We start from the raw sequence: 115,343 nt of genomic DNA on the forward strand, positions 1-115,343 counted from the left end.
AAGTTAAAGGGAAAAACTTTTTGACTCCAACTTTTCACAACTGATAAAAAATTCCACACACATCTGCGGAATGTGGGTTATAACCTCCATAGGTTAAAAGTGCCCCTACTGCCACAATTCCAGCAACTGGGAGAGTCACTGGAGCACTCACAATAGTTGTTGCTGTCGTTGTCAAGCCCAACAAACCTGCGAGACCAGCAGCAGGCACTGTTGCAGTAGTGGCTATAGGTATGGTGGCAATTGTAATTGAACCAGCCAATGACGAACCACCAACACCAGGTGCAGTGATTCCAGCTATCAACTCGTCTTTCATCTCGATAATTTTTATGATAATTGTATATTTCTTTCCGTAAATTACCACATATTTTGTATCCTGTCAATCTCGACTCACAAAAATTAAGATTTTCCCATATCTATGCTGCAACCCACCATTTTATCAGATTCATAATCTCAACTATCCCTAAATTTAGGACACACTTCAAACGCCAACTGTGAACGATAAAAACAGACATCAAACTCCATAAAAAAGTTTAACTGGCCTAAAATAATAGGCGGATCGTTAGATTTAGCCCAAGCAAAAGCCAAACGAACAGGTGGAAAATCGCTAATTTGTCCCACCACAGCTAAACCCCTTGCTTCCACTGGCGCAAGATTACCTGCTAACGGAATTGAAAGCGTTTGCTCCTCCCAAACAGCTCCCAACGCTAAACCAACATGGTACGGTAAAACATTAAGACTCGATCCCGTATCCAACAAACCCAAAGTCTCCGAAATACAATCCCGATAGCTTAAAGTTATGGGTACACAGGGAAAAACATTAGTTTCTCCTGCTGGATTCCTTCGTTCGATAAAAGGAAACCGTTTAGCATTTCGCATTGTCTTTTGTTTCTTCTTGTTCTAATAAACTCATTAATTTCTGAGCAGCATCACCATAGTCATAAGGCGACCAAAAACGATAAGCCGCGCCATTATCCAATGGCTTTAAGATTTCTTCTTTCGCCAATTCAGCCATTAAAAACTGCATCATTTGAAATTTTTCAGCAGGGGATAACTGCCGAAGTTGGTCTAATAATTCAATATTTGACATAAAACCCCATTGAATTCATATTGCCATCTTACCACGACCTTCAAATTTAAACCACTCCAAAACATCTTGGTTCTAAGTCTTTATCTGCCTTCATCGGCGCCGATCTGCTCCCATCTGCGGTTAAAGCTCAAACACAAACTAAACAGGCAAAAACAGTTCGGAAAAACTAATTTCAATCTCAGGAAAAGCTAGCATTCTAATCGCAGCATTATCCGCAACAACTATCTCACATTGATAGCCTCCCGGTGCAGGATTCCGATAAATATATGCCTCGCGGGTCGCTACATCTAAAATCCAATATTCAGGGATATTTGCTCTAGAATAAATCGGGGCTTTTTCCCGGCGGTCAATTTGTAATGTCGCGTAAGAAACTTCAATTAACAGCAATATTTCGCTAGGGTTTGGGTGATGGTCGCGATAAGCACCCGGATCGATACGAACAACTGCTATATCTGGTTCTGGTTCCGAAGTCGCTAAGGTAATTGGCAACTGCATCCGAACGTGAGCTTGTCCGGCAAGTAGTTGTTTGATATAATCGGACGATCGCTGGGTTGTACCAGCATGGAGCGGTGTTTGAGGACTCATTTCAACAATTCTCCCATCTAGGAGTTCAATGTTATCATCCTCATTGAGAATACCAGCTTCAATCATCTGGTGATATTCTTCGACTGTCCAGATTTTTTCTTTTGTTGCTGTCATAATCTTTGCCTGCAAAAGCTTACTTCATATTATAGCAATTGCGAATTCACTCAAAAAATACTGATTTGTACGGCGTTGGTCGAAATCCCTTTTGAAAGCGTTCCCAAGACTGCTTTAACTCAGCCGGCGCCGGATATTCGCGATCGTAAACCACCAGGACATTCGTCAAATTCCGTCCCGGTGGCAATAAAATCTGCCCTTGATGAGCCAAACCCACCGAAGCGCCCCCGTCCAAATTCATCGCTTCAAAACAGCCGATCGCCCGCATAACTTTAGCTTCTGCTTCCAAAGACAAACTATCAAGAAAAGTCACCAAAAATAACTTATCTCTCGAAGCCGGAAAGCCGATCGCCGTTCTCGAACCCACGCCCAAAACACCAGCATCTTTAAAACCTTCCGACAAAGGAGACAGCCAAACTTTCCCCCCTTTAACCAATCTCGGCCCACAAGTCAGAGAAAACCAATATTGACTCCAATCCGGCTTACCTTCAGTTCTAGCCGTCACCATTTCCAATTGATTTCCCGCTTTAATCCCCAAAGTCGTGCCGTAATTTTCCCATCGGCTATATTTCAGAAACTTACCCGCCGCCACCATATTTCCCAGCACAGATTTCTGCTCATTTTTACCAAAAAAAGTCCCGTTAGCAACAACAGCAGCCCGGTAACGCGACACCATATTTTCAAAAGGTTCGTCGCCCCGCGTTACTTTAGAAGTATTTGCAAAATCTGCATTATTAGCTAACCCAATTGTGAGATAAATTTCGGGGTCTGCAAGGTCAATAGTTGTGAGATAAAAGCTGGCGCCAGCTACATTTTGGCGGCTGAGTTGTAGGGGTTTTGCTTGCTTAGCAGAACGTCTGATAATTTGAGGTGGAGACGGCTGCACAGCAGGAGAATTTTCTGGCGCTTTTACAATAGGATTACTCGGCAGAGGTTGATTGGTTTTTGGCGATTTTACAACGGGATTGCTAGGGAGAGGTTGAGGAGTTTGATTTGATTGTATACTTGATAAAAAAGCGAGTGACTTTTGCCAGACTTGACCCACGAGAGTCAAGAAACTATCTCGGTTTTGGGCGATCGCAAAATAGTCAGCCACAACCCGCGCCAAAGCTATGCCCGTTAAAAATAAAAAAGTGCGCCGCAGCATCGGGCGACAACCTTCAGACTGTTTGCGTTTAGACATAAAAAAATCTCAGCTAGGATAGCGAACAGTTTTCTATGGCTGTGACTACAATGGGCGATCGCGCGAATTCTGAAACTACCAGTAGCAGGGTGCGTAAGCACGCACCTCACCACTAAATCACAACTCAAAACTATTTGCCTAGCCCGTATTCCGCATCCCCGCAGCAATACCATTAATCGTCAGCAGAGCTCCGCGCAACAATTCACCCTTGCTGTAACGCGAGTGAATCACCCCTGGAACCCCGCCACTACCGTGCTGCCGCAAGCGTTTCAGCAGCGAAACCTGCAACAAACCCAAAGGCACAATCGTGGCATTTCGCAACTGCACCGATCGCTGCAATGCCGGATCTTCGTCCAACAAACGTTGGTGTCCGGTAATACTTAAAACCAAAGCGCGAATTAAGTGAAATTCGGTCGCAATTTGATCGAATAAAGCCTTAAAACGCTCCTTGTCAGCCGGCAAAGCTAACTCCTGCACGTAGTGTTCTGCAATCTGCAAATCCACCTTAGATAAAGTCATTTCCACCTTAGAAATTACCATTCTAAAAAATGGCCATTTCAAGTAGAAATACTGCAAAAGTTTCATGTGTTCTTCTGGTTCCTCCACCAAAAACTCTTGCAAAGCTGTGCCGACACCGTACCAAGAAGGCAGCAAAAAGCGGCTTTGAGTCCAGCTAAACACCCACGGAATTGCTCGCAAACCGCTGATGTCTTTTTTGCCACCGCGACGGGCTGGGCGAGAACTAATTTGCAACTGGCTGATTTCTTGAATCGGGGTAACTTGGTGGAAGAAATCGACTAAATCCGGCTGTTCGTAGATTAAATGGCGGTAGTGCGATCGCGATTTCGCCGACAACTCCTCCATAATCTCATTCCAAGGGTCGATGCCATCGAAACCAGTGTGCAGCAAACTAGCTTGAATTACCGCCGCCGCCACTGTTTCCAAATTGTAAAGCGCCAACTCCGGCAAAGAATATTTAGAAGCCAAAACCTCGCCTTGTTCGGTAATTTTAATTCGCCCGCTAATACTCTTTCCAGGCTGAGCCAAAATTGCCTTGTAAGCAGGCCCGCCGCCGCGCCCTACAGAACCGCCTCGGCCGTGAAAAATCCGCAACTCTACATTGTATTTTTCCGCAACCACTTGCAAAGCCTTTTGAGCTTTGTGGATTTCCCAATTGCTGCTGAGGAAACCCGAATCTTTATTGCTGTCCGAATAGCCCAGCATCACCTCTTGCAATTTGAGAGTTTCGATTGGACATTGGATATTTTCTTCGCTTTTTTCCGCTAGTTCCTGCGCGTATCCTCCTATTAGCAAAGCTCGATAAAGCGGCAAATCAAAGATTTTTTGCATTACTTCCGGCGCTTTTTTCAAATCTTCCACCGTTTCAAACAGGGGAACTACTTGAATGCTGCTAATTCCTGTCGCCGGATCGTAAAGTCCGGCTTCTTTTGCTAACAGCAAAACTGCCAGTAAATCGCTGACATCGTGGCTCATGCTAATGACGTAAGTTTGGCAAATTTCCTGGCCAAACTCCTGCTGCATTTGCCGCAATATTCGGAAGGTATTGATCGTCTCGCAAGTTTTGGGAGAAAACGGCAATTCTGCTGGAATTAAAGGGCGGCGAGTTTGCAGTTCTGTTGCCAACCAAATAACTCGATCGCCTTCCGACATTTGATTGTAAGACTTGGGCAAAATTTGCAAGTATTCAGCAATTTCGCTCAAAGCGTCAGAGTGTACAGTTGACTCTTGGCGGATATCTAGATAAGCCAAATTAAACCCGTAAATTTCTACTTGGCAGAGCAGATTTTCCAAGTCCCGACAGCTCAAACCTGTTTCGACTAAATTGCGCTCGATGAGCTGCAGCTCGGCTAAAAACTCAGTACCCGATCTATAAAGGCCCGTCATTCCGGGATGTTCTGACAAAGCTTCGCGTTCCCGCTGCAACTCGTCTCCTTTGTAGAGCCGCCAATTGCGATCGCGCGTATTTTCCAGTCGCTGGAGTACGTAAGCCAGCTTTAGCCGATAAGGTTCCTGCCGATAGCGAATCGCCCACTGCTCGTAAACCTCCGGGAATTCCGATTTGTCGCGATCGAGAGATTCCAGCAATTCCGGCAGCACGTCGCTCCAGTGCAGCGACAAACTCAACAGTTCATTGAGGCGTTTCACGGCGTTGATGTACTTACACAGCACCAAATGGCGCTGATAACAAGCTGTTTGCCAAGTAACTTTCGGAGTCACAGAAGGGTTGCCGTCCCTGTCCGATCCCACCCAAGAACCGAACTTGCAAAAATTGTAACTCGGCGGTTTCAGATAAGGATAAGAAGCGTGGAGCGCTTGCTTTAAGCGGTGGTAGAGTTCGGGAATCGCATCAAACAGCACTTCATCGAAGTAGTGGAGAGTGTATTCCACCTCGTCAAGCACAGTCGGCTTGAATTGGTGCAGTTCGTCCGTGCGCCACCAGAGGCGAATTTCTTCCATCAGTTGCTCTTGGAGAGCCGCCGCTGCCCAGCAAGACACCGGGTAGGGGCTTTGAGAGTCGGCCCCAAGCACCTGAAATTTCTCGTCAACTTGGTCTAGCTGTTGGAGAATCTTCGCCATTCGTCGCTGTTTGGTGCGGATCGTGTGGCGGACAATCTCTGTCGGGTGAGCGGTGAATACCAAGCGGATATCTAACTGATCGATCAACCGCTGGATTTGCTGGCTGGGCACGTTCAAGCGCAGCAGCATCGGGAACAGTTGGTGAAAAGTGCCGGCATCTCGGGCGATCGTCTCGCTGCTGTCTGCATTGCTCAGAACCGTTTGGGCGGGGCCTGGGCCTTCCCTGTGCCGCGGGCGATCGGGGGCATCCGTTGCTTGTCCTGGCAGCTTAGAAAACATTCGCCCACCAGCATCGTTGCTACTAGCGTAAGCTAGCTGTTGGTCTCGCTGTTCGTAGTGCTGTTCGACAATGTTGATCAACTGAAAATACAGTGCAAAAGCCCTAGCGGCGCGGATGGCAGCGTTGAGATCGAGCTTTTCGATTAGCTGTACGACATTCGACTCGCGAAAGTGAGTGGCTTGTCCCTCGGCGGAATTGACCGATCGCATTTGTTGGAGCAAATCCACCAATTCCTGCCCGCACTCCTGTCGCAGCACCGATTCCCACAAGTCCTCTACAACTTTGAGGCGATTTCGCAGAAACAGGTCTGATTTTGAGTAAGCGGGAGAATGGGAAATAGATGTTGCATCAATAGCCTGTTCTGAAGACTGGAGGACTGAACTCATCGGGCTGTTCCTCAATAGCTGCGGGTGTCAAGAAAATTGTATGGTTTAGTTTCGCCTAAAACACTTTTGTTTGCAGTCAAATTTGAGACAACTTATTGCAACGTAGAAAGTAGAAGGCAGTTATGTACAAAGTATAAGGAAAGATTAATTCTTAGACCACAGATTGTACCTATTGTCAAGCTTTTATATCAGTTGACTGGCGATTTTAGATTTTAGACGATCGGCGACTCGACGTTCGGCGATCGCGAGCGTCGAGTCGCCCTCAGTCGAACAATTTTAGATTTACTCCCAAGATGAATCTGGGAAGTTGAACTCGGGTCGAAAATTTTTCTCTCTCCCCGACAGGAGTACGTGGCACCGTATCCGTTTTTGGGCGGGGTCACAAAATTTAACTTCTAGCTACAGCATCCTTCCTTGGGCTTTCTAATCCTGTGATTGAGGAAAGTTGAGCACGGGAAGGCGCGAACCCCGAAAGACTTCTTCGCTTTCAACGCCGATCGACGCAACAAACTCAGCAGCAGCTTTAGCCACCACCAACCCACCCAGCATAGGTAAAGCGACCAAGCTCAATAAAATGTCTGAGGGAACTGGCAACTTTGGACTCTCAGGGGTTTGATTTTTGAGCAAGTCTTGGTTTTCCGACGGCATAAATTTCTCCTGTGTCAATCCGTAATCCTCAGTTTACAAGGGAAATAATCATCTTGACCGCTGCTTTCTGACTAATGACTTCTGAGATCAAATCAGGTGACATCCGAATGATATGCTGCAAGCGATCGTCCTCGTGTAGCCAAGCCTATACATATCTTCTCGCGAGATATTAAGCTCGCACTCGGAAAAAACGTTTTGTATAAAATCGGGATACTCCCCGAATGCGATCGATAGTGCGACTCTCTCCGCGTAGCTCAGCGAAACCACAGCACTACAGTCGGAAAATAATAGACATTTCCCGAAAAGCCAGTCTTGAACAGGCAGGATGCCTGTTCCACAAGAATTATGAGAGAAATCTAATTATTATTCGGATGCAAACAGAAACGATATGACTAATGACGAATAATTGGTTGCTTGGCTTAATTTGGACTTATCTGTGCCAAAATGTCGAGGTATTATCAAAAAAATATTCCCCAACGGCTCGAAGCCGAGGGGATACAAGGCCAGACACTAAGTCCAGCATGGCTTAAACCAGACAAAACGGTTAGGCTCGGCAAATAAAATAATTGTCGGTAAAATTTGTAACTGTGCTATTTCTAGAAAACAAAACCAGCTTTGGCAAAATTTAGAGTTTCATGTTGAATGCGAACGGGAGCATATTGGCAGACAATCGATCGAGCGCGTCGCAGTGGGCGCAAGAAGCTTTAGGGCTTCCCGAAGTTCAAGTACAAGCGCGTTTGCGGGGAAATCACCTGCACATTTTGTGCGAAGCAGCGCAGTGTCCGTCTCAAGAATTGGTGACGGCGAGATTTACCAGCGCCCTAGAACACACTGATTTAACGCAACTTCTGCCCGATCGACCTAAAATTTACCAGTTGTTTCTGTGCGGCCGCAAAATCGGTTCACGACAAAATGACTGGACAGTCCGGCTCGATTGCAGCAGTCCCCAGCGACAGCCACAGCCACAGCCACAGCAACCGGAACCAAAAGTTGCCCAAGAGCCGCCGCCAGCGAGTTCCCCCGACGAACCGCCAGCAAGCCCTAAAAGAGGCGGATTTTTCGGCAAATTTAAGAATGACAACCACAAACTCAAACAGACACCAAAACAGGTAGAAACATCGGCTCACCCGCCACAAGTAAGGGAAGAACTGGATTTTGACGCCGAAAGTCTGCCCATCGCCTCCCGCATTGAATACCCAGAAGTTTTTGAAACTTCCCCCGTGACGATCGACACTTCGGCTGCTGCGACGCGGGAAGTTGTCGGTTCCGCCGTTCCCCCGCAGCAGAAAGCGAACCGTGGCGCGGTGGCTTTGATTCAATCCCCCGAAGCTGACTCAGGCGAGGGCGATCGCAGCGGAACATTGACGGTTTCGCCGGAAACTTTGGCGCGCCGGGGCTATCCAGATGCGATCGCCAGCTATCTCAGCGAAATCCTCGGGCCGATGGGAGTTTCGGTGAAAGTAAGCATTCGCGAAAAAGAACTCAAAAGCAGCCGGGAAAACCTGCCGGTGAATGGACCGGAAAATATCAAGCCCAAGGAACGCCGGCTGCTGGTGCTGTGCGAGTCAGCTTACAGCCCCGACCCCTCATTGCTGGCAGAACCCATCGCCGGCAGGCTGCGGAAACTGCAACTAGAGGATTTCCGGGAAGCCGTGATCGCCAGCCAAGTCAGCGGCGAAGCGAAGCCGGACTGGCTGCTGCGGGTGGATTTGACTTCGCCGGACAAAATTCTCAAGGAATGGGCCAGGTGGGGAGACGTACAGTCGATCGCCAAACTCCTAAACCAACACTTGGCGGCATCGAGAGTCGAAGTGCGGGCTACCCTCAAAGAAGCAACCCTCCACCTGTTTTGCAGCAAAACTGCCAAAAAAGGACAAAAGCCTAAACGGCAAGAATACCCGGATAAGCACCAAACCACCGACACGATCGCCCCTTTGTTAGCCTCCTTTGCGCCCCAAGGCATCCGCGCAGCTACTATCTACGGCGTAGAACCAGCCAAGGACTCTCAGGCGGCGCCGGAGTCCCCGGTGTGGATAGACTGGGTGGACTTGCCTGCCGCCCACCACCCCGACTTGGCGGCAAACGCTAGAACGCTGGCAGTCGAGGGCGACCAATTGGCTTTGACTTTTTTATTGAACAGGTTGCTCAACCCCAATCTCAGACGCAAGCTGGAAACAGGAGGGATTCGGGCTGTCGTGCTGCAAAAAGCTAACGTGCTGCACGTCATGACAGAAGCTCTGACTTGCCCTTCTCAGTCGAAGGTAGGCCCGCCGGTGGCGAAATTTTTGCGACACTTACAAATTCCGGGAGTGGCAGGGGTGCGAGTCTACGGACGCCGCGCCGGCCAGAAACTGCCCCTGTGGCGCTACGCAATCGACCTCAGAACGGCTGTTGACGAGGAATCAGCGACGGCACCCGCACCGGCTCCCTCCCAAGTGGCTGTATTGGAAAAGGAACCGGTGCCGGAGTTTGCGCCGGCGGAGGATGGGAGTTTTTCGGGTTTGGGCGACAATTTGGTGTTCGATGCTCCGATGCCCCACTCTTGGCGGCCCCGCTTCAAAATCAGACTCCCCGGATACAATCTGGGCGAGCAGTTAGTTCAAGCTGCGGTGCAACCGCTTGTCGCTTCGGGTTTGTTTGTTCCCAACGATGGTTTATCAACGAATGCTGCTGCGCCCGGTGGCGTGAGAGCCGATCGCGCGGCGAGAATGGCTTTGATTTGGGCGATCGCTGGCTGTCTGCTGACTTTCAATACCGATTGGCTCCTCGGTCTATTTCTGCAATCTGCGACGGTCAGTCAAGCTCCTAGCGCCTCCGAAGTTTGCAGGGGCCCAAATTGTCAAAATTCAGCTCCCAAGGCTTTGGGCGACGTTACAGCCCGACTTCCGAACGAAACTGCGAACCCCGTTCCCCCTTCTGGGGAGGTGAATTTGCCTCGAATTCCGTTGCAACCGTCGCCGGAAGCGAACCAGCAAGAGGCTTTCAACGGCTCTGGGTTTACGAAACCGGGAAATACTAGCGTTCCTGTAGTTGATGTTTCTGCTCCTCCGGTGTTCCCAACTTTAAGGAGCGAGCAGCTTGACGACCAGATAGCACGCTATCAAGAGTACATTCACCTGCACAAAAAACCGCCGGATATTTTAATTGTCGGTAGTTCGAGGGCGTTGCGGGGGATCGACCCGGCGGTTTTGGAAACAGCTTTGGCAGCTTCGGGCTACCCGGGGCTGAGGGCTTACAATTTTGGGGTTAATGGAGCTACTCTCCAGGTTGTAGATTCGATCATCCGCCGGATTTTGCCGCCGCAACAACTGCCGAAATTGCTGGTGTTGGCTGACGGGGCGAGGGCTCTCAACAGCGGGCGGCCGGATTTGACTTTTAGTGCGATCGCTTCTTCGGAAGGTTACAGGCAATTGAGCCGGGGTAGTTTTCTGATCCGCACCAATCAATTAGAATCCGAAACATCGAACGAAAGCGCCAACAATCCGGTGGCGAGTGCGACTGAATTGGTGCAGAATTTGGGACAAGCTCAAGCTAATGTTCAGCAATTGGTGAATCAAAAGTTGGTGGAGGGTTCTGCAACTTACAAAAAGCGCGATCAACTTAAAGGGTTTTTGCGATCGATCGCGAATCCATCAGCCTCTGTTGCAACCGAGATCCCCCAAACCGCACCTCTGGGTCAACAAACAACTGAAAACGCCCAGCCAACCGCTGCGAGTAAACCACCCAGCGAGTTTCAACCAAATGGCTTTTTGCCGATCGATATACGCTTCAATCCCGAGACTTACTTTCAGAAGCACCCGAAAGTATCTGGTTATTACGACTCCGACTATCAAAATTTTAAATTGGTAGGCGAACAAGCTCTAGCACTCAAAAATCTGATCGAATTTACCAAGGTTCGCAACATCAATCTCGTGTTTGTGAATATGCCTCTGACTGAAGATTATTTAGACCCGGTGCGGACAGGTTACGAACAAGAATTCCGGCAATATATGCAAGAATTAGCAGCCCAAAGCGGACTAATTTTCCTAGATAATAGTTTATTGTGGCCCCAGGCGCGGGAATCTTTTTCCGACCCCAGCCACCTCAACCGTTACGGTGCTGTTGAAGTTTCTAAGCGGTTGGCTCAAGATCCCATGATTCCCTGGCCTGCTAAACAATAGTTTTGACTTTTGAGTTGTGAGTTATTTTAGAAGTTAAATGAACCCAGCGTTGCGACTGCTGCGCGACGCTCTCAAAACTATTCTTTCCTGCGGCTGGATACTGAAAATGAAAAGATTGATATTTCCTGAAAATAGCAAAAATCAACCGATCAAAAGTCCCAGAAAAAATTGGCCTTTGATATTTTTTATATTATCTTTAGCCTTTTTCTGTTTCAGTTTGTATAAAGGTTTATTTTTACCTTTAGCTTTATCATCTCCGCCGCCCAGCAACGAACAAAGTAGCGAACAGCCAACTCTGGCACCCTTTGAACAGGTTGTTAAAGACGCGCAAAAGTTAGAGGGATTATTTACCCTTTACCGCAATCAAGCAACTGATAAAGTATATCTAGAAATTAAACCGGAACAATTCAACAAAAAGTTCCTGTGCTTTGTGACATTGGCATCGGGTTTGGGGGAAGCGGGCATTTTGAGCGGAATGCCGATCGGCGATTTCTTGTTTCAACTGCGGCGCGTCCAAAATAACGTGCAGTTTGTGATACCAAATATAAATTTTCGCACAAGTCCGGGCGACCCGCAAGCAGGTTCGGTAGAACGGGGATTTAGCGACTCGATTCTCTATTCTTTGCCTCTCAAAAGTATTCATCCGCAAACACAAACTCTGCTGATCGATTTAGGCGATTTGCTGATGAGCGAAAAGCGGGATTTACCAGGGGTAAAAGCGATTTTGCCGATGATATTGGGCGCTTCTTACTCGATCGATGCAGACAAGTCTTCTTTTAAAGATGTTAAAGCGTTTCCGCTGAATGTGGAGATTGCTTCTGTCTATGGTTTTTCTAGCGATAACGACAGTGAAGTTAACTATTTACCTTCGGTTCCTGACAGTCGGGCTTTTAACCTCCGCATTCACTACAGTTTCTCGGAAGTGCCGCTAAATAACGGCTATCGCCCCAGACTGGCGGACGAGCGAGTGGGCTATTTTCTTACAGCATATAAGGACTTTTCTGACAAGAGCAGCCGGGAGCCTTTTGTGCGCTATATCAATCGCTGGCATTTGCAAAAGCAAATCCCGACAGCGCCGATGTCGCCTCCGGTACAGCCGATCGTCTTTTGGATTGAAAATAATGTGCCTCCCGAATACCGAAACGCAATTCGCGAGGGCGTTTTGGAGTGGAACAAAGCTTTTGAAAAGTCAGGTTTTACTGAGGCAATTCAGGTCAAACAAATGCCGGACAATGCTAAATGGGATCCGGCTGACGTTCGCTACAATACTATCCGCTGGTCGAGTTCTTTTGAGCCTCAGTTTGCCGGCATCGGGCCCTCTCGCACTAACCCGCTGACGGGGGAAATTTTGGATGCTGACATTCTTTTAGATGCTAATGTTGTCCGGGAAATCAAACAGGGTTATCGGTCTTTGGTGGAACAAAATAGATCGCTATCTAAGAGTTTTCAAGGGCGAAACGGTTCTAATACCAATCCCTGTCAGTTTGGGATGTATTCTCGCTATTTGAATGTGCTAGAAAATGGGGATTTAGGAAAAAGCAGCGGCGAAAATGCTCAAGGTGGAATTGCTGATGATTTGCCGACTTTGGTAGAAAGATATCAAGAGCAAAAGCGAGATCCTTTATCGCGGTTGATGTCGAGTTCGGATATGTGTTTTGGGTTGGAATCGAGTCGCCAGTTTGCGATGGGGGCAATGTCGATGGATCTGTTGGAAAATGCAGCGCCTAGCAGTCCGGCAATTGACAATTATGTGAATGAATATATCCGATATTTGACAGCCCACGAAGTCGGTCACACTCTCGGTTTGAGGCACAATTTTCACGGGAGTACGATGCTGCAACCGGAGGAGTTGAACAATACTCAGGTAACTCGCACCCAAGGTTTGGTAGCGTCGGTGATGGATTATGTGCCGATTAATTTGGCACCGCAGGGAACTGTGCAGGGCGACTATTATCCAACGATTGTAGGGCCTTATGACGATTGGGCGATCGAGTATGGTTACAAGGTGATTGGCGGCGTAAACCCCAACAGCGACTTACCAGCGCTGCAACAAATTGCCAGCCGCGCTGCCCAACAGCAATTATCTTACGCGCCGGATGAGGATTCTGTTGATATTCTCGATCCCGCTGCAAATACCTTCGATCTCAGCGCCAATATGCTGAGGTATTCGCAATGGCAATTGGATAATGCGAGGGCGATGTGGAAGCGTTTGGAAAAGCGAATTCCGGTTGGGGAAGACGGTTATAACGAACTGCGGGTGATGTTTGATTCGGTGTTCGGGTATTATGTCAACCAGGTGATGAATGCGACTTTGTATGTAGGGGGACAGTCGTTTAGCCGGATTCGCCCTGGAGATACTAATGCGAAGTTGCCGTTTGTGCCGATCGAACTTTCTCAGCAGCGAGAAGCTTTAGCAACATTAGAAAAGTACGTTTTTGCGCCGGATGCGTTTAGTTTTGCCCCGGAGTTGCTCAACAAATTGGCGCCCTCGCGCTGGGAGCACTGGGGAAGTCCGGCTTTGGTGTTTCCTCTAGATTACCCGATCGGCGATCGAATTACTTTTTTGCAGCGGTTTGTGTTGCGGGTTTTGCTATCTCCGATGCGCTTGGCGAGGCTGCGGGATGCCGAGTTAAAATCAGCGCCGGAAACTGCTTTGAGGTTGCCGGAAGTGTTGAATACTGTGCAAAAGGATATCTGGCAAGAGGTTTTGCAGCCCGAAAAGAAGATGCAAATTTCAACTTTTCGGCGTTCTTTGCAGCGGGAACATTTGGCGATTTTGATCGGAATGGTGCTGCGAAAAACGAATGTTCCAGAGGATGCGCGGAGTTTGGCTTGGTACGAGTTGCGGCAGTTGCGGGAGGGTTTGAGCAAGAGTATTCGGAATTTGGATCGGAATGCTGATGCTTATACGCGGGCTCATTTGGAGGAAACGCGCGATCGAATTTCTAAGGTTTTGAATTCGCAAATTCAGTCAAATTAATCTTGGGATTTGTACCTCATAACAGCGGGAACCGCTGTAAGTCCGGTTCGTTGTAGGTGCATGGTAAAAAAAACGATTTCTGCGTCACTGGAGCGCAAAAATTAAAATTAGGGGTGAGTGCTTTTCACTTACCCCTGCCATTCATTTTTTTGGCGCTTTTTAGCTTACTACAAATTGTAGCAATAAATCACCACAAAAGCGACGCAATTTCTCCTAAAAATACTTGTCGATGTTGAGGGTCAAAATCGTGAATACTCCGAGCAAATGACCGGCGCTCATGCAAGCCAGAAATGCCGGTACGCTTACATTATTGAACAGAGAGGGGAAGGGCAAAGGCATTTTCGGCCCAACGTGGGGATACCAAATTCGGCGGCTGAGAACTAGCAATGCTAAGATATTGCAAACAAACATTACTATCGGTTTTTGCCAATTTCCTGATGCTGTGTCAGTCAGAGCCGACTCTACTACGGCCAGTAAATTTGAGTTAATCATCGTGGATTCTCCTATTTTTCATAAAGTATCAGAAATGCTCGATGAGATTTCTTGCCAAAAATACAGCAGGGGCGATCGCCTTTACGCCATAAATATCTGTTGCTGTCAATATTCACCGCGTCGGCGACAGCGCCCCCACCCGTAATCATTGAATCGCAGCAAGAAGTCTTTTAATGCCATTCAAAAGTAACGAAAGATACAAAAGGACAAAACCCTACTCGCTGCCATTTGTAACTTTTAGCCTGTCTGGCAGTGGCGGCATTTACTCACGCTGCCAGACAGGAAAAGCCGCTACTCATTACTGAGCAATGTAGGTAGGCAGAAAGTGAAGTATGTCACGCAGAACGCTATATCCAGCGGCGTCCCAAAGCAAATAAGCTAAGAAACCGATCATCGCTAAGCGACCGTTCCAGAGTTCAGCTTGGGGGTTGAAGCCAAACAAAAAGGCATTCCGATCTTTGCCGTTGTAAGCATTAGCCGTAGGAGGCAAGTTAGTAGGACGAGTTTCCATGTTTTTACATTCCTTAACAATGTTCGCTTCTCATGGTAGCGACCTAATTTCTGCTTTGCTATCTGTCTCTAGGCTCAAGATACACACAAGTCTAAAGGAGGATTTTGAAACAAAAAATGAAGTGTTAACTTTTGTTTCGCCAGATTTTTCAGCGATTACCTGTATATGTAGATACTAAATACAACTGCAAGTTGAGAGAGCCGCTGTGAAAGGATCCATCGCCCCGTAGCGACAAACAACGGCGCTGGTGACTCGACAATACTGAAGCCGCGCTCTGCTAGAGGCAAGAAAATTTAGTAAATTTGAACTTAAAACCCGAACACGATCGCTCTTGAGTTAACTAAAATAGGACATAAACAGATCGATCGGGAGAAACAGTTATCGAAACCATCTACGGCCATCTTCAAGGTTTAAAGTCCAGCCAGCTCAAGCAACTCGAAAAGCTGTACCATCAGCGACTACCGGGCGATCGTATCACCACTGCAGAATTCGCCCAGCGCGTCGCAGCCATTAGCACGGAAATAGACAAACCAATCTGCACCTACATCAACCGTCGTGGACAAGTAATTCGCGTCGGCGTGGGTTCACCGCGACAAACCCAGATTGCACCCTTAGAATTACCCCGGTATGGGGGAGGTCGCCTCAGCGGTATTCGCTGCATCGCCACCCACCTGAAGCCAGAAACCCCAAGCGAAGCAGCTCTCACCGCAATGGCAATTCAGCGCCTGGACGCGCTTGTTTGGCTGACACTGACCGGCGGAGGATTTCAGCGCCGCGGGGGCGGTGCGACTGGTTACATTCAAGAAACTTATCTCGCTCACTTGATACCCCAGGGAGATCAGCCAAATTTTGAGTTTTCTGTTTTGAGCGCTCAGTTAGAACCAGATTCAACTGATGAAATAGAAGAGCCTTCAATTCAAAAGTCACTAATCAAAACTCAACACTTTCCCTGGAAAATATCAGAACCGCTGAATTTGGACGAACTCGCCGACCAAGACTTTCTGGATTTGGTGGAAGGACTCGAAGCAGAGTTTCAAGCAGAGTTTGTCGCTAAGCAGGTCGATGCAGACCAAGACAAAGTGCTGTTGGTAGGTGTAATGACTCAGCACATGACTCAGTTGGAGTTTGAGGACGGGCTCGCAGAAATAACGCGGCTGGTTGAAAGCGCCGGAGGTCAGGTTCTGCAAACAGTGCGCCAAAAACGATCGCGCCCCCATCCGCAGACAGTCGTCGGCGAAGGCAAAGTTCAGGAAATTTCCCTCGCCGCTCAGACGGTTAGCGCTAACCTCGTGGTATTCGATCGCGACCTGGGCCCCGCACAAATACGGAACTTGGAAACTCAGATAGGTATCCGCGTCGTTGATCGAACAGAGGTAATTCTCGACATCTTTGCCCAAAGAGCTCGATCAAGCGAGGGTAAATTGCAAGTCGAACTCGCTCAGCTAGAGTACGCCCTGCCCCGGCTCAGAGGGATCGGTCAGGCAATGTCGAGACAGGGTGCTGGCATTGGTACCAGAGGCCCAGGGGAAACCAAACTAGAAACCGAACGGCGGACGATCGCCAAACGCATTTCTCGATTGCAGCAAGAAGTAAATCAACTGCTGGCACACCGTTTTCGGCTGCGGCAGAACCGCCATCATCACGATGTACCCTCAGTGGCGATCGTGGGCTACACCAACGCCGGTAAATCGACTCTGCTCAACCTGCTCACGAATTCCGAGGTCTATGCAGCCGACCAGTTATTTGCCACCCTCGACCCCACCACCCGAAAGCTGACGATTCCAGGCGATGTCACCGGGGAACCCTTGTCGATCGTCCTCACAGATACAGTGGGCTTTATTCGCGAACTGCCCCCATCCTTGATCGACGCTTTTCGAGCTACCCTCGAAGAAGTCACTGACGCCGATGCTTTGCTGCACCTGGTCGATCTCTCGCATCCCGCGTGGCAGAGCCAAATTCGATCGGTCATGAATATTTTGGCAGATATGCCCGTAACCCCCGGGCCAGCCCTTGTAGCTTTTAACAAAATTGATGCTGCCGATGGAGATACTCTCGCCCTCGCGCGAGAAGAGTTTCCTCAAGCCGTATTTATTTCGGCGGCCAAAGGTCTTGGGATGGAAACTCTCCGCGACAGACTAGCTCAGCTCATTCAATACGCTCTCTACCCTCGGTAAATACTTAAATATTCCTTTTGAATAGTTGACATCGGGGAATATACGTACATATACTGAGGACAGATATAGTCGAACTATGAGATTATAAAAGAGTAGTCAGATTGTGCATTCCAAAGTACAATACAGCATCTCTATTTGGCGATCGGTTAAATAATTAATTTCCCGATGCCGCTGTCAAGGTAAAAACACTCTTTGTTAATGGCTGTAACGGCTGTTGGTTCAGAGGTTGCAAAAAGATGTTGCTTCACTCTGGGCCAACCACGGTACGCAACGTCAATGTGAAAGAGAATAATATTATTAAAGTGTTTGGGCACTCACCTCAAGCGCTATACTATCTTTTACAGACGTTTGCGAGAGAATACATCCATTTATGGTAAGAACTCTAAAATTCTTGCCCGTCGTGCAGCGCTAATCTCTAAGACTATTTCTATTTTTCGATTTTACCACTGTTTAACTAAATAGTTATGTGTACGCCACTGGCAAAACTAGCAATTGGACTCTCTGCCACCATGGCAACAGCGTTTTACTATCTAGCTGCCGCCCCTCCGGCTTCAGCAGTAGATGTGTGCGGTCCGGGAAATTATTCTAGTGCCTGTGCCTCCAGCCAGACATCAACAGAAACGGAACCCGGCCCGCAAGTGGCTAACCAGTCGAGTTTCTCCCAAATGTACAGAAGCGAACCTTCGAGAAACTCAACTTCTATTCCTGAACCGGGTACTGCGATCGCAGTCCTACTGACAGGTGCAGGAATGCTCTGTTCGTGCAGAAAGCGAAACAATCAGGTTGGTCCGCAGCGCTAGGCAGGCTGATGACCAACCTGTTTGCCTTCAAAATGTCTCCGTTTTTTTAAGCGTGGGTATTTGTTTACTTAAATTTATATAAAAAATAAAAAATTGTATAAAAAATAACTTGACACCTCGCTTGTGCGCTGCAAATAGAGCCGGATGTTGAAGGAAGAAATCTATAGCGACTTCAGTCAGGGTAAAAACAAGGAAGAAGGCAAATGCACTGCCCGGCAAGGGTTTCAGCAATGAATAACCTCCGGTGCAAAAGATAAGGTTGCTATATATAATAAAAATTAAAAAATAAAAATAAAAATAAAAATAAAAATAAAAATAAGATTGGTTAAGATCAATCCTTCCGACAGTTTTTGAGAGTCAACCGTAGAATAAGGGTTTCAAGGCTCCAAGGCAAGTTCGCTACCAACCAAAAATCAAGGGTTTCAGCCTAGGAACTAAAAACAGTCCGCACTATGGTTAAGATTACAATTAAAAAATATTGTTATTGCTTGAGCGTCCATGACCCCTAAAGTAGAAATTTACACTTGGAGAACCTGCCCGTTTTGCATTCGTGCCAAAGCACTGCTGAAGCGAAAAGGGATTGATTTTACAGAGTACGCGATCGACGGAGATGAAGCAGCACGGGCTCAAATGAGCGATCGAGCCAACGGAGGGCGCACCCTGCCCCAGATATTCATTAACGACCAACACATAGGCGGCTGCGACGAAATCCACAAACTCGATACTCAAGGCCTGCTAGATCCGCTGCTAGCAGCAAAATGAGGCATTCCCTGTCGAATTTTCCGTTAGCCCAAATTTTCCTGTGACCAATTCTTAATTTTAATTGACAATGAAATTTGCATTCATCATCGATCCCCTCGCGCGACTAATTCCAGGACACGATACCAGCGTAGCGCTGATGGAAGCCGCTCAAGAGTTGGGTCACGAAGTCTGGGCAACTCAAGCCAACGAATTAAGCGTCATCGGCGGCAAAACTTGGGCAATGCTAAGTCGGGTAGCCCTCACCCCAGTAAAAGTGGTAGAGGGACGCTGGGAGGCTGCTGAGGCTTGGTACCAGGTAGAACATCCTACTTTGCAGCCTCTGGAAGCAATGGACGCAGTATTTATGCGGACAGACCCCCCAGTCAACGTTCCCTACCTTTACGCTACTTACCTTCTAGACGGCATCGATCCCGCTAAAACTTTGGTAGTTAACAGTCCCAAAGGATTGCGGGCGGCGAATGAAAAGATGTATGCTTTGCAATTTGAGGGAGCGATCCCCGAAACCATTGTTTCTCAAAACAAACAGGTAATTCGGCAATTTGTTGAGAAAAAAGGAGCGGCAGTTCTTAAACCCTTGGGTGGCAAAGCTGGTGAGGGGATTTTGTTCTTGGAGGCGGGCGATCGCAATCTCAACTCCCTGGTCGAAATTAGCACTCAACAAGGGCAAATTCCAGTGATGGTTCAGACTTATCTGCCGGAAGCAAAAGAGGGAGATAAACGGATTATACTGTTGAACGGTAAACCCATCGGTGCTATCAACCGCATTCCCACCGGTAATGAATTTCGCGGCAACATGGCCGTTGGTGGCCGAGTCGCAAAAACCGAAATTACCGCTCGCGAACTGCAAATTTGTGCTCAGTTAGAACCAGTGCTGCAACGGGACGGACTGTACTTTGTCGGCATTGATATCATTGGCGGTTATCTCACAGAAGTTAATGTCACCAGCCCTACAGGGATCAGAGAAATTGACTTGTTTGACGGCGTTAATTTGGGCAAACAAGTAATTGAATGGGTAGTTAGTCAGTAGTGAGTGGTCATTAGTCATTAGTCATTAGTTATTAGTCATTGATTAGTCGTTATTAGTTATTAGTTATTGGTCATTAGTTATTGGTCGCAGCTAACAAATAACAACAGTCAACAGTTAACAGTCAACAGTCAACAATTATTAAATTATGTCAAAAATTGGCGTTGCAGTAGTCGGTACAGGTTTCGGTCAAAAAGTGCACCTTCCCGGATTCCAGGCCCATCACCGGACAGAGGTTGTCGCTGTTTACCACCGGAATTTAGACAAAGCAAAGGCGATCGCCTCTACCCACAATATCCCCTACGCTTGCGACTCGATAGCCGATATAGTAGCCATCCCAGAAGTAGCGGGAGTCAGCATTTCCACACCGCCATTTTTGCATTTTGAAATGGCAAAAACCGTCTTGGAAGCAGGCAAGCATTTATTATTAGAAAAACCCACCGCCCTGACAGCAAATGAAGCCAGGGAACTTTACCGATTGGCAAACAACGAATCTCAAACCGATTTTAAAAATGGTGGTTCCAGAGCAATTGCCACAATGGACTTTGAGTTTCGCTTCATCCCCGCATGGCAAATGCTAGCAGAATTATTGGCAGCAGAATATGTGGGAGAAAAGCGTTTAATTAAGATTGATTGGCTGGTGTCGAGCCGCGCTGATGCGAGTCGCCCCTGGAATTGGTACGCGCAAAAAGAGCGAGGCGGCGGAGTTTTGGGCGCGACGGGTTCTCACGTTTTTGATTATATTAGCTGGCTGTTCGGCCCGCCGCAGAAGCTTTCTGGGCAATTGATTACAGGAATTTCGGCGCGACCAGATCCAAATGATTCGGGAAATTTAAAATTAGTTGATGCAGATGATTCGTGCACGTTGATGCTGGAATTAGCCGGGGGAACTCCTTGTCAAGTTTGTTTGAGTTCTGTTACTTATCAAGGGCGGGGACACTGGGTGGAAATATACGGAAGTAAGGGTACGTTGGTGTTGGGAAGCGACAACCAGCAAGATTACGTCCACGGCTTTCGCTTGTGGGGTTCCCAAGGTGGAGAACCTTTAGCTGAAATCAAAATTCCTCAAAGATTGGAGTTTCCTCAAGTATATCCAGACGGGAGAATTGCACCGTTTATTCGAGTAGTAGATAGGTGGGTAGAAGCAATAGATGCCGGTAAATCTTTGATACCGTCCCTCAGAGAAGGGGTTTACTCACAGTTGTTGATGGATTTGACCCAGGAGTCGAATGCTACGGGAACTTGGGTAGATTTACCTAATATAGATAAATTTTTGGGCACTAAGTAAAAGTGAAACCTCCCCAAGCAATCTCACGCACTCGATCGCACCCCAAACCCGATAAACTACGAATAGATAAACTCGATCAATCCCTATATCCAGAGTCGGTAGTTGTGAATGGCGCGCCCTGAAAGTCCTTGCCTCAGTATAGCGATCGCTCGCCTGAGAACCGCTGGGGCAAACCATTTTGCCACTTGGGTTCTACAAGCTCCCTATCCCAGCGGGTACGTTCACCACGACTGTATGTGGCCCGATACCCTATCCCAATCTTGGAAAGCTTGGCAGGAAATGTTTTCGCCCTCCGGGACAATTCACGAATTGCCCCTAAATCCTGATGGCAGTTTCGTCTCGCCGGAAAACAACCAGAATATACTGGCAGAAACTGAACAACAAAGTCCTCAGTCGCTCCACCTCGCTCCAGCGAAGCCCTCTGTGCCGCTCCACCTCGGTCAACAGGGGTGGGGCGACAACGGGGATCAGCATCCGCCTCGGCCACCGGCAAGCTACAGCAGCCGCCTGATGCAGCATTTGGGGATTAATCTTTGGCAGTGGCTGTTTGAAGGCCCGATTCAGGGTAGTCTCCAGGAAAGTAAAGGTATCGCGATCGGGCAAAATCTACCCCTACGAGTGCGCGTAGACTTGCGCGAACCGTATTTAATTGCTTTGCCTTGGGAAATTATGCAGCCTCAAGCGGGTCAACCGGCAATTTCTCTGTCGCAGCAACTGCTGTTCAGCCGCACTACCAGCAATGTTGAACCTTTGCCACCCCTACATCCTGCGGAGTCGCTCAACATTTTGCTAGTTTTGGGACAAGCAGAACCCGGCCGCAGTGCTAATTCTCAATTTTCCAACAGCAATAACGGTCATTTGCAGTTGGGAGAAGAAGCACTCGCCTTAGCTGGCGTTCTGGAAAGTGCTTTTCAAACCGAGGACAGCGGCAAATATTTTGACATCAGCGTTCCGACTCGCGTCGATACTCTGATCGAACCTACTCCGGCGGAACTCATTTCTCGGCTGGAAACGCAAGCTTACAACATTCTGTTTTACGCCGGCCACGGGATACCGGGCCCCGACGGCGGTTTGCTGTTTTTGGGGCCGGAAACGGCGATTAATGGCACTGAACTAGCTCAGGTATTAGTTCGGTGTCACGTGACTCTGGCGGTGTTTAATGCCTGCTGGGGAGCTCAGCCGGCGGTGGAGAGGCTGCACTCAACTAACGGCCAGCAACAGGCGATCGCCCGCAGCAGTTTGGCTGAGGTACTGATCCATCACGGGGTGCCTGCGGTGTTGGGGATGCGGGACTCGATCGCCGATCGCGAGGCCCGGAGTTTTATCCAAACTTTTGCCCAAGCTTTGGCCGGACGGATGTCGATCGATCGGGCAGTCGCCGTCGCCAGACAGCAGTTATTGACGCTCTACAAGTTCAATCAACCGGCTTGGACGCTGCCTGTGCTGTATATGCACCCTGAGTTTGACGGTCAGCTAACTGAGCCGGTAGATGACCTCAAAACTGAATTGCCTTTAAATTCTTCTACTTGGCTGGGTCGGTTGCCGTCTTGTGCTTATTTGCGGGGGCGCGATCGACCAAATGCCAAATCCACCGACTCGATTAATCAGGTTTGGCCGATTCGCGCAGGTATGGTTCGAGTCGGACGCTGGGAAGAAAACGATGTAGTGATTCGAGAACAGTGGGTTTCTCAAAAACACGCCGAGATTTTCTGCCGAAACACGATCGGAGATAGCCGGGAAGAACCTAGCTACTTCTTGCGCGATTTTTCTCGCTACGGGACTCTAGTTTTGGGATCTGAGGGATGGCAGAGAGTTCACCACCAAGAATTGCTGCTACGCAGCGGGACTCAGCTAAAATTTGGCAGTTCTCAAGGTCAGATTTTTGAGTTCACTATTGAGCTTCCCAAAACTTCGGGCTACAGTGAGTCTGATTGCGGAACGAATTAAGATGCGGGTGTAGCTAATGAAGGCAAGCGGCGAGTAGCACAGCAAAGTTCTGTTGAGTCTCCAGTCTGAATTTAAAAGAGTTACTTACCACTGATAGCTCGCAACTAGCTCTTGGCACAGTCCCCCTTCTATATTTTCCTTTTCCCCCTGAGGTATTACATCATGGCTACCCAATCTCCTGATTCTGAATATTTTCGCGACTCACAAACTCAAGCCCAGATGGAACTTCTCGCCACCATAGTTCAGACTGATGTTGCTTATCCCTGGAATCCTGCACAGCTTGAATCAGAATCTTATTTGGCTGCCCTAGAGCAGGAATTTGCGTTATCTGATTCTTTCAGCGACAGCGATATTGCCCTGAAGTCACAAGTTTTATTCTCGCAATTAGAACAAGTTTGGCTGACGACTGCTCTGCAAAAGTCTTTGCGCGAAAAATTTGCTCGCGTTCCTCAAGATTTTCTGGCCAGCATCGCTCAAAGCGTGCAAAACGCAACTGTTAAGTATCAATCTTTAGCTGACCAAATGGTGGAGTGCGTCTTAGATATTTTGCCTCAGTGGGCTGAGGAAGATTTGCAGGTGTTGGCACGTCCTTTGGCTTATGCCATGCGAGATGTTGATTCGGAAGGGGGGGAATTGGTCATGGCTACTAAAAGACCTTGGGCCCAATTGTCGGAAATAGAACAAGCCAGAGTTAGTTTGGCTGTCGCCCGCTATGCAATCTCGCAATTAGAAATTGCTGATTAGTTTTTTGATGGCTGGGTTTTTGGGCTGCGATCGCGGTAATTTTTTTTAATTAATATAAAATTAATCTACCTTTAGTTAGATGTCAAATTCGTCTAATTGCTAAATTCTCTGGATTGCTATAGTTTGATATAGCAATCCTATTTGATTTGTAGAGAAGATAATTTTTTTTGAACTATAGCAAGCGCGCCAGACGGTTAGGGCTCAGATGTGGCAGCATTTTCAATAAGCTTTTTAGGGGCGGCGTCGGAGAAGCGGCCCACAAGAAATATTTTTTATTGTGGAACAGGCCCGAAAGCCTGTTGCTGACATTGCTGCAACAGGTAAGTTAGGAGGTTCTTAATTGCTGAAATCCTTGCCGAAGATTGCTTCTGACCGAAAGCATCCAGGATACAAGCCCCCGAATTGATCCGTGGGGTCAATGCTTCAATTCTTTAATCTAAAATCTAAAATCTAAAACCGATTGACTTTTCTCCTAGGCAACTAAAGCCTTTTTCCTTCTTCCTTCTGCTATATTTTGCCAGGTTTGGACTCGCTAAGCAGTTTGGCAACCGCAAGCAAGATGAATTATCATACAAGGGTCAAAATGTTAAAAAATGTAAATAGAGCAATTGAGGTGTGTCGGAATTTTCAATTGAATTAAAAAGTGGACAGCAAGAAACCCTTACTTTTGCATACACGATGGGACTTTAAAATTATTTTATGACAACTTCAAGATTTGATCTTCAAGACTTGAAACGCCGCTTTTGGCGGATTTCGCGGGTGCCGGCGGCAACGCTAGTCGTGTTGGGGGCAGTTGCTTTCGCAGGTGCGATCGCCGGGGCCTGGTTTTCAGGTGAAGGTACTGTCAGCGGTATTTTTGCCACAATTAACACTTGGCAGCAAAACCCGCCTGTGTGGCTGCAAGTGCCTGCTACGAGCAAGATGTATTTGTTACTGCCGACTGTGGCACTTGTCTGTGTTGCTTTAGCTGCAATTAAAATTTCGCCTCAACCGCAGAAATGGTCGCGCGCTGTCGTAGTTGCAATAGTTCTGGCTTTAACCATTCGCTACGTTTTATGGCGATCGCTCGCTACTCTAAATTTAACCGATCCCCTCAACGGTATCTTTAGTTTGGGGCTGTTTTTCCTAGAAATGCTACTGGTTTTCAACACCAGTATTCAACTGTATTTAATGCTGAGAATGAAAGACCGGCGTCGAGAAGCCGATCGCATGGCAGTTGCAGTTGAAGCTGGAAACTTCGCCCCGTCCGTAGATATTTTGATTCCAACTTACAACGAGCCGGCTTTTATTTTACGGCGCAGTGTAATCGGCTGTCAAGCTTTAGATTATGCCAACAAAAAAGTATATTTGCTCGACGATACCAAGCGCCCTGAAATCAAGTTGCTGGCAAAAGAACTGGGATGCGAGTATATAACCCGACCCGATAATATTCACGCCAAAGCTGGAAACATCAATCACGCCACCGCCCTAACTAATGGGGAACTAATTGTAGTTTTCGATGCAGATTTTATTCCCACTAAAAACTTTTTAACTCGAACAGTTGGATTTTTTCAAAATCCCGAAATCGCCCTCGTTCAAACACCGCAAAGCTTTTACAACCACGACCCCATCTCCCGTAATTTAGGTTTAGAAAATGTACTCGCGCCGGAAGAAGAAATATTTTACAGGCAAATTGAAATCATCAAAGACAGCGCCGACAGTGTGGTTTGCTGCGGTACATCTTTTGTAGTGAGGCGAAGTGCTTTAGAAACAGCGGGAGGCTTGGTCACAGATTCAATCTGCGAAGATTATTTTACCGGAATTCGGCTGTCAGCAACCGGATATCGCTTAGTTTATTTAGATGAAAAATTGAGTGCTGGGTTGGCGGCTGAAAATATAGAAGCTCATCTAAATCAAAGGCTACGCTGGGCGCGAGGCACGCTTCAGGCCTTTTTTATTGATTCCAATCCTTTAACAATTCGCGGTCTCAGATTCGTACAAAGGCTGTCTCATTTGGAAGGATTGCTGCACTGGTTTACCAGTTTAACCAAGGTTTTATATCTGTTGATACCTTTAGGTTATTCGTTTTTCGGCATAATTCCTTTGCGGGCAAGTGCGCGGGAATTGCTGTACTTTTTCCTGCCTTACTATTTGGTGCAACTTACTGTATTTTCTTGGCTGAACCGCAGATCGGGATCGGCTTTGCTTTCCGATGTTTATTCCTTCGTTCAGTGTATTCCTTTAGCAGTGACGGTGGTGAGTTCCATGCTGAATCCCTTTGGGAAAGGGTTTCAGGTAACGCCAAAAGGAATGGCGAGCGATCGCTTTCGTTTTAACTGGAATTTGGGATGGCCTTTGATTGTCTTGTTCGCAGCTACCGCATTCAGTTTGTGGCACAATTTAAACATTAATTTAGTTAAAAATGTGGGCACCGTACACTCACTATCAGAAAGTGCACATTTGTCAAAAGGAATGAGTTTGGGATGGATTTGGAGCGCGTACAACCTGCTGATGATCGGGATTGCATTACTGATTTTGGTGGATATTCCTAAGCCGGACATTTACGAATGGTTCAATTTACGCAGGGTTGTACAATTGAATGTTGGCGGTAAAAGTTTTTGGGGTGTAACCACTGTAATTTCGGAAAGTGGCGCTGAAGTTGCCTTGACGCAGTGGCCAAGTTTTGCGGTGAAAAATAAAGGCAGTAAAGAAAGTTTTACAGCAGCAGAGATTTTGCCAAAATATGCCTTTGAGACAAGTTTATCGCAGGGTAAAATAAAAGCGATCCCTCGCAGTGCGGCAGTCAAGCCAAGGAGATCGGTAGCGCCGTCTGTTCTTGAGTTTGGTACTAAGGGAAGTTTTGCCAAAGGTTTGATTGATTGCGATTCGGCGACTCTGGAAATTATGGAAGAGAACTGTTTTATTCCTGTGGCTAAGATTGAGTTGGTGAGCGATAAATCTCAGTTGGGGTCGAGTTTTCGGGATGGGAAAGAGTGCAGTTTTCGGGAATTTCCCACTGTGCGAATTGCGTTCGATCGCCTGAACATTAGCCAGCACCGCTGTTTGATCGAAATGCTGTACTGTCGCCCGGGCCAGTGGCAGCGGCAGGAAACTCCCGGAGAATGGCGATCGCTGTGGCTGTTGCTGAGAATTGCTTTGAAACCGAGGGCTGTTTTTGAGAGGAATAGGGCAGTTAGACCGATCGCAGTTTCGCAACTTTAGAGGGAATTTCTCCTCGTGGGGAATTTTTCACGGCAGATATCAGCAGATGAAGGTTGATGGATTTTTAGATGACCTTAACTCATATCTTTTAAGTAATCGTGCAAAAATTTTTATACATTTTCAGTTAGCAAATAGAGAAAGTTTTAAAGATTTGGAAAAATTCTGGCGGTGGTTCTGCGCCAAGGTCGGTTTGGGTTGGCAACTGGGCAATCAAATACCAGAATCTTGGGATGAGTTATTTGGCAGCCCGGTTAGCTGCCAGATGTACTTCGAGCAGTATTTGCTACTCTCAACAACCAAACCCTTAGTGTTAGCTTGAGGCGATCGCGATCGCTTGTTTTGCCTATTCCAATTTGACATCGACTTTTGCGGATTTTTGCGAACTTGGCAGGAGGAAGCAAAAAATCGGGGAATTGGGCGAAAACTCCGGTTAGTCGTGGTACACTCCACTAAGCTGTATATCTCGCTGAGCGCAAATAAATCGCCGTTTAATGTGGGGCTACGGCCCTTTAAAAGCGAGCAAGTGTAGGATTGGGCGAAACGGCAAGGGCAGGATTGGTCAGCGGAAGATGCCCAGCAACTGACGGGTTTTGTAAACAGGAATACCTATTTAGTACGGGTAGGTCTTGATCATATCGGGCGTGGGGATGTCACTCCAGAGCAAGTGTTGCAAAACTCTCCCATCTGTGCCGGAATTTATGGCGATCGCCTACAACGACTGTGGAACCTACAACAGCAGCCAGAGTTGCTGGCAGGATTCGTGGAAGTTGTAAAAAGTAACACACCTGTAGAAGCAGCTTTAATTATATTACTAGCAATTTGCGTTACTACCATAACTGAAACACATTTTGCGATCGCTTGGAGGAAGTTACATTTGAAAACGGGATCTTTAACTATTGTCGGGACGGGAATTCAATTAGTTGGTCATCTGACCTTAGCAGCAAAGGCGTCGATCGAGCAAGCTGACAAGGTTCTGTTCGCCGTAGCTGACCCAGTTACTGCTAAATGGCTGCAGACACTCAATGTCACCGCAGAAGCCTTGCCTTACAATACCAACAATCAGTGGCGCAGAGAAACTTATCGAGAAATGGTCGATCGCATTTTGGCTGAAGTTCGTCAGGGGTTGAATATCTGTGCAGTTTTTTACGGTCATCCCGGTGTTTTCGCTTACCCTACCCATGAAGCAATTAAACAGGCGCGTCGTGAAGGTTTTAGGGCGCAAATGTTACCAGGAATTTCAGCGGAAGATTGCTTATTTGCTGACCTGGGTCTTGACCCAGGACGCAACGGATGTCAAAGTTTTGAAGCCACTGACTTTCTGATTCGGGGGCGTAAATTTGACCCGACCAGTGCTTTAATTTTGTGGCAGATTGCGACGATCGGCAATCTGGGTTTTTATCAAGAAGAGATTCAATTGCGCGGTCTAAATGTGTTAGCTGAAGTTTTAGAAACATACTATGGTGCTGACCACGAAGTAATTGTTTACGAAGCAGCGGTTTATTACCCGGTTTGCGAGCCAGTTATCCAGCATATTCCTCTGTCCAAACTGGCTGAGATTCGTGTTACTCTAGTTTCGACACTTTATGTTCCTCCTCAAGCGCCTGCACCTGTAGACAGTGAAATGATGGCGCGGTTGGGTATGTCTTTTGTGAAAGAAACTTAAGGTAGTTGGCCAAGAGAATGTAGTAAAAACTACACTTTTTGTCCAGCCGATAAAAAGTGTATGTGTTAGAGGAGAAAAAATGTGGTAATGTCGCTTTATATAGAACAAAACCCTGACGATGCTAAGGCTCTGGCTCATCATGGTGAAAACCATCGGCTGACGGGACATTTTGAAGCAGCTTTAGACTCTTTCAACCGATCGCTCGACTTGGAACCTAACAATGCTTGGGCGATCGCACATCGGGGCGAAACCTATTATTTGATGAAACGCTATCAGGAGGCATTCGCAGATTTCAACCGCGCCATTGAACTGAACCCTGATTATAATTGGGCGATCGCTCACCGAGGCGTAACCTACCGCTTTCTGGGAGAAGCATATTACCCAAAGGCGCTGGCTGACTTGGATCGAGCAATTGAACGTCAGTCGGATTACGTTTGGGCGATCGCTTATCGCAGTCGCCTCTATGAGTTGATGAAGTGCTACAAGAAAGCCTTGATTGACTTCGATCGAGCGATCGCCCTTGACGAAACCATATTTGCGGGGAAAAATTGGCAAATTGAGAAAGGGTTGATCCTTTGTTATGATGGCCAATATTCTGAGGCGATCGCCTGTTGCGAACAGAGGTTGCAACAAATTGCTGATGAGACTACAGCTTTGTACTGTATCGCAGTATCTAAGGCGCGTTGGCAGGGATTGGACAAAGCAGCAAGCGAAATTGAGCGATCGCGGACAGCATTACTTGCTCAATGGGAAACGGGCGATCGGGGAGATATTCTCTACCGACTCTGCGGTTTAGCAATCTTGACAGGTAACTGCGAACAAGCATGGGAATATCTGCGAGAAGCTATTCCTATCAACGATGAAGCCATTGAGTTAGTCGGTCATGATCCAGCTTGGTTGGATTGGCGGGACGACCCGATAACTCAGGCATTACTCGCTAGTTAAGTGTTTGAGAAAACAAATTTCAAGTAATTAAACATCAAGTGTCTTTTCAGGATAATTTTATGCAGATGGATACCAGCGATATGATGATGGCTCAACAAGCAGAAACTCTTCGCTTGTCAGGGGCTTACGAACAGGCAATCGAGATCTTTGAACAACTCCAAATGTATCCTGACAATGCTTGGGTTAATGCTCACTTAGGAGCAAGCTATTACCATGTGATGGATTATGGGAAAGCAAAACATTATTTAAAGAAAGCGATCGACAAAAACGATAGGTATTTCTGGGCTCATGCACAGCTAGGTGAAACCTATCGTCTTCGAGCAATTACGGAAAATAACAGAAGGCCAAAATATGTTGAAAAGGCGATCGAGCATTTCCAAAAAGCGCTTGACTCTAAACCACCAGAAGACAGTAACTATGCCTGGGCATTAGCTCACTTGGGGGCAACCCATCGCCTGTATATAACTAAGGGTATCAGCCAATTCCTGCATGAGCCGATATCTCAGCAACCTAATCCAGAGAATTCTTGCGGACAAGAAAAAATACAACAACACGCAGAAGACGCTTTGAAATGCCTTAACAGAGCGATTGAACTCATGCCTACATACGCTTGGGCATGGGGTATGCGATCGACAGTTTACAGATTGACTCAAGACTACAAAAATTCATTCTGGGATTTGGGAGTTGAAGCTGTAATAGCTCCCAGTATGGAGATTATGCAACAGTCTTCTTCTCCCGTTCCATTCTTGAAAAGTGGCAGGGTAAATCTTTACGAACACGCTTTCTTGTCTTTTTATTTGACCAAGAAACACTCAGACCCAGAGGATAAAAAAAGACACTACATTAGGGCGATCGCTTTTCTCCAACAAGCTTTGATACTTAGTCCAGGGGACTTGATGGCTAAGCTAATTCTCACCATAATTGAGGCTAACCAAAAGAAGGAAGAAAGAGGGTCATTAAAACCAAACGACATTAAAAAGATTCAAAGAAAATTAGAGCAGTTTTTTGAAGATACAGAAGTGGAGTTTTGTCAAAAAATTAAAAAGGTATTACGACATCAAATTAATGTTCCAAAACCGTCAGTTAGTATAGAGCAGTTGCAATGGATAAATAGTCATGCTGAGGAGGGACATAAATTAAAGAAGCTTGTTTTGGAAGAGGTGATAAAGAACCCTACATCAGGTGTTGAAAAAGAGCCTCAATTATGGCTATGGAAAAACTTTGAAGTGACAGAAATGTGGAGTTATATTCTTTTCTTTCTTGGCGAAGTAAGCCATCTTCTGGGAAACAAAAGTAATATTGGTACAGAAACGGCTTATCTAGAGCTTGCATTCCTCATCAATCCTTACTACGTTACAGAAAGGCTTTATCAAACTCCAGTGTTTTCACATGAAGACAGAGTAAAGATATTTAAAAAGTTGCACGATGATGGAATAGTGTTAAAATTTTCTGAACCCAATTAATGAAACCCTTAATTGCCAGAAAATCAACTGAAAAAATCAATGACGATTAGTTTAGTTCTTCACTGTTCGCGACCTTAGAGATTTAGGAGAATATCCCATGAGTAACCTATTGGATTTGTTAACAGATTTAGCACTTGACCCCAAGAAACAAAGTGCTTTCATCAATAACCCCAGTTCTTTAATGGAAGAAGTGGGTTTAACTGAAGCAGAACAAACCGCAATGATGAGTGGTGAAAATGCTAAAATTGCCGCAATCTTTGCAGAAGAACAAGTTACGTTTGCTACTACTTTTTTCGATCCCGGCCCCGATCCCTTGCCAGATCCAGACCCTTTTCCTCCTTCTCCACCGCCAGAACCCGAACCTGACTCTGATGAGGATGTGGGATTGAAGTCAAATCGCTCATAATTTTCTACACTTGGAAAAGTAGATTGATATTTCATCAACTCAAACCGCACTTGTTGCGGTTTTTTGTCATAAAAACCTAACTATGCAAAATTACCAAATTACTGAAAAACTGCATGAGAGCAGTAACTCGTTAGTCTATCGCGGATATCGGCAAGCAGACAATCTGCCTGTTATCCTCAAAATGCTCAAACAAGCCTATCCTTCACCTGAAAAAATTGCCTGGTTTAAGCGAGAGTATGAAATAACCCAAAACATTAACTTACCAGGGGTAATAGATGTTTACAGCTTCCAAAACCTAGAAAATCAGTGGGTAATTGCCTTAGAAGATTTTGGTGGTGAATCCCTCAATCGGATAATCGCTAAGAAGCAATTTACAATTGCTGAATTTCTCCACCTGGCAATTGAGATTGTTGACATTCTCGGTCAGGTTCACCAACAGCATATCATTCATAAAGATATTAACCCATCAAATATTATTTTAAATCAGCAGACAGGTAAGCTGAAGCTAATTGATTTTGGCATTTCCACAACACTGTCGCGAGAAAACCCAATCTTTCGCAACCAGAACGTGTTAGAAGGAACGCTGGCATATATCTCGCCAGAACAAACAGGTCGCATGAATCGAGCCATTGATTACCGCACTGATTTTTACTCGCTGGGCATAACCTTTTATGAATTACTAACCGGACAGTTACCTTTCCCCACGAATGATGTTTTGGAATTAGTGCATTGTCATATTGCTAAACAACCTACCCCACCGCACGGACTCAAACCAGAAGTTCCACCTATTATTTCGACCATCGTGTTGAAATTAATGGCAAAAAATGCTGAGGAACGCTACTTATCAGCATATAAAATAAAGGAAGATTTACAAGAATGTCTCAGACAATGGCAGAGCAAAGAGCAAATTGACTCTTTCCCCGTCGATCGGCACGAGATTTCCGATCGATTTCAAATTCCCCAAAAACTGTACGGGCGAGAGCGGGAAATTTCTGCCCTATTAGCTGCTTTCGAGCGAGTCAGCCAAGGAACCAGTGAAATGATGCTGGTTTCTGGATATTCTGGGATTGGAAAAACAGTATTAATCCAGGAGATATATAGGCCGCTGACTCGCCAACGCGGTTATTTTATTTCTGGTAAGTTTGACCAATTTCAACGAGATACTCCCTACGCATCCTTAATACAGGCATTTCGTTCGTTAGTACGGCAGTTACTAACAGAAAGCGAGGCAGAAATTAGCAAGTGGCGAGAGAAACTCCAAGCAGAATTAGGAGAAGCTGGAGGGGTAATCGTTGAAGTTATTCCTGAAGTAGAACTAATTATTGGTTCGCAACCACCCCTACCAGATATGCCACCAGCAGAACAGAGGAATCGCTTTAATCTGGTTTTTCAAAAATTTATTAATACATTTACTCAGCCCGAACATCCATTAGTAATTTTCTTAGACGACTTACAGTGGGCAGATATAGCATCGCTGGAATTAATTCAACTGCTGATGACAGTAGCAGATAATAAATATCTATTTCTCATGGGCGCCTATCGCGATAATGAAGTAACCGAGGCGCATCCTCTAACTCAAATTTTGGAAAATATTGCCAAAGCAAAAGTAACAACCATTAATAAAATATTGCTGGCACCTTTAGCCTTAACCGATATTACGCAACTTTTAGTTGATACGCTTTTTGCGGAATCAAAAAATGCTAAGCCACTTGCCGAGTTGCTCCAGCAAAAAACTGGTGGCAATCCGTTTTTTATCAATGAATTCTTAAAATCCCTGCATTCTGAAGCCTGGTTATATTTTAACTACAAATCTCAGAAATGGCAGTGGGACTTAAAGCAAATCAAAGCGCAACCGCTTACAGATAACGTTTTAGAACTAACGAGCAAAAATTTAAAAAAACTCCCGACAGCAACTCAGGCAGTCTTAAAATTAGCAGCTTGCGTAGGAAATCAGTTTGACTTGAAAACACTGGCGATTGTATATGAGAAATCTCTCCAAGAAACAGCAACAGATTTACGGTCAGCACTCCAATCCGGTCTAATTATACCCCTCAGCCATGCCTATCAGTTGGCGGAACTTGATGTCGAAGGTTTGTCCGATCGGTTAGTTGCAGAATACAAATTTGCCCACGATCGCATTCAACAATCAGTTTACTCTCTCATCTCCGAAGTAGATAGACAGTCAGTACATCTGTGCGTGGGAAGGTTGTTACTCCAAAACACATCATCTGAAGAATTGTCACAGAAGCTGTTTGATATTGTCAATCAGTTCAACAAGGGACGTGCGCTAATCGAGCGACAAACAGAGCGATACGAGTTAGCTCGATTAAACTTACAGGCAGGTAAAAAAGCAAAATCTTCAGCGGCTCACCAACCCGCTTTCAATTACCTTCAGATCGGCTTAAGTTTGTTAAATAAAAAGAGTTGGTCGCAGCAGTATAACCTTACCTTAGATTTGCATTTAGAAGCAGCAGAAGCAGCTTATACAATTGGCAACTACGATGAAATGGAGCGCTTAGCTAGGGTAGTTTTGCAAAAAGCCCAAACTCTGTTAGACAAAGTAAAAGTTTATGAAGTCAAAATGCAAGCTTACTGCGCCCAAATGAAATTCCTAGAGGCGATCGACATTGGTCTAGAAGTTCTGAAATTACTTGGGGTAGAATTACCGCAACGACCGAACCAATCCGATCTGATGCGAGAGATAGAGCAGATAAAATCTGCTTTAGCGGGCAGACAAGCCCAGGAATTAATCGACTTACCGCCAATGACCGATCCGTATAAACTAGCAGCTATGCGGGTGATGAACTACTTGTCGAGCCCTGCGTTCATAGCACTTAATCAACTGAGCTTGTTAATGTGGTGCCGACAGGTAAATTTATCGATTCAGTATGGTAATTCTGCTAACTCGGCTTTTCCGTATGTAGGTTACGGACTGATTCTCTGCTTATCAGGAGAGCTTGACACTGGCTATCAATTTGGTCAACTTGCTTTGAAGCTACTAGAACAATTCAAAGATAGAACATTTAAAGCAAGAATTTATGCAATATATAAGGGATTTATCAAGCATTGGAATGAACCTCTTAGAGACACATCTTCTTTTTGCATGGAAGCCTATCAAAATGGGATAGAAACTGGAGATATTGAATGTGCTGCTAGTGTTAGGCATAGCTATGCTTACACTTTGTACCTCAGCGGTGTGGAGCTGAGCGATGCCAAGAAAGAGATGGCGAAAGCCCTTAAAGTTACTTATCAAACTCAGCAGAAAGCATACATTCGTTGGGCTGAAATCTATATGCAGGCGATCCTGAACTTAATGGGACAAGCAGAAAATCCCTGCTGTTTGATTGGTGAAGTATACGACGAACAAAAGATGATACCAGTTCATCAAGCAGGTGGCGATCGAACTGCGCTCATGCACGCTTACTCCCATAAACTTCCCCTGTGTTATCTTTTCGAGGATTTTCAGCAAGCTGTGGAGAATGCAGACCGTTTTGAAGAATACTCAGCTAATGCAGGTTCTTCGTTTATTCTCACTACCGCCTATTTGTATGATATGTTAGCCCGACTGGCGCTATATCCTAATTCCTCAGAGACGGAAAAAGAAGAAATCCTGGCAAAGGTAGCTGCTAAACAAGAAAAAATGGAAACATGGGCAAAGCAGGCTCCCATGAATTACCTGCACAAATTCTATCTAGTCGAAGCGGAACGCGATCGCGTATTAGGCAACGATAAGGATGCCAGAGAATATTACGACAAAGCCATCATCTTAGCCCGCGAAAACGAATATCTCAACGAAGAAGCCCTCGCCTACGAACTAGCAGGCAGGTTTTATTTAGCCAGAAATCAAAATCATGTTGCCCGTCACTACCTGCAAGATGCCCACTATGCCTATCAGCGTTGGGGGGCTGTAGCTAAAGTCAAAGATTTGGAAGCGCGATACCCGCAATTTTTAGCCATTCAGTCGCTTAGTTCAACCCGAACAGATACTGAAAATAATACCATCAATCCAATCACCACAACTGGTAGCAATTCCGGCGAAGCGCTAGATTTTGCCGCAGTAATGAAAGCATCCCAAGCTATTTCCGGTGAAATCGTTCTCGAACAATTGTTAAACCAGGTGATGAAAACTGTGATTGAAAACGCAGGGGCCCAAAAAGGTTTTCTCATTCTGGATCAAGGCGGGAATTGGGCGATTGAAGCGGAAGCTGCAGTAGAATGCGAGATCATTACCATTATGCAATCCATTCCCGTAGATTCCGTAGATCCTGCAACTGGAATTCCCCTGCTATCAACCGCCATAGTTAACTACGTCGCTCGCAGCCACGAAAATGTAGTATTAAATAACGCCACCGATGAAGGACTATTTACCCGCGACTCTTACATTACCGCAACTCAACCCAAATCGATTCTCTGCACTCCCCTACTCAATCAAGGCAAACTAGGTGGAATTCTCTACTTAGAAAATAATTTGGCGATCGGCGCATTTACCTCAGAAAGAGTCGAAACTTTAAAAATCATCGCCGCTCAAGCTGCGATCTCCATTGAAAATGCAACTCTCTACGAAAAATTAGAAGATTACAACCGAACTTTAGAGCAAAAAGTAGAAGATCGCACCGCACAATTAGCCCAAGCTAATGCAGAAATATTGGTTTTGAACGATCGGCTAAAAGTAGAAAACCTTCGCATGAGTGCCGAACTAGACGTAACCCGCCGCCTACAACAAATGATTTTGCCTCAACAGCAGGAATTAGAGTCAATAGAAGGGCTAGAAATTGCTGCATTCATGGAACCGGCTGATGAAGTTGGCGGCGACTACTACGACGTACTAAATCACGGCGGCAAAGCCACAATTGGCATCGGCGACGTGACAGGACACGGTTTAGAAAGCGGCGTGTTAATGATTATGGCGCAAACAGCAATTCGCACTTTGTTGGTTCACAATGAAACCGACCCAGTTAAATTATTGCAGACAGTCAACCAAACGCTTTTTGACAACGTAGAGCGCATGAATTGCGGTAAAAGTATGAGCCTTTCTTTGCTGGAATATCGGGGGGACAACATCCTGCGTTTGAGCGGACAGCACGAAGAGGTGATTGTCGTGCGTTCTAGGGGCGAAGTAGAGCGGATTGATACCATGGAGTTAGGCTTTCCCATCGCCTTGGAACCAGATATTGCCGATTTCATTGCTACTACTGAAATAGAGTTAAATTCCGGGGATGTTGTCGTACTCTACACAGATGGAATTACCGAAGCTTTTGATATGAATCAAAAGGAATACGGTATTGAGCCAATGATTGAACTTGTTGCCCTTAACAGGGAAAAGTCAGCAGCAGAAATCAAGCAAGCTATTATTGACGACGTGCGGCGATACATCGGGGAGCAAAAAGTATTTGATGACATTACTTTGGTAGTAATCAAACAGAAGTAAGTATGGGATAATTTAGTTGCGGCAGTGTCCGTACGCCCAAATAATCAAGAACACTTAATGAGAGATGTCAGTCTCACCCGATTAATTGTAGGGAAACGGCACTGCCGTGTCCTGATTGTGCGTAAGATGAATTCCGATGCAAGCGGATTTGATATAATTACTCATCTTGTAAGCATTTCTGCTTGATAATCCCTAGAACTTATTTCTGAATATTATCACCTAAATTTCGCGATCGCCAATAGTTTACAAACCAGATATCGGCACAAACTCGTAACCGTAACTCGTGCGATTTCCGGGTTTAACAGTTACTAATTGAACTGCGCGATTACGATCGCCCGAAGGTAAAAACCGAATCGGGCCGGATGCTCCATTTGCCGAAAAATCTGACGCCGATAAAGCTTGTTGAATGCCTGTACGAGTCGGAGTGCGCCCTAAACCGGCAATTAAGGCGATCGCCGCATCGTAGGCTAAAGCTGTGCGCCAACTTACTTCAGCATTCCAAAGTTGTTTGGATGTTTGGGGAAAGTTTAACTGCGGATCTGCGAGAATGTGCCAAGGAACTGCCAGCACCATATCTGTTGCTGCCGCGCCACCGATTTGCAGGACTTTAGCAGTATAAACGTCGTCTCCTGCGAGTAAAGGCAGGCGTTTGGCGTTTACTTGCACTACTTGCAAAGCTTGGTCGAGCGTGGCGGTATTGGCTGCTAACACAATCACTTCTGCTCCCTGGGCGATCGCGCTTTTAAAGCTGTCGGCCGCATTAAAATTACCCTTAGCAAAGTCAAATTCCGATACTACTTGTCCGCCATCTCCGTAAAGAGCAGTAGTGAATTCACTTTTTAAAGATTTGCTATAATTGCTAGCAGAATTGAAAAATACAGCAGCTTTTTTCTTTTGCAACTTTGTCAGCATATAGCGGGAAAGAGCATTCGCAGCAAATCGATCGCTCGGCACTGTCCTAAATATATTGCTGCCAATTCCTGAGAGTTGCACAGAGGTACTGATGGGAGAAATTGCTACTAATTGATTTTGCTGGTAAATCTTGCTGGCTGCTAGCGTTGCGTCAGAACTAAAGTGCCCGATCACTCCTAAAACTTTAGAGTTATTTGCGATCGCGCTGGCAATTTGCGAGGCAATCTCTGGGTTGTTGTCGTCGTTAGCAATTAGCACTTTTAATGGAGTACCGCTAATGCCACCGCTTTGGTTGATTTCATTTTGAGCTTGAGCGACGCCCCGCAGAATTTCTTGAGCACCATTGATATCGCTGCCAATGGGAACTGCGGCGGCAATTGTGTAGGATTTTCGATCGCCGATGCGGGCGTTGTTGAGGTAAATTAGTGCTTCTGGATCGTTGAGATTGGTTTTCAGCGAAGCTTGTAAGTCTGAAATAGCTGCGTTATAGTTGCCAGATGCGATCGCCGCTACAGCTTCTTGTTTTTTTGCTGTCGATCCCCCGGAAATTAACAGTTTGTTTCCCGCGCTCAAACGCTGCTCAATTGACTGTTCTGACTGCGGTGATTTATTAGATAACGCCTGATTATCGGGAGACAAACCTCCGAAATTCGTGCCGCTGCGGTTTGTCAGCCACCAAATGCCTGCACCCGCTAGCCCTAGGGTAATTAGGAGTGATAAGATGAGAACAGCAGTTTCGTTTTTTTGTGACATAATTTTACATCTTTAGATTTTTGAAATAACGAAGTCAGAAGAAATCAGGAAGGCACTCTCAAAGATTTTGACACGGATACACGGATTAATTATCGAGCGTTCTTTCTGATGTTGAAGTCAGAAGTCAGAAAAGCTACTCTACTTATATTTTGACATTTTTATTAAGTTATTTTAGACTAACGAGCTAGATGGCAATTTTAGATGATGTTGAATTTACATATCATAAAGATGGAAAAATTGTTTTTCCTTAATGATATCTTTAGGTTTTGCTCCAGGTTCAACAGCAAAGGAGCCTGTAACAGCAAGGACTTCGGTAAAATAATTAAAGTTTGTTGAAATTTATAAAAATAGCTGCAATACTTTGTAATGTAAAGAGGAAAGTTGAAAAATCTCTAAAGATAAACTAATTGAATGGCGAGGTCGCTAAGGTAGTATATATGACGGTTTGTCACAGAAAAAGAGTGTTAAGCTCGGCTAAGCTCAGTAAAAGTAAAAGCTCGCTATTTAATTAAGTTCGATCGATAACAAAGGCTAAGGTAAAGTTCATGGCAAACTCAGTTGTAAATCAGCCAACCGCAGCAGCAGGAGTGCAGTGGCAGCCAAAAGATATTATCCGCGGCCTAGTGTGGAAAATTGCGATCGCAACCTGGCTGTTAATGGCTGTAGGCAGCGCCACGCGAGTCATGAATGCGGGGCTCGCTTGCCCCGACTGGCCGCTGTGCTACGGTCAATTAATACCCGCAGCGCAAATGAATTTGCAGGTATTTCTGGAATGGTTCCACCGATTGGACGCTGCGGCAATTGGCTTGAGCGCGATCGCACTTTTAGGACTATCTTTGTTTTACCGCAGCCGCCTGCCAAAATGGCTGCCTTGGGCGAGCGCTGGGGCAGTATTTTTAATCGTTTTTCAAGGCGTATTGGGCGGCTTGACAGTAACACAACTGCTCAGATTTGACATCGTTACCGCTCACTTGGGAACAGCTTTACTGTTTTTTGGCGCCCTGCTAGTCATCGGTTTCATGCTGACTCCCTACGAAGCTACAGGAAATGTCGGCAAATTGGCTTGGGTAAGTTCGATCGCAGCATTGTTAGTTTACCTGCAAAGTTTGCTAGGAGCATTAGTAGGCTCTAGATGGGCACTGCACCAATGTTTGGACTCCTCAGAATTGTGCTCGGTGATGAACAGCCACATCGCCGGTATCGTACCAGCTACAGCAGCGACTTTAGCAGTAGCAGTCATGGCTTGGCGGCAGCCTGCACTGAGTCCAAACTTGCGAAAACTCGCTAATTGGGCGAGTGTTTGCCTAATTGCTCAATTAGTTCTGGGATTAGCAACTTTCCGGCTGCACCTTCAGGTAGAACCGCTGACAGTGGCCCACCAAGCAGTCGGTGCTGCTTTGCTGGGAACCCTGATAGCTTTTAGTGTTTTAGCTTGGCGCGATCGAGTTTTATCAGCTTGAGAGATAAGACTAAAGTAAGAGTCGGCGGGTTTATTAATCCTTGTAGCTACACCAAATATTTCTCGTAAAACCCGCCACTCCCACCTAATGACTAATGACGAATTCGCAAATAATTACTAACAGCTTACAACCGATGCAAGAAATTCTTACCAACGACCGCCCGCGCCTCCACGAAAACTTTTCGCAAGTCGTGAAAAGTTACTATCAACTAACAAAACCCAGAATTATTTTACTGCTGCTAATCACCACCTCAGCAGGAATGTGGATGGCGGCCAAAGGAGAAGTAGATCCGCTATTACTGGTATCAACTATTACCGGAGGCGCTTTAGCTTCTGCGTCGGCGAATACGATTAATTGTGTCTACGACAGCGACATCGATTATATTATGGAGCGCACCCGGTGGCGGCCGATTCCTTCCGGGCGTGTCAAGAAGCGGGATGCTTTGATATTTGCGATCGCCCTAGCTACAATATCCTTTACATTGCTCACAGTTGTTGCCAACTTATTAGCTGCATTGCTAGCAATGTCAGGCATCGTTTTCTATGTCCTAATTTACACCCACTGGCTGAAGCGTCACAGCGTGCAAAACATCGTCATCGGCGGTGCAGCAGGGGCGATTCCCCCGCTAGTTGGGTGGGCTGCGGTTACGGGAGATTTGAGTTGGGGTGCGTGGCTGCTGTTTGGGATTATATTCCTGTGGACACCGCCGCATTTTTGGGCATTAGCAATGATGATTCGCGAGGAATACAAGGAAGTAGGCGTCCCGATGTTACCCGTAATTGAGGGCGACGAAGCCACAGCCCGCCAAATTTGGATTTACACGCTATTGATGATTCCTGCAACTTTGCTGCTAGTTTATCCCCTGCATTTAGCGGGCGCGGTGTATGCGGGAACAGCTATTTTCCTGGGTGCTATTTTTGCCCAAAAAGCTTGGTTGCTGTTGCAGACTCCAGAGGATAAGACTGTTGCGCGATCGCTCTTTAAATACTCTATTCTGTACCTGATGCTATTGTGCGCTGGAATAGTGGTTGACAGTTTGCCTGTGACTCATAATTTTACTACTGCTGTTGTACAAAATGTGCAAACTTTGATTAGTGCAGTTGTAATGTAGTCTGCTTTTAGAGCCCCGACTTCTTTAAGAAGTCGGGGTTCTGAGTATTTAGCTATTTTTTAAGTATTTACCCAAAAACTCTAACTGGTTAACCATTTCCTCTGCTGTCTTATTAGCAGTTAGTTCCATAATGACTCTAACTTGCTCGCCGACGGAATAGTCTTGTGAGATCAGCGCAATGCCAGCATGAGATTCCTCTCTGCCAAGGAACTCAGTATGTAACTGACAGAAGTCTCCAATATTGTGACTGTACAGAACTCTGTTTTGAGTGGCAGCTAGCCGAAGTTGTTCTTCGTCGATTAATCCTTCTGTTTGAGTTTCGTTGACGGTGGTTACATCGACTTGACGTGCCCGTAATGCCCGTAGTAGGGATTGATCCTGGGAGTCTTCATCTAGGTAAAGCCTAATCTCACTCATGCTTCTTGACCAAAGTTGCTGTACAAAGCTTCAAGACGCTTGGCTTCTGCTGCTTGATTAATCAAATCAGTTTCAATTTCTGCGGTGTTGGCATGATAGTAAGTTAATGCAGCGTAGACTTCGGCGAGGGTGAGATGTCCGATGCGATCGCAAATATCTTCAGCATTCAATCCTCGCTTGTACCAGGTTACAATCCGGCGAACGGTAACGCCTTTACCGAGGATGTGGGGACATCCACCATGCAGTCCGGGAGTGCGTGTAATGAGCGTACCAATGTCAATAGATACTGCTGTGGTCATAAATTTTATCATTTTAACTATACTATACTCATAATAGATGAAAACCCATAGAGGCGCAGTGGTTATGAACTGGAAAGCACACATTCACTCAAATCCTAAAATTCTGCTTGGCAAGCCTGTAATTAAGGGGACACGAATATCAGTGGAGTTCGTTCTAGGGCTATTTTCAGAAGGTTGGACGCAGCAACAAATTCTAGAAAACTACCCAACGCTTAATGCTGAATCTCTACAAGCTGTGTTTGCTTTCGCGGCGGAGTGCCTCAAAGAAGACGTATTTTACACGCCTTTACTCTTTGCTGAGGCAAGTTAATGGGGTTTCTAGCAAATGAAAACTTTCCACCCAGTGACTTAACCATTTCGACAGATGAAACTACCCAACGGAGATAAGGCACTGCTTGGCGACAAGCTTGAGCGATACTCACTAAATATGCAGCATCCCAAAGGAAAAGATAAAGCCATCCTGTTTAGAAATCGATTGGGAATTACACTAGAAAACAAAACTATTTTAGAAGCCGCTATATTAGAATCTGCGGTCAATCAGGAGGCGGAAATTTACAAAACAGACAACTATGGAACCCAGTATGATATCAAATTTTTCATGACCACGGAAACCGGAAGCTCTTGGGTGCTGTCATGTTGGATGATTCGCACCGATGAAGACTTTCCCCGGCTAACTAATACCTATCCTGTCAATAAGTGAGGATACTGTGATGACATTACACGAGTATGATGTTGTTGCCTTGACCGAAGAAATTCACGCAATCCATAAAGCAACCTCTCAGCCAATTTTGCTGCGACCGGGACAAGTTGGCACTATTCTCATGAGCTTTGAGGATCGTGCTTATCTAGTAGATTTTGCGGATGCTCAAGGTAATACCTATGCAATGGAAACCATTCCCTCAGAGAAACTCATGGAACTCGTTTATGAGCCACTTCCTGCTTACGCCTAGCCTACGAATAATACTTTACAGAGTATTGAGTTGGAAGTGGCGATCGCAGAATTATATCGCGGTGTGAGTGTGGGGCGATAAATGAGGTAAGCTAGAGACAAAGGTTTCAAACAATTTTAACCCAGGCCACCATCCGTTGCTTATCTGTTTGACAGAATTACAGTGAACCCAAGACAATGTGGCGGTCGTCCCTGCATCCGGGGAATGCGGATTCGAGTCATCGATATCCTAGAGTTGCTGGCTGCGGGTGAGCAAATTTTTAAGTTTATCGAAGAATTTCCAGACTTGGAAATTGACTATATTAAAGCTACGCTTCTGTATGCAGTCCGCAAGCTCGATCGTCCTGTTTTAGCCGCATGACAATTTGGTTGAATTTTCATCGAACGGCAGCAATTGCTATGTGAATTAGTGCCACTTTTGGTGACATACATCAGCGATCGATCGGCGGTATTTTTCTCTTCTATTGGGTATTGTACCGCAACTGCGATACAATTATAAGTTCGACTGCTAGATTTTCGTAAACTCGTAATCAGTTGATATATTTCGGGAATGTCTGAAAAAACTCTGCTAAGTGAAATTGTTCATTGTCCCCATGCACGAGAGTGTCAAGAAGATCTTTCTGTTGAAAATCCATGTCGTAAAATTGTTGACTCTCAAAATGCAATTGGGTTAGAAAAATTTCAAGTGCCTGAACCTTGGAGTGGACAGATAGAGCAAGCACCCATTCTCTTCCTGAGTTCAAATCCATCAATTGGCTTTGATGAAGATTACCCAACTTGGGATTGGTCATGTAGCGAAGTACACGATTATTTCAATTACCGTTTTGGAGGAGGACGTAAGCACTGGATCGTTGATGGTACAAAATCCTTGCTAAAAGACGGGAAATATAGTCGCTCTACTCGATTTTGGGCAGCGGTTAGACAACGTGCGATTGAGCTACTTCAACGGAACGTTAGTCCAGGCATTGATTATGCGCTTACCGAGATAGTGCATTGTAAGTCTCGTGCCGAAACTGGTGTAGAAGAATCACAGGAGCAATGTGTGGAAGCCTACTTGTTGAGAGTTTTAGAACTAGCAAGAGCAAAAGTGATAGTGGTACTGGGGGCACGCGCAAAGCAAGTGATTCAAAGCCAATTCAAGATCTCTACAGCAAATTCAATATCCGAGTTCGTTGAGATAGGGAATCGTGAAAGATTTTTTGCTTTTCTCCCCCATCCAAATGCTCGGACCCACCGTTCTTTTGCTAAGTGTTTACAGGGTGATGAACTTGAAAAGTTACGCGCTTTTTTGCGGTAGCATCAAAATACGGCAAGAGATGCGCGCACTCGAACAACGCCAATGCACCCGACCGTCGAGATCCTGTCGGTGGCAGTCTGAGGTAATTTGCGGCGGGTGATTGGCAACGTTAGACCGCTAAATCCGAGTTGGGTAGTGGCTTGAATGTATCTATCAAATTCCAACTGACAGGTGAATGCCATGCAAGCCAAACTTCAAGAACCACTTTCTCCTGCTGATGCCGAAGTTATTTTGGGACGCTTGTCAGAAGGAATTCAAGCGGCTCTAATTGCGCGTGCTGCGGAAATTGAATATCCGATCGCAACTGTGATCGAAATGGCGATCGCCAATTTTCTCGACACAGAAGCATTAGGTTTCGTAGATTGCAAACCAGGAGGCGGGCAGTAAAATCGAGAAGTCCCAGGCGATGAAGTTTTTGATAAGGTGAAAGCCCGATCGCTAAAATGATGAATAGATGTTGCTGCCAAGATAACCATGACCACCATCACCCTCAACCTCTCTCCCGAACTCGAACAGCAGATCCGCACTGAAGCATCTCGACAGGGCGTTGAACCCGATCGCTACATCCTCAACGCCCTGCAAGAACGCCTCCAGCCTAGACTTCCAACCACCCAACCTACTGAAGCCGACTTGCTGCAACAAATTAACATCGGCTTTAGTGCACAAACCTGGGAAGAATACCATGCCCTCATCGCCAAGCGTCATGCCGAAACCCTGACTCCCGAAGAACACAAGCAACTGATCCAAATGAGCGATCGCCTTGAACAACTCAATGTTGCCCGCATTCAAGCCTTAATTCAACTTGCAACCTTCCGCAACCAACCTCTGACAGATCTGATGCAAACCCTTGGCATCAATCCTCAACCCGATATCGTTGATTATGTCTGAATCCCGCCTCACACAGCACCAACGACAATTCATTAAACAACGCGCCAATGGTTGCTGCGAGTATTGTCTCAGTCAAGCTAAATTCTCTCCAGATCCCTTCTCCATTGAACACATTATCCCTCGCTCCAAAGGTGGCACCAGTGATTTGGATAATCTGGCGATCGCTTGTCAAGGGTGCAACAATTTCAAATACAGTCATAGTGAGGCGATCGACCCCGTTACAGGTAGCTCTGTGCCACTTTATCATCCTCGACAGGATAACTGGAGCGAACACTTTACTTGGAGCAGCGATTCGACTCAAATGTTGGGTTTAACACCGACTGGACGCGCTACCATCGATCGGCTGCAACTCAACCGAGAAGGAGTAGTCAATCTTCGAGGAGTCCTGCATTCTATCGCTCTACATCCACCTCACAATGATTCGTAATTGAATTATCCGATCGCAGTTGCGATCGAAATGGCGATCGCCAGTTTTCTCGACACAGAAGCATTAGGTTTTGTAGACTGCACACCAGGACGCGGGCAGTAAAAGCGACAAGAGCTTTAAACCCCCGTTTTAGTCCGGGGATGAAAGGATATACAGCAGGCGATCATTACTTTAGGCAGACGCAGGAGTCGCGTCAGGAGAGATACATTTTAAATAATCGGTTGTTTTCATTACACAACCTCTTATTAGAAAAAGAGTTTCAGCAGTGAACTTAATATCTGTAGAGCGACTCAAAGCGCTGGTACAACAATCTGCTGTGTTGTGCGTCTCTATTTATATGCCAGTCGCTCAAGGAACAGAAACTCAACAAAATCCGATTCGGTTCAAAAATTTAATCAGAGAGGCTGAAGACAAAATAGTAGAGTACGGATTTGATAAGAAAGAAGCGGTGGAATTGCTAGAGCCAGTCCGAACAGAAGCAGCGATAAAATTTCTGCTGATTTGAAAGAAGCTGTTTCGGCTGCTTATTTTGGACGGGTCGATCGACTGTTTGTTGCTCTTGGCGTTCAGCAGTGGGGTACTTTTAATCCCGATACGAACGCGGTGCAAATCCACCCAGATGCAGAATTGGGCGACGAAGATTTGTTGAATGCGGCAGCAATTCAAACTATTCTCAACGGCGGAACTGTTTACGCGATGCCGCCGGAACAAGTGCCGGCCGAGGCGCCTTTAGCTGCTATTTTCCGCTATTAATTTACCAGGTTTAAACCAATGGAATCTAGTTCAATGACAAATTCCGACAAACAAAACCAAAGTAGCAGCGGCGATACCGAACGCTGGGCATCTTTAATTGGTGGCGGGGCGCTGGTGCTTTTTGGCTTGTCGCAGCGTTCTTTGAGAGGTGCTTTGCTGGCGGTTGCGGGCGGCGGTTTAGCTGCTCGCGGGCTGGGGGTTGTGGAGGGCTTGCAGTCGGCTGCAGATCCGAATCAAAGCATTAAAGTTGAAAAGACCGTAACGATCGACAAACCGGCGGATGAATTGTACCGTTTATGGCGCAATTTTGAAAATTTACCTCGGTTTATGAAGCATCTCAAACACGTTACGGTAATAGATCAAACACGTTCTCACTGGATTGCCAGCGCGCCGATGGGCAATAGTGTGGAATGGGATGCAGAGATTGTCCGCGAAGAAGAAAATCGCTTAATTGCGTGGGCGTCTGTTGAAGGATCTGATGTTGACAATTCTGGCTTTGTGCGCTTTCAACCGGCACCAGCGGGACGCGGTACAGAGGTAAAAGTTGTCATCGAATACAACCCTCCGGGCGGTGCAATTGGTGCTGGGGCTGCTAAACTATTTGGCGAAGCTCCCGAACAGCAAATTGCCAATGATTTACGTCGCTTTAAGCAGTTGATGGAAGCTGGGGAAATAGCGACTACGGAAGGTCAACCTTCGGGCCGCAAGTAATAAGTTAGATGGTGTCACCCGATCTAACCATCTTTGTTGTTTACCGGATTAACTGATGTCATCTCAAGTGGTTTTCGGAAATGCGGGCGCTGAAGGTGCAAGTCGGGGCGGTTGGTTTGCGGGTCACTTTATGACGCCTGAAGATGACCCGCGCTCAACTTCTGTTTTAGAAGTAAAATGGGGCACTCACCCCGCCGGAGATTGTAGGACTCAGTGGGCGGTAAATGCGGCAGCCACGACGCTTTCTATCCTGGTAAAAGGGCGGTTTCGCCTGCAATTTCCAGAGCAAGAAATCTTGCTGTCTCGCGAAGGAGATTATGCTCTCTGGCTGCCGGGAGTGCCTCATTATTGGTCTGCCGAGGAGGATTCGGTAATCGTGACTGTGCGGTGGCCTTCCCTGTCGGGAGATAGTTCTGGAGTTAAGAATTAACTTTAACTTCGGGAACTAAAACGCGGCCGCTATAACCTGCGCGCTGGTAGCGATCGATCGCCTCGGATGCGATCGCACCCGCTTTCCCACTCTCCACCAGCGCTACGCAAGCACCCCCAAAACCTCCGCCCGTCAGCCTTGCGCCGAAGACTCCGGGGATTGACTGCAAGATTGCCGCCAGCGTGTCTACTGCCGGCACCGAAACTTCGTAGTCGTCGCGCTGGCTGGCGTGGGAAGCATTCATTAACTCACCAAAACGCTCTGCTGGCAAAGATTTTACCGCTTCGAGCACGCGGTTGTTTTCAGTAACGACGTGCCGGGCTCGCTTTCTGAGGGGTTCGGGCAATACTTCGACAGCTTGGGGGTCGGCGATATCCCTGAGAGCTTTAACTCCCAATATGCGCGCGGATTCCTCACACTCGGCGCGCCGCTGGTTGTATCCGCTTCCTGCTGCGAGTTCGTGGCTTTCGCCACTGTCAATTATTAAAATTTCTGTGTTTGTGGGAAAAGGTATGGGGCGGCATTCGAGGCTGCGGGTGTCAATAAATAGCATGGTGTTGGTGTCTGCTAAACTCGACGCCATTTGATCCATGATGCCACAGTTCAAGCCGGCATACCGGATTTCGACTTGCTGTCCGATTTGAGCGAGCCGCACGTCGTCTAGGGGGAGGTTCAGCAGCGCGCGCAGTCCTCTGAGGGTGGCTATTTCTAAAGCGGCGCTGCTGGACAAACCGGCTCCGATCGGCACAGTCGAGGTAATGTAGAGATTTATTGGCGGTACTTTGTATCCTTCTTTTTCTAAAAGTCTGAGGCAGCCACAGATATAACTGACGAATTTTTGCGGTATTGTATCGTCGTCGGAATAATTTATGAGTTCGTCATATTCTGCTGAATAAAAATGGTGTCGATCGTCACTGCTGAAGCCGATTTGTACTGTTGTGCGCTGTGGAATCGCCGTTGGAAGTACAAATCCATCGTTGTAGTCTGTGTGTTCGCCCAGCAGGTTTACTCGACCGGGGGCGCTGGCTGTGGTTTTGGGTAATGTACCAAATACTCGTTGGAATTTCATTTTTGGGGAATTGGTAATTGGTTGTTGGTTATTTGTTATTGGTTATAGCAATCCTAAATCATTTGTAAATTTCTTACTCCCTCCCCTTATCAAGGGGAGGGTTGGGGTGGGGTAAAAAATTTACGACTCCTGCAAAAATTGCTATATTTGTTATTGGTTATTTGGAAAAACTGCTATCCCTGTCTCCGTGACTTAGGTGTTGTGCTGTTGGTAATTGGGAAGAAATAAATTTATTTTTTATCGTTTGTCCTTATTATAGTGCCCAAGTTTTTTGGTTAATTCAACCCCTGTTAACAAAAATAAACATCACCGTAGGTTGGTAAAAGATATTGAGCTGTGATAGAATGACAGGCTAAGATTTCTCCAAAAATTCAAAAAATGCGATCGACCCGACCCCGAAAACAGTTTGCTCAACATTGGCTCAAAAGCGAGAAAGCCTTAGATAAGATTGTGAAAGCAGCTTCTTTGGATCGCGATCGCGTCCTGGAAATTGGGCCGGGTACGGGGATTTTGACTCGGCGTTTGCTGCCTGCGGCTGAGTCTGTTGTTGCTGTGGAGATCGATCGAGATTTGTGTCTCAAGCTAGCCAAACAACTGGGCAAAACCGACAATTTTTTATTGCTGCAAGGCGACATCCTGGAAATGGACTTAGAAGCTGAATTAACGGCTTTTCCCAAATTCCAAAATCCCAATAAAGTTGTTGCCAATATCCCTTATAATATTACCGGCCCGATTCTGCAAAAACTGCTGGGAACAATCTCTGTTCCTGCGGCTAAACCCTTCGATGCGATCGTGCTGTTAGTGCAGAAAGAAGTGGCCCAAAGGCTTTACGCTAAACCGGGTTCGACAGCTTTTGGCGCGCTGTCAGTGCGGGTGCAGTATTTAGCAGAATGCGAGTTAATTTGCGATGTACCGTCTAAAGACTTTTTTCCGCCGCCAAAAGTCGATTCTGCCGTGGTGCGGCTGCTTCCCAGACAGATAGAAACTGCGGCGGTTAATCCGCGCTATTTGGAGAATTTAGTTAAGTTGGGATTTGGTAGCAAGCGCAAGATGCTGCGAAATAATTTGAAAGGGGCTGTGGATTTAGATAAACTCGTTCAAGTGCTAGAAGAGTTACAGATAAATCCTCAATCTCGCGCTGAAGATTTAAGCGTGGCTCAATGGGTCAATTTGAGTAATAATATTATGTGCGAGGTTTGAAGTTCAGGATTGTGTTAGATACCCAAATTATTAAATAATTCCGAGATATGGGTGTTTTTTTAAGTCAGGACTTTTCGCGGTGACTACTAACAGTTGCATTTAGGTTTTATGGGGATTCTTAAAGGTTTATTGCAGGCTCATCGGAATTTTTATAATAAATTCTGCACCTTTCCCCGGTGCAGAAATACAGTGCAATTCGCCTTTATGTCTTATTGTGATAATTTGATAGCCAATCGATAAACCCAATCCCGTGCCTTTACCTACTGGTTTAGTGGTAAAAAATGGATTAAATAACTGGTTCCTCGCCGATTCTGTTATTTCTGGCCCGTTGTTGCTAATTCTGATTTCTACGACTTCACTCTCTAAAATTTGAGTAGAAATTTTGATGAGGTGGCGATCAGCTTCATTGGCTGCAATCGACTCGCTGTGGCTGTCCTCTTCTAAAGCATCAATAGCATTAGCCAGGATATTCATAAACACTTGATTTAGCTGTCCGGGGTAGCACTTTATTCTGGGTAAATTGCCATATTCTTTGATAACTTGAATTTTCTCCAAACCCGGCTTAGCATTCAATCTGCTTTGCAAAATCATCAGTGTGCTGTCAATTCCTTCATGAATGTCGGCTACTTTCATTTCTGCTTCGTCATGGCGCGAAAAAACTCGCAGCGACTTGACAATACCGAGAATGCGCTCGGCCCCGTTTTTCATAGAAATTAATATTTTTGGTAGGTCATAGATAATAAAATCTAAATCTACCGACTGGAGTTTTTCTTTAAGTGTGGGTAGGGGATTCGGATACTGCTCTTGATAGATATTCACCAATTCTAGCAAACTATCGGCATACTCGCGAGCGTGAGTAACATTCGCGTAAATAAAGTTAATCGGATTGTTGATTTCATGAGCCACCCCAGCGACCAATTGCCCCAAAGATGACATTTTTTCGCTATGAATTAGCTTTGATTGAGCCTGCTTCAATTCAGACAAGGCTTGTTCGAGTTGTTGAGTTTGAGACTTTAACTCTGCGGTGCGTTCTTCAACTCGGATTTCTAATTCTTCTTTAGCTTTTTTTAGTGCAGCTTCGGCTAATTGGCGATCGACAATTTCCGATGCTAGGAGTCGGTTTGCCACTTCTAAATGTTGAGTTTGAGACTTTAACTCTGCGGTGCGTTCCTCAACTCGAATTTCTAATTCTTCTTTAGCTTTTTTTAGTGCAGCTTCGGCTAATTGGCGATCGACAATTTCAGCTTCTAGGAGTCGGTTGGCGGATTCTAACTGTGCGGGACTGGGAAGGGCTATGGCTTGAGGGATTAAGTCTACCAAAAGTATGGCTGTAGCAAATGACATAATGGCAGTAATTGCTTTCATTGTTCCTGAAAGCCAATATATAGGATGCCACAGCGTCCAGACTTCAAATATGTGAGTGATCCCGCAGGCGACGATAAAGCCTCCAAACATCGCAAAGATCCAATTAAAGGGCAAATCTTCGCGTTTGGAAATAAAATAAACCAATGTAATCGGGATGGAAAAATAGGCGAGTGCAATGATAGAATCTGAGGCAAGGTGAAGCCAGACTAACGGGGTATGCCAGAGATAGCAGTGGCCGTGAGGAATAAATGGCCCGGAACTAAAAAAAGTTTTCCACATTTCCTGCATAATATTTCCTTTGAGTTGTGAGAAAATGGACTCGGACTGGTGTCAATTAATTGCAACCAGGGGTTTCTTTCACCTGCGGCTTAATCACCTATGCGTTCATATTCTCTGTTAGCTTCAGCAAAAATCAATCTGTATTTGGAAATCATAGGCGATCGCCCCGACGGATTCCACGAACTGGCGATGGTACTTCAAAGCATAGATTTAGCCGATCGAATTGACTTGCGCGCGATCGGTACGGACACGATTCGCGTGCGCTGCGATCACCCGCAAGTCCCTCCTGATAAGAATAACCTGGCCTACCGGGCGGCGGATTTGTTGGCCAAGCAATTCCCCGATGCTTTGGCGAAATACGGCGGAGTCGAGATTGCCATTCACAAGCAGATTCCAGTGGCGGCGGGGCTTGCTGGCGGTTCGGCCAATGCGGCTGCGGTTTTAGTGGGGATGGATTTGCTGTGGCAATTGGGACTTACTCAGTCGGAGTTGCAAGAGTTGGGGGGAACCTTGGGTTCGGATGTGCCTTTTTGCATTGCTGGAGGTACGGCTTTGGCAACTGGTCGCGGAGATCAACTGTCGCCGCTGCCTGATTTGGGTGGCTTTTCTGTGGTGTTGGCGAAGTACCGCAATCTCAGTATTTCTACGGCATGGGCGTATCAAACTTATCGCCAGCAGTTCAGTAGTTCCTATTGTGCAGCGGCAGATTTGGAGTGCCGCCGGCAACGGCTGCATTCGGGCCCGATGGTGGGGGCGATCGCCCAAAAAGATCGATCGAAAATTGGTCAATTGCTGCACAACGATTTAGAAAAAGTTGCTTTGCCCGTTTACCCGCAGGTGTTGCAGTTGCGGGAGGCTTTTGAGTCGGCGGGGGTTTTGGGCACGATGATGTCGGGTTCCGGGCCGACGGTGTTTGCGCTGGCGGAGTCTCCAGAGCAGGCTCAGCAGGTTTTGGAACGGGTTAAGAGTGCGATCGCTTCTCCCGATTTGGATTTTTGGGTAGCACAGTTTAGCAATACTGGGATTCGGATTTTTTCGGAGGAAAATGATGTAAAAGCGCCGATTCCGAGGGTGTAACTCGAAGATGGTGCGATCGCGATCGGCCGTAAAACCTGTCTAACAGGCGAGGGTCAAGATGAATCTAACTTTTCGCAGAGTCTATTGAGATCGAAGAACTGATAATATGTCATGCAAGACCGATTTTAGTTTTGGTAAATTAACCAGAAATCTAAAATCTAAAATCTAAAATCTAAAATCGCCATGACTGATTTAACTAATCCAAATTCTACTTCTAAACCTCTGAGTTCGGCTGGAGAGGCAACCTCTGCATCTTCGACGCAGCCGACGATTTTGCGGTGCGTGATTGGTTCCCTGATCGCGGGCGGGTTTGCGGCGGCTTTGTACGCGCTAACTTTGTCGATCGTCCAAACTTTTGCTAATAAGCCCATTCATTCTGACAATGTAACGGCGATTAATATTGCGGGGGCTGTGCGAACTTTAGTCATGGGAATTGTGGCTTTGGGTGCGGGTGTTTTTGCTTTTGCGTCTTTGGGTTTGATGCTGCTGGCTTTGCAACTTTTGATTCAAAAGTTCGTGAAAAAACCCACAGGTTGAAGTCTACAGGTTGAAACAATGGGGCTACACAAACTCTCCTCCGCAAGGCAAAGACTGCATAGTAAGATCGAAGCAATGGAATTATTTACGATCGGACACTCCAATCTGAGTATTGAAGCGTTTGTTTTGCTGCTGCAACAACACGGGATTACGGCGGTTGCGGACGTGCGATCGCATCCTTTTAGCCGCTATTTACCTCATTTTAATAAATCCGAAATTACAGCTTCTCTGTCAAATGTCGGCATTCAATATGTTTTTTTAGGCCAAGAGTTGGGCGCGAGGCCGGAGGATTTAAGCTGTTACGATACTAGCGGTAAAGCGTTGTACGATCGCATAGCAGCAACTCCTCTATTTTCCGCAGGAATTCAGCGGTTGCTAAAAGGCGCAGCCAATTATAAAATCTGTTTAATGTGTGCGGAAAAAGACCCGATTACTTGTCACCGCACTATTTTAGTTTGCCACAAAGTCAGAGAGTTTAATTTACAAATTAATCACATTCTTTCAGATGGCTATTTAGAATCACACCAGCATTTAGAAGAAAGACTTTTGAGCAAGTTTAACAAAGTTAAAAAAAATAATGAGCCAATTCAGCTAAGCTTGTTTGAATTAGAGCCTCAAGTTAAACAGGAAATAGTAGATTTAAAAACAGCTTATTATCGTCACGGATTGGAAATCGCTTATGTCAGAAAAAAAACAATTAATTAATTTATCAAATATGCCTCTGATGGCGAATTTTGCTAACCCAAAATATTTAAATTCCTGCCCACAACACCTAATTTTTTAGGGTACAATGCGCCCATTACTGCTAGAAGTAGCGCGTCCAACGATTTTTCGCATAAGTCCTGAACAACTCTTGACATCGCATACATTTATAAATTAGGGTACAGCCCTCCGCGCCCACCCTATTTTTATAAATTTTGTTCGAGTTTTAACTCTGTTCATGCTATAATTCTGCGGGACTGTAGCAGGAAGGGGTGCTTTTTGATGAAAGCAGAATTTTATTTTGACTGTCACAAATATATTTGCAGTTTAGTTCAAGTTAATTTTGTCAAAGAATTAAAAATAAAAAATCATCAAGGTTTTGTTTTGGCTGTTAAGCAAGGACAAAAGATTGGACTTTTGGGAAAAAGTCGCCATAATGCTAAACAAGTTGATGTATCTAAGCCACATTTTTATAATGTAATCAAAGCGGCTATGAGCGCTTTGGAATTAGAAACTAAAAATGAGGTGATATTAGAGAGAAATCGAACTCTTGCTGATGCCGAAGAAATGATTCAGCAGCAAAACCGAGAAATTCGCGTTCTCAACGAACAGATTAGAATGCTTGGGACTAGGGTTGAGGAATTGTCAAGGGAAAAGCAGCAGTTATCAATGCAGCTAGTAGAAAAGCCAATCAGAGAAACTGAAATTAGTCAAGAAATTGATGATTTTCCGGCTTTCGAGGAAGATTTAGTGGCGGCGGAAATTGAGCAAGAGATTGGAGAAGTTGAAATTAATGAAAAAATCGAAGAGTTGTCGGTTGAAGCTTCTGACTTAGCGGTGCAGTTACTCGCAAATCAACAGAATTCGGAGGAGATTGAGGAAGAGGAAGAAATCAGCGGGGGCGATGTTGAAATTGTTGATTTAGAAATTATAGAACAAGTAGAAGAAAATCTCAAAAAAGTAGATGTTCAAGGAGGCGAAAGTGAAATCAAACGACTGCCTAAAAGACCTTCCAGCAGAAAAATGAGAAAGAAATCTTAATGCTTTAGTTATATAGCAATCCTCGCATCATTGGTGAATTTATTACGGACTCCCAGCGGGTTCGGGGAGGGTTGGGGTTGGGCAAAGACTCCTGCAAGGATTGCTATAGAATCGCTTTTAATCCATAAGAGCGCCCTTAAATACTGTTTGCAATACAAAGACCTATTCCCTGAATAATTGAGCAAAGCGCTTTAACACCTTCAGGACAGTGTACAACCCATCCTCGCTCCGCAGCGTGAAAGAATACGACTCCGCATACTTAGGTGTTCCTTGATTTGTCACTTTCAGGAAAATAAAATCAATCCCATTTGTGACAAATCCCAAAGCAGGTTTGTCAGGATGAGGATTTCCCAGCATATATGCTAAAGCTTGCGGAATTCCGGCTTCTAGCGAGTATTGTGCCTTCTTTGCCTCAATTACCAATACCCAAAAATCTGGGGTAAATACCAGTAAATCAAGCCGTCCTCTGACAATTGTTCCCTCATCTTCAGATTCAATTATCACCTCTTTTTCAGCACTTAAGTAAAAGGGAGCGCGATAAAAACCTGCTAGTCTTAGCAGGGGAGCAAGCACAACCAACTTGACGACAGGTTCTAAGATTTCATACTCGGACAAGTGAATGTAGTCACCCTTGACTTCATCTAGAGTTTGCTTTTCCAAGTCTGTCAGTTCTGGTAAATCGTCTTGCCACTCGCGAAAAAACTGAGCATCGTCAGTGCGCTGCAATCTAAACTTTTCTATTAAGTCGCGCCTCTTGACATTTTGGGCTTGAATTGTTTCCACCATGATTTTATCTCCTTGCTTTTTATTTAATTATATAAATTTGCAGGTTCATCTTTCGATTCCTCTCTTTTGCTTATGCAAGCCAACAATGTAAAACACTATTAGCCTAGCATAATCAGACCCAATTTTTCTCATTTATCAAGTAGTGCGGTATCTAGAATCTATCTACCGACATGAGGAAAGCTACAGGCATACAAATATAAACATTTTCTCCCATTTTTTCGGTGAGCAATAACCCAAATAATTCGTCAAATTCATTGACATCTGCTAAGATATTATCAAAATTTTCTAAAAGTTAGTCCGGGTAAATGCAGTAGATTCCTCCTTCATATTCATAATGTTTTTATTCGTCAGCAAAGAATTGTGACGGTTGGAGTTCTGCCATCAGATAATCTAGCTTGTGAAACTCTGCTTCCAAAATTATCGCGGCGATATCTTCCCCGTCTTGCTGTAAGAGAATTCGATCGCCCTTTAACATCACTCGTTTAATTATTTCGATCGCATTTTCGCCAAAGTCCTCAACAGTTAAGCGAAAAAATACCTCACAACTCGCCCGTTTTTCCCCCCGCAGCCTCACCCACAACAGAATTTTGACAATTATCCGGGGCGATCGGTAAAATTACAGGTACGATCGAACTATTGTCAGCAGTATTAAATCCTTCAGTAATTAGTCGTTCCCCAACAGTCACATAATTGTTGACAATATTGCACAATAGATAAAATTGTAAATATATAGCACCGGCGTTTTTTTGACCGCTTATGAATAGCAGATTCCTCGATCGACTTCACCACCCCTCACGCCCCATCATCGTCTTCGACGGCGCGATGGGAACCAACCTGCAAGTCCAAAACCTCACCGCAGAAGACTTCGGCGGCAAAGAATACGAAGGCTGCAACGAATATCTCGTCCACACCAAACCCGAAGCCGTCGCCAACGTGCACCGGGGATTCCTCGAAGCAGGGGCCGATGTCATCGAAACAGACACCTTTGGCGCGGCTTCCATCGTTCTCGCCGAGTACGATTTGGCAGACAAAGCATATTATCTCAACAAAACTGCCGCCGAACTCGCCAAGGGTATCGCCGCCGAATTTTCCACGCCAGAAAAACCTAGATTTGTCGCAGGATCGATCGGGCCAGGCACCAAATTGCCAACATTAGGGCACATCGATTTTGACACACTCACCGCCGCTTTTGCCGAACAAGCAGAAGGACTTTATGACGGCGGCGTTGACTTATTTATTGTCGAAACTTGTCAAGATGTGCTGCAAATTAAATCAGCATTAAATGCCATTGAAGAAGTATTTAAGAAAAAAGGTGCGCGCATTCCGTTAATGGTATCAGTCACAATGGAAGCCACCGGCACAATGTTAGTCGGTTCCGACATTAGCGCCGCCCTAGCCATTTTGCAGCCGTACCCGATCGACATTTTAGGCCTCAACTGCGCCACCGGGCCCGATCGCATGGCCGAACACGTCAAATACCTTTCCGAACATTCGCCCTTCGTCGTTTCCTGCGTTCCCAACGCCGGTTTACCCGAAAACATCGGCGGTCACGCGCACTACAAACTCACGCCAATAGAATTAAAAATGGCCTTGATGCGCTTTGTCGAAGACTTAGGCGTGCAAGTCATCGGTGGCTGCTGCGGCACCCGCTACGATCACATCCGCGAACTATCAGAAATTGGCAAAACTCTTAAACCCAAAATCCGCGAAATTACTTGGGAACCATCCGCCGCCTCAATTTATAGCGCCCAACCCTACGAACAAGAGAATTCCTTCTTAATTGTCGGCGAAAGACTCAACGCCAGCGGTTCCAAAAAATGCCGCGATTTGCTAAACGCCGAAGACTGGGACGGTTTAGTAGCAATGGCCAGGGAACAAGTGCGAGAAGGCGCGCACATTCTCGATGTCAACGTTGATTATGTCGGCCGCGACGGCGTGCGCGACATGAAAGAATTAGTTTCCCGCGTTGTGACTAATGCCACTCTCCCTTTAATGCTGGATTCCACAGAATGGGAAAAGATGGAAGCCGGCTTAAAAGTTGCGGGCGGCAAATGCTTGTTGAATTCCACTAACTACGAAGACGGAGAACCGCGTTTTTATCAAGTTTTGGAGTTGGCGAAAAAATACGGCGCGGGCATAGTTATCGGGACAATTGACGAAGACGGGATGGCCAGAACTGCTGACCAAAAATTTGCGATCGCCCAACGCGCCTATAACGCCGCCGTCGCCTACGGAATTCCCGCCGAGGAAATCTTCTTTGACACCCTAGCATTGCCAATTTCTACCGGGATTGAAGAAGACAGAAAAAACGGCAAAGCTACCATCGAATCCATCCGTCGCATCCGCCAAGAATTGCCTGGATGTCACGTAATTTTAGGAGTTTCTAACATTTCCTTCGGTTTGAATCCGGCGGCGCGGCAAGTTTTGAATTCCATGTTTTTGCACGAAGCAATGCAAGCGGGGATGGACTCGGCAATTGTCAGCGCTAATAAGATTTTGCCCCTGGCCAAAATCGACCCCAAACACCAAGAAATCTGCCGTAAACTCATTTACGACGAACGCGAGTTTGACGGCGATATTTGCGTTTACGACCCCTTGGGCGACCTGACAACGGTGTTTGCGGGCAAAACTACCAAGCGCGATCGTACAGAAGACGCAAGCCTCCCGGTAGAAGAACGTCTTAAGCAGCACATCATCGACGGCGAACGCATTGGGATCGACATCCAACTCGCCAAAGCATTAGAAACCTATCCGCCCCTCCACATTATCAATACTTTCCTATTAGACGGGATGAAAGTAGTCGGAGAATTGTTCGGTTCTGGACAAATGCAACTGCCATTTGTATTGCAGTCAGCAGAAACAATGAAAGCGGCAGTTGCCTATTTAGAACCGTACATGGAAAAGTCCGAATCCGGCGACAACGCCAAAGGAACATTCATCATCGCTACTGTCAAAGGCGACGTTCACGACATCGGCAAAAACTTAGTTGATATTATCCTATCAAACAACGGCTACCGAGTGATTAACTTGGGTATTAAACAGTCGGTTGACAATATCATCGAAGCCTACGAAAAGCACAAAGCCGACTGTATTGCCATGAGTGGCTTGTTGGTAAAATCCACCGCGTTCATGAAAGAAAATCTGGAAGTCTTTAACCAGAAAGGAATTACCGTTCCGGTAATTTTGGGCGGCGCAGCTTTGACTCCCAAGTTTGTACATGAAGACTGTCAAAATACCTACAAAGGTAAAGTCGTTTATGGCAAAGATGCGTTTTCCGACTTGCACTTTATGGACAAACTCATGCCAGCAAAATCGGCGGGTAAATGGGAAGATTTGCAAGGATTTTTAGATGAAATAGGGCATGATAATGGGGCGGTTAAAGAAGCTAAAACTTCGGCAGAAACTTCTGTAGAAGATGCGAAGAAAGCAGACACTCCTGTGGTGATAGATACCAGGCGATCCGAAGCAGTTGCAGCAGATATCGATCGCCCGAATCCTCCTTTCTGGGGAACGAAACTCTTGCAGGGAGAAGACATCCCCTTTGAAGAGATTTTCTGGCACTTAGATTTGCAAGCCTTAGTTGCCGGTCAGTGGCAGTTCCGCAAGCCAAAAGACCAATCGCGGGAAGAATACGACGCTTTCTTAGCTGAGACAGTTTATCCGAAATTGGAGGAATGGAAACACAAAATAATCACTGAGAAGCTGTTGCATCCCCAAGCCATTTACGGGTATTTTCCCTGTCAAGCTGAAGGCAATTCTTTGTATGTGTATCAGCCCGAAATCATGGATGGCGGGCAAGATGTATCGACACCCGCTGCAACATTGACATTTCCCCGCCAAAAATCGGCGCGACGGCTGTGCATTGCCGACTTCTTTGCGCCTAAAGAATCGGGTAAAATCGATGTATTTCCGATGCAAGTAGCGACAGTGGGAGAAATTGCTACAGAGTACGCGCAAAAGCTATTTGCTAACAATCAATATACCGACTATCTCTACTTTCACGGGTTAGCGGTACAGACAGCGGAAGCAATAGCAGAATGGACTCACGCGCGAATTCGTCGCGAATTGGGATTTGGTAGCGAAGAACCGGACAACATTCGCGATATGCTAGCGCAAAGATATCGCGGTTCGCGGTACAGTTTCGGCTATCCTGCTTGTCCGAATATGGCGGATCAGTACAAGCAACTGGAATTGTTAAAGTGCGATCGTATCAACCTCTACATGGATGAAAGCGAACAACTGTATCCGGAACAATCAACAACCGCAATTATCACCTATCACCCAGCAGCCAAATACTTCAGCGCTTAATTTATAGGGTGCGCCTCGCACTTCTTTCTCTCGTTTTTCTCGTTATTATACTCGTTCCCCGGTAGAACCTGGGAACGAGAAACCAAATTAAACCAACAAAAAAGCACCTTAAAAAAAGTGCCTTAATGAAGATGAACTTTCCGTGTCTGACGAAACTTTTACGAGTGATGCCGGTGAGTGCGCGCCCCGGCAGATGCTCCTACCATCGCAGCAACTAAACCCAATAGCGAGCCGAACAAAAATGACCAACCAGCTTTCGCAGCATTACCAGCAATATTGCGAGTATCCTGAGCAGATACGTTAGGTGCTCGGTTCGGCAAATCCACCCCGCCCTGCTGCGCTTGATTAATTGCTTCTCCCGCATTCGCAGCTATGACGCCAAAAGTACCAGCCACGCCATTTGCTAACAGCCAAGAGCCAATTGTTAAGGTAGTTGCCCACAAAATTGCTCCATTTAAAAGCGCTGTGTTGCGGTTCATCGGGCCGCAAGCGCGAGCAGTTACCCAACCACCAACGCCCAAGCTAATTAACAAACTAATAATTGACCAAATTCCGACGCCGGTACCCACGTCCCCTGAAATACTGCGCGGAGCTCCTGAATTAGCAATGTTGCTCAAGCCGATCGCAGCGCCCAATGCACTTAACACCAGTTGTGTGCCGATCGCAATTACCAAACCAGAAAAAATCGGGCCCCAACGTACTCGATCATGGTATTCCATCACTGAATTTACGACCACGGGTTCGGTACCAACGTTATCTACAGGTCTATTTACGTATGACATAGGTTTTTTTTTCCTCTGAGAGTTGCTTTAATTTTTAACAATCTTTCACCTTAAGCATTTATTGTGGCTGAGATTGATAAAAACTATATCTGCCTGGGGAAATAACCAGTATCTATGTCTGAAGAAAGAAACGAAAAAGTCATCCGCCCCCAGCCACCCGCTATTAGCTAATGACTGATGACTGATGACTGATGACTGATAACTATTTTATCCCGTTGGAAAAGTTCCCGGATGTATACAGGAAATGCGGACGTATACAGAAAATACAGCTTAACGCAATCTTACAGCCGTTCCAACGGCAGTAATCAGCAGCAAAGCCCCGCTCGAGTCTACATTAATCGTGCCGGTGTCAACTTCCACCCCGATTACCGCATTGGCGCCCAGGCGCTGGGCCCGTTTTTCCAGTTCCGCCAGGGCATCTCGCTGTCCCTTGAGAAACACTTCCTCGTAACTGCCGGTGCGCCCGCCGATGATGTCGCGAATGCCCGCGAAGAAATCTCGCAGGGCGTTGGTGCCGTAGACAACCTCAGCAGTTACAATCCCCAGGTAAGATTGAATTTCTGCTCCTTGGATGATATCAGTTGTTGTTACAATCATCAGTTGGCCTCAATCGCGAAAATTTTGAGTGAGTCTTGTTCTGTAGATTTACTACATCTCGCCGCTCAAAGATTCCTGGTAAACCATAAGTTGTCAGCTTGGCAAGCTGACAGCAACTCGCTCTTTCATTCCACACACTCTTTGAAACAAATGGCCGTGCACAAACAAAGTCTCTTGGTATTCAGTACGCTGTTAGTAGCAGGGTTCGCTGTCGCAGCGCCGCAGATAGCGCTCTCAGCAGAAACATCAGTTCAAGTCAACCCTCAAAATAATTCAAATTTAGATGCTCTGCTGCGACAAGGGCGCGAGTTTGTAGATTTAGGAGACTACAGTAAGGCGATCGCCATTTATCAGGAAGCGGCGCGTTTAGATACAGAAAACCCGCGCATTTTTTCTGGTATTGGCTATTTAGAAGCGCGTCAAGGCAACTATCAAGCCTCAGTGGAATTTTACCAACAGGCGATCGGTCTAGAACCGAACAATGCTGACTTCCAATACGCCTTAGGATATGCTATGGCAAATTTGCAAAACTATCCCGCAGCAGCCACAGCTTACCGCCGCGCCGCTGTGCTCGATCGCAAAAATGTCAATGCCCGGATCGGTCTGGGAGTGGTACTCTTTCAGCAAAAAGATTACAGCGGTTCTTTTAAAGCATATCAAGAGGCGATCGCCCTCGATCCAAAAAGTTGGCAAGCTTATTCTTCAATGGGTTTAGTATTGATCCAGCAGGGAAATTTTGCCAGTGCTGTCACCGTGCTCCAAGAAGCAGCCGAACTCGCTCCCAAACAAGCGGGTGTCCAGTTAAAATTAGGCACTGCTTTGCTGCGTGCCGGCTATACTTCCGAAGGACTAGCAGCTTTTGAAGAAGCTGCCAAATTGGAGCCCCGCAATCCAGAAGTGCAGCTAGAAATTGGCGCACTTCTCCAGACACAAAAGGATTTCGACGGAGCGCTGGTAGCTTATCAGCGGGCTCTTGCGGTGCGACCAAATTTAGTGGAAGCACACGCAGGAATTGGGGAAATTCAACTGGAAAAACAAGATTTTTTAGGAGCGATTGCCACTTTTAAGCGAGTGATTGGGCTCGATCCAGACCGGGCAGAAGCTTATTACAATATGGGTACGGCACTCCAAGCGCGCGATCGCAAATCCGAAGCAATTGAAGCTTTTCAACAAGCGCTCGACACTTACCGCCAGCAAGGCAACAATGATGGTGCACAAAAAGCTGAGGCGGCGCTCCAGCAACTAAAATAATATGTCTCAATGTACTAATAGGTAATTGACTAGCAGTTTTGAGTGTGGAGTAAGTAAGTTTCGTTTCCTAGGGCTTAACTCCTTCCAATCGCAGTGTTTCAAGGAAAAAAGCCATCTCAAAACTGTTTCTATTACCTATTCCCTATACCCCCTTTCCTCTTCCTTGTTCCTTGTTACTTCTTTGCTTAATTTTTTAAGTGTATGCAGATAAATGTGGCTAAATAGAGTATAATATTTGCGCTATTTGAGAAAGGCGCTCGCTCTGTAAGTTTAAGAAGAAATAAAGGCGATCGCACAACAGCATTTTGTCAAAGCTCCCTCTTTTGTAAGATGCTAAAAGGGCTTACTGACAATGAATCTATTTCTATTGGTAGAGACAGCCAACTTGTTAACATTTGTAAAATAAGCAAAATATCCTATCCCCAGAGCTTCATCTATGCAAACGTATGATGTCATTATCATAGGCGCAGGTCACAACGGACTCGTCTGTGCGTCTTATCTGCTGAAAGCTGGATATACTGTCCTCTTGTTAGAAAAACGTTCAGTTCCCGGCGGCGCGGCAACTACTGAAGCTGCCATTCCCGAATTACCGGATTTTAAATTCAACCTTTGCGCGATCGACCACGAATTTATCCATTTAGGGCCAGTTGTAGAAGAATTAGAACTGGAAAAACACGGTTTAGAATATCTTTTCTGCGATCCAGTTGCCTTTTGTCCGCATCCCGACGGCAAATATTTCTTAGCGCACAAATCTGTAGAAAAAACTTGTGCTGAAATTGCCCGCTACAACGAGCGCGATGCTAAAAAATATGCCGAATATACAGACTTTTGGCAGCGGGCTTTAGGTGCAATGGTTCCGATGTTTAATGCGCCACCAAAATCCATCATAGATATTCTGGGCAACTACGATATTTCCAAGATCAAAGATTTATTGTCAGTCATCGGTTCCCCCGACAAAACGCTGGACTTTATTCGCACAATGCTCACCAGCGCTGAAGACATTGTTAACGAGTGGTTTGACGAGGAATTTATCAAAGCACCCCTAGCAAGATTCGCCTCGGAACTCGGCGCGCCTCCTTCGCAAAAAACCCTGGCTGTAGGCGCAATTATGCTGGCAATGAGACACAATCCTGGCATGGCAAGACCGCGCGGAGGGACGGGTGCATTAGTGCAAGCACTGCTTAGTGTAGTGAAAAGTTACTCTGGTGTGGTACTTACCGACCAGCACGTCGAGAAAATATTAATTGATGACGGTCGCGCTGTGGGAGTTCGAGTTGCCGGCGGCACGGAGTACCGCGCTACAAAAGGTGTCATTTCTAATATTGATGCTAAGCGCTTGTTTCTGCACTTAATGGATTCCAGCGATGTTGACAGTGCCGACCCGGATTTGCGGGAAAGATTGGAGCGCAAAATTGTTAACAACAACGAGACTATTCTCAAAATAGACTTAGCTCTCAATGAAGCGCCTAGATTCGAGCGCTGGAATCATCGGGACGAATATTTAATCGGTTCTGTGTTGATTGCAGACTCGGTGAGACACGTTGAAATTTCTCACAGCGACCCTTCAATCGGCAGAATCCCCGACTCTGACCCCTCGATGTATGTAGTGTTTCCGACGGTACTAGACCCGTCAATGGCTCCCCCCGGACATCATACGGCTTGGATTGAATTTTTTGCTCCTTACATGATCGAAAATGCTGAAGGAACCGGCCAGCACGGTACGGGTTGGACGGATGAGCTGAAAAACAAAGTTGCCGATCGCTGCATTGATAAATTAGCAGAATATGCACCTAATATCAAGAATTCCATTATCGGCCGCCGCGTGGAAAGTCCGGCGGAATTGGGAGAGCGTTTGGGGGCTTTGAAGGGGAATTATTACCACGTTGATATGACGCTGGATCAGATGATATTTTTCCGTCCTTTGCCGGAGTTGGCGAATTACAAAACGCCGATCGACGGTTTGTTTCTGACGGGGGCGGGAACGCATCCGGGCGGAGCGATTTCGGGGATGCCGGGACGCAATACGGCTCGCGTTTTCATGCACTCGCAGCAGCCTTTCGCGCAGACTTTGGCAGATGCGGCTAATACTCTGAAAGCGAAGGGTAAGTCGGTATTTCGGAGTAATGAGAAGTAAGATTTTTTAAACCGCAGATGAACGCAAATAAACGCAGATGAATCACATCTGCGTTTGTTTGTATTCATTTATCAGTCTGTGAGTACGAGAATTTTTTCTGGTTGATTCCCGGTGAAGGGAAAACGATTGGCGATCGCCCTCAATACCCTTTCTAAATCGGGAGCATCTTTCGCCAATGTTGGCTGCTCCTCCCGTTCGGTCAAATCTGTTAAAATATTCAGGATGAGCATTGCTAAATGTTCATCAGCATTATCCAACAAACTCAATAGCTTCTCGATATCTTCTTTCGCCCCCAACCAGTACCTCGCTCCCAGCAATTCAGCTTTTACTGATAAAGGAAGCTCTAATTTTAGATACTCTTCAAGTTTTGGCAATAGCTGCGGCGTACCTAAAAGCCCGATCGAATTAGCAGCATACCCTCTAACTGCTTTATCTTCATCAACATCAAGCAGTGAAAGCTCCAGAGTTTCTATAGCTGATGGTTCTTCTAAATATCCAAGAGTTTCTGCTGCTGATGCGCGAACCAGTGCTGAAGGGTCATGTCTGAGAATATATTCTATCGGTACAACCGCAGGACTATAACCAAGTTCTCCCAATGCCTCAACTGTTTCAGACCTAACCAGTTCTTCAGGATCGTTTAGCAAAGGCATTAATGCAATGCCAACTGTCTCCACTTCCTCTGAACCCAGATAACCTAATGCCTCGGCTGCATCGGCTCTAATTGATTCATCGGCGGATTTTAGCAATCTTAATATCTTCGGTACAGCCTCATAAACTTCTGCATCTACAAGCTGTATCAATGCTTCTGTTTGCAGGGTATAATCATCTGAATCGCAATAATCTAGCAGTGTTTCAGTTGTCAGCTTATCCATAATTTTTGCACCTCCCTAAATTTTAGTGCTTCCAGCCTAGGTTATTTTCACACTTAGTCAGTTAAATTGAATGGCATTACGCAAGTATCAAAATGACTAAGTGTGAGTGATTCGACCTCCCCCAAAACTCTCTGAATTTCGTGGTACTACACTAATTGCAGACTAATTTTGGGCGATCTTTCTTTGAGCAGCTTACCTTTTGGTCTTCTTCTTTTTGCCGCTGGCTCGGCTATGTCTGTCACCAAATAATTTCTGGGTGCTTTTAATTTTTTCCATTTTTTCTTTATCTTTATCGCGTTTAGCTTGCTGTTTCAATATTTCGAGTGCTTCAGGCCTATTTGAGGCTTTTTTTTCTTCGATTAGTTGCTTAGCTTCTTCTACAATACCTGTATCAGCTACATTACCTTCTGTTGTCATAGTGTTGGATTTTTGGTTTATTATACTTGTGTCATAGTGTTGGATTTTTGGTTTATTATAAGGGAGTATTAAAAATATTAGGGGCTGTTCATATTCTTATAGTCTAGCTCAGGCATGGAACCTTGTCAATACTTGGGTGGGGCTTTATTGAACTTGTCTGCAATTAGTTTGATGTATTGGTTTTCCCCGCCCCTCTGGGGTTATGGACAGTGGTGCAAGATATGAGTTATCACAAATTCATCCTTTGTGCAGATGCAAGTTATGCGTGAAAATATAGAAACTCAGATTAGCGTTACCCTTTTTTTAGCGATGGCAAACCGAGTTTTGATTGTCGGGGGCCGAGGACGAATTGGCAGCAGCGTTGCCCAAGACCTTGTTACCCATACCGACGCAGAAATTACCGTTACCGGACGCAACTCTGAAGCCTCTATTGGGCCGGGATTGCCGCCGGATCGGGTGCAGTACCAAACTTTTGATTTAGCGGACAGTGCAGCCCTGCAAAAAGCAGTTTCAGAGTCTAATCTTGTCGTTCACTGTGCGGGACCTTTTCACTACCGAGACGCCGGCGTGCTGAAAACTTGCATCGAAGCAGGTGTTAATTATACTGATGTCAGCGACAGCCGCAGTTTTACTCGCAGAGCTTTAGAATTGCGCGAAACTGCTAAAAATGCTGGGGTTACTGCTATTATTAATACGGGCATTTTCCCCGGCGTGTCTAATAGCATGGTGCGCCGAGATGTGGAACAATTAGATGAAGCAGAACACATCCATTTGAGTTATGTTGTCGGAGGTTCTGGCGGCGCTGGCGTTACCGTCATGAGAACTACTTTTTTAGGTTTGCAAATCCCTTTTGAGGTTTGGGAAGAGCGCAAGTGGCACCAAGTAAAACCCTACAGCAATCGCGAAACAATTGAATTTCCAGCACCCTACGGCAAAACAGGGGTTTACTGGTTCGATATGCCGGAAGCAATTACTTTGCCCGAAACTTTCGCCGTCAAATCAGTTGTGACTAAATTCGGTACGTCTCCCGACCTTTACAATCACCTTACCTGGTTTGTTGCTAAGTATTGGCCCGCTAGCTGGCTCCAAAATAACTCCGTGATTGAATTTCTCTCCTACGTCAGTTACGGGATGACCAGTGTTAGTAATAGTTTTAGTGGGGTTGGTGTAGCAGTGCGATCGCAAGTGACTGGTTTCAAAAACGGCAAACCGGCTAAAGTTTGCTCGACAGCGGTACACCCCAATGCTGCCGTCGCTACTGGCATTGGTACTGGCAGCATTGCTCAATTAATGTTAGAAGGTAAACTGGAAAAACCCGGCGTTTGGTCGGTAGAGCAAGCTCTTTCTACTGAACTATTTGAACAAGCGATGCAGAACAGAAACCTAGACATAGAGCAGGTTATTTTGTAGTTACTTAGGTTATTTATAGCAATTTCAAATGTTGGGAAATGTGATTTTTGCCCGAACTGCAAGGACGCGAAAGACGCGCCGAAAAAGAAGACTCAGGGGCTTCGTAATTGATGGGAAAACCCCTATCTAGGGTTTTTTGCAGGAATTGCGATCGCCTCTCATAGGAGATGAGTTCCGCTTGTCTAATTAATCTATCTTTTGGTAGAAGTAATAGTAACAAGCAGGCGCTTAAGATATGAGACATCACGAGAAACATCCCTTTTGGCTCGCTCTAGATGCGGTAGCTGCGACAAAGATTGCGCTTGAACCAAGGTTTTCAATGTGCGATCGCAGTGAAGGGGCGACAAACACCATAATTTTTGCGGAAAAATACGAGGAGAAGTTGATATGAAGCGGGTTTTAAAATCTCTCGGACAAACATTGATTCAAAGCATTTTGCTGGTCTGTACGCTGGCTTTCATTAGTCTGGTAGGTCTAGCGGTAGTACCCACTCAGGGTGCTTACGCAGGTCAAGACAGGACTGAGGCGCCGCCGGAAGCTAAAATTACTGACCCCGCAGAAAGGTTCGAGGATCTCAATCCCCAAGCAGCTTACGAAGATATAGTCAAAACTGCTCAAAATCCTGCAAAGGTCGAGAAAGTTTACGACGAAAGCTTAAAAGAGTACAAGGGAGAACACCCGCAAGAAGGCATAGTTCAAAAAGCTGAAGAGTTGATCGAAAAGGTCACGGGCAACTAATAAATCAACAGATTTCTATCTAACTCAAGTTGCTGGTAAATACAGAGTTTCCGTGAGTAGACTATTGAGCCGAGCTCAGGACTCACTTGAACATAACGCGGTAAGGTGCGAAATGCGTACCTTACCGCGTTATAGTTAGGGTGTAAAACCACTTTTGGCGTTCAAAACGGTTTTGTCCTTCCCCTTCTTTTTAAGGTAGCAGGTTCATCCTTAAGGCAGATGAATAGAGATGAATTTAAAAGGTACATTTAATAAGAGTTAGAGTTAGATAAAAGGAAAAAAATATCATGAGCGATGAGAAAAAAACGGTACATGAACCTGATGCTAACATCGACCCGCTGTCCGGGGAAACAGGGGCTCATCCAGTGGCAACCGGTATCGGTGCTGCGAGTGCAGGTGCTGCGGGTGCTGCGATAGGCGGCGCGATTGGCGGGCCTGTGGGAGCAGTTGTGGGAGCAGTTGTGGGCGCGTTTAGCGGCGGTTTGGCCGGCAAGGGTGTGGGCGAGGCGATCGACCCCACGGTAGAAGATGCTTACTGGCAAAGCAACTACAGTTCCCGTCCTTACGTGGACACGAGCGCAACTTACGAAGACTATCAGCCTGCGTACCGCACCGGTTATGAGGGATACACCCGCTATGGCAATACTGGTAAGAGCTTCAACGAGATTGAACCCGATTTGCAGCGCGACTACGAAACAAATCGCGGTAAATCTAATGTGACTTGGGACAAAGCGAAGCACGCCACGCGCGACGCTTGGGCTCGGGTGGAACGCCCTGTACCGGGCGACAGTGCCAAAGACGCCCGCTAAGGGCTTACGCCCAGTATTTCTCAGTCTTGGGCGCGCACAAATTCCAGCGTTCCGGCTTTGTGACCCGGGTTTCGCAATGCAGCCCAGTGTTTTGATAAAAAAACCCGGTTGCTGCGCCTTGGACTGTTGTTGATACATGGGACTATTTTTAACACGAGTTTAGCGAAGTTTTTGGGGATTTTCAGTCCCTCTCTACATAGGGGAGGGTATTTTTATGCTCCGTTGAAATCGCCTTTTTCAGCACGATTTTTATTTCATAGGAGTGCGAGCCTCTTGCTGGCTAGAGATGTAGAGGCTTTGCTGTGGGGGACGCTCGCACTCCTAAAAAACGCTTTTTACAAAATCGGGATGCTTCTGTTTGAGATTGACATTTTTTTTGACTATTAGCCTTAAAATTAAACTAATTCAGGACTGAGGCATCGATCGCATATTTTTGTCATTGTTCGCGATGTACATTAGCAATCGCAGCCGGAGCGGGAAAGCGTTCGTGGCCTCAAATCGGATAATTGTTAATCTAAATCCTCTGATTCAAAATCGGTATAAATTGTGAATGAAATGTTGGAAACAGCTTGGACACTCAAGCAAAATTTAATTGACTTTGTGCTGGATGCAGAGGGAGAGTTGGCGGTAGCTTTGGAAGCTTTTGCAGCAGCTCGATCGAGCGGCGAGCGCTATGATATTGCTCAGCAAAATCAAGTGATTGACAGTTTTACCATCGAAGGTAAAGTTGGAGAGAAAACGCCGATCGACTTTTTTGTCGAAAGTCAGCCGGATTTAACCGAGAGCGATCGCAGCTTGCTAGAAAGTTGGCAGCACAGAAGCTTCACCGGCTTATTTGAAATCACTCAACTTTCCCCCGACAGGTTTGAACTGATGAACTGGCTGACGGCTAAGCACTACGTTGTCAAGCCAAACAGCGCTAATTTCCTGCAAGAAATGTCTCGCTTTAAGTTAGGAGAAATCTTGCGAGCCCGGATTGCTCCTCTCACCGATGACTGGTGGATACTCTCGGGCCCTCCCATAGCGATGGGGAAATTGGGCAAGCCGAAGTTGGCGGTGGCGATCGGCAATTTCAAGCAAAATCACAAAAAGAACCTGTACAGCGATGCCCCGGAATTGTTAGAGCAAGCTTGGCAGTCAGTAGAAAAGTACCATGAAGATTTTACCGAATTTTTTGGCAGTGAGGAAGTAACGCTATCGGGATATCACTTAAATAAACAGTTGGCTGAATTTCAGGAATTTATCACTAAAAAACACCTAGCTGATATCGGCCTTGATGGAAGTAAATCTCTGGCGCAGATCGTTGAAGATGCCGGAGTCGATGCAGAAGAAGTTAAAGCAGCAGCTATAGCAGCAGCCGGTGCAGATCTTTCTTCCGTTGAGGTCGCAATCGATAGCGCTCCTCACTCAAAAATGGTAATCCCGAAAGTCGAATTGCCCGATCGCTTCAAGAAAGCCGAACAGGTGACAGCACTTTCTCATCCTCGCTGGGGACAAACCTTTTTGTCTACTTACGCTCAATTTACTGCACTGCTAGCAGCCGAAGACTTTTCAACCGTTCCGGGTTACGAGAAGCTGGTGCGTAACTATCTAGAAGATCCTGCAATTAATGCCTGGATTTGGCAACGGTTAGCTCAAGTTAATCCAGCGAAATTAGAACAAATTTTGCAAACTGTATTGGAACGTACAGACTTTCAGATCGATCGCGATTTAGATGCCCTGCTGCAAGAGTTTAAAAAACCCTTAGAACCCGAACTGCCGGAAATTGCCAGCGTTCCCCTGCACCTGCACAACTTATTTCAGGAAGCTTTAGGCGAAGTTAATAAGTCAAAGTCTAAACCGCAGGAGAAAAAGAAAAGCTCTAAAGGCTTTAAATCCTAACCAGCTAAGTTCGTGGCATTCCTACACGCTTTGCTATCGCATAAAGTGTAGGCTGCTAACCAACTCCACCTCATGCTATGCGCTAACGCGCCGGCTTCGCCAAGGGATACTCGATGAGATTGCCGCAGCCAAGGGAAACTAGGAAGAGAATGGCAATTTCAAGTACGAGTGCGATCGACCCTAGCCATTGTGGGCGCGTTAGTCTGCATCCCTCACATCATAAACAATTAAACAAGCTCACAGCTAACTGTGAGCTTATTGCCCGGTAACATAACTCAAATAGCTTTGCAGTCAGGACTTTAGTTTTTCTTCACCGCGATCGAAAGAACTGAAGTCCTTACTACAAAAACCTTTTGTTAATCTTCAACTCGTCGGACAGCCATGCGTTGCAGCGGCAGGCTGAGTATGCTAGAAGCAGTCAACAAGTAAGAAAGAACAGTAGTCAGCTTCAAACTGAGCAATAACCAGCTATCTTCTGGTAGGTGAAGTTTTAGCCCGAAAACAGAGATGCAGTAGACTATCCAGTAAGTAAAGCTCATCTTGATTAGGATTTCTTCGCTCAAAGTGCGCTCGTCCGTTGGCTGCGAGTTGCGATTATCGCCCAGCAGGACTAGACCCGCAATAGAAGCCACAAAAGAAACCATAACGAGATAGTCATGCCAGTTAAGCTCAACCATTTCTAAACTCCAGTTTTATCTTAATTTTTGGAATCAGACATCAGTCTAAAGGATAACTTTTCCCGCTCAAAGCAATAGTTACAAATTGAAACAGCCGGAGTTACAAATCGCAATGAAAATTCACCGCAACCGCCAGGAACCGGCGCGTTTAGTTAGCCGCCAAGGACAATTCCCGTTAAATATTGTCAAGCTGGGAGTACCTCGCCTGCATTTTGCCGACCTCTACCACAGGCTGCTAATTCTTTCTTGGCCGCGATTTTTCATGCTGATTTGTATTTCGTATACAGTCACAAATTCTTTATTTGCCTTAGCTTACTTGGCGGGAGGAGATTGCATTGCTAACGCGCGGCCGGGTTCTTTCCAAGATGCCTTTTATTTCAGCGTGCAAACAATGGCGACGATCGGCTACGGCTCTATGTATCCGCGTACTGATTACGCTAATACTATAGTCGCGATCCAAGCGCTTTTTGGTTTGTGGGGAGTCGCGATGGTCACGGGACTGGCTTTTTCGAGATTTTCTCGACCAACAGCTAGAGTTATCTTCAGCCGCGTAGCTGTGATCGCTCCTTTCAACGGCGTTCCGACTCTGATGTACCGCACTGCAAATCAGCGTTTTAACCAAATTTTAGAAGCGCAGCAGCGAGCTACTTTGATCCGCGACGAGGTAACAGCGGAAGGAGAATTTATGCGGCGTTTTTACGATTTGCAATTGGTGCGGAGTCACTCTCCGGTTTTTGCATTAACTTGGACGGTTATGCACGCAATTGAGGAGAGCAGTCCTTTGTACCAACTTACTGCCCAAGACTTGATGGATCAGCAAGCGGAAATTGTAATTACGTTAACAGGAATTGACGAAACTGTTTCGCAAACTATTCATGCACGACATTCTTTTGTGGCGTCTGAAATTATGTGGAATATGCGGTTTGTAGATATTCTTTTGAAATCGGCGACGGGAGGGCGGGTAGTTGATTATACTCGGTTTCACGATGTGCAGCCTGTTGAATGAAAGTTTTGAGTTAGCCACCAGTGCTAGAATACCTGTATGGCAAAAAAAAGTTAATATTTATGAACTCAATAACTGCAAATACGACACTGAAAGAATTGCAACCGCAACTCTTAGCTTTAACTCCCGAAGAGAAGGCTCAAGCTATAGAATTACTAGCCCAAAGTTTAAGAAAATTTTGGTCGGGAATTCAAAAGACTCCCGGCGTGTGCGGCGGCGATGCTTGCATCAGACAAACGCGAATTCCTGTTTGGGTGCTGGTGAATGCTCGCCGTTTAGGTATTTCTGAGGCTGAACTCCTAGAAGACTATCCGACTCTGCGTGCCGCTGATTTGGCGAATGCTTGGGCTTATGCTGAGGCATATCCTGATGAGATTGAAATAGCAATTCAAGACAATGAGGAAGATTGAAAAGTGGCGCGTTTCTATTAAAATAAACAAAATACTCCTCGTACTATGCGAATAATTCATACTGCTGACTGGCATTTAGGGCGACGTTTTCGAGGGATCGATCGCACTTTTGAAATTGCGATCGCCCTGGAACAGATTTTGAAGCAAGCAAAAGCCTTGGATGTTGATGCTGTGCTCGTTGCCGGTGACATTTTCGACGTGCCCAACCCTCCCGCTTACGCCGAACGCATTGCTTATAACTTTTTCTGCGAACTCCAAGCCGCCGGAATTCCCGCAATTGCGATCGCCGGTAATCACGATTCGGCATCCCGCATCGACAGCATCGCGCAATTGCTTTCCCTGGCTGGTGTTCGCGCTTTAGGCAAACCCAGGCGATCGGCAGACGGCGGCACAATTACTCTCAATACAAAAAGCGGTAAACTTTGTGTAGGAGCAATGCCTTTTGCTTCCGAACAAAGACTGTTAGATGCTAATTCTCTGTGGCAGTCTGGCGATGCCGATCGCCGAAAAGATTACCGCGAAATAGTAGCATATTTAATCGAAGATTTAACCAGGGATTTTAGAGACAATACTGTCAATCTTCTCATGGCACACATGAGCATTGACGGCGCTCGATTGGCAAAATCTGAAGTCGCTTATTACACGCGAGAAAAATACCTGCTGTCAGCGCAAACCCTGCCCCCGGAAGCTCAGTATGTTGCCCTCGGACACATCCACATTCACCAGCGGGTTTCTGAGACTTCTCCCGCTTATTATTCGGGTTCTTTGATTCAGTTAGATTTTGGAGAAGCGGAACAGGAAAAAGGATTTTGCTTGATAGAAGTTGAGCCGGGAAGTCAGGCAAAGGTGGAATTTAAGCCTGTGGCTTGCCACAAGCCGTTAAAAGTGCTTAAATGTCATAACGACAATCTTGATGAAACTTTAGAAGCTCATCAGTACCATCCGGGTTTCTTGAAAGTAATTGTCGAACTAGACAGTCCGCAAATCGGACTTGCAGATCGTGTGCGCCAAATCTGTTCTCAAGCGCTGTTAATTGAACCGCGCTATCCAGATGCAGCGCTAGAAGCAACAGAAATAACTAATATCGATCCCAATAATTTCGATCCGGCAGCCGAGTTTTGCAACTATTATCAAAACCGCTTGGGAACGACACCGAAACCGATAGTATTGGAGGAATTTCAAAATTTGTATAAGAAGTTTAAGGAAACAGTTAACAATTAAATGGGTAAAAAGATACAATCCCAAATCCAAAATCTCAAATTTCAAATAGTTTTAACACTGAAACCCACGCTCAATGTCGCTTGTAGTCGAGTCTAGATCCCCCTAAATCCCCCTTAAGAAGGGGGACTTTGATAATACTCTTGTTCCCCCCTTGTTAAGGGGGGTTAGGGGGGATCGGGAAGACTGTAGAAGGAAGACAGTAGACCTGAATATAACAATCTAAAACCCCACATCCCCAATCTAAAATCAGTATGCGTCCACTCGAACTTATTCTCGAAGGATTTACCAGCTTCCACCGCGAACAGCGTTTAGATTTTTCTCAACTCGATTTGTTTGCAATTACTGGTGCTACAGGCGCGGGCAAATCTTCACTGCTAGATGCCATGACTTACGCTCTTTTTGGTACTACTACTCGCAGTGGCAAACAAGTAAGTGATTTGGCGAGTCAAGGCAGCGAAAATTTAAAAGTGCAGTTGCGTTTTGCTGTGGGTTCGGCACAGTATCGGGTGACGCGAAGGTGGCGTTTTCGTCCGAAATCTCCCGAAAATAAGGTGATTTTGGACAACTGGCAAAATGGTCAATGGGAAACTTTGGGGACGAGTATCGTTGCTGTTCAAAATACGATTGAACAGATTTTAGGAATGGATTTTGATACTTTTACGCGAGCCATTGTTTTGCCTCAAGGTAAGTTTGATGAGTTTATTAAAGGCGATACTTCAAAACGCCGGGAAATTTTGCGGCAGTTAGCGGGATTTGAGATTTTTGAGCAGATGCGGAAGGAAACAAATGAACTCGCAAAGTTGCTGAAACAGGAACGGGAAATGGTGGAAAGGCAGCTAGCGGATTTAAGTGCGCCGACGGCGGATGAGGTGGATCAAAGACGATCGCAACTTTTGATTTTAGAGCAGCAGTTGCCTGAATTCGATCGCGCTGTGATGAAAGCTCAAAAGAATCTAGATGAAGAGGAACAGCTATTTTCGCAAATTGCTCGCTGGCAAGAGCTACAACAAGAACTGGCTAAATTAAATGCTAATTCTGCTGAGGTTTCAATTTTAGCACAGGGTTTAGACAGAGCGCAAGCTGCCAATCATTTACAGGGAGATTGGGCTTTAGTGCGATCGGCTCGCAGTCAGTATGAAACTGCCCAAAGTGCCTCGGTGGCAGCGCGAAAGCAGTTAATTAAAGCTCGCTCTGAGCTAGCAGTAGAGCAGCAGCAACTTGACGCGGCAAAAGCGAAAGAAGAGGTGCTAGCGCCACAAATTAAGGCTCGCGAAGATGCTCTAGCTGCTGCTAAAGTATATGAAGAACAGCGCGCTCAATTAGAAAAAGAAGTGGCGCTTGCCCAAAAAATTCAACAGGAAAAACTCCGCTTTTTTATGGCAGCAGATAAAGAACTGCAAGCTGCTAACACTAAAATTCAAGGCGCGGGTTTTCGAGTTACTCAAGCAGCGGCACAGCTCGAACAGTATTCGCTGGGAGGAAAGCGTTTAGAGCAATTGCAGCAAATTTCACCCTTATTGATGGAAATTCAGCTAATTACCAAGCAGCAAAAGACTCAGCAAGAACAGTTGGATAAATCTCTGGCAGAGAAGGAAAGGGTTCAACACAATTATGTGGAGGTTGCCACTAATTTAGAAGCAGCCGAAATCCGACTAAAAGAGTGCGATCGCGAGTTAGAAGCTGCCCAAACCGCTAATGCGGAAGCGGCACGTTTAGAGAGTGTTGCTGCTGTCAGAATGTCGCTGAATTCTGGGGATACTTGCCCGGTGTGCGGGGGGGTGCATCCTGAGAGCGATCTGCTCCCTCCTTTGCCCAATTCTAATATTGTCGATGTCGCTGATTTGCGCCGGAAATTGGCGGATGCAAATCAGGTTTTTCAAGATGCTCAAAGGCTGGCTGCTGAGAGAAAAAGTGCAGTTGCTGCCTGCCTGCAAAAAGAGTCGGAAATTGCTCAAATGTTGGAATTAACCGCGAATAAAGTTGCCGAATTGCAGCAGGAAATCACTCAAGTTCTGGAGACTCATCATTGGGAAAGCTTGGGGTTGCAACAGGAGTTGACCATCCTTAAAGAGAGCGATCGCCAATACCGCCAAACCGAACAGCAGTTCCAACTCGCATCATTGGAATATGATAATTTTCAACAAAAATTTAATTTTGCTGTGGCGACTCAAGCAGCTAAACAGCAGGAATATCAAGATGCGATCGCCGAATCAGACCGCCGCCAGCAGCAGTTGCAAAGTTGTGTAAATGCGCTTTATCAAATTACCGAATATCAACCTTATGCTAATTTAGCAAAAGTCTTAGAACAAGACAAGCAAGACTTGGCCAATCTGTTGAAAGTTGCCGAAAAGTCCTATCAAACTGCTCAAAATAAGGTTATTCAAGCAGCAGAGAGAGAGCAACAAGCTGGAGAAGTTTTTGGACAAACCCAAGCCCAAAAACATCAGCTAAACCTGGATTGGTCAGCAAAATTAACAGCGGCTGATTTCACAGAAGAGACATTTTTAGCAGCGGTTGCGACAGTTAAGGAACAATCAGAATGGGAAAATGCTATTCGCTCTCACCGCGAATCCAAAATTCAGTTAGAGACGCGGGCAAAAGATTTGAGCGAGGCGATCGCAGGCCGAACTACCGATGAGAATACTTTAGCACAAGTGCGATCGGCAAAACATACCGCCCAAGAAAACCTCAAACAAGCCAACAACAACCGCGCCGAACTGTTAGCTTGGATTCAAGTAGCAGCCCAAAATCTCGAACAAGCCGAAAGACTGTCACAACAAATCACAAATTTCACAGAACAAGAGCAAACTTATCACACCTTAGCGCAGAATCTCAAATCCAACGAATTTCAATCCTACATTTTAGAACATTTAGAAGCCGAATTAGTCGGCAGTGCCACATTAATTTTGCAAGAATTAACCGAAAATCGCTACAAATTAAAAAACCAAGACGGCGAATACTGGGTAGCAGATAATTGGAACGGCGGCGAAGCTAGACGAGTCCGCACTCTTTCCGGCGGTGAAACCTTTGCCACTTCCTTATCAATGGCTTTAGCTTTGTCAGAGAAACTGTCTCAAGGAGCTCACTTGGGCAGCTTGTTTCTCGATGAAGGATTTGGCACTTTAGATACCGAAACTCTCGAAAGCGTTACTCAAATTTTAGAATCTTTGCGCCAGCGAGACAGGCTGATTGGAGTGATTACCCACGTTCGAGAATTGGGAGAAAGATTGCCCGCACAAGTTAAAGTTTCCAAATCCCCGCAAGGTTCTAAAATAGAAGTACATAGATCCTGAAGTGGAGAGGCGCGTGCGTGCAATAGTAAACTTGCTTAAGGACGTACATTATCACTAAACCTGCCCCTACAATTACCTATAATATATGATGAAAAATCACGCGACTCGAATGCAATCGGTACAGTCGCCCATAATTCCAGTAGTTGGCGAACTGATTCGCCAAAATCCGGGAACAATATCTTTAGGACAAGGCGTAGTTTACTACAATCCGCCACAAGAATCATTTGAAAAAATCCCCGATTTTTTTGCAAATTCCGACAATCACAAATACAAAGCAGTCGAAGGAATTCCACAATTACAGGATGCAATCGCCGCCAAACTAAAAACAGATAACGACATAAAAATTAATAGCAAAAACTGCATTGTCGTTACCGCCGGCAGCAACATGGGATTTACCAACGCCATTCTCGCTATCACTTCCGCGGGAGACGAAGTTATTATCCAATCACCTTATTACTTCAATCACGAAATGGCGGCAATTATGGCAAATTGCCGGCCAGTGATAGTAGAAACCGACGCCAACTATCAACTTAATATCGATGCTATAAAAAAAGCCATTACTGACAAAACGCGAGCCATCGTCACCGTTTCACCCAACAACCCAACTGGCGTCGTTTATCCTTCCGAAGCACTCCGGGAAGTTAACGAAATATGCCGCCAGCACAACATCTATCACATCAGCGACGAAGCCTACGAATATTTTACTTATAACGGCGTCAAACACTGTTCGCCCGCCGCTTTTCCGCACAGCAGCGAACATACAATTTCTCTATTTAGCCTCTCCAAAGCCTACGGTTTTGCCAGTTGGCGGATTGGGTATATGGTAATCCCAGAACACTTGCTCGTTTCAGTGAGAAAGATTCAAGATACAATCTTAATTTGTCCGCCCGTAATTTCTCAGTATGCAGCCCTGGGAGCCTTGCAAGTTGGTAGAGGTTACTGCGATAATTATGTAAGGGCGATCGCATCTGTGCGCCAACTCGTATTAGACGAACTCAATACCATCCCAAACTTGTGTACAATTTCCCCAGCCGCTGGAGCTTTCTACTTTTTCTTGAAAGTTGATACTGAACTCGATACAATGGAATTAGTAGAACAATTAATTCGGGAATATCACGTAGCAGTGCTTCCCGGTACAACCTTTGGGATGGATAGTGGCTGCTATTTGCGCGTTGCTTATGGTGCTTTGGAGAAAGCAACCGCCACCGCAGGTATTAGGAGATTAGTTAAAGGTTTGAAGACAATTTTAAACAAGTAAAATAGGAATTTTAAACATGGTTGCCACGAACTTGAAAGCAAATACACATATTCAAGATACCTCCGCTGCCAAACTGGCAGACTTGCGCGATTTGATGGCAGATTACGACTTAGATTGCTATTTAATCCCAGCGGTTGACGAACACTTAAATTTATCAGTTCCAGCAGCCAAGCAGCGGCGAGCTTGGATGTGCGGTTTTACGGGTTCCGCCGGCGATTTGTTGGTTGGCAAAGATTCCGCTTGGTTGTTTGTGGATTCCCGCTATTACGAACAAGCCGAATTGCAAGTCGATACTGGAATTATTCAAATATCGAAACTCGGCTTAGAAGGAAATTTTACCTTAATTGAAACTTTAGAAAAACGGGCTGTAGAATCGGCAGAAAAATCAAGGAGAATTCGCCTGGGTTTTGACCCGTTTACTGTAGCGACAGAGCAATATCAAAATTGGGTAAAAAAATTTGCAACTGCGGAGATTGATATTATACCAATCCCGGAGAATTTGACAGACAAAGTGCGATCGCAAACTCCTTGGCAAACAGCAGAGACTTTACCCGCGATTGATGCAGAGCCCATATTTAGCTTACCTGTATCCCTGACAGGAGAAACCGCCGCCGAAAAATTAGCCAGAGTCAGGGAAGCGATGCAAAAAGCCAATATCGATGTGCTTCCGATTACCAACCTGAATCAAATAGCGTGGCTGTTCAATCTCCGAGGCTCGGATATTCCCCACATTCCCATTTTCATCTCCTATGCCATTGTCACCACAGATTCAGCGTTTTTGTTTACAAATCCCGAACGAATTTCGCTAGAAATCAAGCAAGAATTGCGGGCGGATGTAACTTTGCTTCCCTACGCAGACTATCCGCATACATTAGAATCTTGCGTAAATTTGCCACATAAAGTTCGGGTACTTTTAGACCCGAAGCACAGCACAGCAGGCACGTACCAGTTAATATTAAACCATCAAGAAGCGCAGTTTTACAACATCGAAATAGTTTTTGAGACACATCCGGTAGAAGGGATGAAAGCTCGCAAAAATCCCGTAGAAATTGAGCAGATGAAATCAGCTAATTTCAAAGCAAGTCGAGCGAAAACTTTGACTTTAAAGTGGTTGACAGAACAGCTAGAAAATGGTAATGTAGTTACCGAGTTTGATGTCAAAGAAAGCATCGAAAAATTTTACCAAGAAGAAACCGATTTTCAGACTTTAACTTTTAGAACGATCGCCGGTGCGGGAGCCAATAGCTCGATCGTACATTACGGAACCCCCAGCCCTGAAATAACGTTAAAACCGGGGGAACTGCTGTTATTGGACTCAGGGGCGCAATATTTAGCAGGTACAACCGACGATACCAGAACAGTAAGTATCGGAGAACCGACGGCGCTACAAATAGAACACTACACAACAGTCTTAATCGCGCACATCAACTGTGCAATGCAGCAATTCCCCAAAGGAACAACGGGAGCGCAATTAGATGCGATCGCCCGTGCGGTATTATGGCAACAACAGCTAGACTACGGACATGGCACCGGGCACGGAGTCGGCGCGTTTTTAGCCGGTCACGAAGGGCCAAACGGCATCAGCAAATCTGTGCAGTATCCCCTGGAAGCCGGAATGGTAACGAGCATCGAACCGGGATATTACGAACCGGGATGGGGCGGAATTCGCATCGAAAATCTCTATGTTGTCAGGGAAATGCCATCAAAAAACGGTACAGTTTGGTACGGATTTGAATCGCTGACGTATATTCCGTTTGAGCGCAAATTGATAAATGTCGATCGGCTGTCAAAGACTCAACTAGCATGGTTGAATAATTATCATGCTGCTGTAGTCGAGAAACTGGAACCCGTACTTGATGCAGCAACAATTGAATGGTTGACACAAGCCTGCGCTGCGTTAGGTAAAATGGATGTTACTGTTAGCCAATAAGCCGATCGTACTCTGCGTGCGCGCCGATCCAAAATCACAAAATACCCTGCTCAATCCCTATACCCAAAGCTCGGTAGTCTTGTCCGGCTCTGACTGACCAATACTTGCCGACTTTTTTGAAATGCAGCGATGGATGAGTTGGATCGGCTTTGAGTAATTCGTAACATCGATCGGCTGAAAGCTTTACGGTTTCAGGTAAAGCGTTGTAGCATTCCCAAAATCGACGAGTCGTGTAGTGCATCAAATTTCCCGATAGCGCCCCGCCTCAAAATCTGCGATCGCCTCCTGGGCTAAATCTTCCAACTTACCGCCAGCAATATCTTGTTCTAACTGATCGTCCCAACGCCGATAATCCAACTCAAGAAACCATTCAAAAAGTTGATGAAACTTATCTGGTGGTAGATCCAGGATAGCGGCTTCAATTTGCTCGATCGTCAACATAGAACTTGTGACCTCTAGCTAGCCCTATCTATCAAAATTATACTTATAAAGCTGGTGACAGGATTTGAACCTGCGACAGGCTGATTACAAATCAGCTACTCTACCAACTGAGTTACACCAGCAGTGAAACTTAATATAGCAAACTTATAGTCATTAGCGCAACCCCCCCAGCCAACTTTTTTTCAAATTCGCTCAAAACCCCTCCCCGTAAGGGCAAAACCGAAATTGTCTGCCCGCTGCCCACAGCCCACTGCCAATTAACTAATCGCAGCGCCAAATCTTAATCGTCTGATCCGCACTGCCGCTGGCGAGCAAATTGCCCGAAGGTGCGATCGCCACCGAGTACACCGTACCCGAATGTCCCTTAAGAGTGCTCAACAGCTCCCCGGTCTGCAAATTCCAAATATTAATCGTATTATCATCGCACCCGCTAGCCAAAGTCAAACCGTCCCGACTGATAGCAACCGACTCGCCCCGACTCACATAATTCTGCAAAATATGCACCGCCTCATTCATTCCTAAATTCGTTACACCCTTTCCCCTCCCAGAATTAGTATTTAAAATCCGCAACAAACTGCCCGTCTGCAAATTTCGCAGCTTAATCGTATAATCATTGCTGACGCTAGCAAGAATCTGACCATCCGGCGCGATCGCCACAGAATTCACCCCAACATTCAACCCCGAAAGAGTCCGCAGCAACTTGCCACTTTCCACATCCCAAACCTTGCTCGTCGCATCCGAACTGCCACTCGCCAATATTTTACCGTCCGGGCTAAAAACCACCGAATTCACATTGTCAGAATGACCCTTCAAAGTCCGCAGCAACTCACCACTCCGCAAATTCCACAGCTTAATCGTATTATCAGCCCCGCCGCAGCTAGCAATTACCGGGCGCTTCGGGTTAATCGCCACCGAATTCACCTCCATAGAATGTCCGGGAAAAGTACACAGCAAATCGCCGCTGTGCAAATTCCAAAACTTAATTGTTTCGTCCGAACTGCCGCTGACCAACATTTTTCCGTCATAGCTAATAGCAACCGAATTTACGCGATCGGAATGTCCCGTCAGAGTGCCAATTAATTCCGTGCTTTCTAAATCCCAAATCTTAATAGTTTTATCCCAACTACCGCTAGCCAAAATTTTGCCGTCAGGGCTAATCGCCAGAGAATTCACAAACGATGAATGTCCTGGCACCGTATATACACACCGCCATTTCTGATGTTTTAATTTGTGAGCTAATTCCTTCACCCGCTTAGATGCTGCCTCAGCTTCCTCTCTGCGTTTGAGTTCAGCCTCCTCCAAACGCTGGCGTTCCGCCCTAGCTTTCGCCTCTCGCAGCGCCAGCCGCCGCATCTCTCCCTTAGAGACTATTCGCTGCTGCTCCTGAATTTCTTTAAGAGTTTCAATATACGGTTGAGCCCAATCTTTAGAAAACCATTCCTGAGCAAATTCCGCCTCTAATTTAAATAACTGAGGTTCGTGAGTAAAATCGATATTTAAATAATACAAATCAGCTAAAAAAGCCGCCAATAACTTGTGAATAGTCACAATTATTTGCCGAATAATCCGCAGGCTCAGCTTTGTATCTTTTCCCTCCGCCTCCAACTGGTGATAAACCTCTTCCCAATTCCAAGGCTGCATCGCCACTAGAGAAACGCTCTGATTGATGACTCCCCAAAAACCAACATGAAAATTAACTTCATAATCGCTGATATCGCTGTACAGTATAGCTGTCGGTACGGGAGACAACACAGTCTGTAACCGCTCCACATCAATATCAGAAATCGATTTTTTGAAATAGTCTCCGTAAAACTGAACCGGGCACAAATCTCCGTGCGGGGGGTAGTGCTGGTTCAAAAAAGCTCTTAACTTAGCCGGCAGCTCGATATTCAGATTGTGGCGAAACGAATCGGGGCAATCTTCGCTAATTTTTGCGGGAGCAACTAACAGCAGCAATCGGTGCTGCTGCTGCTGCAAAATCTGTTCAGTTTCCTGCCTGCTCAAATTAGAAAACCAGTTGTCCCTGTCCCAAATAGTTTGAATTTCGTTCAGCTTAACTCGAATTGCTTCTGATTGAAACTCCCGCATTAAGTCGCGGCAAAGTTTGCTAATTGCCCGCTTATCTCTTACTTCTTGTGCCTTAATTCGATTAGCCCGTTCTTCCTTTACCCATTCTTCTGCGTCGGCGATCGCGATTAATTCTTGTTCTCTGGCCTGCTGCCGCTGCAAATATCTTACTTGTGCTTTAATCCAGCGGGGATCTTTTTTGATTTGCTGGTTCAAAGCTGAAGAACCAGACGGCTCAATTTCTGCATAACGTTCGTTGACAGCGCTTGCGCCCAATCTTTCTCCTAATTCAGAGGCTACAGGCTTCAACAGTTCAATTAGGGTGTCTGAGACGGGGCGGGGTAAGGACATACCAGTTAAAACTTTTTCTTACTTAAGGACGATCGCGCGAGTCAGGCATATCTCGCTGGGGCAGGGCTATTACATTTGGGCGATCGGCCGATGGTATATGTAAGGCGTATCGTGCAGGCGTATCGTGCAGCCGCGCCAGCTTAGCACCTTAACTCAATAATAATATTTATTTATAGACTTTACATTTTACCCCGAATCTGAATCCAAACCACCGACGGAAAAGACTTCAGGATATGCGATCGACCCTGAGTTCCCCCAATTTGTTTTTTTTGTTGCCTTTTGACTTGCTCTTGTCTATAATCGTACTTCACAACCATAATTACGGTATTCCGACCTAATAACCGTACTTTTACTAGAGGAACAAATATAATGAGCCCGTGGCAACGCCTAACTCAACACCTTCACTGGCCACAACAGCCACCAGCCAGCACAAATCAATCATTTACGGCGCTCAAAAGATTTGTGTCGCTATTTTTAGTGGGAATAACTTTAAGTCTAGCCGTTGCATCCTGCGGCCAGGGAACCACCAATAACCCCGCAGCCAACAAAGGCGGTGCTACCCCAGCAGCCAACAAAGGCAACGTAGAATTAACCCTAGTATCCTTCGCCGTCACCAAAGCCGCCCACGAAGCCATAATTCCCAAATTCATAGAACAATGGCAAAAAGAAAAAGGCCAAACCGTAACCTTCAACCAAAGCTACGGCGGTTCCGGTTCCCAAACTCGGGCCGTAATTGACGGTTTAGAAGCAGACATCGTACACCTAGCCCTCGCCCTCGACACTCAAAGAATCGAAAAAGCCGGACTCATTGAGCCTGGGTGGGAAAAAGAAGTCCCCAACGAAGGGATAGTCAGCAAATCCGTAGCAGCAATAGTCACCCGCGATGGCAATCCCAAAGGCATCAAAACCTGGGAAGATTTAAGCAAAGACGGAGTAAAAGTGATTACTGCCGATCCCAAAACATCAGGCGTTGCGCGCTGGAATTTCCTGGCACTCTGGGGTTCGGTTCTTAAAACCGGAGGAGACGAAACCAAAGCATTAGACTTGACTACTAAAGTTTACAAAAACGTCCCCATCCTGACTAAAGACGCCCGCGAAGCCACCGACGTATTTTTCAAACAAGGTCAAGGCGACGCCTTAATTAACTACGAAAACGAGATTATCCTGGCTGGTCAGAAAGGTGAAAAACCAACTTATACTATTCCAGAAGTCAATGTTTCGATCGACAATCCCATTGCCATCGTCGATAAAAACGTTGATAAACACGGCACTCGCGAAGTTGCCGAAGCATTTGTCAAGTTTCTGTACACCCCAGAAGCTCAGCGAGAATTTGCCAAAGCCGGCTTCCGCCCAGTAGATGCGACAGTAGCGGCGGAACCAGAATTTGTCCAAAAATATGCCCCCATCAAAACCCTATTTACAGCTCAAGACTTAGGCGGTTGGGGAGATATTCAGCAAAAATTCTTCGATGACGGAGCTATTTTTGACAAAATTCAAGGTTCAATTAGACAGTAGTGGCCGGGGCAGGTTTACGAGATGATTGGTTTTAGGCAATTATTATTGGTAAAACCAGCCCCGGAGCGCAATTATTCTTTCCACCTCAAAACTATTCACTTATGGCTGAATCATCTGCAATCAGTAACCCTCAATCTCCGATCGAAAATATCAAAAGGGCGATCGGCAAAATAACATTACCTTGGGGAATCACCCTAGGCTACCTCAGCTTAATGCTATTTCTCCCAGTTACAGCATTGCTGCTGAAAGCCAGCACAGCAAACCCCGCCGAATTTTGGAAAATTGCCACCAGTCCGATCGCCCTTTCCGCCTACGATGTCACCTTCTTTACGGCATTAATTGCGGCATTAATTAACGGAGTCTTCGGCACATTAATTGCCTGGGTATTAGTCCGCTACGACTTTCCCTTAAAACGGATTGTCGATGCAATCGTCGATTTGCCTTTTGCACTGCCCACTTCCGTCGCCGGTTTAACTCTCGCCACAGTTTACAGCGATAATGGCTGGATTGGTTCGCTTTTTGCACCTTTGGGAATCAAGATATCCTTTACTCGCTTGGGCGTAGGTATAGCGATGATATTTATTTCTTTGCCATTTATAGTTAGAACCGTACAGCCAGTTTTAAACGAGATGGAAAAAGATATCGAAGAAGCAGCTTGGTGCTTAGGTGCTTCTCAATTTCAAACCTTCTGGCGAGTAGTTTTGCCGCCGCTATTTCCGTCTATTTTAACCGGAGTAGCACTCGGATTTTCGCGAGCGGTTGGCGAGTACGGATCTACTGTAATTGTAGCTTCTAACATACCGTTCAAAGATTTAATCGCGCCAGTATTAATTTTTCAAAGATTGGAACAGTACGACTATGCAGGAGCAACAGTTATAGGCACTGTCATGTTAGGTATTTCCCTGGCAATGCTGTTCGCAATTAATCTCTTACAAGCATGGAGAAGACGCTATGACGGCTAATATCAATTCACCCGCTGGTTACACATTTCCGCCCGCAGGTTCTAGTCGGAGTCAGGAAAAAGTTTGGGTAAAACCAACTTTAATCGGAATTGCGATCGGCTATCTCGCTCTTGTCTTATTTATCCCTACTCTCAACGTTTTTTATCAAGCTTTCAGAAAGGGATTTGAGCCATTTTTGTCTAACTTAACTTCGCCGGATTTTCTGCACGCAGCGCAACTTACCCTGGTAATTTCTCTGATAGTTGTGCCTATAAATACAGTATTCGGTTTGTGTGCAGCCTGGGTAATTGGTCGCAACAAATTTCGGGGACGCACCCTATTAATCAGCCTTTTAGACGTGCCTTTTGCCATCTCTCCCGTAGTTGCAGGTTTAATGATTGTACTGCTTTACGGTCGGCTGGGATGGTTCGGGCCGTGGTTGGAGGCTGCAAATATCAGGGTTATTTTTGCCTTTCCTGGAATGGTGCTGGCTACTGCTTTTGTTACCTTGCCTTTTGTGGCCCGCGAAGTGATTCCTGTTTTGGAAGAAGTGGGGACAGATCAAGAAGAGGCGGCGAAAACTTTGGGAGCAAATGACTGGCAAATTTTCTGGAATGTCACGCTTCCGAGTATTCGCTGGGGATTGCTTTACGGAGTAATTTTGACCAATGCTAGAGCAATGGGAGAATTTGGAGCCGTCTCTGTGGTGTCGGGAAATATTGCTAAAAAAACGCAAACTTTGCCTTTGTTTGTAGAGGATGCTTACAAGCAGTACGCGACGCAAGCCGCATTTTCTGCGGCGGTAGTTCTCGGTCTTTTAGCAGTTGTTACCCTCGTGCTTAAGGAGATTTTAGAACGAAAAACTAGGATCAAAGAAGTTGAAGAATAGTCATTAGTCATTAGTCATTAGTCATTAGTCATTAATCATTAGTCATTAGTCATTAGTCATTAGTCATTAGTCATTAGGGCTTTAAGGTGCGCGCTGTGAACCTCATCCCTTAAACCAGGCATTAGTATGGTGCGGCGCTAGCGACAATCTGGTTGGAAGCTCGAAAATCTCACAGCGACGCACCCTACAATATCTTGGTGCAAAATGTAAACTGAAACAAACATTAGGAGTCCCAAATGTTAGCTCACAACACTAGCGAATCTGAATTTGAGGCGCTCGGCGATTTTCACAGAACCCAAGAATCAGATATTCCCAAATCTGATAGTGGTGACAGCAGACCAACTCAAACCCGCATTCGCATTCGTGTTCCTAAAGAATATCATCAGGAACCTGTCATCTCTAACCTGATTTCTGAATACGGTTTGACAGTCAATTTTAATGCCGCTTTGTTGGGGGTCAAAACTTTAGATGACGGTTGGTTTGACTTGGAACTTAACGGTACAAGTAAACAGATTGAAACGGCTCTGATTTATCTCAATGATTTAGATGTGGAAATCTGGAGCAATTCCAATAATCCCGATGAAGAAAGTTGGTAATTAGTGAGTCTTGGACGCACACAAATGGAAGAGGATTTAATATTCGGGACTGCCACGCCAAATTTTCTTTCCTCTTCCCGGTTTATTGAGTCTAATAGTCTCTAGGAATGTTAGTCATGACTCAGCATTCATTAGTCCTATCTATTCCTGTAAAATAACTGTTCTAACTTTTGTAGTGAGGAATGCAAGTCCTCTGAGTTTTATGAGGACTTGCATTCCTCACTACAAAAAAATTTGATGGCGGTTGGTCGATCGCACATACAGATCATTCAGCAGCCAACAACTACCAAATAACACCAGCTTACAGCTAATAACCGTGACTGATGACTCTTGATTAACAAATATCGATCGCCATCGCTTCATTATTCGATTGACAATTTTTATAAAATCTGGTATTTTACCCATCTCTGGCATATCAATAAACAGCGCAAGTCTTCTCCAACATTTTTTTAACAGCCGGAACAATATCCCCCTTTAAGACTTCTCAACAATCAAACTAACTCAGTTAGGGCAGGGGAGCATAAAAAAAGGTTTTTGTCAATATTCAATTTAGGTGAAAGTTAGGTTAGGTGAAATTAGGGGCGATCGACTCTCATCCGCGCTGGAAAAAGATCGATCGCTGCTGCGGTTGCTTTGTGATATGAATTTGATGTGTGCGTGTACCAGGAGAATTTGAACGTGGAACTCTATAAAGAACGGAAACACCAGATAGTTTTTGCAGATTCACAAGTTAAAGATTGCGAAAGTTTAACAGAAACGGTCAATCCCGATACAGAAATTGTTATTCTCAAAGCCGATCGCGACGGCATTGAGCAAATCGCCGAAACACTTAAACAGCGGCAAAACATTGCAGCCGTCCACATTTTGTCTCACGGCGCAGCAGCCAGCTTGCAACTGGGGGGCACAGAACTAAATCTGTGCAACATTGAAAGCTACCGCAATTATTTAGAAACATGGTTTGCTTTGCCCACAACTGAGGCAAACTCCAACTCTCCAATTACAGCTAAACCCGAAATTCTGCTTTACGGTTGCAACGTCGCCGCCACAGAAGCAGGTGTTGCTTTCGTGGAAAGGCTGAGCCAGCTCACCGGAGCAAATATTGCCGCTTCCGATAACTTGACGGGGAATGCTGCGTTGGGTGGAGACTGGGAACTCGAAGTAACTACGGGCAAAATAGAAACACCTTTGGCATTTTCGGCTGAGGCGAGGGAAGCTTATAGTGCAGTTTTAGTCGCCACATTTGGGGAACTGCGAGATGCGATAACTCTGGCTAACGCTTTGCCCAATGCAGACACGATCGCCATCACCGGCAACATCACCTTTGCGCCCGGACAGGTTCTGCCCAGGATTTCTACCCCTATCACCTTTACCGGCGGCGGTTTCACCCTAGATCTCGGCAATAACCGGGGGTTCTTCATCGACACCGCCACTACCCCAGTCACATTTTCCAACCTGACAATTACCGGTGGTATATCTACAGGCGCTGCGGGCACAGGTGGCGGTGGCGGTGCAGCCGGCATGGGAGGCGCACTATTTATTAACAGCGGCACTGTCACAGTTAACAGCGTGACCTTTACTGGCAACAGCGCTACGGGCGGCGCGGGCAGCGCGCCCCCCGTCGCTCCCGCAGTCGCAGGCCCGGGCGGCAACACCGATTTTGCAGGCCTGTTTCCCTTTGTTTCCGCAGGTGGGCCCGGTCAAACTGGCCTCACCGGCTTGCCAAGCATCGGCGCTGAGGGCGGTACGGGCGGCAATGGGGGCAACGGCGGCAACGGCAGTGGCGGATTGCCAGGTACCGGTCTTAACGGCGGCCCCGGCGGCGCTGGCGGTACGGGTGGCGCAGGTACCGGCGGGACTAACGGCGGTACGGGCGGCCCTGGCGGTGCCGGTGGCGCTGGCGGCCTCGGAGGAGGAGGAGGCGGCGGCGGCGCTGGCGGCGCTGGTGGCGTCGCCGGCAGTGGCACAGTAGGTGCAGCCGGCCCTGGGGGCATTGGCGGCGCTGGCGGCTTCGGAGGAGGAGGAGGCGGTGGCGGCGGCGGTGTTGGCGGCAACGGTGGTGTCGGCGGCTTCGGTGGCGGAGGTGGCAGCGGTACAGTAGGCGGAGCCAGCACGACTCTCGGAGCTTTCACCCCGGGCGGCGTCGGCAGCCCCGCCGGCGGCGGCGGCGGTGCTGGTTTGGGAGGCGCAATTTTTGTTAATACTGGCAGTTTGACCCTGAACAACAGCACTTTGTTCAACAACACAGCAACCGGAGGCGCGGCTGGCGGTGCGGGGGCGACACCGGGCCAGGGCGCGGGTGCCGCGATTTTTGTCAACAGCGGCGCTACTGCAACTCTGACTAACAACACCATCACTGCTAACACTGCGACTGCAACTGCCCCTGCTCTTGCTGTGGGCGGGGGTATTGCTACTAACGGCGGTACTGTGAATCTCCTAAATTCGATCGTCGCCGGGAATTTGGGCGGCGCGAATCCTGACGTGTTCGGGACATCCTTCGCTGCCACCAGTATCCGCAATTTGATCGGGAATGTTGCTGGCAGCAATTTACCTGTCGCCCAGCAACTGACAGTTCCTCTAGCAAATGTCATCGCCCCTACCGCAGGATTGAACCAGGCTACAGGCGTTCCTGTGACTTATGCTTTGGCTGACAGCACTGCGACACTTAATCCGGCGATCGATGGCGGGGATGCCACGGCTGCGGCTGCTGCTGGCGCGACTGACCAGCGGGGTACCGGCTTTCCCCGGACGATCGGCGCTAGTGTTGATATCGGTGCTTATGAATACGGCCCGATCGTCACAGGGGTTAAATTCAACGACCTTAACGGGGATAGCCTGCAAGGTGCCGCGGCGACTGAACCAGGTCTTCCGGGCTGGGTGATTTCTATAGGCACGAAGAGCGCTACTACCGCAGCCGACGGCACTTACATCCTCCGCGACGTAAAAACCGATACTCCGATTACAGAAGCGCCCCCCGCTGGAACGCCTGCGACTGCTTGGGTGCAGACTCTCGGCCCGACTCCGGCAAATACGAGTATTGTTAATGTCACGGGTGCCAATTTCGGTAATTTCCAGAAAACATCGATCGCAGGCAAAACCTACACCGATCTCGCGGGCAACGGCTTCACGCCCGATGACACGGTATTAAACGGCATCACCGTTAACTTATACCAAGACACCAACGCCAACGGCACCCTGGAAGTCGCCACAGATACTATTGTCGGCACTGCACAAACCACTGCGGGAGCAGGAGATTACACCTTCTCGGATATAGGCCCCGGCAATTACCTGATACAAGCCACTGCCCCAACCAACTCCAGCATCTCTTTCCCTGCTGCCGCAATTCTCGTTAGTGCCCAAAGCGGTACTCCCGTCACCGGTCAAAACTTCGGCGTTTTCCAAAACATCACCGTTAGCGGCACCAAATTCACCGACCTCACAGGCAACGGCTTCTCTGCTGACGACACCCCCCTCAACGGCACTACCGTTCGCTTGTTCAAAGATACTAACGATAACAGCACTTTAGATAGCGGTGATGGGGAAATCGCCTCTCAAGTTACCGGAACAGCGCCAGGGGCTGCTGGGACGTATAGCTTTGCCAACGTCGGCTCCGGTCGGCACTTTGTGAGAGAAGACGTGCCGACTGGTTTCTCACAAACCGCAGGCCCGACTTTTTATCCAATTAACCCGGTCAGCGGCACAAACATTACGGCTCAAGACTTTGGCAACTTCCAGTTGGGCAAAATCAGCGGGATCAAATTTAATGACCTCAACAAAAATGGCACCCAAGATGCGCCAGCAGAACCACCGCTAGGAGGCTGGACAATTTACTTGGATGCCAACAATAACGGCGTTCAAGACCAAGTACCAGCCGAAACAGGCACCAACGCCACCGTCACCGATGTCGCCGGTAACTACCAGTTCACCAACCTGCCAGCCGGCACTTATACAGTGCGGGAAGTGCCACAAACAGGCTGGACGCAAACTGTGCCGCCCGTCAATGCAGCTACGCCTACTCTTTCCGGCGCGTTTACGATCGCCGTCACCAGCGGCACCGACTCCCAAAACAACAACTTCGGCAACTTCAGACCCAATAGCATCAGCGGTCTGAAGTTCAATGACCTCAACAACAACCGGGTACAAGATACCGGGGAACTAGGGCTTGCCAATTGGCAATTCTTCCTCGATACCAACGATAACGGCACTCTCGACACCGGGGAACCGAACACCCTCACCGATGCCGCCGGCAACTACCAATTCCTCGATTTGTCAGCAGGAACCTACAAGGTGCGGGAAGTCTTGCAGCCTACTTGGACGCAAACTACCCCCGACCCGGACGACATCACTGTCACCAGCGGTCAAGACATCGCTAATATCAACTTCGGCAACTTCCAGTCGAGCACTATCAGCGGTCAAAAATTCAATGACCTCAACAACAACGGCGTTAAGGATGCCGGAGAATTGGGGCTAGGTAACTGGCAAATATTCCTCGACAGTATCACTCCGGATGGATTGTTTCAGCAGGGCGAACCGACTACCATCACTGATGCAGCGGGCAACTACACTCTCCGAGATATACCCGCAGGTACTTACCAGGTAAGGGAAGTCCAGCAAAACGGCTGGACGCAGACGACCCCTAACCCCGCCCCCGTTACGGTTAATCCCTCCGATAACATCACGGGCATTGACTTCGGCAACTTCCTGCCCCAACCCGGGGCGATCCGAGGTCTGAAGTTCCAAGACACCAACAACAATGGCACTCAGGATGCTGGAGAACCGGGTTTACCCAATTTCCAAATTCAGTTAACCAATGTCGTAGCTGGAACTGCTCCTGCTCCTGTTACTACTACCACAGACAACAGCGGCAACTACTTGTTCGCGAACCTAACGCCGGGAACCTACCGTGTCCGGGAAGTCAACCAAACTGGGTTTACCCAAAGCACACCCGAACCCGCAGATATCGCCCTAACTTCAGGGGCTATTGTCACCGGCATCAACTTCGGGAACTTCCCGACGCCGACACCGACACCGACACCTGAACCCGAACCGCCGACGCCGCCACAGCCACCTGTACCGACGCCGACGCCTGCACCTGCACCGACGCCGACACCTGCACCTGCACCGACGCCGACACCTGCACCTGTACCGACGCCGACGCCTGCACCTGTACCGACGCCCACGCCTGCACCTGTACCGACGCCCACGCCTGCACCTGTACCGACGCCCACGCCTGCACCTGTACCGACAGATTTGGTTTGCCCTGAGAACTTCCCCAGGATCGCTACTCCCAATGAGCCCGGCACTTCTTCAGCGGGTAATGTGATCAACGGCCCTAACGGCGACGATACGATCGTGGGTAGTGCCGGCAGTGACTCTATCTTGGGATTGGGCGGCAACGATTTGATCTTTGGTCGAGGGGGCGGTGACTACATTAATGGCAATACGGCCAACGATACTGTCTACGGAGGCATCGATAACGATACTCTCTTCGGTGGCAAAGGGTTTGACCTGATTTTTGGCGATCGGGGTAACGATACGATTTATGGCAATCGTGGCAACGACTCTCTTTCTGGCGACGAAGGCAATGATTTATTGTACGGGGGCAAAGCCGATGACGTAATTTTGGGAGGCGCTGGCGACGACGTGCTATTTGGCGATCAAGGCAATGACACTCTCTGCGGCGGCGAGGGTAACAATACCTTAATTGGCGGCAGCGGCGATGATTTGCTCTTTGCTGACACCGGCGATGACTTGCTCTTTGGTGGCATTGGCAGCGATACCCTCGTCGGTGGCAGTGGCAGCAATGGCTTTGTCTTGTCAGCGGGCGGAGGAATTGACACGATTTTCAACTTCACCGCAGGAGTTGATTCGATCGAGTTGCTGGGAGGCTTGGACTTCAATCAACTGTCATTGACCGAAACTAATGGCTCGACGGCGATCGGAATCGCCAACAGCGACCAGATTTTGGCTATACTGACGGGCGTACAGCCGAGCCAGTTATCGGCTCAGAGTTTTAGCTTGCTGGTTTAGTCCGCAGATAAAACTCGGCAGTTGCAAGCGATCCTACACTTGCCTCTCGTCCCAACAGAGAGGGACTACCCGAAAGCAGAGCCTCGAAACCCATGCTTCGAGGCTCTCCCAAAGAAGGGGAACGAATTCCGTTCCCCTTCTTTGGTCAAATTTGTTCCAGATACTTCAGCAAGTCGGCCATTTCTTGCGGACTCGGCTGAAACTGGGGCATTGGTGGGGTTTGCCCGCTGGTGACTTGCCGGATCAGATCGAATTCGGATTTGCGCTCGGACACTCCGTGCAAGTTGGGCCCGACTTGACTGTCTGAAACGGAGATGTGACACCCTGCACAGTTCATTTGAAAGATGGCGGAACCCTGAAACGGGTTTCCAGTGAGGGATAGTACGCTTTTGACGTAAGGATCGGCGACTTGAAACTGACGAATTGTGACAATTGCCAACATGATGGCAAGCAACACCGCTAGCGCAAATATGGCAAGTCGCTCGATCGGATTTTTAATTTCATTCCTGGCAAGTTGGTTATTCAAAGGAGTTCAATTAAAAATAGTATCTACAAGAAAATTTATTTCTCATAACATAGCTTAATCGTTCGCAGCGGGGAGAGCAAGGTCTGATACTCCCGGAAGGGCGTTTTTTGGAAAATTCATCTGTGTAAGTGCTGGTAATATTAAAAATAGGTTGTTAAATCTTAACGTTAAGGAGCTCTCATGGTAGAACCGCTGCTTTCAGGTATTGTTCTGGGTCTAATCTTTGTTACTCTGGCGGGGCTGTTTTTTGCTGCTTATCAGCAGTACAAGCGCGGCGATCAGTTGGGTATCAATAAGTAAAAGGGGCTACAGTCCCTCACTCAGGCTGTCAGGGGGAGGGGGAATTGGGCATGGGGCATGGGGCATTAATCTACCTACTAACTTCTTCCCTCTTCCCTCTTCCTTCTTCCATGGTTAAAGATATCGATCGAGAATAGCAGCAGTTTCCAGGCCTGTTTTTTCCCAGCTAAATTGTTTTGCTCTTGCCAAACCGAGCTCCCGCAAGTGCGATCGAACTTTGGCATCCACTGCAAGCTGGTGCATAGCAGAGGCAATTTCCTCGACGCTGTAGGGATTGACTAATAAGGCTGCACCCCCCCCAACTTCCGGCATTGAAGACAGGTTAGAGGTGATTACAGGAGTGCCACAGGCCATTGCTTCGAGCACGGGGAGGCCGAATCCTTCCCAAAGACTGGGAAAAACCAGGGCGATCGCTTGGTTGATGACTTTGGGCAAGTCAGTCGCGGGAATGTAGTCTAAGAATTTTACTTGATCGACCAATCCCAATTCTTGAACCTGCGCCTTCAGCAGTGGCGTATAGCGTTTGTCTTCCGAACCTGCTATCCACAATTCGTACTCGGAATTATGATGCAAAGCAGCAAATGCTGCTACAACTCGCTGCACGTTTTTATAGGGATTGTGGCGCCCGATATAAAGAAAATAATTGCTTGTTGGCAAGTCTAAAAAACGGAAAAAACTGGTATCGTATCCGGGGAAAATTGGCGTAATTAAGTTAGTAGGAATTTTGCAAAAATTAGCGATATCTTGGGCAGTTGATTCAGAGTCGCAGATGACGTGTTGAGCCTGCCGCAGCACTTGCGGAATGTAGTAGCGGTGATAAGGTGTCAGAAAATCGAAGCGACGGGGAAACCGCAGCGCTATTAAGTCATGTACTGTAATTATATAGCGGCAACCTGCAAATAAAGGAGCTTCGGGAATTGGAGAAAATAACAGGTTAGATTTTAGCTGTTTGTAAATTTTGGGGAGTTGGGTTTGTGTCCAAAGCAATCGGTTGATGTGTCCTTTGGTACCTTGTTCTGGTGTTAGATTGGCGGGGATTTGGTAGCAGTTGTTATTGGGAAAATTTTCTGCTGTTAGTAATGTTGGGTTGAGTGATTTTAGGTGGGGAAATAAGTTTTTGGCGTAGATGGCTAAGCCGGTTGGTTTGGAAATTAGGAAGGAGAGGTTGATTAGCAGGTTGGATTGGGGATTGGGCATGGGATAATATGTAGATTGCGGTTTATTAGTGGGATTTTTTTATTGAACCGCAGAGGGCGCAGAGGGCGCAGAGAGGAGAAAGGAAGAGAGGGAAGATTTACAGATATTGTTGTAAGATGTTGGCGGTTGCTTTTCCGGTTTTGTTCCAGCTAAATTGAGCTGCTCTAGCTAAACTAGCAGTTTTTAAGTTCGATCGCACTTTTGAATCTGTGGCTACTGTTTGCATGGCTTCCGCTATTTCTCCGACGCTGTAGGGATTGACTAATAATGCGGCCTCTCCGGCTACTTCTGGCATTGATGACAGGTTGGATGTGATGACGGGTGTGCCGCAAGCCATTGCTTCTAAAATTGGTAAGCCGAATCCTTCCCAAAGTGTAGGGAAAACTAGGGCGATCGCCTGATTCATCAGTACGGGCAATTGAGAATAGGGAACGTAACCGAGAAACTTTACCAAAGATTGTAAACCTAATTCTTCAACTTGTGCTGTTAACTGCGGCGTGTAGGCGTTGGGAGGCCCTGCTAGCCACAATTCGTAATTTGCGCGATCGGGCAAATTCGCAAATGCAGCAATTAATCTTTCCAAGTTTTTGTAAGGATCGTGTCTGCCGGTATAAAGAAAATAATTTTTGGCTGGCAAGTCGAGATATCTAAAATTAATATTATCGCAAGCTAGGGGAATTGCGGTCATTTTCTTAGACGGAATTTGGAAAAACTTAGCAACATCTGCAGCCGTTGCTTGAGAATCGCAAATAATGTGTTCTGCTTGCCGCAAAACCTGCGGTATGTAGTAGCGAAAATAAGCTGTTAATCTAGAAAAGCGTTGGGGAAATCGCAAAGGAATTAAATCGTGAACTGTGACGATGTAGCGGCAGCCGGAATACAAAGGTGCTTCGGGAATGGGGGAAAATATCAGGCTTGACTGCAATTTTTGGTAAATTTTGGGCAAGGTGAATTGAGTCCACACGAGCCTGTTAATTTGTCCTTTCGGCCCTCGATTCGGTGTCAGAGTTTCTGGAATTTGATAGCAAGTATAATTGTCAATTTGCTGGGAAGCAAGTAATGTGGGTTCTAGCTGTTGCAGTTGCGGGAAAAGATTAGCTGCATAAGTTCCGATTCCCGTTGGTTCAGGACTTAAGAAGGATAAATTGATTAAAAGTGGGTTAGACACGCTGGAATTAGCCTTTAAGTTCGATCGAGCATTTGAGCTATATCGGCAGGATTTGGCAGCCGAATTGTAGCATATTCTTGGTGAATGATCTCAAAAAAACGCTTGACTTTTTTATCAAAACCTGCAAGTCTAAAGTTCTGACTGCGTTGCTGTGCACCAGCTTGAAGTTCTGCTAGCAAATCAGGATTAACAATTAGTTGATGTGAATGCTGGCACAGTTCCTCAACGGTATTGAACACAAAGCCCGATCGCCCATGTTCGACAATTTCCGGTTGGCCGCCACCGTTGAAAACAATCGGAGCACAACTATTTTGCATTGCTTCGACAGTCGCCATCCCGAAATGCTCAAATCTTTGAGGATTTACTTCACCCAAACCGCAGCCGTGCCAAAATATGCTCGCTTTAGCATAAAGTGATTTTACCTCATCAAAGTCAGCATTGACTTTTAACTCGATCGCCCTTGAATCTTGCTTCAATAAATTCTGAACCGTCTTTAAATAAGGATTTTTCGGAATGCTACTCCCGGCTAAAATGAGCCGCCATCCTTGAAATTCTTCGGGATAATCTCCTAGCAAACTGCAGAAAGCTTTAATGAGTTCAATTTGCTTTTTTGTTCCCCCAGCTTCAAACTGTCCCACAGCTAAAATAATTTTTTCTTTCGGCACTTTAACTGTTGCCATTTCCACGGGCGGATAAAGCAGAAAAGTTGGCTGTAGGTTCCAGCGTTTCTCTAGCCATTTGACAGTAAATTGACTGTTGGCAATAATAAAAGTGTAGTCATCGACAGCAAAATGATGGTTGCGGAAGGTATTGGGAAAGTGGCAGAAAAATATTGAGATTGGCGACAGTGGTTTGACTTTTTCCAGTTGGTTCGCGTTGATGAAAATATCGTAGTTTTTGCTTTCTCTGGCAATTTCATCAAACGGATTTTCCATATCTTCCACGATGATGCTGGAATCGATGCACTGCATTCCGCGTTTCTCGTAAAACGCCAAGGGCATAATTTTAATTTTGCATCCTGAAAGGTTGAGTCCGTACCACGATTCTAAGTCGGAAACAGCAACTGGTTTGTTGGCGATAAAAGTAATGTCAAATTCATTTTGTAGCAGCGAGGCGATGGTAGCGACGTATTTTTGACCGCCACCCATAAAATGCAGCCCGTGATCGTAAATGCCGATCGACATTTTGCGATCGCCCCGAACCACCTGCAATCGAGGTAAAATGCGATCGACCTTCATCCGACTGTAAATCACGGCCAGCTTTTCCGACAACTGCGGCAATACAGTTTCGATGATTTCAGGTTTCTGATAATCAAGCAGCTTTTTAATCGCTACAAACAAACTCTCGAACAGCAAATCATACTGCTTGTTAGTAAAAAAATCTGAAGTGTGAATCGCTTTGACTAATTGCAAAGGTTCATGTTTTGCCAAATACAAAAATCGATTGCGGTTGCAGAAATACTCTGTAAGTTTGCTTCCTTTACTCGAACCCCGATACTCATGATGGGCGATGGCGGCGGGAGTATAAAGCATTTTCCAACCACGTTTGTGACAGCGTTTGGCAAACTCTACATCTTCAAAATACATCACAAAATCTTCATCTATGGGCCCCACATCTTCCAGACATTCTCTCCGAAAAAACACCGCCGCCCAACATAGCCCTTCGACTTCCTGTTCTGTATCGTACTGCCCCGAATCTTTTTCGCCAAAGCCGACATCTTGCCAATAAAAATTAGGTAATTGCTGAATACCTGCGCTGTTAATTCGCCCGTCTTTAAACAACAATTTGCCGCTAGTCGCACCAACTTTTTTATTAGTTTCTAGCTGTTTTACAAGAATCTCTAACCAGCGACTGTCAAGGGTAGCATCGTTATTTAGAAAGCCGATATATTGCCCTTTTGCTTCGCTGATGCCAAGGTTGAGGGCTTTAGCAAAGTTGTTGGCGGAGTTGACAAAAATGCGAACTTTTGGAAAGAGTTCGCGCAGGGAATTAACGGAATCGTCTTTAGAGCAATTATCAATTACAATTAAATCTAGTTGCTGTTCGGGATACGCAAGTTTTTGTAGAGATTTTAAGCAATCTTTCGTGTGGCGCAGACCGTTATAGTTGACTATAATTAACGAACATATGGGCAGTGTGGTCATCTTTGATGCTTTATTTTTGTCGATCGAACAATTGAGCGGTAATCTTCTCTAAAATAGCAGTATGTTGCTCCTGCACTGCTTTAATTTGCTCTATTTCCGACTGAAAGGCTGCGATCGCTCTTTGTTGAGTCTCAATCTGTGCTGTAACTTCGGGAGATGTGCTGCTGAATTCCGATTGAATTTTTTTCTCTAGAGTTTGTTGATTTTCTTGCAATTTTTGCAATTGTGTGCTTAATGTGTGCACGACGCGGGTATTAGCAAAATTGTAAATTACTTGACGTTCTAGTACGGGTCTGAGCAATTTTCGGACTATTTTCCTAACTGCAATGACTACCGAACCTAGCTGCCTTTGATAAGAAGTAATCGGAACGTTGTAAATGTCAAAGCCTGTTTTCAGAAGGGCGATGTCCTCGTCATCTTCATTGTAGGCGATCGCACTATTTTCTCTTCCCGACAGCGGCGGCTCAACAATACCAATTCGCGGCTCCAAAGTTTGCCGCAATTTATCTATAATTTGTTGAGTTGGTATTTCTTCGTACTGCAAACTTTCCTCTCCTTTAGATAACTTACTATGACTTATTGTGGAACAGGCATCTTGCCTGTTCAAGGGCGGGCAGGATGCCCACCCCCCAAGAAAATTCATCTCTTGTTAAATCAGGATTATTGCTTCCGATATTGGCAATATCTCAATTTAAACTAGCTCAATTTGACTGTCATCACCAATCATAAACCGCAGAGCTTTTGGACGGGGGGGCGCATTGGTTAGTTGAGCTCGCTGCCCGATCACGCTGTCCACAATTCGCTGGTGAATGCCAACTATTTTTGCCCCTTGCAATATTACACTGTGTTCGATATCAGCATCAATCATCGTCACGCGATCGGCAATACTGCTGTAAGGCCCGATAAAGCAATTTTCAATGCGGCAATTTTCCCCAATTACCACTGGCCCTCGAACTGTAGAATTAATTACCTCCGTTCCTTCCCCTATTTGCACTCGCCCGATAATTTGACTTTTTGCGTCTACTTTTAATTCAGTTGAAGCTACGATACAGCTATCTAAAATGATTTGGTTTGCACTCAGCAAATCGTCTTTTTTCCCCGTATCCAGCCACCAACCCTCTAAATTGCAGGCTTCTACGTGTTTCTCCTGATTGATGAGCTGTTGAATGGCGTCGGTGATTTCCAGTTCGCCGCGGGGCGAAGGTTGAATTTGATCGATCGCCTCGTGGATAGTAGGAGCAAAAAAATAAATCCCCACCAGTGCTAAATTTGACGGCGGAACTTTGGGTTTTTCTACTAACTGCAAAACTCGTCCATTTTCATCAACTTTGGCAACACCGAAAGCCGAGGGATTGGGAACTGGACGCAACAAAATCAGAGCGTCTAGTTTTTGCTTGTTAAAAATCTCTAAAAACGGATCTAGCGGATTCTCAATTAAGTTATCTCCCAAGTACATAATAAACGGAGAATCACCCAAAAATGGTCTGGCAATTTTCACCGCGTGAGCAAGTCCCGCCGGCTCTGCTTGCAAGATATAAGTAATTTTTGCACCGAAGCAAGATCCATCTCCTGTTTTCGTCTTCACCTCTTCCCCGGTTTCGGGACTAATAATAATCCCAATATCCGTAATCCCAGCCGCCACAATTCCTTCAATTCCGTACCACAGTATCGGCTTATTTGCTACAGGAACCAATTGCTTAGCACCCGTATAGGTGAGGGGACGCAAGCGTGTTCCTTTGCCGCCAGAGAGGATGAGTGCTTTCATTGGGTGAACTCTGAGTTATCCTTTAGGGTTTGCGGTGCTGGCTCGATTTGCCTGCACTTGTTCGCTCTCGTTGATTTTAAACCACCGCTACCCTGCTGGCAATAGTTGTCGTGTCTTATGATACAAATGATTTATGCCGATCGAGCTTTTATAGTCGGGGACGCATAGAGTGTCAGAAACCAGGTTTATTGCCACAGGAAGCAGTTAAAAGCTGAGTTTTTTTGTCAAAACACCCCTTTTTTAAGGTTGGGAGTGCGCCAGTCCCGATTTAATTGCGTACCCTTTTAATAGCGGCCATATCGAGCAATCAATTGACTACCACTATTGTTTTGATTTGTCAACCAAGCCCACATCTGATCGCCCAGACAAAAATGCCACCATTCGTTAGGATGCTGCTGAAAACCCGCATTTATCATCGCATTTTTTAAGATTTGCCTGTGACGGTGATGTGGCTGTTCTTGCGGGTGATTGCTGTTAGCAAAATAATCGGGATAAGAACGTTCTGATATTTCATCAATCGGAGAACCCATATCAATTCGCCGATTATTTTCATCGACTAAAGTTATATCTAAAGCAGCACCTGTACTGTGAGGAGGAGGTGTTGTGGTATCCAGGCTCGGTACTGCCCAAAATTGATATACGTGTTCTATAATTACTTGGCGTTTGTCTTCGGAAACCGGAAAGTCGCAGCCTTGAGCTAAAGCAATTTGATTAAAAGTATAATCCACCATAAATTGCTGCACTTCGACCGGCCGATAAGCGTCAAATATCAGAATTTTCCACTTGGGGTGATTTTGTTGTAGCTGGGTTTGAGCGGCGATTAAACTATCTATAACTCCTTGCCGCAAATAGTAAGGCGAATCTGCTTTGCTGTTGTAATAGGGAGCACCCAACTTTTGATAGGGGTGCGGAATTTCAAAGGCAAAATGTTCTGGTGTAATCGGGACTAAAGGTTCGCCGCATTCATCTATCGCTATTTGCTGGTATGGTTTCATATCAAGGTTTTACCCTACTTTATGATTGCTGATGAACTACAATACTCAGTATATGCTTTTCACTTTAGTCCGTCGCGCGGCAAATAGCACAGCAGCTAGAATATCCTCATGTGCTAAATCGTCATAGTCATCTATAATTTCTTTAGCATTCATACCAGAACTGAGTAATTCAAGAATTAACTCTACTGGATATCGAAGACCGCGAATACATGGTTTTCCGTGACAGATATTTGGATCGAGTGTGATGCGCTGCAAAAGCTGGTTTTCCATATTTTAGGAGCAAATATTAAACATATCCTAACCTAAAAAACCTAGCTTTCGATCGGTTGGTAGTAAGGACTTTAGTGCTTTCAATCTCTATCTAAAGTCCTTACTGCCAAAAAATCTTAACTTTGGCGATAAGCAACTACCGCATAAAACGGATCGCCGCTTCCTATTCGCAGCATTTGCATAAAACTCGGCAAGTTAGGCTTGCGAACTATTACTTCCGGTTTGCTAAATCCGGGTATATTCGTTCCTTTGACAGAATCAAAGTAACCCTTGACTAATTCTACCCGATCGCCCTCCGAACCTTCCCGCCAAGCCGCGATCGCCTTTTGATAAAACATCCGGTTGGAAAAACTCATAATTGCTACGCCCCCCGGCTTCAAAATCCGGTGAATCTCGGCAAAAACCGCATCTGGCTGCTGCAAATACTGTACCGAAACGCAGTTGACAACGGCGTCAAACTCTGCATCCGGCAGTGGCAATTTGGGATTGGCGTTCAAATTCTGCACGAAATAATGATTCAGTCTGCGATTCTTTGCCAACTCGTCTTCATTCATGCCGTGCCCTTCAACATGGGCACATTGCATCTCGTCCGGCAAGTGAGAAACCCAACTGCTCATCATATCAAAAATCCGAGTATTCGGTTTCAGCCGTTCCCGATATAAATCGGTGAGTTGCTGAATGAATCCATCGTCTACGTGAGTCACATACCGGGGAGCGGAATAGAACAAATTGTCGTCGGTGTCGTCTAACTTGGTGCGTTGGTCGGGTGGAAGCAACATAAATTCTGATCGCGAACTAGATTTACTCTTTCTAGTTTAAGAACAATAAGAATTGTTAACATATCCGGCAGAGGGCGGATTCCCGGTTTTAGCGTAGCAGTCGATCGCCAAAAAACCTGCTGGCATCCTTTGGGCTTGTGGCAAGAAGACGGTTTGCCGACTTCCAGCATTGGCGACAAACTGCCACAGGTAGGCGGGACGCTGACAGGCGCGATCAATCGCATGGAAGAAAGAGGCCTAGTCCGCCGGGAGAGACACACCCGCGATCACCGCATTTGGGGCATTTGGCTGACAGACTCCGGCACGGAACTGCAACAGATATTGCCCCCGCTGGTAGCTGCAATCCGAGATCGAGGTGTCGAGGGCTTTTCACAATGGTGATCGACAACTCTTTTGCCCACTGATTGATGGCGCGATCGTCAATCTTTCCTAAACCGACAAATGAATCTTTTGAGTGAAGTGCAGCAGCATTTACCTCCAGTACATTACAAATAACCGTAAAATACTACGCACTCTTAAAAAAAGCAGTGCAACTGTCCTACACGAATATCACCGCACCCGCCGGACAAATCGCCCGCAAATCCTTTGAATTCGGGCAGCGCGTGCAGCAGGGAACTCCGTTAATGGCGATCGTCAGTAACGATTTGTGGGTAATTGCCAACTTCAAAGAAACGCAACTGGCAAATATGAAACCAGGTCAAAAAGTAGAAATCAAATTAGATGCTTTTGGTGGCCGGAAATTAGAAGGTCGAGTTGATAGTTTATCCCCTGCTTCGGGCGCTCAATTTTCCTTATTTCCTCCCGATAAGGCTACGGAAAAGTTCACCCAAGTTGTGCAGCGGATTCCGGTGAAACTTGTGTTTGAGGCCGAAAGTGTTAAAGGCTACGAATCGCGGATTGCACGGGGGATGTCTGCTAGGGTAAATGTTGAATTGAAATGAGGGAAGGCACGACACGGATGTTGACACGGATACACGGATGAATTTAGAAGTCGGGGATTGGATTGTTTGTGAATAGAAGAGGAAATCCCTGACTTCTGGGAGTTTGATAAGTTTGAAAAGCCGGGGATTTGATTTTTTTCGGTTAAGGGCGATCGCCCTTGCGATATCATCTTGGAAAGTTAGGGATATGGTAGTGAAAACGAAACCGAAATCTCGTTCACCAGCTAGTCCAACTTAAAGCGTGTTTTGAAACTTCAAGGGTAAAGAGTATTTACGCCCAGACAAATCAAAATAGTGCCAAAGTATATCTCTTCTCGGATCTGGATGCAGATAACTACCCGTCCTCCTTTCCCTTGTTTCCGTAGAAACTGTTTTACTAGCCACAAGGCTAATGGCATACCACTGCCCATCCACCTTGAAAAGATTTAATTTACCTTGTGGTAATTCATACCAAGCTATTGCTGAAATAAGCCTTCCGTCTACTATTACTGAAATGCTTCCCCCAGGATAACCTCCGCGTGACATGAGATTTTTGTGTAGCTCGCAATTAGTAAAGTCAAGGCTTAGTAAATAACATATTTTTTCAAAGGTTTCATGACTAAGAATATAATTTCTTTCAACTGGCATTTGCAGTAGGATAGCATCTCCTCCTTTTAACTCACCCCAAGCTATAGCTTTAACTTCCTTACTATATCCTTCACCACCCAATGTTTGTGCATAGACTGTAACTGTAGAACCAGGGCTTCCATATCCACACTTGGCATTAGCGATTCGACTACCTTCTAAGTAGTAATGCATTAATCCTTTGATAGTCATTCTCTCTGGCGAGGATGACCTGTCAAATTCCAGCGTCAATGTTCCAAGATAATCGCCCTGCCGAGGAGTAGCTGAAGCTTGCATATTAACTATTGATACTAATTGAGCAGGCAGTGCATCTACATCTTGCTCAAAACGATTTTGAAGAGGAACTGGAATCGAAACCGTTTGTTGTTCTTGCCAGTTTTTATTATGCGAGCTAAGAAAATCCTTTGGGAAAGACCAATAGAAATTGTAATTTTGACGATCAACTACAACTAAAAATGTTGGATTGGGCTGAATTAACCAATAATTAAGAGTCGTTACTGCAATAGGAACTCGAATTGAATCGCCTTTAAATTCAGACTCTTCTGTACCTTTGCATTGAACGTTAAATAACTTTCCAGTTGGGTACTCTCCTTGCATAATCTCACAAATTAAATCAATCCCTATATCCCGATCTTGGGGAACAGGAATAACAATACAAAAATTAGTTAAAACTGAATTAAGAAGGTCAGCAGCACTTCCACCAATTCTCTGAGCGTCTGTACGTTTAGGTAAATTTATCATTACGGTAAAGGAGCTTTTTTCACAATCTTAACTAAACCGCTATCTAAGGCGAAAGCAAATAGGAATACAAATACTTTAAGTAGAAGATGATTTTGTCTGTCTAACTTATAATTGTATCGCAGTTTCGGTATAATACTTAATATAATACAACAATACCGCCACTTCACTCTTACTCTCATTACATCTCAACTGTGAAAAATATTATTGCCAATAAAACAACTCTATGGTAAACTAGAAGATTGTGAATATTAATCAAAAGTAAAGTAACAAGCCGGGAGAAATCAAAATGACACAGCAAACCCTGCACGGAACCAGCCGCAAAAGAAAAAGAACATCCGGTTTTCGCGCCAGAATGCGTACCGCAACCGGTCGATTGGTAATCAAAGCTCGCCGCAGCAAAGGTCGCCACCGCCTCGCAGTCTAGCACTGCATCAAGGTTGAGAGGCCTCCACGATCGCCCTACGCCATGTTGCCCGATACAAACCGACTTAAGCACCGAAAAGACTTCAGCGCCGTATACCGCAAGGGAATGCGCCGTAACTCGGCCCATTTCAGCTTAAGAGCTCTGCGTAAACCCAAAAGCGTCGAATTAAGCAAACCGACAGCCGAAAAATCCTTGCAGCCGACTCGCACAGGCATTTCCATCAGCCTGAAAGTCAGCAAACGCGCTGTAGTCCGCAACCGGATTAAGCGTCAGATTCGGGCAGCTTTGCGCCACCTATTGCCCCGATTAAAATTCGGGTGGGATTTAGTAATTGTCGTGCGTCCGATCGCACAAGAGTGCAATTATGCAGAAATTCTGCAAGAATTAGAGCAGTTGTTGGTAGAAGCCGAGGTACTAGATGGGAATTAGAGAGGAAGTATATTATGAAGGCGGCCCCGCGCCGGGAGACTTGATCCTCAATTTACTCCTGGGGCTGACTGTAGTGGGAATCCCCCTCGCAGTAGGAGGAATTGTCCGGGCTCTGTGGCTGCGGTATCGGATCACCAGCCGCCGAGTGTCGGTAACTAGCGGTTGGATGGGGGGCGATCAGACAGACGTTATCTACTCAGATATAGTCAAAATCGTCACAGTACCTCGCGGTTTCGGGACTTACGGAGACATGGTGCTCACCATGAAAAATGGCAGCCGCTTGGAACTCAGGGCTATGCCGAAATTTCGAGCAATGTATGATTACATTAACGAAAAACTGCCCGCCGCCGCTCAAAAAGCAAACGCAGCCGAAGCTAAATAACCGAACCGCTTCGCCCTCAAATCAGGGTAAAGTCAGTGCGAGTATTGGCAAACTCATTACAACAAACCCGCAGACCGGGCGGTCGATGGACGGGCAATGTCCTAAGATAGAGACAAAACCCTAAAAATTGAGGCGGCTCGCCTTCAGCGGGTAAAAATAGTTCTCAACAGCAAACATAGAGCACCTAAATTAACTCAAAGCGAATGGATTTCGGTATCTCGTTTCTCTCCAACAACCTCATGCTCCCGATCCTAGATTTTTTCTACGGGATCGTGCCAAGCTACGGTTTAGCGATCGTAGCTCTGACGCTTGTGATTCGCTTTGCTCTTTATCCTCTCAACGCAGGCTCTCTTCGCAATATGCGGCGCATGAAAGTAGCGCAGCCGTTGATGAAAGAGCGAGTAGATCAAATTCAAAAACTCTATAAAGAAAATCCTGCAAAACAGCAGGAGGAAATGAGCAAGGTATACAAAGAATTTGGTAATCCTCTAGCAGGATGCTTCCCGTTGGTGCTGCAAATGCCAGTGCTGTTTGCACTGTTCGCAACCCTCAGGGGTTCGCCGTTTTCTGACATAAATTACAGCGTCAACGTTCAAGTTTTGCCCCAAGAACAAATCGAAACTGTTCAACCGCAAGCTTTTGCTACACCGCCCCAAAATATTTACGTCACAGGTACTTTTCATGCTCCTGTTGTGGGCGTAATTTCAGGCGGCGACAAACTCGCAGTCGGCGACACAACCAAGATTAATTTTCAAACCCCAGAAGGCAAACCTCTCAAAGTTTTAGCGGCAGAAAATAAGAGCGAAATCGACTTTGAACCCGGCTGGAAAGTCATCAAAGGCGAAGATCTGATCAAGGTAGATGAACAGGGAAACATTACGGCCTTAGCGCCCGGTGAAGCCACAGTTCAAGGCACAATCCCCGGATTGGCTAGTAACAAAGGATTCCTGTTTATTGAAGCTCTAGGCCGCGTTGGCGCGATCGACTCAGACGGTACAATCCACTGGGATATTTTGGTAATGATCCTGGGCTTCGGCATCAGTTTGTATATCAACCAAACTCTTTCGGGACAAGCACAAGGGCCAAACGATAATCCCCAACAGGCTACCGTCAACAAACTGACTCCAGTCATATTTTCAGGGATGTTTTTGTTCTTCCCGCTGCCCGCCGGCGTGTTGATGTATATGCTGATTGCTAACATCTTCCAGACAGTTCAGTCGTTCATTTTGTCCAGAGAACCGCTGCCCGAAAATCTCCAAAAAATAGTAGACGAAGCAGAGGCGAAAACCAAAAAAGAACAGGGATTAGATGCACTTCCCTTTGAGCCCAAGCGTTCTAAGAAAAAGGCTTGATTTTAACAACAATGAAAGACTCTCAAATGCAGCGCGGACAGCAATGGTTAGAAGAATTGTTACAACTGTCCGCCCTTCCGTCAAAAGTGGTATGCGAACAACAAAAAGATTGCTATTGGATGACAATAGATGAAAGCAATCTGACTCAAGAACAAGTTGCAATCTTAGTCGGGCCAAACGGTAATGTAATAGATGCCATTCAGTACCTCTGCAACACGGTTCAGAATATAGGTCAGGAAGTAGAGGAGTCAATTCCTTATACAGTTGAACTAAATGGCTATCGCATCCGCCGCCAAGAGGAATTGCGATCGATGGCAGAGTACGCAGCGGATCAAGCGCGCTCGACGGGAGTTGAATTTGAACTCAAATCGTTGTCTTCGGCAGAACGCCGTCAAGTCCACAGCTTTTTGAGCGAATGTGAGGACATAGAAACTTACAGTCAAGGACAAGAACCCGATCGGCGTTTGGTGGTGCGGCTGCGCTGACGCTAAAGAAGGAAGAAGGAAGAAGGAAGAAGTTAAAAATTAACTATTCCTTTTGACCTTTGAATTCAAGAATTAGGAAGGCGAAAGATTATGGAGACAATTTATATCCCTCATCTACTCACAAAAACAGAGCGGAAAGAGGTCATTGATTTTGAAGAATTTATCCCCGATTTAGAAACTCTTACTCCGGTGCGAGGGCGACTGCAAGTGGCTCACCAAGGGAATTATCTTGAGGTGAAGGCAAAAGCTGAAACAATTGTTACTCTCACCTGCCACAGATGCTTGAAACAATACAATCATCGTTTGGCACTCAACTCATCAGAACTAATCTGGCTCGAAGAAACAGCAAATCAAACAGATTCCAGTTCAGCAGAAATAGAAGTTGCTTTAGAAGATTTGGTGGAAAATTTGTCCCCAGGGGGCTATTTCTCTCCGAGCGATTGGGTGTACGAGCAAATGTGTTTGGAACTGCCGCACAAACAGATATGCGATACTGAATGTCCGGGAATTTCTTTAACTGATGATGAAACAAATACAGAAAGCTCCGAAACAGTCTCAGACAGTCGCTGGGCCTCTCTGGAAGCACTTAAACGGCAATTGCCTTAGTCAGTTGGCAGTTGGCAGTTGGCAGTTGGCAGTTGGAATTAGCTAATAACAAATAAGAAATAACAAATAAGAAATAACCACTGACAACTAACAACTAACCACTGACAACTGACTAATGACTATTTTTAGCGACGAGTTTGAATTACTGCTGCGATCGCGCTACCCCCTAATTTACATTCCGACACGGGAAGAAGAGCGCGTAGAAGCGGCGATCGCCCAATGCGCCAAAAAACAGGGTTCTCGCGCTGTCTACATCTGGGATTTTGTTGATGGCTACCAAGGCAATCCCAACGATGCCGGTTTTGGCAAGCGCAATCCCCTGCAAGCTTTGGAATTTCTCGAAAAATTACCCGCCACCGCGCCGGCAATTTTTATTCTGCGCGACTTTCAGCGCTTTTTAGAAGATGTCTCGATTTCCCGCAAGCTGCGGAATTTGGCGAGACTTCTCAAATCGGTGCCCAAAAATATTGTCATCGTATCTCCTCTAATTTCGATCCCGGAAGACCTCAGCGAAGTGATGACTGTTTTGGAATTTCCCCTGCCTGCGGCGGCGGAAATCAAAATTGAGGTAGAAAGGCTGTTAGGGGCTACCGGACAAGCCATTGAAGGGCGTTTGCTGGACGAAATGGTGCGCTCCTGTCAAGGTCTGTCGATCGAACGAATTCGCCGAGTTTTGGCAAAGGCGATCGCCACCAGAGGCGAACTCCATCCCGACGACGCGGAACTCATTTTAGAAGAAAAGCGCCAAACAATTCGTCAAACTCAAATTCTGGATTTTTACCCAGCCCGCGAAAATATCTCCGACATCGGCGGCTTGGACAATCTCAAGGAATGGCTGCTGCGGCGCGGCGGTGCTTTTACCGATCGAGCCCGCCAATACGGTTTGCCGCATCCCAGAGGTTTGTTGTTAGTCGGAATTCAAGGAACCGGAAAATCCTTAACAGCAAAGGCGATCGCCCACCACTGGCATTTGCCTCTACTGCGCTTGGATGTCGGGCGTTTGTTTGCCGGATTAGTCGGAGAATCGGAATCCCGCACCAGGCAAATGATTCAGCTAGCGGAAGCTTTGGCCCCCTGCGTGCTGTGGATTGACGAGATTGACAAAGCTTTTGCCGGATTAGACGGTAAAGGCGATTCCGGGACAACCAGCCGCGTGTTCGGGACTTTTATTACTTGGTTGGCAGAAAAAACTTCTCCGGTGTTTGTAGTCGCAACGGCCAACAACATCCAGTCTTTACCGCCAGAAATGCTTAGAAAAGGCAGGTTTGACGAAATATTTTTTGTGGGTTTGCCCAGTCAGGAGGAACGGCGGGCGATTTTTGAGGTACATTTGTTGCGGTTGCGATCGCACAGCATCAAAAATTACGATTTAGAGCGCTTGGCTTACGAAACTCCCGATTTTTCAGGGGCCGAAATCGAGCAAACTTTGATTGAAGCAATGCACATTGGGTTTAGCCAAAATCGAGACTTTACCACAGATGATATTTTAGAATCAGCTAGTCAGATGGTTCCCTTAGCCAGAACGGCTCAAGAACAAATTCAGTTTCTCCAAGATTGGGCCGCTGCTGGGAAAGCTCGCCTTGCTTCTAGATACGGCAGTTTGAGCCGCCGGATTCAAGGTTAAGCTTTTGAAGTCAGTAGTCAGTAGTTAGTAGCCAGTTGTCAGTTGGCAGTTACCAGATTTTACTCAACATTCAACATTCAGCAGTCAACACTCAACCTTCTTCCTTCTTCCCTCTTCCTTCTTCCCTCTTCCTTCTTCCCTCTTCCTTCTTCCTTCATTTGCGGTTTTATGAACAGTGTATATAGCGTTTTCAAATTTTTAGTGGGTTTTCTGCTCGCGATCGTCCTGATGGCAGGTGCTAGCGTGGCTGCTGCACTTTACTTTGCCGCTAAGCTAACTACTTTGCCCGAAAAACCAGTTTTTTCCAACGACAAAACACCACCTCAGGTTGCGGGCGCTGCGCCGAAGTCAACAGCCCAGGCTAGCCCTGTTTCTACATCTAGCGATGCCCCCTCTCCCAAACCGCTGGAACCGGGAGCTTACCGCGCGATGGTGACTCAGCCGATCGGCTTAATTCTCCGGGATACTGGTAGTCGAGACTCGAATCGCATTGGCGGTGTTGGTTACAAGGAAAGAGTCGTGGTTTTGGAAGAGTCCCCCGACAAAGAGTGGCAGCGAATTCGGATTGAGGATGGCAATCGCGAAGGTTGGGTCAAAGGCGGCAATACTGAAAAAGTTGAGGGCGAATAAAACTTAGACCAAAAATCTACTCCTATCATTGTGAGGGCAGCGAAGCAATCGCAGTGTGTGGATTGTTCACCAAGGTCAATTTTTTTTCTGTCTTTTGCTTGAAAGGGCGGCATACACATTTATCACAAAAAGTCAAGTTAATTTTATTTACGATATTGGGGATTGCAGTGTGAGGCGCACAGACTGCGGGTGCGATCGCCCCTGCAAAATCCTGAATTTAACATAAAAGTCCAGCAGACAAAAGGTTTCAAGAGCTAAAGTTCAACAGAAAAACTCTAAAAAACATAATCTTAACTTATGTTATGAAGGAGACTATGTTAAGAAAATTAGCAAAATTTTAAGGTTAGTTGCAAAACCCAGGCGGTGGTCACCGCGGCAGAGGCAAGAGTGGTAGCTTGGATTACAAGATGTAAGTTTTGAGCTCTTCAGCTACCAACAATAAAAAATATGTACGACAAACGTCCCGATCGAGATTTGGCGACTGCGGCTGTTACTGCAGCTTTGGGAGCTGGGGTCGTTACCTCTTTTGCGGTTAGCAGAGGGCAAAACCCGCTGGTAGCCATCGCAATTACTGTTTTTGCAGCGGGAGTAGCTGTAATTTGCGATCGGTTCGGCTTAATTTAAGCGATCGTCTATTTTTTAAGAGAAAGTCAACTTATCAAAAAATCCCCGCCCTATTTGCAACTTGCAAAAGTGGGGATTTGTAGTGGCTAGTTTTTTGGTTAATCAGCGGTACTTTCCCAGACGCACTCGCCACATGAAGAAGCCGCGTTTCTTAACAAAAAACCTACGATTTCAGGCTCTTTACCCGACAACCAATTAAAGTGATGAGAACCTGCGCGCAAGTCTTGTGGTAATTTCTGCGGCAGCCAGATAAAATATTAGCCAGCACTACCCCATAACTTATTCTGTTTCGGCCTTAAAGGCTAAGATGTGCTTGCAAACTTTTTTGCTGAGTCTCGCGCCTCTAGAAGCAGCGATGCTATCTTGGTTATTACCTGTAATTATTATTGACGGTAAATTTTTTAGAAACACGGGTGCTTGGCGCTTTCCAAGTAGAACTTAGCGTTGATAGAATCCAAGCCAAGCGTGCCAAAAATCATTTTTGGCAGTTTGCTCACACAACCCACCCACAATTTCACACTAAAAAATTATGGAATCTCTTGCTTACCTCGAACTTGCTCTTGTTTGCGAAGCACCCGCAGACTCGAAAATTTTTGATGAGCCCAAGTGGCAAAACCTATCGAGTCAGACATACGTCCGTTTGCTGTCTCTGGCTTTGATGCTGTCGGTTTTGAGTGCAGCCAGTTCGGCTTTTGCTCAAATAGATCCGGGATATCCCAATGTGCGAGCGATTCAAGACAGGTTGCGGGAACTCGGCTATTTTCCCAGATCTTCGACTGGTCAACTCGGCCCGGTTACTCAACAAGCGCTGACTAACTTTCAGCGAGACTATCAACTGTCGCTGACTGGTAGGCCCGATCGAGCTACTGTGATAGCACTCAACAATTTTGCGGGGGACGATCGACCTTTTAATACTATTTATACAAATTATCGGGAGCTGCGTTTTGGAGACGCGGGTGCAGGTGTTTCTGCTCTCCAGCGCAGGTTGAAGCAGCTAGGCTACTTCAGCGCGCATCCCACAGGGAGTTTTCGCGAAGTTACTCAAAATGCGGTTAGATACTTCCAGCGAATTAATCGACTGCGGGTAACTGGAATTGCCGATAGGCAAACTTTAGCTTTGCTGTTTGGTTCCACCCGGCCGGTTCCCCCCGTTACGCTTCCGGGGGATATTTCGGGAAATGGCGGTTGCAAGGGGCTGCGGTTCGGGGACAGAGGGGCGACGGTAGACTTGATCCAGCGGCAATTAAAAGCTTTGGGCTATTTTGAAGGTGGCGTTGACGGCAAGTTCCGCGAACGCACTCTCTACGCTGTGACTCGTTTTCAGCAAGATTACAATCTGGTTTCTGACGGCTGCGCTGACACTGCTACTTTGACTGCTATCGATGCCCAGATGAGGCAAGCTGAAATTACCTCATGGACTGAGGAAGATGACCAACAGAGTAATGCCGGAGATTTTCTGGAGTTGGGCGACAGAGGCCGACAAGTAGAATTTGTGCAGCGGCGGCTGCAAGAATTGGGTTATTACAGGAGCCAGATTCACGGTTGGTTCGATCGACCAACTCAGGCAGCTTTGATCCGCTTTCAGAGGGATAGCGGACTGTTCGGGACTGGAAGAGTCGATCGCAGCACTCGATCGGCTTTGCGGCAAGGCAACAGGCAGGCAGCAGCGCCTGTGCCACAAATCGCCACTGGTCTGCGACGGGGCGATACTGGGCCTGCTGTCCGACAACTTCAGTCTTCGCTCAGAAGTCTGGGCAAAAACCCCGGCCCGGTGAACGGAGTATTTGGAGCCGAGACCGAGTTTGCGGTGCTGTCGTTTCAGCAGGAACGCAATTTGTCACCGGCGACGGGTATTGCCACTCCGGCGACTTTGGCTGCCCTCCAAAATGGATTAGCTGGGCGGGTAGGTGTTCCTGCTGTTCCAATTAGCAGCAGTTTCAACTCTCGATCGAGCATTCAGCAATTACAAAGGCGGCTGCAAGACCTCGGCTTTTACACAGGCCCCATCGGCGGAGTTTTAGATACTCCAACGAGAGACGCCCTCGATCGAGCTCAGCGCAGTTACGGGGTCAGCAGCGACGATTTGTTAAGCCAAACTTTTTAGCCCCAGGCTTGCGGACGCTACATCAAAGAAATCGGGTTTCTGGTTTCCGACTCATTCCTGAAATGATGTATTTTTCTGAAGAAACCCGGTTTCCGCGTAACTGTGATCGCACTTGGGCTACCAATCTTTGTTAAAACTTGTAACAATCCGTACTTGAAATGCGAAAATAGGCTACGTTCACTCGATTGAATCCGGGGCGCTGCTGCCGTGCTGGGCGATCGACCTCGGACAAGACCAATTGCTGGAAACCAAAGACGGCCATCCCATCCGCAAAGCTTCGTGGCACACCGTATGAATGGTTAGCTGGCAGTCTAGCAGGTGCAACCCAGACTTTTCAGCTTGCTTCATGCCAATTTTCAAAATCGAATCGTTGTTAAATTCGATCGTTCTGTTGCACTGAACGCAGACTAGGTGGTGGTGGTGATGCGGGTAAGGCTGGTTTATTTCATAGTGTTTGTGACCTTCTGCTAGTTCGAGTTCGCGGAGGAGGCTCATCCTTGCCATTAACTTTAAAGTTCGGTAAATGGTGGACAAGCTAATGTTTTCTCCGCGATTTTTTAACAAAGTGTACAAATCCTCCGCACTCAGGTGATTGCCTTTGGGGAGGTTCTGAAAAACGTGCAAGATGGTTTCCCGTTGGGGAGTCATCCGCCAGCCTTTGTCATTGAGTTCGGATTTGAATGAAGACGCGGTGTAAAGTGCCATTGTGACCCTCTCAAGAAAGTCTGCCTATTGACAATAATACACAACGATCAAGATATTTTGCAAATATCGCAGCTTATTGAAAAAAGATTGAGGAAAAAATTTGGTTTTTGATATTTTTTTACTTTTAACAAGCTTGATGACTTGCTGCAGAGGACAGAGAAGTTGTTTAGAAGTAAATATTGTTACTTCTGCCGAATGCCTCATGCCTTCTGCACAAGTGCCAAATGCCTTGCTCCCTGATTAATCGCGCTGACTGACCGTCCCAATTTAAGTCAGAGACTCCAGATAGTCGCGGACGCGGTTGCGACGCTTGGGTTGGCGGAGTTTTTGCAAAGCTTTGGCTTCAATTTGGCGGACTCGCTCGCGGGACAAGTCGAGGGCGCGACCGATTTCTGCCAGCGAATAGGGGTGTCCGTCGCCCAAACCAAAGCGCATCAAAATTACATCTCGCTCCCGGCTGGTCAAATCTGCCAGCAGTTGCTGTAAGTCCCGGTGCAGAGCTTCTCGCATCAGCATTTCTTCTGGGGAGATGCTGTCGGTTTCGAGCAAGTCGCCCAACTCTGTATCTTTTTCGTTGCCCACTTTAGTTTCCAAAGAAACAGAACGGGGAACTCGCAGCAAAACTTCTCGGACTTGGGGCGCCGTCATGTCCAACTCGACAGCGATATCTTCGATCGTAGCTGTCCGACCTTTTTCTTGAGAAATTTTGCGCTGGGCTTTTTTGATTTTGTTAAGTTTTTCGGTGATGTGGACGGGGAGGCGAATGGTGCGGCTTTGAGTGGCGATAGCCCGCGTAATTCCCTGCCGAATCCACCAGTAGGCATAGGTGCTAAACCGATAGCCCCGCGTCGGGTCAAACTTTTCTACAGCTCGCTCCAGTCCGAGAGTACCTTCTTGTATTAAGTCGAGCAATTCTAAACCGCGATTTTGATATTTTTTCGCCACCGAAACCACCAGGCGCAGGTTCGCCTTAATCATGTGGTCTTTAGCTTCGACGCCTTCAGCTTGAATTCTTTCGATCGTCTCGACTGTCATCTCTGCTAACTCTGCCCAGTGGCGCTTGCCTTCGGACATAATTCGCTTGAGTTCTGGCACGTCATCGACGCCGGCAGTTAATGCCCAGCGTTCCAGGGAAGGTTTATGTCCCAACTGTGCTGCTAAGCGATCGCGCACTTCAATTAAATGCACGAAGCGCCCAATTAGCCCTTCTTCCTGGGAGGCGACGGTGTTGCGTAATTCCAGCAATTTGATATAGCGCTGAACTTTTTGAGCTTCCGAGACTTCTTCGTCTCTACCCAAGAGACGAACCCGACCTATTTCTTGGAGGTACAGGCGCACTAAATCTGTAGTGCGGCGGCTGGCATTTTTTTGCAATTTG

104 protein-coding genes, 1 tRNA gene and 1 pseudogene (1 of these 106 running past the window's edge) are annotated in these 115,343 nt (G+C 46.3%); 67 read left to right on the forward strand and 39 right to left on the reverse strand.

What is annotated here, in order from left to right:
• Window positions 1–34: 34 nt before the first annotated feature.
• The 7 genes from QUA70_RS00005 to QUA70_RS00035 all read right to left on the reverse strand — a co-directional run bounded on the left by QUA70_RS00005 (window position 35) and on the right by QUA70_RS00035 (window position 6,881).
• Window positions 35–361, reverse strand: coding sequence for a hypothetical protein (locus QUA70_RS00005; RefSeq protein WP_333344735.1), 327 nt, complete (start codon window positions 359–361; stop codon window positions 35–37).
• Window positions 362–450: 89 nt separating this feature from the next.
• Window positions 451–876, reverse strand: coding sequence for a hypothetical protein (locus QUA70_RS00010; RefSeq protein ID WP_333333806.1), 426 nt, complete (start codon window positions 874–876; stop codon window positions 451–453).
• On the reverse strand, window positions 863–1,087 hold the full coding sequence (locus QUA70_RS00015; protein ID WP_333333808.1) for a hypothetical protein: 225 nt from the start codon (window positions 1,085–1,087) through the stop codon (window positions 863–865). Before QUA70_RS00015 ends, QUA70_RS00010 begins: the two co-directional genes overlap by 14 nt.
• A gap of 138 nt (window positions 1,088–1,225) precedes the next feature.
• Window positions 1,226–1,786 (reverse strand): Uma2 family endonuclease, encoded by a 561-nt coding sequence (locus tag QUA70_RS00020; protein WP_333333810.1) that lies wholly within the window; start codon window positions 1,784–1,786, stop codon window positions 1,226–1,228.
• A 46-nt stretch (window positions 1,787–1,832) separates the two neighbouring features.
• Window positions 1,833–2,969, reverse strand: coding sequence for a phosphodiester glycosidase family protein (locus QUA70_RS00025; RefSeq protein ID WP_333344733.1), 1,137 nt, complete (start codon window positions 2,967–2,969; stop codon window positions 1,833–1,835).
• 138 nt (window positions 2,970–3,107) lie between these two features.
• Window positions 3,108–6,233 carry a phosphoenolpyruvate carboxylase gene (gene ppc, locus QUA70_RS00030; protein WP_333344731.1) on the reverse strand — a complete coding sequence of 1,042 codons (3,126 nt, stop codon included), beginning with the start codon at window positions 6,231–6,233 and terminating at the stop codon, window positions 3,108–3,110.
• 423 nt (window positions 6,234–6,656) lie between these two features.
• Window positions 6,657–6,881: a hypothetical protein gene (locus tag QUA70_RS00035; protein ID WP_333344730.1), complete on the reverse strand. Its 225-nt coding sequence runs from the start codon at window positions 6,879–6,881 to the stop codon at window positions 6,657–6,659.
• A gap of 635 nt (window positions 6,882–7,516) precedes the next feature.
• On the opposite strand from QUA70_RS00035, the gene QUA70_RS00040 reads away from it, so the two are divergent.
• Window positions 7,517–11,041 (forward strand): hypothetical protein, encoded by a 3,525-nt coding sequence (locus tag QUA70_RS00040; RefSeq protein ID WP_333344728.1) that lies wholly within the window; start codon window positions 7,517–7,519, stop codon window positions 11,039–11,041.
• A 106-nt stretch (window positions 11,042–11,147) separates the two neighbouring features.
• Window positions 11,148–14,021 (forward strand): zinc-dependent metalloprotease, encoded by a 2,874-nt coding sequence (locus QUA70_RS00045; protein WP_445251600.1) that lies wholly within the window; start codon window positions 11,148–11,150, stop codon window positions 14,019–14,021.
• Between the two features lie 213 nt (window positions 14,022–14,234).
• On the opposite strand, the gene QUA70_RS00050 is transcribed toward QUA70_RS00045, so the two are convergent.
• Window positions 14,235–14,513 (reverse strand): Photosystem I reaction center subunit PsaK, encoded by a 279-nt coding sequence (locus QUA70_RS00050; protein ID WP_333333820.1) that lies wholly within the window; start codon window positions 14,511–14,513, stop codon window positions 14,235–14,237.
• 1 nt (window position 14,514) lies between these two features.
• On the opposite strand from QUA70_RS00050, the gene QUA70_RS00055 reads away from it, so the two are divergent.
• A complete protein-coding gene (locus QUA70_RS00055; RefSeq protein ID WP_333333822.1) occupies window positions 14,515–14,658 on the forward strand; it encodes a hypothetical protein in 144 nt (47 codons plus the stop codon).
• Window positions 14,659–14,811: 153 nt separating this feature from the next.
• Here QUA70_RS00055 and QUA70_RS00060 read toward each other — a convergent pair whose 3' ends face one another.
• A complete protein-coding gene (locus QUA70_RS00060) occupies window positions 14,812–15,024 on the reverse strand; it encodes a chlorophyll a/b-binding protein (protein WP_333041855.1) in 213 nt (70 codons plus the stop codon).
• Window positions 15,025–15,602: 578 nt separating this feature from the next.
• Between QUA70_RS00060 and hflX the strand changes: the two genes are divergently transcribed.
• The 14 genes and pseudogenes from hflX to QUA70_RS00130 all read left to right on the forward strand — a co-directional run bounded on the left by hflX (window position 15,603) and on the right by QUA70_RS00130 (window position 36,869).
• Entirely contained in the window at window positions 15,603–17,198 is a 1,596-nt protein-coding gene (gene hflX, locus QUA70_RS00065) for a GTPase HflX (RefSeq protein WP_445251599.1), read from the forward strand.
• Window positions 17,199–17,662: 464 nt separating this feature from the next.
• Window positions 17,663–17,998, forward strand: a complete 336-nt coding sequence (locus QUA70_RS00070; RefSeq protein WP_333410275.1) for a PEP-CTERM sorting domain-containing protein — start codon at window positions 17,663–17,665, stop codon at window positions 17,996–17,998.
• A 498-nt stretch (window positions 17,999–18,496) separates the two neighbouring features.
• Entirely contained in the window at window positions 18,497–18,760 is a 264-nt protein-coding gene (gene grxC / locus QUA70_RS00075) for a glutaredoxin 3 (RefSeq protein WP_333212381.1), read from the forward strand.
• 67 nt (window positions 18,761–18,827) lie between these two features.
• Entirely contained in the window at window positions 18,828–19,787 is a 960-nt protein-coding gene (gene gshB, locus QUA70_RS00080) for a glutathione synthase (RefSeq protein WP_333333826.1), read from the forward strand.
• 145 nt (window positions 19,788–19,932) lie between these two features.
• The gene (locus QUA70_RS00085; protein WP_333344722.1) at window positions 19,933–21,072 is read left to right on the forward strand and encodes a Gfo/Idh/MocA family oxidoreductase; all 1,140 of its coding nucleotides are present in this window, start codon (window positions 19,933–19,935) and stop codon (window positions 21,070–21,072) included.
• Window positions 21,073–21,180: 108 nt separating this feature from the next.
• The gene (locus tag QUA70_RS00090; protein ID WP_333344720.1) at window positions 21,181–23,019 is read left to right on the forward strand and encodes a CHAT domain-containing protein; all 1,839 of its coding nucleotides are present in this window, start codon (window positions 21,181–21,183) and stop codon (window positions 23,017–23,019) included.
• Between the two features lie 162 nt (window positions 23,020–23,181).
• A complete protein-coding gene (locus QUA70_RS00095; RefSeq protein WP_190733456.1) occupies window positions 23,182–23,763 on the forward strand; it encodes a hypothetical protein in 582 nt (193 codons plus the stop codon).
• A gap of 699 nt (window positions 23,764–24,462) precedes the next feature.
• On the forward strand, window positions 24,463–26,964 hold the full coding sequence (locus QUA70_RS00100) for a glycosyltransferase family 2 protein (protein WP_333344718.1): 2,502 nt from the start codon (window positions 24,463–24,465) through the stop codon (window positions 26,962–26,964).
• 46 nt (window positions 26,965–27,010) lie between these two features.
• A pseudogene (locus QUA70_RS00105) lies at window positions 27,011–27,703 on the forward strand (AAA-like domain-containing protein); the annotation flags it as partial.
• A 21-nt stretch (window positions 27,704–27,724) separates the two neighbouring features.
• A complete protein-coding gene (locus tag QUA70_RS00110; RefSeq protein WP_333344746.1) occupies window positions 27,725–28,627 on the forward strand; it encodes an SAM-dependent methyltransferase in 903 nt (300 codons plus the stop codon).
• An 87-nt stretch (window positions 28,628–28,714) separates the two neighbouring features.
• Window positions 28,715–29,572, forward strand: a complete 858-nt coding sequence (locus QUA70_RS00115) for a tetratricopeptide repeat protein (protein ID WP_333344716.1) — start codon at window positions 28,715–28,717, stop codon at window positions 29,570–29,572.
• Window positions 29,573–29,631: 59 nt separating this feature from the next.
• A complete protein-coding gene (locus QUA70_RS00120; protein WP_333344715.1) occupies window positions 29,632–31,035 on the forward strand; it encodes a hypothetical protein in 1,404 nt (467 codons plus the stop codon).
• A 97-nt stretch (window positions 31,036–31,132) separates the two neighbouring features.
• Window positions 31,133–31,441: a hypothetical protein gene (locus QUA70_RS00125; RefSeq protein WP_333344713.1), complete on the forward strand. Its 309-nt coding sequence runs from the start codon at window positions 31,133–31,135 to the stop codon at window positions 31,439–31,441.
• An 82-nt stretch (window positions 31,442–31,523) separates the two neighbouring features.
• On the forward strand, window positions 31,524–36,869 hold the full coding sequence (locus tag QUA70_RS00130) for an AAA family ATPase (RefSeq protein ID WP_333344711.1): 5,346 nt from the start codon (window positions 31,524–31,526) through the stop codon (window positions 36,867–36,869).
• A gap of 243 nt (window positions 36,870–37,112) precedes the next feature.
• Here QUA70_RS00130 and QUA70_RS00135 read toward each other — a convergent pair whose 3' ends face one another.
• The gene (locus QUA70_RS00135; protein ID WP_333344709.1) at window positions 37,113–38,534 is read right to left on the reverse strand and encodes an ABC transporter substrate-binding protein; all 1,422 of its coding nucleotides are present in this window, start codon (window positions 38,532–38,534) and stop codon (window positions 37,113–37,115) included.
• 545 nt (window positions 38,535–39,079) lie between these two features.
• Between QUA70_RS00135 and QUA70_RS00140 the strand changes: the two genes are divergently transcribed.
• Together QUA70_RS00140 and QUA70_RS00145 are read left to right on the forward strand one after the other, a co-directional pair.
• A complete protein-coding gene (locus QUA70_RS00140; protein WP_333333842.1) occupies window positions 39,080–39,994 on the forward strand; it encodes a heme A synthase in 915 nt (304 codons plus the stop codon).
• A gap of 133 nt (window positions 39,995–40,127) precedes the next feature.
• The gene (locus QUA70_RS00145; protein WP_333333850.1) at window positions 40,128–41,105 is read left to right on the forward strand and encodes a heme o synthase; all 978 of its coding nucleotides are present in this window, start codon (window positions 40,128–40,130) and stop codon (window positions 41,103–41,105) included.
• Between the two features lie 48 nt (window positions 41,106–41,153).
• Here QUA70_RS00145 and QUA70_RS00150 read toward each other — a convergent pair whose 3' ends face one another.
• Together QUA70_RS00150 and QUA70_RS00155 are read right to left on the reverse strand one after the other, a co-directional pair.
• Entirely contained in the window at window positions 41,154–41,522 is a 369-nt protein-coding gene (locus tag QUA70_RS00150) for a DUF5615 family PIN-like protein (RefSeq protein ID WP_333344707.1), read from the reverse strand.
• Window positions 41,519–41,821 (reverse strand): DUF433 domain-containing protein, encoded by a 303-nt coding sequence (locus tag QUA70_RS00155; RefSeq protein ID WP_333344705.1) that lies wholly within the window; start codon window positions 41,819–41,821, stop codon window positions 41,519–41,521. The genes QUA70_RS00150 and QUA70_RS00155 overlap by 4 nt, the downstream gene beginning before the upstream one ends.
• Before the next feature lie 64 nt (window positions 41,822–41,885).
• On the opposite strand from QUA70_RS00155, the gene QUA70_RS00160 reads away from it, so the two are divergent.
• The 12 genes from QUA70_RS00160 to QUA70_RS00215 all read left to right on the forward strand — a co-directional run bounded on the left by QUA70_RS00160 (window position 41,886) and on the right by QUA70_RS00215 (window position 47,276).
• The gene (locus QUA70_RS00160; protein WP_333154900.1) at window positions 41,886–42,131 is read left to right on the forward strand and encodes a DUF433 domain-containing protein; all 246 of its coding nucleotides are present in this window, start codon (window positions 41,886–41,888) and stop codon (window positions 42,129–42,131) included.
• Between the two features lie 54 nt (window positions 42,132–42,185).
• On the forward strand, window positions 42,186–42,521 hold the full coding sequence (locus QUA70_RS00165) for a DUF6883 domain-containing protein (RefSeq protein WP_015174268.1): 336 nt from the start codon (window positions 42,186–42,188) through the stop codon (window positions 42,519–42,521).
• Window positions 42,522–42,531: 10 nt separating this feature from the next.
• Entirely contained in the window at window positions 42,532–42,771 is a 240-nt protein-coding gene (locus QUA70_RS00170; RefSeq protein WP_015174269.1) for a DUF4926 domain-containing protein, read from the forward strand.
• 162 nt (window positions 42,772–42,933) lie between these two features.
• Entirely contained in the window at window positions 42,934–43,131 is a 198-nt protein-coding gene (locus tag QUA70_RS00175; protein ID WP_333344703.1) for a DUF433 domain-containing protein, read from the forward strand.
• Window positions 43,132–43,320: 189 nt separating this feature from the next.
• The gene (locus QUA70_RS00180; RefSeq protein WP_333344702.1) at window positions 43,321–44,067 is read left to right on the forward strand and encodes a uracil-DNA glycosylase family protein; all 747 of its coding nucleotides are present in this window, start codon (window positions 43,321–43,323) and stop codon (window positions 44,065–44,067) included.
• Between the two features lie 180 nt (window positions 44,068–44,247).
• On the forward strand, window positions 44,248–44,454 hold the full coding sequence (locus QUA70_RS00185; RefSeq protein ID WP_333344700.1) for a hypothetical protein: 207 nt from the start codon (window positions 44,248–44,250) through the stop codon (window positions 44,452–44,454).
• Between the two features lie 87 nt (window positions 44,455–44,541).
• A complete protein-coding gene (locus tag QUA70_RS00190; protein ID WP_333344698.1) occupies window positions 44,542–44,955 on the forward strand; it encodes a hypothetical protein in 414 nt (137 codons plus the stop codon).
• A complete protein-coding gene (locus tag QUA70_RS00195) occupies window positions 44,948–45,382 on the forward strand; it encodes an HNH endonuclease (RefSeq protein WP_333344696.1) in 435 nt (144 codons plus the stop codon). The genes QUA70_RS00190 and QUA70_RS00195 overlap by 8 nt, the downstream gene beginning before the upstream one ends.
• Before the next feature lie 265 nt (window positions 45,383–45,647).
• Entirely contained in the window at window positions 45,648–45,887 is a 240-nt protein-coding gene (locus QUA70_RS00200; RefSeq protein ID WP_333344694.1) for a hypothetical protein, read from the forward strand.
• Window positions 45,884–46,135 (forward strand): hypothetical protein, encoded by a 252-nt coding sequence (locus QUA70_RS00205; RefSeq protein ID WP_333344692.1) that lies wholly within the window; start codon window positions 45,884–45,886, stop codon window positions 46,133–46,135. Before QUA70_RS00200 ends, QUA70_RS00205 begins: the two co-directional genes overlap by 4 nt.
• A gap of 18 nt (window positions 46,136–46,153) precedes the next feature.
• Window positions 46,154–46,846: an SRPBCC family protein gene (locus QUA70_RS00210; RefSeq protein ID WP_333344690.1), complete on the forward strand. Its 693-nt coding sequence runs from the start codon at window positions 46,154–46,156 to the stop codon at window positions 46,844–46,846.
• A gap of 55 nt (window positions 46,847–46,901) precedes the next feature.
• On the forward strand, window positions 46,902–47,276 hold the full coding sequence (locus tag QUA70_RS00215) for a signal peptidase I (RefSeq protein ID WP_333344688.1): 375 nt from the start codon (window positions 46,902–46,904) through the stop codon (window positions 47,274–47,276).
• On the opposite strand, the gene galK is transcribed toward QUA70_RS00215, so the two are convergent.
• Window positions 47,266–48,345, reverse strand: coding sequence for a galactokinase (galK, locus tag QUA70_RS00220; RefSeq protein ID WP_333344687.1), 1,080 nt, complete (start codon window positions 48,343–48,345; stop codon window positions 47,266–47,268). The two genes, QUA70_RS00215 and galK, sit on opposite strands and share 11 nt — an antisense overlap.
• A gap of 378 nt (window positions 48,346–48,723) precedes the next feature.
• Between galK and rsmA the strand changes: the two genes are divergently transcribed.
• Entirely contained in the window at window positions 48,724–49,545 is an 822-nt protein-coding gene (rsmA, locus tag QUA70_RS00225) for a 16S rRNA (adenine(1518)-N(6)/adenine(1519)-N(6))-dimethyltransferase RsmA (RefSeq protein ID WP_333325526.1), read from the forward strand.
• A 126-nt stretch (window positions 49,546–49,671) separates the two neighbouring features.
• Here the strand turns inward: rsmA and QUA70_RS00230 are convergent, their stop codons facing one another.
• On the reverse strand, window positions 49,672–51,198 hold the full coding sequence (locus tag QUA70_RS00230) for an ATP-binding protein (RefSeq protein WP_333325524.1): 1,527 nt from the start codon (window positions 51,196–51,198) through the stop codon (window positions 49,672–49,674).
• 90 nt (window positions 51,199–51,288) lie between these two features.
• On the opposite strand from QUA70_RS00230, the gene ispE reads away from it, so the two are divergent.
• From ispE to QUA70_RS00250, 4 genes are all read left to right on the forward strand, one after another.
• A complete protein-coding gene (gene ispE, locus QUA70_RS00235; RefSeq protein ID WP_333325521.1) occupies window positions 51,289–52,266 on the forward strand; it encodes a 4-(cytidine 5'-diphospho)-2-C-methyl-D-erythritol kinase in 978 nt (325 codons plus the stop codon).
• 183 nt (window positions 52,267–52,449) lie between these two features.
• On the forward strand, window positions 52,450–52,803 hold the full coding sequence (locus tag QUA70_RS00240; RefSeq protein ID WP_333325519.1) for a DUF3082 domain-containing protein: 354 nt from the start codon (window positions 52,450–52,452) through the stop codon (window positions 52,801–52,803).
• Window positions 52,804–52,878: 75 nt separating this feature from the next.
• Window positions 52,879–53,508, forward strand: a complete 630-nt coding sequence (locus tag QUA70_RS00245; protein WP_333325516.1) for a DUF488 domain-containing protein — start codon at window positions 52,879–52,881, stop codon at window positions 53,506–53,508.
• Window positions 53,509–53,787: 279 nt separating this feature from the next.
• A complete protein-coding gene (locus QUA70_RS00250) occupies window positions 53,788–54,546 on the forward strand; it encodes a hypothetical protein (protein WP_333325513.1) in 759 nt (252 codons plus the stop codon).
• 162 nt (window positions 54,547–54,708) lie between these two features.
• Here QUA70_RS00250 and QUA70_RS00255 read toward each other — a convergent pair whose 3' ends face one another.
• The 3 genes from QUA70_RS00255 to QUA70_RS00265 form a co-directional block, all read right to left on the reverse strand.
• A complete protein-coding gene (locus QUA70_RS00255) occupies window positions 54,709–55,332 on the reverse strand; it encodes a type I restriction endonuclease (protein WP_333325510.1) in 624 nt (207 codons plus the stop codon).
• Window positions 55,333–55,672: 340 nt separating this feature from the next.
• On the reverse strand, window positions 55,673–55,906 hold the full coding sequence (locus tag QUA70_RS00260) for a hypothetical protein (protein ID WP_333325508.1): 234 nt from the start codon (window positions 55,904–55,906) through the stop codon (window positions 55,673–55,675).
• Entirely contained in the window at window positions 55,872–56,042 is a 171-nt protein-coding gene (locus tag QUA70_RS00265; protein WP_333325505.1) for a hypothetical protein, read from the reverse strand. Before QUA70_RS00265 ends, QUA70_RS00260 begins: the two co-directional genes overlap by 35 nt.
• Window positions 56,043–56,088: 46 nt before the next feature.
• Here QUA70_RS00265 and metH point away from each other — a divergent pair, with 46 nt between their 5' ends.
• On the forward strand, window positions 56,089–59,640 hold the full coding sequence (gene metH / locus QUA70_RS00270) for a methionine synthase (RefSeq protein ID WP_333325503.1): 3,552 nt from the start codon (window positions 56,089–56,091) through the stop codon (window positions 59,638–59,640).
• Window positions 59,641–59,798: 158 nt separating this feature from the next.
• On the opposite strand, the gene QUA70_RS00275 is transcribed toward metH, so the two are convergent.
• Both QUA70_RS00275 and QUA70_RS00280 read right to left on the reverse strand, forming a co-directional pair.
• Window positions 59,799–60,422, reverse strand: a complete 624-nt coding sequence (locus QUA70_RS00275) for a hypothetical protein (RefSeq protein ID WP_333325500.1) — start codon at window positions 60,420–60,422, stop codon at window positions 59,799–59,801.
• Between the two features lie 270 nt (window positions 60,423–60,692).
• Window positions 60,693–61,019, reverse strand: coding sequence for a YbjQ family protein (locus QUA70_RS00280; protein ID WP_172184303.1), 327 nt, complete (start codon window positions 61,017–61,019; stop codon window positions 60,693–60,695).
• A gap of 150 nt (window positions 61,020–61,169) precedes the next feature.
• Between QUA70_RS00280 and QUA70_RS00285 the strand changes: the two genes are divergently transcribed.
• Both QUA70_RS00285 and crtO read left to right on the forward strand, forming a co-directional pair.
• Window positions 61,170–62,270 (forward strand): tetratricopeptide repeat protein, encoded by a 1,101-nt coding sequence (locus QUA70_RS00285; protein WP_333344683.1) that lies wholly within the window; start codon window positions 61,170–61,172, stop codon window positions 62,268–62,270.
• A 436-nt stretch (window positions 62,271–62,706) separates the two neighbouring features.
• The gene (gene crtO / locus QUA70_RS00290) at window positions 62,707–64,404 is read left to right on the forward strand and encodes a beta-carotene ketolase CrtO (protein ID WP_333344681.1); all 1,698 of its coding nucleotides are present in this window, start codon (window positions 62,707–62,709) and stop codon (window positions 64,402–64,404) included.
• 71 nt (window positions 64,405–64,475) lie between these two features.
• Here crtO and QUA70_RS00295 read toward each other — a convergent pair whose 3' ends face one another.
• Both QUA70_RS00295 and QUA70_RS00300 read right to left on the reverse strand, forming a co-directional pair.
• Window positions 64,476–65,276 carry a HEAT repeat domain-containing protein gene (locus tag QUA70_RS00295; protein ID WP_333344679.1) on the reverse strand — a complete coding sequence of 267 codons (801 nt, stop codon included), beginning with the start codon at window positions 65,274–65,276 and terminating at the stop codon, window positions 64,476–64,478.
• 192 nt (window positions 65,277–65,468) lie between these two features.
• Window positions 65,469–65,693 (reverse strand): polymorphic toxin type 34 domain-containing protein, encoded by a 225-nt coding sequence (locus QUA70_RS00300; protein WP_333344677.1) that lies wholly within the window; start codon window positions 65,691–65,693, stop codon window positions 65,469–65,471.
• A gap of 309 nt (window positions 65,694–66,002) precedes the next feature.
• Between QUA70_RS00300 and QUA70_RS00305 the strand changes: the two genes are divergently transcribed.
• Window positions 66,003–67,103: a saccharopine dehydrogenase NADP-binding domain-containing protein gene (locus QUA70_RS00305; RefSeq protein WP_333344743.1), complete on the forward strand. Its 1,101-nt coding sequence runs from the start codon at window positions 66,003–66,005 to the stop codon at window positions 67,101–67,103.
• A gap of 13 nt (window positions 67,104–67,116) precedes the next feature.
• Here QUA70_RS00305 and QUA70_RS00310 read toward each other — a convergent pair whose 3' ends face one another.
• Window positions 67,117–67,347: a hypothetical protein gene (locus QUA70_RS00310; RefSeq protein ID WP_333344675.1), complete on the reverse strand. Its 231-nt coding sequence runs from the start codon at window positions 67,345–67,347 to the stop codon at window positions 67,117–67,119.
• 143 nt (window positions 67,348–67,490) lie between these two features.
• On the opposite strand from QUA70_RS00310, the gene QUA70_RS00315 reads away from it, so the two are divergent.
• From QUA70_RS00315 to QUA70_RS00325, 3 genes are all read left to right on the forward strand, one after another.
• Complete coding sequence (locus QUA70_RS00315; protein ID WP_333325485.1) at window positions 67,491–67,841, forward strand: hypothetical protein; 351 nt, start codon at window positions 67,491–67,493, stop codon at window positions 67,839–67,841.
• A gap of 287 nt (window positions 67,842–68,128) precedes the next feature.
• Complete coding sequence (locus tag QUA70_RS00320; protein WP_333344673.1) at window positions 68,129–68,650, forward strand: hypothetical protein; 522 nt, start codon at window positions 68,129–68,131, stop codon at window positions 68,648–68,650.
• A 555-nt stretch (window positions 68,651–69,205) separates the two neighbouring features.
• Window positions 69,206–70,531 carry a hypothetical protein gene (locus QUA70_RS00325; protein ID WP_333344741.1) on the forward strand — a complete coding sequence of 442 codons (1,326 nt, stop codon included), beginning with the start codon at window positions 69,206–69,208 and terminating at the stop codon, window positions 70,529–70,531.
• Between the two features lie 356 nt (window positions 70,532–70,887).
• Here the strand turns inward: QUA70_RS00325 and QUA70_RS00330 are convergent, their stop codons facing one another.
• Window positions 70,888–71,208 carry a hypothetical protein gene (locus QUA70_RS00330; RefSeq protein WP_333325477.1) on the reverse strand — a complete coding sequence of 107 codons (321 nt, stop codon included), beginning with the start codon at window positions 71,206–71,208 and terminating at the stop codon, window positions 70,888–70,890.
• 112 nt (window positions 71,209–71,320) lie between these two features.
• On the opposite strand from QUA70_RS00330, the gene QUA70_RS00335 reads away from it, so the two are divergent.
• The 6 genes from QUA70_RS00335 (at window position 71,321) to QUA70_RS00360 (ending at window position 80,323) form a co-directional block, all read left to right on the forward strand.
• Entirely contained in the window at window positions 71,321–72,214 is an 894-nt protein-coding gene (locus QUA70_RS00335; RefSeq protein WP_333344671.1) for an ion channel, read from the forward strand.
• Between the two features lie 59 nt (window positions 72,215–72,273).
• The gene (locus tag QUA70_RS00340) at window positions 72,274–72,621 is read left to right on the forward strand and encodes a DUF433 domain-containing protein (protein WP_333325472.1); all 348 of its coding nucleotides are present in this window, start codon (window positions 72,274–72,276) and stop codon (window positions 72,619–72,621) included.
• A gap of 45 nt (window positions 72,622–72,666) precedes the next feature.
• Entirely contained in the window at window positions 72,667–73,842 is a 1,176-nt protein-coding gene (locus QUA70_RS00345) for an exonuclease SbcCD subunit D (protein ID WP_333344669.1), read from the forward strand.
• A gap of 251 nt (window positions 73,843–74,093) precedes the next feature.
• Window positions 74,094–77,135 (forward strand): SMC family ATPase, encoded by a 3,042-nt coding sequence (locus QUA70_RS00350; RefSeq protein WP_333344668.1) that lies wholly within the window; start codon window positions 74,094–74,096, stop codon window positions 77,133–77,135.
• An 88-nt stretch (window positions 77,136–77,223) separates the two neighbouring features.
• Window positions 77,224–78,393, forward strand: a complete 1,170-nt coding sequence (locus QUA70_RS00355; RefSeq protein ID WP_333344739.1) for a pyridoxal phosphate-dependent aminotransferase — start codon at window positions 77,224–77,226, stop codon at window positions 78,391–78,393.
• 16 nt (window positions 78,394–78,409) lie between these two features.
• Window positions 78,410–80,323, forward strand: coding sequence for an aminopeptidase P family protein (locus QUA70_RS00360; protein WP_333344666.1), 1,914 nt, complete (start codon window positions 78,410–78,412; stop codon window positions 80,321–80,323).
• 34 nt (window positions 80,324–80,357) lie between these two features.
• On the opposite strand, the gene QUA70_RS00365 is transcribed toward QUA70_RS00360, so the two are convergent.
• The 4 genes from QUA70_RS00365 to QUA70_RS00380 all read right to left on the reverse strand — a co-directional run bounded on the left by QUA70_RS00365 (window position 80,358) and on the right by QUA70_RS00380 (window position 83,182).
• Entirely contained in the window at window positions 80,358–80,564 is a 207-nt protein-coding gene (locus tag QUA70_RS00365) for a hypothetical protein (RefSeq protein WP_333344664.1), read from the reverse strand.
• The gene (locus QUA70_RS00370; RefSeq protein WP_333344663.1) at window positions 80,564–80,764 is read right to left on the reverse strand and encodes a hypothetical protein; all 201 of its coding nucleotides are present in this window, start codon (window positions 80,762–80,764) and stop codon (window positions 80,564–80,566) included. Before QUA70_RS00370 ends, QUA70_RS00365 begins: the two co-directional genes overlap by 1 nt.
• A 49-nt stretch (window positions 80,765–80,813) precedes the next feature.
• Window positions 80,814–80,886: transfer RNA gene (locus tag QUA70_RS00375), tRNA-Thr, on the reverse strand.
• Between the two features lie 139 nt (window positions 80,887–81,025).
• Window positions 81,026–83,182, reverse strand: coding sequence for a WD40 domain-containing protein (locus QUA70_RS00380; protein ID WP_333344661.1), 2,157 nt, complete (start codon window positions 83,180–83,182; stop codon window positions 81,026–81,028).
• Window positions 83,183–83,551: 369 nt separating this feature from the next.
• Between QUA70_RS00380 and QUA70_RS00385 the strand changes: the two genes are divergently transcribed.
• The 5 genes from QUA70_RS00385 to QUA70_RS00405 all read left to right on the forward strand — a co-directional run bounded on the left by QUA70_RS00385 (window position 83,552) and on the right by QUA70_RS00405 (window position 93,150).
• The gene (locus QUA70_RS00385) at window positions 83,552–84,697 is read left to right on the forward strand and encodes a sulfate ABC transporter substrate-binding protein (RefSeq protein ID WP_333325457.1); all 1,146 of its coding nucleotides are present in this window, start codon (window positions 83,552–83,554) and stop codon (window positions 84,695–84,697) included.
• A 101-nt stretch (window positions 84,698–84,798) separates the two neighbouring features.
• Window positions 84,799–85,659 (forward strand): sulfate ABC transporter permease subunit CysT, encoded by an 861-nt coding sequence (cysT, locus tag QUA70_RS00390; RefSeq protein WP_333344659.1) that lies wholly within the window; start codon window positions 84,799–84,801, stop codon window positions 85,657–85,659.
• Entirely contained in the window at window positions 85,649–86,527 is an 879-nt protein-coding gene (cysW, locus tag QUA70_RS00395) for a sulfate ABC transporter permease subunit CysW (protein WP_333344657.1), read from the forward strand. The genes cysT and cysW overlap by 11 nt, the downstream gene beginning before the upstream one ends.
• A gap of 236 nt (window positions 86,528–86,763) precedes the next feature.
• On the forward strand, window positions 86,764–87,123 hold the full coding sequence (locus QUA70_RS00400; RefSeq protein ID WP_333344655.1) for an NIL domain-containing protein: 360 nt from the start codon (window positions 86,764–86,766) through the stop codon (window positions 87,121–87,123).
• Window positions 87,124–87,801: 678 nt separating this feature from the next.
• On the forward strand, window positions 87,802–93,150 hold the full coding sequence (locus QUA70_RS00405) for a DUF4347 domain-containing protein (protein ID WP_333344653.1): 5,349 nt from the start codon (window positions 87,802–87,804) through the stop codon (window positions 93,148–93,150).
• A 145-nt stretch (window positions 93,151–93,295) separates the two neighbouring features.
• On the opposite strand, the gene QUA70_RS00410 is transcribed toward QUA70_RS00405, so the two are convergent.
• Window positions 93,296–93,676: a cytochrome c gene (locus QUA70_RS00410; protein WP_333344651.1), complete on the reverse strand. Its 381-nt coding sequence runs from the start codon at window positions 93,674–93,676 to the stop codon at window positions 93,296–93,298.
• Window positions 93,677–93,856: 180 nt separating this feature from the next.
• Here QUA70_RS00410 and petG point away from each other — a divergent pair, with 180 nt between their 5' ends.
• Entirely contained in the window at window positions 93,857–93,976 is a 120-nt protein-coding gene (gene petG / locus QUA70_RS00415; RefSeq protein WP_006632329.1) for a cytochrome b6-f complex subunit V, read from the forward strand.
• Between the two features lie 114 nt (window positions 93,977–94,090).
• Here petG and QUA70_RS00420 read toward each other — a convergent pair whose 3' ends face one another.
• The 8 genes from QUA70_RS00420 to QUA70_RS00455 all read right to left on the reverse strand — a co-directional run bounded on the left by QUA70_RS00420 (window position 94,091) and on the right by QUA70_RS00455 (window position 102,294).
• Window positions 94,091–95,173, reverse strand: a complete 1,083-nt coding sequence (locus QUA70_RS00420; RefSeq protein ID WP_333344649.1) for a glycosyltransferase family 1 protein — start codon at window positions 95,171–95,173, stop codon at window positions 94,091–94,093.
• Between the two features lie 97 nt (window positions 95,174–95,270).
• Complete coding sequence (locus QUA70_RS00425) at window positions 95,271–96,341, reverse strand: glycosyltransferase family 1 protein (protein WP_333344648.1); 1,071 nt, start codon at window positions 96,339–96,341, stop codon at window positions 95,271–95,273.
• Window positions 96,342–96,355: 14 nt separating this feature from the next.
• Window positions 96,356–98,485, reverse strand: a complete 2,130-nt coding sequence (locus QUA70_RS00430; RefSeq protein WP_333344646.1) for a glycosyltransferase — start codon at window positions 98,483–98,485, stop codon at window positions 96,356–96,358.
• A gap of 10 nt (window positions 98,486–98,495) precedes the next feature.
• Window positions 98,496–99,029 carry a hypothetical protein gene (locus QUA70_RS00435; protein WP_333344644.1) on the reverse strand — a complete coding sequence of 178 codons (534 nt, stop codon included), beginning with the start codon at window positions 99,027–99,029 and terminating at the stop codon, window positions 98,496–98,498.
• Window positions 99,030–99,176: 147 nt separating this feature from the next.
• The gene (locus QUA70_RS00440) at window positions 99,177–100,250 is read right to left on the reverse strand and encodes a glucose-1-phosphate thymidylyltransferase (protein WP_333325434.1); all 1,074 of its coding nucleotides are present in this window, start codon (window positions 100,248–100,250) and stop codon (window positions 99,177–99,179) included.
• 284 nt (window positions 100,251–100,534) lie between these two features.
• Window positions 100,535–101,245, reverse strand: a complete 711-nt coding sequence (locus tag QUA70_RS00445; RefSeq protein WP_333344642.1) for a M15 family metallopeptidase — start codon at window positions 101,243–101,245, stop codon at window positions 100,535–100,537.
• Window positions 101,246–101,290: 45 nt separating this feature from the next.
• Window positions 101,291–101,515, reverse strand: coding sequence for a DUF433 domain-containing protein (locus QUA70_RS00450; protein WP_333325430.1), 225 nt, complete (start codon window positions 101,513–101,515; stop codon window positions 101,291–101,293).
• 116 nt (window positions 101,516–101,631) lie between these two features.
• Window positions 101,632–102,294 (reverse strand): class I SAM-dependent methyltransferase, encoded by a 663-nt coding sequence (locus QUA70_RS00455; protein ID WP_333344640.1) that lies wholly within the window; start codon window positions 102,292–102,294, stop codon window positions 101,632–101,634.
• Window positions 102,295–102,423: 129 nt separating this feature from the next.
• Here QUA70_RS00455 and QUA70_RS00460 point away from each other — a divergent pair, with 129 nt between their 5' ends.
• Both QUA70_RS00460 and QUA70_RS00465 read left to right on the forward strand, forming a co-directional pair.
• Window positions 102,424–102,675, forward strand: coding sequence for a MarR family transcriptional regulator (locus tag QUA70_RS00460; RefSeq protein ID WP_333344638.1), 252 nt, complete (start codon window positions 102,424–102,426; stop codon window positions 102,673–102,675).
• A gap of 146 nt (window positions 102,676–102,821) precedes the next feature.
• Complete coding sequence (locus QUA70_RS00465; RefSeq protein ID WP_333344637.1) at window positions 102,822–103,235, forward strand: efflux RND transporter periplasmic adaptor subunit; 414 nt, start codon at window positions 102,822–102,824, stop codon at window positions 103,233–103,235.
• A gap of 234 nt (window positions 103,236–103,469) precedes the next feature.
• On the opposite strand, the gene QUA70_RS00470 is transcribed toward QUA70_RS00465, so the two are convergent.
• On the reverse strand, window positions 103,470–104,600 hold the full coding sequence (locus QUA70_RS00470) for a DUF4365 domain-containing protein (protein WP_333344635.1): 1,131 nt from the start codon (window positions 104,598–104,600) through the stop codon (window positions 103,470–103,472).
• A 286-nt stretch (window positions 104,601–104,886) separates the two neighbouring features.
• Here QUA70_RS00470 and rpmH point away from each other — a divergent pair, with 286 nt between their 5' ends.
• From rpmH to QUA70_RS00520, 10 genes are all read left to right on the forward strand, one after another.
• On the forward strand, window positions 104,887–105,024 hold the full coding sequence (gene rpmH, locus QUA70_RS00475; RefSeq protein WP_006632320.1) for a 50S ribosomal protein L34: 138 nt from the start codon (window positions 104,887–104,889) through the stop codon (window positions 105,022–105,024).
• A 42-nt stretch (window positions 105,025–105,066) separates the two neighbouring features.
• Window positions 105,067–105,453: a ribonuclease P protein component gene (rnpA, locus tag QUA70_RS00480; protein WP_333344633.1), complete on the forward strand. Its 387-nt coding sequence runs from the start codon at window positions 105,067–105,069 to the stop codon at window positions 105,451–105,453.
• Entirely contained in the window at window positions 105,443–105,835 is a 393-nt protein-coding gene (locus tag QUA70_RS00485; RefSeq protein ID WP_333344631.1) for a PH domain-containing protein, read from the forward strand. The genes rnpA and QUA70_RS00485 overlap by 11 nt, the downstream gene beginning before the upstream one ends.
• A gap of 203 nt (window positions 105,836–106,038) precedes the next feature.
• Window positions 106,039–107,187 (forward strand): membrane protein insertase YidC, encoded by a 1,149-nt coding sequence (yidC, locus tag QUA70_RS00490; protein WP_333344629.1) that lies wholly within the window; start codon window positions 106,039–106,041, stop codon window positions 107,185–107,187.
• An 11-nt stretch (window positions 107,188–107,198) separates the two neighbouring features.
• On the forward strand, window positions 107,199–107,672 hold the full coding sequence (locus QUA70_RS00495; RefSeq protein WP_333344627.1) for a R3H domain-containing nucleic acid-binding protein: 474 nt from the start codon (window positions 107,199–107,201) through the stop codon (window positions 107,670–107,672).
• A gap of 90 nt (window positions 107,673–107,762) precedes the next feature.
• Window positions 107,763–108,278, forward strand: a complete 516-nt coding sequence (locus tag QUA70_RS00500) for a YceD family protein (protein ID WP_333325411.1) — start codon at window positions 107,763–107,765, stop codon at window positions 108,276–108,278.
• 115 nt (window positions 108,279–108,393) lie between these two features.
• Window positions 108,394–109,902: an AAA family ATPase gene (locus QUA70_RS00505; RefSeq protein ID WP_333344625.1), complete on the forward strand. Its 1,509-nt coding sequence runs from the start codon at window positions 108,394–108,396 to the stop codon at window positions 109,900–109,902.
• A 168-nt stretch (window positions 109,903–110,070) separates the two neighbouring features.
• Window positions 110,071–110,532 (forward strand): SH3 domain-containing protein, encoded by a 462-nt coding sequence (locus QUA70_RS00510; protein WP_333325406.1) that lies wholly within the window; start codon window positions 110,071–110,073, stop codon window positions 110,530–110,532.
• Between the two features lie 447 nt (window positions 110,533–110,979).
• Entirely contained in the window at window positions 110,980–111,156 is a 177-nt protein-coding gene (locus tag QUA70_RS00515) for a hypothetical protein (RefSeq protein ID WP_006632312.1), read from the forward strand.
• Window positions 111,157–111,685: 529 nt separating this feature from the next.
• Window positions 111,686–113,260 carry a peptidoglycan-binding protein gene (locus tag QUA70_RS00520; protein ID WP_333344623.1) on the forward strand — a complete coding sequence of 525 codons (1,575 nt, stop codon included), beginning with the start codon at window positions 111,686–111,688 and terminating at the stop codon, window positions 113,258–113,260.
• A gap of 177 nt (window positions 113,261–113,437) precedes the next feature.
• Here the strand turns inward: QUA70_RS00520 and QUA70_RS00525 are convergent, their stop codons facing one another.
• Entirely contained in the window at window positions 113,438–113,965 is a 528-nt protein-coding gene (locus QUA70_RS00525) for a transcriptional repressor (RefSeq protein ID WP_333325401.1), read from the reverse strand.
• Between the two features lie 267 nt (window positions 113,966–114,232).
• Window positions 114,233–115,343 carry the 3' portion of an RNA polymerase sigma factor SigC gene (gene sigC / locus QUA70_RS00530; RefSeq protein ID WP_333325399.1) on the reverse strand. Its footprint extends 155 nt past the window's final position, so only the last 1,111 of its 1,266 coding nucleotides appear in the window; its start codon lies beyond the right edge, outside the window; it ends in the stop codon at window positions 114,233–114,235.

Source organism: Microcoleus sp. LAD1_D5 (assembly GCF_036702115.1).
Taxonomy (GTDB): Bacteria; Cyanobacteriota; Cyanobacteriia; order Cyanobacteriales; family Microcoleaceae; genus Microcoleus.

What these genes read in the sequence shown, in the direction of transcription:
- QUA70_RS00010 (WP_333333806.1), bottom strand. Translation starts at nt 876, where the DNA reads ATGCGAAATGCTAAACGGTTTCCTTTTATCGAACGAAGGAATCCAGCA.
- QUA70_RS00015 (WP_333333808.1), bottom strand. Translation starts at nt 1,087, where the DNA reads ATGTCAAATATTGAATTATTAGACCAACTTCGGCAGTTATCCCCTGCT.
- QUA70_RS00020 (WP_333333810.1), bottom strand. Translation starts at nt 1,786, where the DNA reads ATGACAGCAACAAAAGAAAAAATCTGGACAGTCGAAGAATATCACCAG.
- QUA70_RS00025 (WP_333344733.1), bottom strand. Translation starts at nt 2,969, where the DNA reads ATGTCTAAACGCAAACAGTCTGAAGGTTGTCGCCCGATGCTGCGGCGC.
- ppc (WP_333344731.1), bottom strand. Translation starts at nt 6,233, where the DNA reads ATGAGTTCAGTCCTCCAGTCTTCAGAACAGGCTATTGATGCAACATCT.
- QUA70_RS00035 (WP_333344730.1), bottom strand. Translation starts at nt 6,881, where the DNA reads ATGCCGTCGGAAAACCAAGACTTGCTCAAAAATCAAACCCCTGAGAGT.
- QUA70_RS00040 (WP_333344728.1), top strand. Translation starts at nt 7,517, where the DNA reads ATGTTGAATGCGAACGGGAGCATATTGGCAGACAATCGATCGAGCGCG.
- QUA70_RS00045 (WP_445251600.1), top strand. Translation starts at nt 11,148, where the DNA reads ATGAAAAGATTGATATTTCCTGAAAATAGCAAAAATCAACCGATCAAA.
- QUA70_RS00050 (WP_333333820.1), bottom strand. Translation starts at nt 14,513, where the DNA reads ATGATTAACTCAAATTTACTGGCCGTAGTAGAGTCGGCTCTGACTGAC.
- QUA70_RS00060 (WP_333041855.1), bottom strand. Translation starts at nt 15,024, where the DNA reads ATGGAAACTCGTCCTACTAACTTGCCTCCTACGGCTAATGCTTACAAC.
- QUA70_RS00070 (WP_333410275.1), top strand. Translation starts at nt 17,663, where the DNA reads ATGTGTACGCCACTGGCAAAACTAGCAATTGGACTCTCTGCCACCATG.
- grxC (WP_333212381.1), top strand. Translation starts at nt 18,497, where the DNA reads ATGACCCCTAAAGTAGAAATTTACACTTGGAGAACCTGCCCGTTTTGC.
- gshB (WP_333333826.1), top strand. Translation starts at nt 18,828, where the DNA reads ATGAAATTTGCATTCATCATCGATCCCCTCGCGCGACTAATTCCAGGA.
- QUA70_RS00085 (WP_333344722.1), top strand. Translation starts at nt 19,933, where the DNA reads ATGTCAAAAATTGGCGTTGCAGTAGTCGGTACAGGTTTCGGTCAAAAA.
- QUA70_RS00090 (WP_333344720.1), top strand. Translation starts at nt 21,181, where the DNA reads ATGGCGCGCCCTGAAAGTCCTTGCCTCAGTATAGCGATCGCTCGCCTG.
- QUA70_RS00095 (WP_190733456.1), top strand. Translation starts at nt 23,182, where the DNA reads ATGGCTACCCAATCTCCTGATTCTGAATATTTTCGCGACTCACAAACT.
- QUA70_RS00100 (WP_333344718.1), top strand. Translation starts at nt 24,463, where the DNA reads ATGACAACTTCAAGATTTGATCTTCAAGACTTGAAACGCCGCTTTTGG.
- QUA70_RS00115 (WP_333344716.1), top strand. Translation starts at nt 28,715, where the DNA reads ATGTCGCTTTATATAGAACAAAACCCTGACGATGCTAAGGCTCTGGCT.
- QUA70_RS00120 (WP_333344715.1), top strand. Translation starts at nt 29,632, where the DNA reads ATGCAGATGGATACCAGCGATATGATGATGGCTCAACAAGCAGAAACT.
- QUA70_RS00125 (WP_333344713.1), top strand. Translation starts at nt 31,133, where the DNA reads ATGAGTAACCTATTGGATTTGTTAACAGATTTAGCACTTGACCCCAAG.
- QUA70_RS00130 (WP_333344711.1), top strand. Translation starts at nt 31,524, where the DNA reads ATGCAAAATTACCAAATTACTGAAAAACTGCATGAGAGCAGTAACTCG.
- QUA70_RS00135 (WP_333344709.1), bottom strand. Translation starts at nt 38,534, where the DNA reads ATGTCACAAAAAAACGAAACTGCTGTTCTCATCTTATCACTCCTAATT.
- QUA70_RS00140 (WP_333333842.1), top strand. Translation starts at nt 39,080, where the DNA reads ATGGCAAACTCAGTTGTAAATCAGCCAACCGCAGCAGCAGGAGTGCAG.
- QUA70_RS00145 (WP_333333850.1), top strand. Translation starts at nt 40,128, where the DNA reads ATGCAAGAAATTCTTACCAACGACCGCCCGCGCCTCCACGAAAACTTT.
- QUA70_RS00150 (WP_333344707.1), bottom strand. Translation starts at nt 41,522, where the DNA reads ATGAGTGAGATTAGGCTTTACCTAGATGAAGACTCCCAGGATCAATCC.
- QUA70_RS00155 (WP_333344705.1), bottom strand. Translation starts at nt 41,821, where the DNA reads ATGACCACAGCAGTATCTATTGACATTGGTACGCTCATTACACGCACT.
- QUA70_RS00160 (WP_333154900.1), top strand. Translation starts at nt 41,886, where the DNA reads ATGAACTGGAAAGCACACATTCACTCAAATCCTAAAATTCTGCTTGGC.
- QUA70_RS00165 (WP_015174268.1), top strand. Translation starts at nt 42,186, where the DNA reads ATGAAACTACCCAACGGAGATAAGGCACTGCTTGGCGACAAGCTTGAG.
- QUA70_RS00170 (WP_015174269.1), top strand. Translation starts at nt 42,532, where the DNA reads ATGACATTACACGAGTATGATGTTGTTGCCTTGACCGAAGAAATTCAC.
- QUA70_RS00180 (WP_333344702.1), top strand. Translation starts at nt 43,321, where the DNA reads ATGTCTGAAAAAACTCTGCTAAGTGAAATTGTTCATTGTCCCCATGCA.
- QUA70_RS00185 (WP_333344700.1), top strand. Translation starts at nt 44,248, where the DNA reads ATGCAAGCCAAACTTCAAGAACCACTTTCTCCTGCTGATGCCGAAGTT.
- QUA70_RS00190 (WP_333344698.1), top strand. Translation starts at nt 44,542, where the DNA reads ATGACCACCATCACCCTCAACCTCTCTCCCGAACTCGAACAGCAGATC.
- QUA70_RS00195 (WP_333344696.1), top strand. Translation starts at nt 44,948, where the DNA reads ATGTCTGAATCCCGCCTCACACAGCACCAACGACAATTCATTAAACAA.
- QUA70_RS00210 (WP_333344690.1), top strand. Translation starts at nt 46,154, where the DNA reads ATGGAATCTAGTTCAATGACAAATTCCGACAAACAAAACCAAAGTAGC.
- QUA70_RS00215 (WP_333344688.1), top strand. Translation starts at nt 46,902, where the DNA reads ATGTCATCTCAAGTGGTTTTCGGAAATGCGGGCGCTGAAGGTGCAAGT.
- galK (WP_333344687.1), bottom strand. Translation starts at nt 48,345, where the DNA reads ATGAAATTCCAACGAGTATTTGGTACATTACCCAAAACCACAGCCAGC.
- rsmA (WP_333325526.1), top strand. Translation starts at nt 48,724, where the DNA reads ATGCGATCGACCCGACCCCGAAAACAGTTTGCTCAACATTGGCTCAAA.
- QUA70_RS00230 (WP_333325524.1), bottom strand. Translation starts at nt 51,198, where the DNA reads ATGCAGGAAATGTGGAAAACTTTTTTTAGTTCCGGGCCATTTATTCCT.
- ispE (WP_333325521.1), top strand. Translation starts at nt 51,289, where the DNA reads ATGCGTTCATATTCTCTGTTAGCTTCAGCAAAAATCAATCTGTATTTG.
- QUA70_RS00240 (WP_333325519.1), top strand. Translation starts at nt 52,450, where the DNA reads ATGACTGATTTAACTAATCCAAATTCTACTTCTAAACCTCTGAGTTCG.
- QUA70_RS00245 (WP_333325516.1), top strand. Translation starts at nt 52,879, where the DNA reads ATGGAATTATTTACGATCGGACACTCCAATCTGAGTATTGAAGCGTTT.
- QUA70_RS00250 (WP_333325513.1), top strand. Translation starts at nt 53,788, where the DNA reads ATGAAAGCAGAATTTTATTTTGACTGTCACAAATATATTTGCAGTTTA.
- QUA70_RS00255 (WP_333325510.1), bottom strand. Translation starts at nt 55,332, where the DNA reads ATGGTGGAAACAATTCAAGCCCAAAATGTCAAGAGGCGCGACTTAATA.
- metH (WP_333325503.1), top strand. Translation starts at nt 56,089, where the DNA reads ATGAATAGCAGATTCCTCGATCGACTTCACCACCCCTCACGCCCCATC.
- QUA70_RS00275 (WP_333325500.1), bottom strand. Translation starts at nt 60,422, where the DNA reads ATGTCATACGTAAATAGACCTGTAGATAACGTTGGTACCGAACCCGTG.
- QUA70_RS00280 (WP_172184303.1), bottom strand. Translation starts at nt 61,019, where the DNA reads ATGATTGTAACAACAACTGATATCATCCAAGGAGCAGAAATTCAATCT.
- QUA70_RS00285 (WP_333344683.1), top strand. Translation starts at nt 61,170, where the DNA reads ATGGCCGTGCACAAACAAAGTCTCTTGGTATTCAGTACGCTGTTAGTA.
- crtO (WP_333344681.1), top strand. Translation starts at nt 62,707, where the DNA reads ATGCAAACGTATGATGTCATTATCATAGGCGCAGGTCACAACGGACTC.
- QUA70_RS00295 (WP_333344679.1), bottom strand. Translation starts at nt 65,276, where the DNA reads ATGGATAAGCTGACAACTGAAACACTGCTAGATTATTGCGATTCAGAT.
- QUA70_RS00300 (WP_333344677.1), bottom strand. Translation starts at nt 65,693, where the DNA reads ATGACAACAGAAGGTAATGTAGCTGATACAGGTATTGTAGAAGAAGCT.
- QUA70_RS00305 (WP_333344743.1), top strand. Translation starts at nt 66,003, where the DNA reads ATGGCAAACCGAGTTTTGATTGTCGGGGGCCGAGGACGAATTGGCAGC.
- QUA70_RS00310 (WP_333344675.1), bottom strand. Translation starts at nt 67,347, where the DNA reads ATGTCTCATATCTTAAGCGCCTGCTTGTTACTATTACTTCTACCAAAA.
- QUA70_RS00315 (WP_333325485.1), top strand. Translation starts at nt 67,491, where the DNA reads ATGAAGCGGGTTTTAAAATCTCTCGGACAAACATTGATTCAAAGCATT.
- QUA70_RS00320 (WP_333344673.1), top strand. Translation starts at nt 68,129, where the DNA reads ATGAGCGATGAGAAAAAAACGGTACATGAACCTGATGCTAACATCGAC.
- QUA70_RS00325 (WP_333344741.1), top strand. Translation starts at nt 69,206, where the DNA reads ATGTTGGAAACAGCTTGGACACTCAAGCAAAATTTAATTGACTTTGTG.
- QUA70_RS00330 (WP_333325477.1), bottom strand. Translation starts at nt 71,208, where the DNA reads ATGGTTGAGCTTAACTGGCATGACTATCTCGTTATGGTTTCTTTTGTG.
- QUA70_RS00335 (WP_333344671.1), top strand. Translation starts at nt 71,321, where the DNA reads ATGAAAATTCACCGCAACCGCCAGGAACCGGCGCGTTTAGTTAGCCGC.
- QUA70_RS00340 (WP_333325472.1), top strand. Translation starts at nt 72,274, where the DNA reads ATGAACTCAATAACTGCAAATACGACACTGAAAGAATTGCAACCGCAA.
- QUA70_RS00345 (WP_333344669.1), top strand. Translation starts at nt 72,667, where the DNA reads ATGCGAATAATTCATACTGCTGACTGGCATTTAGGGCGACGTTTTCGA.
- QUA70_RS00350 (WP_333344668.1), top strand. Translation starts at nt 74,094, where the DNA reads ATGCGTCCACTCGAACTTATTCTCGAAGGATTTACCAGCTTCCACCGC.
- QUA70_RS00355 (WP_333344739.1), top strand. Translation starts at nt 77,224, where the DNA reads ATGAAAAATCACGCGACTCGAATGCAATCGGTACAGTCGCCCATAATT.
- QUA70_RS00360 (WP_333344666.1), top strand. Translation starts at nt 78,410, where the DNA reads ATGGTTGCCACGAACTTGAAAGCAAATACACATATTCAAGATACCTCC.
- QUA70_RS00365 (WP_333344664.1), bottom strand. Translation starts at nt 80,564, where the DNA reads ATGCACTACACGACTCGTCGATTTTGGGAATGCTACAACGCTTTACCT.
- QUA70_RS00370 (WP_333344663.1), bottom strand. Translation starts at nt 80,764, where the DNA reads ATGTTGACGATCGAGCAAATTGAAGCCGCTATCCTGGATCTACCACCA.
- QUA70_RS00380 (WP_333344661.1), bottom strand. Translation starts at nt 83,182, where the DNA reads ATGTCCTTACCCCGCCCCGTCTCAGACACCCTAATTGAACTGTTGAAG.
- QUA70_RS00385 (WP_333325457.1), top strand. Translation starts at nt 83,552, where the DNA reads ATGAGCCCGTGGCAACGCCTAACTCAACACCTTCACTGGCCACAACAG.
- cysT (WP_333344659.1), top strand. Translation starts at nt 84,799, where the DNA reads ATGGCTGAATCATCTGCAATCAGTAACCCTCAATCTCCGATCGAAAAT.
- cysW (WP_333344657.1), top strand. Translation starts at nt 85,649, where the DNA reads ATGACGGCTAATATCAATTCACCCGCTGGTTACACATTTCCGCCCGCA.
- QUA70_RS00400 (WP_333344655.1), top strand. Translation starts at nt 86,764, where the DNA reads ATGTTAGCTCACAACACTAGCGAATCTGAATTTGAGGCGCTCGGCGAT.
- petG (WP_006632329.1), top strand. Translation starts at nt 93,857, where the DNA reads ATGGTAGAACCGCTGCTTTCAGGTATTGTTCTGGGTCTAATCTTTGTT.
- QUA70_RS00420 (WP_333344649.1), bottom strand. Translation starts at nt 95,173, where the DNA reads ATGCCCAATCCCCAATCCAACCTGCTAATCAACCTCTCCTTCCTAATT.
- QUA70_RS00430 (WP_333344646.1), bottom strand. Translation starts at nt 98,485, where the DNA reads ATGACCACACTGCCCATATGTTCGTTAATTATAGTCAACTATAACGGT.
- QUA70_RS00440 (WP_333325434.1), bottom strand. Translation starts at nt 100,250, where the DNA reads ATGAAAGCACTCATCCTCTCTGGCGGCAAAGGAACACGCTTGCGTCCC.
- QUA70_RS00445 (WP_333344642.1), bottom strand. Translation starts at nt 101,245, where the DNA reads ATGAAACCATACCAGCAAATAGCGATAGATGAATGCGGCGAACCTTTA.
- QUA70_RS00450 (WP_333325430.1), bottom strand. Translation starts at nt 101,515, where the DNA reads ATGGAAAACCAGCTTTTGCAGCGCATCACACTCGATCCAAATATCTGT.
- QUA70_RS00455 (WP_333344640.1), bottom strand. Translation starts at nt 102,294, where the DNA reads ATGTTGCTTCCACCCGACCAACGCACCAAGTTAGACGACACCGACGAC.
- QUA70_RS00470 (WP_333344635.1), bottom strand. Translation starts at nt 104,600, where the DNA reads ATGATAAATTTACCTAAACGTACAGACGCTCAGAGAATTGGTGGAAGT.
- rpmH (WP_006632320.1), top strand. Translation starts at nt 104,887, where the DNA reads ATGACACAGCAAACCCTGCACGGAACCAGCCGCAAAAGAAAAAGAACA.
- rnpA (WP_333344633.1), top strand. Translation starts at nt 105,067, where the DNA reads ATGTTGCCCGATACAAACCGACTTAAGCACCGAAAAGACTTCAGCGCC.
- QUA70_RS00485 (WP_333344631.1), top strand. Translation starts at nt 105,443, where the DNA reads ATGGGAATTAGAGAGGAAGTATATTATGAAGGCGGCCCCGCGCCGGGA.
- yidC (WP_333344629.1), top strand. Translation starts at nt 106,039, where the DNA reads ATGGATTTCGGTATCTCGTTTCTCTCCAACAACCTCATGCTCCCGATC.
- QUA70_RS00495 (WP_333344627.1), top strand. Translation starts at nt 107,199, where the DNA reads ATGAAAGACTCTCAAATGCAGCGCGGACAGCAATGGTTAGAAGAATTG.
- QUA70_RS00500 (WP_333325411.1), top strand. Translation starts at nt 107,763, where the DNA reads ATGGAGACAATTTATATCCCTCATCTACTCACAAAAACAGAGCGGAAA.
- QUA70_RS00505 (WP_333344625.1), top strand. Translation starts at nt 108,394, where the DNA reads ATGACTATTTTTAGCGACGAGTTTGAATTACTGCTGCGATCGCGCTAC.
- QUA70_RS00510 (WP_333325406.1), top strand. Translation starts at nt 110,071, where the DNA reads ATGAACAGTGTATATAGCGTTTTCAAATTTTTAGTGGGTTTTCTGCTC.
- QUA70_RS00515 (WP_006632312.1), top strand. Translation starts at nt 110,980, where the DNA reads ATGTACGACAAACGTCCCGATCGAGATTTGGCGACTGCGGCTGTTACT.
- QUA70_RS00520 (WP_333344623.1), top strand. Translation starts at nt 111,686, where the DNA reads ATGGAATCTCTTGCTTACCTCGAACTTGCTCTTGTTTGCGAAGCACCC.
- QUA70_RS00525 (WP_333325401.1), bottom strand. Translation starts at nt 113,965, where the DNA reads ATGGCACTTTACACCGCGTCTTCATTCAAATCCGAACTCAATGACAAA.